Here is a 114,748-nt window from a genome sequence, read left to right on the forward strand (position 1 = left end):
AGCTCGTCGCCGGGCAGAGCTACACCCGGCCCGCGGGTTCCGAGCACCGGGTGGAGAACCGCACCTCCGACGCGCCCGTCGTGTTCGTCGAGGTGGAGCGGCTCGCATGAGCGGCCTCGCGGTGCGGTTCGCGACCGACGGCGATCGCGACGCGTGGGAATCGCTCTACCGGGGGTACCGCGACTTCTACGAGAAGCCGCACGACCCCGCGGTCTTCGACACCGTGTGGGCCTGGCTCATGGACCCCGCTCACGAGACCCGATGCCTCATCGCCGAGGTCGACGGCCGACCCGTGGGGCTCGGGCACTTCCGTCGTTTCGCGCGCCCCATCGACGGCGGGCAGGGCCTGTACCTCGACGACCTCTTCACCGCCCCGGCGGCGCGCGGCACGGGGGCGGCGTCGGCGATCCTGCACCGCCTCGCCGAGATCGCGCGCGACGAGGGCGCCGCGCTGGTGCGCTGGATCACCGCCGAGAACAACACCACCGCACGCAGCCTGTACGACCGCCTCGCCGCGCAGACCCCCTGGGTCACCTACGATCTGAGGCCGGCCGACTGACCGCGCCGGGTGAGCGGAGCGCAGCATTCAGCCACGCGCGCTCACCCGCGCAGGCGCTCGGTGCCTCCGGTGGCCGCCGTGCGGCCGTGCACGACGGGCCGTCCCTCCCCGTCGACGGCCACGAACACGATGCTCTCGAGGGTGAGCACCTCCTGCCCGGTGACCGCGTTCTCGACGCGGCACGCGAGCGTGATCGAGGTGCGCCCGAAACCGACCACCCGGTACTCGAGCTCGAGCAGGTCGCCGCGGTCGGCCCGCGCCGCGAAGTCGATCTCGGACATGTGCCGCGTCACCACGTCGATCGTGCCGAGCTGCGTCACCGCGACGATCGCGGCCTCCTCGTCCACCCACTGCAGCAGGCGCCCGCCGAAGAGCGCTCCGTGCTGGTTGAGATCCTCGGGTTTGACCCACTTGCGCACGATATGCCGGTAGTCGCTCATGCCCGCCAGCCTACGCGGCGGGCGACCGCCCGGCGCGTCCGCCCGGGCGGTCACGCGCGCGGGAACACCGGCGGGAACAGCTCCTCCTCGCTCGAGCCGGTGGGCCCGGCGAGCGCGTCGCGCTCGGGATAGGCGGCGCGCAGCTTCTCGAAGATGCGCTGGCCCTCGGCCCGCAGCGCTCGCGCGTCGACGCCGGGGATCTCGCCGTCCCGCATCACCGCACGCCCCCGCACCATGCTGAAGCGCGCGTCGCGACCCGTGCCGGCGAGCGTCAGCGTGCGCAGGGGATCGTCGATCGCGCCCATGCGCAGATCGGCCAGCGAGAACGCCACGAGATCGGCCGCGGCCCCGGGCGCGATGCGGCCGAGATCCGGGCGCCGCAGCGCACGCGCGCCGCCCAGCGTCGCCGCCTCCACGTACTCGGCGAGCAGACCGCGGCCGAGATCACCGTGCTGCGCCTTCGAGAGCTGCACCCCCGTGTCGATCGCGCGGACGAGGTCGGGCGGGAACGAGTCGGTGCCGAGCGCCACGTTCACGCCGGCGTCGAGGTACTGCGAGAGCCGTTCGAGCCAGAAGGCGTAGCGCGCGTTGGTGAGCGGGCAGTGCGCGATGCTGACGCCGGCCGCGGCGAGCCGCGCGAGATCGCCGCGATCCTCGCCGTGCACGTCGGGGTGCACGTCGAGGTAGACGCCGTGCGCCAGGATCAGCCGCTCGTTCAGCAGGCCGCTGCGCTCGAGCAGGCCGAGCGGCGTCGTGCCGCGCTCCCGCTCCAGAACGCCGATCTCCGACTCGAGCCCCTGCGTCGCGTGCGCGCGCACGAGCACGTCGCGCTCGGCCGAGACGCGCCCGGTCGCGGCGAGGATCGCGTCGCTCACGGTCTCCACCCGGCACGGCACGAGCACGCCGGTGACGAGCGGATCGTCGAGCGCCGCGACCGTGTCGAGAAAGCGCACGGCATCGGCGAACGCCGCCTCGCCCCGCGCCTCATCCCAGTGGATCCCGTGCGAGCCGTCGGGACGCGTCACGTGCACCCCCGAGCGGTAGGACGGGCCGAGGAAGGTGCGGATCCCGAGCCCGCTCGCGGTGCGGGCCGTGTCGAGCAGGTCGTCGTGGGTCTCGGCCCACGCGCCGTGGATCTCGGTGGAGATCGGCATCGCGGTCGTTATGCCGTGCAGGATCAGCTGCACGAGCCCGTACCGCCGCAGCGCGCTGCGCTCGGCCGGCGTCAGCACCTCGCGCGGGGCGCGGGCGTACGCCTCCGACCACTCCAGGCGCGCCTCGTGCGCCGGCCCCCACCACGAGTCGAGCAGCAGGTGGTCGATGTCGACGAGCCCCTCGAGATCGATGAGGCCGGGCAGGAGCAGGCTCTCGCCCAGGTCGATGGTCTCGTCGGCCCCGACCTCGAGCCGGCGCGCGGCAGCCCCCGAGGCCACCGCCTCGATGCGCTCGCCGCGCACGAGCACCGTCGCGTCGCGCAGCTCCACGAAACCCGGCCCGCCCGGGCGATCCTCGTCGCACGCGATGACGAAGGCCGCGCGGAGAGCCGTCGCCCCCGTCGCCCCGTGCCCGGCGCTCACGATGCGAGCTTCTCTCGCCGCACCGGCCTCCAGCCCGGCCCGGGCACCGCCGCCCGCAGCGTGCGCGTGTAGGGGTGGGTCGGTTGCGCGAGCAGCTCCGAGGTGACGCCCGCGTCGACGACCCGGCCGTTCTCCATCACGATCATGCGATCCGAGATCTGGTTGACCACCGCGAGATCGTGCGAGATGAACAGGTAGCTCACGCGCCGCTCCGCCTTGATGTCGGCGAGCAGGTTGAGGATCTGCGCCTGGATGGACACGTCGAGCGCGGCGACCGCCTCGTCGAGCACGATGACGCCGGGGTCTGCGGCGAGCGCGCGGGCGATCGCCACGCGCTGGCGCTGCCCGCCCGAGAGCTCGCGGGGGAAGCGATCGAAGAAGCGCTCGGGGAGGCCCACGGCGTCGAGGATCTCCTGCGCCTGTCGGCGCAGCTCGCGCGCCGATCCGACTCGGCCCTCGGCGTGCAGCCGCAGGTTGGAGAGGATCACCTCCCCGACCCGCTGCCGGCCGTTGAGCGACGAGTACGGATCCTGGAACACGTACTGCACCTCGCGCGCCCGGCGCCGACGATCCCGCAGGTGGGTCGGAGGCGCCGAGCGATCCTCGCCCGCGACGGTCACCGCGCCCGAGGTCAGGCGCTCCAGGCCGACGATCATGCGGGCCACCGTGGTCTTGCCAGATCCCGATTCCCCCACGATCGCGAGGCACTCGTCGGGGAGCAGTTCGAAGGAGACCCCGTCGACCGCGACGACATCCTCGCCCTTCGTGCCGCGCGGCGCCGGGAAGACCTTGCGCAGCTCGGTCGCGCTGATGAGCGGCTCGCCGCCCGTGATCCGTGCGTTCATCCCGCGGCCCTCGCCTTCAGCTCTTCGTGCAGTTCCTGGGTGTACTCGAGCACCGGCAGGCGTTCCAGGCGCTCGTCGATGCTCGGCCGCGCCCCCAGCAGCTCGACGGTGTACGGGTGGGTCGGCGCGTCGTAGACGTGCGCTCCCTGCTCCACGATCTCACCCGCGTACATGACCGCGAGTCGGTCGCAGCAGGCGTTCGCGAGCTCGAGGTCGTGGGTGATGAAGAGCAGCGAGAGCCCCCGCGCCCGGCGCTGCTCGTCGAGGATCGCCATGACGTCGGACTGGGCGGTGACGTCGAGCGCGGTGGTCGGCTCGTCTGCGAGGATGAGCTTCGGCTCGGCCAGCAGCACGCTCGCGATCATCACCCGCTGCAGCAGGCCGCCCGACAGCTCGTGCGGGTACTGCCGCAGACGGCCCTCGGCGTTGCGCACGCCGACCTCGTCGAGCAGTTGCACGGCGCGGCGCTCGGCCTCGTCGAGCTTCACCCCGCGATCGCGCACGAGCGCCTCGGTGAGGAAGTCGCCGACCGTGTGCACGGGATTCACGTGCGCCCGCGGGTCCTGGAAGATCATGCCGACGTCGGTGGCGCGGAACCGGCGCAGGCGCTCGCGGTTCATGCCGAGCACCGACTCCCCGGCGAAGCGGATGTCGCCGCGCACCCGGAAGCCCTTCGCCAGCATGCGCATCACCGCACGGGTGGTGAGCGACTTGCCCGAACCCGACTCGCCGACGAGGCCGAGCGCCTCGCCCCGGCCGAGGGTGAGGCTCACCCCGTTCAGCAGATCGAGACGCCGGTACTTGGTGACGAGGCTGGCGTGCAGATCCTCGATCTCGAGCAGTGGTTCGCTCATCGGATGCTCCTTGCGTTCGAGGTGAGGCGATCGCCGATCACCGTGATGCTCCAGACGATCAGCACGATCGCGAGGCCCGCGCTGACCGCCTCGGCCGGCTGCCCGCGCAGCACGGAATCGAAGCCGCTCTTCACCATGAGGCCGAGATCGGCGGTCGGCGGCTGCACGCCGAGTCCCAGGAAAGAGACGGCCGCGAGGTCGACGACGGCGAAGCCGAGCGACGATACGGCCTGCGCGGTGACGATGGGCTGCACGTTCGGCAGGATCTGCCGGAGGCTGATCCCGAATCCCGACTGCCCCTGCAGCCAGGCGGCCTGCACGTAGGGCATGTTGCGCTCGCGCAGCGCGGCGCCGCGCACCACGCGGGCCACGTAGGGGATGTAGCCGATCGAGAGGCCGACGACCACCGTCATGAGATCCGGCCCGAAGATCGCGACGGCGATGAGGCCGAACACGATGCCGGGCACCGCGAACAGCACGTCGAGCACCCACGAGATCACGGTGTCGACGATGCCGCCGTTCCAGGCCGCGAGCAGCGCGAGCAGCGTGCCGACGACGGTCGCGATGAGGATCACGAGCGTCGGGCCGAGCAGGGTGATCCGGGCGCCCCACATGAGCCGGGACAGCAGGTCCCGGCCGAGGGCGTCGGCGCCGAGCCAGTGCTCGGCGCTCGGACCCGCCAGCGCCGAGAGCAGATCCGGGTGGTTCGGGTCGTAGGGGGCGAGCCACGGCGCCAGCACCGCGACCACCACGATGACGGCGAGCACTCCGCTCGCCACGAGGCCCCACGCGCCGAGACGGCGCGCGAGGAGGGTGGCGAAGCCCGGGTTCTGATTGCGCGCCGCGGTGAGCGCGATTGCTGTGGTGCTCGGCGCGGTCATTGTGTGCTCCCCAGCTTGATGCGCGGATCGATGAGCGTGTAAAGGAAATCGACGATGGCGTTGATGATCACGAAGGTCACGACGAGCACGAGCACCACGGCCTGCACCACGGCGAAGTCGCGCTGCAGGATCGCGCGCACGAGCAGCGACCCGAGGCCGTCGAGCGCGAAGACCGTCTCGACCACCACGGCTCCCGCGATGAGCGTGGCGATCGTGAGCCCCATCACGGTGGTGATCGGGATGAGCGCGTTGCGCAGCACGTGCCGGCGGATCACGAGCGGGGCGCGCAGGCCGCGGGCGACCGCGGTCTGCACGTGCTCCCGCCCCTCCTCCTCGAGCACCGAGGCCCGGGTGATCCTCGCGAGATAGGCCGCGCTCGCGACCGCGAGCGCGACGGCCGGGAGGGTGAGGTGCCAGATCGTGTCGAGCCCTCCCCCACCACTGCCGTTGGTGGGGAACCACCCGGTCCCCACCGCGAAGAGGCTGATGAGCGCCACGCCGATGACGAACGTCGGGGTCGCGAGCCCCAGCGTCGCGACCGTGGTCACGAGCTGATCGACCCAGCCGCCCCGCAGCGAGGCGAGCAGTCCGAGACCGACGCCGACGATCGCGATGAGGATCGTCGCGTAGGCGATGAGCGCCGCCGTGGTGCCGATGCGGCCGGAGAGCAGATCGAGCACGGGCTGCCGGTAGACGATCGAATCGCCGAGGTCGCCCCGGAAGACGTCGCCGAGCCACGCGAAGTAGCGCACGAACAGCGGGTCGTCGAGGTGGTACTGCTCGGTGACACGGGCGATCTGCTCCGGGGTCCCGCCCCGGGGGCCCAGCACGAAGCTGAGCGGGCTCCCGGGGGCGAGATACATCAGCCCGAAGACGATGAAGGAGGTGACGACCAGCACGAGCAGCAGCCCGCCGGTGCGCCGCAGGAGGAACGAGGGAATGGACATCTGACCCTACTCCACCCCTCCGATGGTCGCGGCCCAGGGGTAGCTCAGGTAGGCGGACGACGGGACGGCGCCCGAGATGTCGGAGTTCTGCACCATGATGACGGGCATGAAGTTGAACGGCACCCAGGGCAGGTCGCGGGTGATCTTCTCCTGCGCGGCGATAGTGTGCTCGGCGCGGGCCTCGGGGTCGAGGGTGCGACGCGCCTCCGCGATGTCGTCGCCCGCCGCGTCGTAGCCGGTGAAGTTGCCGGTGCCTTCGGGCGCCAGCGCGACGTAGACGGAGAGCGGATCGGCGAAGTCGCCGTAGTAGGTCGTGAAGAAGCCGTCGAGCCCCTCTCGCGCGGTCTCGTCGAAGTAGAGGTTGCCGAACTGCTCGACCGGGATCACCTGGGTCTCGATGTCGAGGCCGATCGCCTCGCCCGCCGCCTGGATGAGATTGGCGGTCTGCTCGTGCACGGCCGAGGAGCCCTGCACGCCGAGCACGATCTTGCCCGAGACGTCGCCGGCCTCGGCGAGCATCTCCTGAGCCTTCTCGATGTCCGGTTCCGTGCTGAAGCCGTCGAAGGCCTCCTGGAAGAGCGCCGCCTGCGGACCGGTGCCGAAGTAGGCGGGCCCGGTGAGCACGGGTGCCGGTGCGGCCGCACCCTGGAACACGACGTCGCCGATCGCCTGACGGTCGATCGCGGCGAGCAGGGCAGCGCGCACCTCGGGCTTCGAGAACGGCCCCTCGGTGCTGGTCGCGCGCATCGTCCACATCGTGAACGACTCGCCGAAGACGATCTCGGCGTCGCTGCCCTCGATCTGGGTCAGCCCGGCTGGCGGCAGGTAGAAGAACTGCCCGTCGGAATCGCCCGAGCGCAGCGAGTTGATGGCGGTCGACTCATCGGCGATGAAGGTGAAGTCGAGGTTCTCGACCAGCGGCACGAGCTCCGCGTCCCAGTAGTCGGCGTTCTTCTCGAGGCGCAGGTTCTTGCCCGGGTCCCAGCCGGCGAGCGAGAACGGGCCCGAGCACATGAGCCCGCCCTGCGGCGTGCCGAACCGCTCGCCCGCGGCCTCGGCGGCCGCCTGCTGCACGATGGCGCCCGCCGCGCTCGACATCGCCTGCTCGAAGAGGGCGTCGGGCTCCGTGAGGCGCACGGTCACCTCGCGGTCGCCGGTCTTCTCGACCGACTCCACGCTCGAGAAGTAGTCAGCGTAGTACGACGCGCTGTCCGCACCGACCTGGCGGCCGAGGGAGTAGACGACGTCGTCGGCGCTGACCGGGCTCCCGTCCCAGAACGTCGCGTCCGAGCGCAGCGTGTAGACGACGGTGCGCTCATCGGGGTTCTCGACCGATTCGGCCAGGCCGTTCTCGATCTCGAGTTCGGGCGTGAGGCGCATCAGGCTCTCGCAGAGATTCGAGATGACGGTGTTCTCGGCGTAGTTGTAGGTGAACATCGGGTCGAGCGAGAGCGGCTCGTACGGCAGGTTCCACGTGACGGTGTCGACGGGAGCCGTGCCGGCCGGCGTGGTCGTCGCGAGGCTCGAGAAGTCGAGCTCGAAGGCGGCGTCTCCGCCGTCGCCGCCGGACGCGTCGCCGCCGCCTGCTCCGCCCGAGCAGGCGGTGAGGGCGAGTGCGGCAGCGGCTGCCGCGGCGCCGACAATCATGAGGGTTCGTTTGGACACGGGAAACTCCTTCGTTTCGGAGGTCGGTACGGGGTGGTTCGGGTGGTTCAGGGGGTGGTGTCTCGGATGGTGGCGGGGTCGGGGTCCTCAGCCGGCGGCAGGCGGGCGCACCTCCGCCCCGCCGCGGATCACGCGCATCGGTGCGGGGCGGTCCGTGACGAGCTGGGCGATGCTCTCGGCGGCGAATTCGAGGCGCGTCGCGCTCTGCGGGCCGGCCCAGTCGGCGATCTCAGAGATTCCGAGCATCTCGCCGCCGGCGACCCCGGCCAGGCGCCAGGCGCGCTCCAGCTCGGCATCGGTGAGCGCTCCGGTGCGATACGCGAGCAGATGCGCGCGGTCGACCATGCTGCCGGTGCCGAACGGGCTCCAGGCGTCGCGCACTCCGTCCGAACCGAGCGCGAGGCGCACGCCGTGCCGTTCGAACCGGTCGAGATCTGGCACCGGATCGGGCCCGAGCGCGCAGGTCGCGATCCAGATGCCCGCCTCGGCGACGCGATCGAGGGTCTCGCCCAGGCTGGGCAGCGATGCGTCGCAGAGGGCGAAGGCGTGGCCGATGGTGACGCGCCCCTGCCGACCGCCCGCGATGGTGCGGGCGGCGATCTCGCGGATCTGCGCGAGTCCGTCCTCCCCGCCGTCGTGCAGATGGATGTCGAGGTCGCGGCCGGCGCGATCCGCGAGCCCGAAGATCGCATCGAGGTGCCCGTGCAGATCGCCCTCGAGCCCGCCCGGGTCGATTCCGCCCACGAGATCCGCGCCGGCGTCGAGCGCGGCGGCCATGACATCGAGGGTGCCGGGGTTCGTGAGCAGGCCGAACTGGGGGAAGGCCACGATCTGCACGGTGAGGTGCGGCGCGAGCCGCTCCGCAGCGGCGCGCACGCCCTCGACGTTCGCGGTGCCGAGTTCGCTCGACACGTCCACGTGGGCGCGCATCGCCAGGGTGCCGTTCTCGAGCGCGTGCGAGAGCAGCGCGTGGGATCGCTGCTCGACCGACGCGTCGAAGCCGAACTGGGTCGCGCGGTCGTTCTCGATGAGCTCCCGCAGCGTCGCGGCCGGGCGACGCGACATCCAGGGCGCACCCCACGACGTCTTGTCGGGATGGATGTGGGCATCGACCAGACCGGGGGTACGGAGCAGCTGTCGCTCGGGGGTCGCCGTCATTGGTTGGACCTTTCTCGTCTCGTGTCGATCGCTGCCGCCGCGACCGGGGTAGCGGCCGGCGACTCGTCAGACATATGATAACCATACAAGCTACCCGATACTGCAAGGATGGTCACGTGCGCCAGATTCAACGACGATCTCTCGTCGACACGGTCGTCGACGAGCTGAAGCGCGAAATCGCCCAGGGGAGCTGGGCGATCGGAGATCGGATCCCCTCGGAGGCCGAGCTCACCACCACGCTCGGCGTCAGCCGCCCCTCCGTGCGAGAGGCCGTGCGATCGCTCGTGCAACTGGGGCTCCTCGAGACCCGCCAGGGCGACGGCACCTATGTGGTGGCGACCGACGCGACCCAGGTCGCGCTGCGCCGGGCCCTGCGCTCCGCCGACAGCCGCGAGGTCATCCGCGTGCGGCGGGCGCTCGACGCGCTCGCCGCACGGGAGGCGGCGGAGTTCCGCAGCGAGACCGACCTCGCCTATCTCGCCGAACAGCTCCGGCAGCGCAGCGCAGCCGTCGCCGCGGGCGACACGGCGGCATTCGCGGAGGCCGACCTCGCATACCACCTGGGCATCGCCGCCGCCTCGGGCAACCGCCTGCTGACCGACATCTACGCGAGCTTCGACGGCTCCATCCGGGAGTCGGTCGCCGACGCCTCCTGCCTCGCCCGGGGCGCAGACCCCGATCGCGCCGACCTGCACGACGCGCTCTTCCGAGCGATCGATGCGAGAGACCCCGAGGCGGCCCAGTCCGCTGCGCTCGGTGTGCTCGAGCAGCAGGAGCGGTTGCTCGATGAGCACCCCTGAACGCCGCCACGGCATCGCCGCCGGAGTACTGATCCTCGCCGTCGGCCTCAGCGTCCGCTACCCGATCACCTCCGTCTCACCGCTGCTCGGCGAGATCGCGGCCACCTATGGCCTCTCCGCCTCCGGGCTCGCGGTGCTGAGCGCCATCCCGGTGCTGCTCTTCGGGCTCGCGTCGCCCCTCGCCCCGCTGCTCGTCTCCCGGCTCGGCCTCACCCGGTCCATCTCGGTGCTGCTCGCGGCGCTCGCGGCGGCCACGCTGCTGCGGCCGCTCTCGCCCTCGCTCCTGTTCTCGGGCACCGTCGCGATCGGCGCGGCGATCGCGATCCTCGGCATCCTGGCGCCGCAGGTGATCCGGCACGCACTGGCCGCCAGGGGCGGGTTCTGGACCGGGGTCTACACCACATCGTTCGGAGTGAGCGCAGCGGCCGGCGCGGCGCTCGCGGTCCCGCTGCTGCACGTCTTCGACGACCGGGTGGCGCCGGCGCTCATGAGCTGGGGCATCCCCTTGCTCATCGCGGTCGGGCTCGCGCTCGCCTTCGGCCCCCGCGTCGGCGCCGGGCCCGCGGCGCGCGGCGCCGCCAAGAAGATCGCGCACGGCTCCGTCTTCCGCACCCGGGGCATCTGGGCGGTCACCGGGTTCTTCGGCTGCCAGGCGCTCATCTACTTCTCGCTCACGGCCTGGCTCCCGACGATCGCGGTCGATCGCGGCATGCCGGCCCCGCAGGCGGGTCTGCTCCTCGCCTGGATGAGCGTGGCCGGACTCCCGGCCTCGCTGCTCGCTCCCACGCTCGCCGGGCGGCGGTCGCTGCGCACGAAGCTGATCGTGGGCGTGGGCGTGCTCTCGATGCTCGGGATCGCGGGGCTCGCCCTCGGCCCCCTGGCCCTCGCGCCACTCATGGTCGCCGTGCTCGGCGTCGCGCAGAGTGCGGCGTTCGGTCTCGCGATCGCGCTCATCGTGTTCACCGCGCCGAGCGCCGCCCAGACGGCCGCCTTCTCAGCGACGAGCCAGGGCATCGGATACGCGGCGGCCGCGCTCGGCCCGCTCCTGCTCGGCGTGCTGGTGCAGGCGGGTGTCGAGTGGTCCGCGGCCGTTCTGCTGCTCGCCGTCGCGGCGGCCGGGGAGCTGGCGTTCGGCGTCATCGGCTCGCGCGCATCACTCGGCGAGGATCCCGCCGGCCGCTCGTAGCCCGGTGTGCCGGGTCGTCACCGCGGTCGCCGGGTCGTGCGCCTCGTCGGCTGGGCACCCGGCACCCGCGCTCGAACCCGAGCCCGTTGTTCGAGACCGAGCCGATCATCACCTCTGGACGCGTCGGTCTCGAACAATCGGCTCGGTCTCGCCGAGCGCGCGAGCGCGCGATACGCGCGAAGCGCAGCGAGCGCCGCTACTCGTCCGTGTCCTCTTCGTCGCCGTGCGGCCGCCCCGATTCGAGGTGGGTCGCCGGGCCGAGGTGCGATGCGCCCCCCTCGTCCACCCACTCGTGGCCGAGCTCGTCGTTGTGCGCGGGATCCGATTCGTGATCCGGACGCCTGCGATCCCCATCGGTCTGCATCGTGCCTCCCTGCCTCCGCGGGCCACGCGGGCGCGAAGCCCATGCTCCCAGCGTACGCGCGCCGGCCAGCTTACGATAGAGGGATGAAGCGGATCCTGACCTACGGCACCTTCGACCTCCTGCACTGGGGGCACATCCGCCTGCTGCGCCGCGCGCGCGCGCTCGGAGACTACCTCGTCGTGGCGGCCTCCACCGAGGAGTTCAACGCGGGCAAGGGCAAGAAGACCTACCACGACTTCGAGACGCGCAAGAACATGCTCGAGGCCGTGCGCTACGTCGACCTCGTGATCCCGGAGGAGGCGTGGGACCAGAAGATCCGCGACGTGCAGCGCTACGAGATCGACGCCGTGGTGATGGGCGGCGACTGGGAGGGCGACCCCCGCTTCGAGGTGCTGCGCGACTACTGCGAGGTCGTCTACCTCGACCGCACCGAGGGCGTCTCGACCACCAAGATCAAGAAGGATCTCGGCGTCAACGCCTAGCCGTCGCCGATTCCCACGACTGCGTCGAAACCGACGTTCCCGGATCTCGACTCGCTCCGCTCGCTCAATCGGCGGAGAACGCTCGCTGCGTTCGCTCCACCGGCGGCCGGCAGCCAACAGCGAACTCGGGGCCGGGCATCCGGCGCTGGCGCTTGTGCGGCGGAGAGAAGTGCGATTCTGCACATCTCGAGGACGCAATGTCGCGCTGGCGCCGGATGCCCGGTCCCGAGCTCAGGGAGACTACAGCACCTTCGAGAGGAACGCCTTGGTGCGCTCGCGCTGCGGGTTGCTGAGCACCTCGGCGGGATCGCCGGCCTCCACCACCACGCCGCCGTCCATGAACACGAGCTCGTCGGCGACCTCGCGGGCGAAGCCCATCTCGTGCGTCACCACGATCATGGTCATGCCGCTCTCGGCGAGGCCCTGCATCACCTCGAGCACCTCCCCCACGAGCTCGGGGTCGAGCGCCGAAGTGGGCTCGTCGAACAGCATAAGCTTCGGCTCCATGGCCAGCGCCCGCGCGATCGCCACGCGCTGCTGCTGCCCGCCCGACAGGTGCGCCGGATAGTAGTCGTAGCGCTCTGCAAGCCCCACGCGTGCGAGCAGCTCCATGGCCCGGGACTGCAGCGACGCCTTGTCGCCCTTCTTCAGCAGGTTCGGTGCGAGCATCACGTTCTCGAGCGCGGTCATGTGCGGAAACAGGTTGAACCGCTGGAACACCATGCCGATGTCGCGCCGCTGCTTCGCGGCCTCCTTCGGGTGCATCTCGTAGATCTTGTCGCCGCTCTGGCGATAGCCCACGAGCTCGCCGTCGACCCAGAGCCTGCCGGCGTTGATGGTCTCGAGGTGATTGATGCAGCGCAGGAACGTCGACTTGCCCGACCCCGAGGGGCCGACGAGGCAGAGCACCTCGCCCCGCTGCACCTCGAGCGAGATGGACTTCAGCACCTCGTTCGAACCGTAGGCCTTCGAGACGGCCTCGGCTCTCACCATGGGCGTGTCGGTCGCGTGAACGCTCATGCGCCACCTCCGGGTCGATTGTGCGGCGGCACGATGGTCTCGCCGCCGCCGCTGGGATAGGTCGGCGTCGTCGGGTCGTCGGTGCCGACCACCCCGATCGCCTGCGTCTCGACCGTGGGCTTCATCACGTCGGGCCGCTGCTCGACGCCCTTCGCGAAGTGCTTCTCGAGGTAGTACTGGCCCACCATGAGGATCGAGGTCACCGTGAGGTACCAGAGCGACGCGACGATGAGCATCGGAACCGGCTGATACGTGACGGCCGCGATGTCCCGCTGCCGCCCGTAGAGATCCAGCGTGAACGGCACCGCCGTGACCAGCGAGGTGGTCTTCAGCATCGAGATCACCTCGTTGCCGGTCGGCGGGATGATCACCCGCATCGCCTGCGGCAGGATCACCCGGCTCATGGTGTGCCACCAGCCGAGACCCAGCGCGATCGACGCCTCGTTCTGCCCCTTGTCGACCGAGAGCAGGCCCGCGCGCACGATCTCGGCCATGTACGCCGCCTCGTTGAGCGCGAGCCCGATGATCGCGAGCGTGAAGTAACTCAGCAGATCCTTCGTGTTCAGACTGACGATCGCCTCGGTGAACGGGATGCCGAGATCGATGCTCTTGTAGATGGTGGGCACCAGCCCCCAGAACACCAGCTGGACGTAGACCGGCGTACCGCGGAAGAGCCAGAGGTAGACCCAGGCCACCGCGGCGACCACGGGATTCGGCGACTGCCGCATCACGGCGATGGAGACGCCGAGCACGATGGCGATGATCATCGAGTAGACGGTGAGCTGCAGGGTGTACCACGCGCCCGTGACGATCCGGGTGTCGAACAGGTACTTGCCGACCTCGCTCCAGTTGTACACCGGCCGATTGAAGGCCATGTCGTAGAGGAAGAGCGCGACGATGATGATGAGCACCGTGGCGAACACCGTGCGCCACGGGTGCCGCAGCCTGATCGCCTGAATGCTCTGCGGGCCGGGGGGCGAGTCGCCTCCGGCGGAATGACTGGTCATGGGGATGCTCCTATGCTCCTAGTTCTCACCCGCGTTGATCGTGGCCGTGGTCAGTGCGCCCGCCTCGACGCCCGCGCTCGTGAGGATCTCGAGATATGTGCCGTCGTCCATGAGCGACTGCACGGCCGCCTGCACGGCCCGCGTCATCTCGCTGTCCTTGGGCGTCACGAGCCCGTACGGCGCGGCGTCGAACATCTCGCCGACGAGCTCGATCTTGTCGGGCAGCTGCAGCGCCGCGTCGCCCGAGATCGGCGAGTCGGCCGAGAACGCGACCGCACGGCCGTCCACCACCGCCTGGGTCACTTCCGGCTGCTGGTCGAGCACGAGGATGTCGATGGGCTCCTCGCCGTCGGCCACGCACTTCGCGCTGCGGGCGGGCAGCTCGTCCTGCTCCTGCACGGTGGTGGCTTTCACCGCGACCGTCAGGCCGCAGGCGTGCTCGGGATCGACGTCCTGTCCCACGGCCGCGGCCCACTGCGAGCCGGCGTTGAGGTAGTTGATGAAGTCGACCGACTTCTGGCGTTCGACCGTATCGGTGAACGATGACGAACTCATGTCGAGCGCGCCCTCCTGGATGCGGGGGATGATGCTGTCGAAGCTCATGTCCTCCCACTGCGCCTCGAGCCCCAACTTGGCCGCGACCGCGTCACCGAGGTCCACACCCCAGCCGACCGGCTCGCCCTCGGCGTTCTTGTACTCGTTCGGGGGGTAGTTGGGGTTGATGCCGACGCGCAGCACGCCCGATTCCCGCACCTCTTCGGGCAGCAGCTCCACGGCTGCCGGGTCGGGCTCGATCCCGTCGAGCACCGCCGCGTCTGCGGTGGTGCGCTCCACGCCATCGGTGTTGGTGCAGCCCACGAGGGCGAGAGCGGCGACAGCGGTCAGGGCGGGGAGGATATGGCGGATCTTCATCGATTCTGTTCCTTCGGTGGTTCTGGGCGTGCTGCATTCGGTGCGACGATCGCGCCGATGATGCGGGCCCCTCCCCGGTTCCCCCGCATCATCGACTCCGATCGGTCAGGCGTGTCAGGTGTGTCTGGCGGTGCCGGCGTGTCAGGCGGTGCCGGCGTTGACGGTGGCCTCTTCGAGGGCACCGGACTCGATCCCGGCGGCCGTGAGGATCTCGAGGTACGTGCCGTCGTCGATGAGCGACTGCAGCGCCGCCTGCACCGCCTCGGTCGTGCCGCTGTCCTTCTGCGTCGCGAACCCGTACGGCGCGGCGTCGAAGACGTCGCCGACGGTCTGGAGCTGGTCGGAGAGCTTGGCCACCGCGTCGCCGGTCACCGGGAGGTCGGCCGAGAACGCATCGGCGCGTCCGTCGACGACCGCCTGGGTCGCCTCGGGCTGGCCGTCGAAGCGCAGCACCTCGATCGGATCCTTCCCTGCGTCTTCGCAGGCCTGCGACTTCGCGGGGAGCTCCTCGGTGTCCTGCACCGTGGTCGCCTGCACCGCGACGGTCAGACCGCAGGCATCGTCGGGGTCGACATCCGATCCCGTGGCGGCGGCCCACTGGGTGCCGGCGTTCAGGAAGTTGACGAAGTCGACCGACTCCTGCCGTTCGACCGTATCGGTGAACGACGACGAACCCATGTCGAGGCCGCCCTCCTGGATGCGCGGGATGATGCTGTCGAAGCCGAGGATCTCCCATTCCGGCTCGAGGCCGAGCTTCGCGGTGACGGCCTCGGCCAGCTCCACGCCCCAGCCCACGGGGTTGCCGTCGGCGTCCTTGTACTCGTTGGGCGGGTACTCCGCATCGGTGCCGATGCGCAGCACGCCGGAGTCCCGGACCTCGTCGGGCAGCAGATCGACTGCGGCCTGGTCGGGCTGGATGGCGCTCGTGTCGGCGCTCTCGCCGCCACCGGCGCCGCCGCCCTCCGTCTCGGCGTTGTTGACGCAGCCGGTGAGCGCGAGCGCTGCGGCCGCGGCGAGCGCGGGAAGCGCGTATCGAATCTTCATTGATCCCTCCAGTTGGGAAGACCGGGTCGCCCCGGTAGTGCAATCTCGCTCCGAGTGTACTGCGCGGCGCGTTCCGATCGACTACAGAGTCTCTCCCCCGGTCCATACCAGCACTGGAGCCGGGCGGGCGCCGCCGCGGGATTCCGCGGCGTGCGGCTCCGCGAGGGCAAGATAACGTTCCGGTCACCTCCGCTCGCCCGCGAACGCCGGATCCGTGCAGCTCGGAACTACCCGCGCCCCACGCGACTGTCAAGCCCTGGCCTCGATACCGAATCGTTACCTAGGCTGAGGGCACCACCTGGACACGACCCACGGCGCGACCCGCCGGGGAACGACCCGCCAGGGAACGACGAGGACGAAGACCCGAGAGCACGTCATGAGCACCACTACCGACCGGAGTCGCGGCGCGCGCCCGGTCGAGCGCGGGCGCACCGGGCATTCCGGGCGCTCGGACGCGACCGGCAGACCGGGTGCGCCGCGCCCGCACGCGGTGCGGCGCGACATCCAGGGGCTCCGTGCCGTCGCCGTCGCGCTCGTGCTGGTCTACCATCTCTGGCCCGCGAGCCTGCCCGGCGGCTACATCGGCGTCGACGTCTTCTTCGTCATCTCCGGCTTCCTCATCACCGGCCAGCTGCTGCGCGAGGCCGAGGCGAGCGGCCGCATCGACCTGCCCCGCTTCTGGGCGCGACGCGCGCGGCGCCTGCTGCCGGCCGCGCTGCTCGTGCTCACGGTCACACTGCTCGCGGTGTGGATCTTCGCACCACGCGGATTCCTGCCCTCGTTCCTCGTGCAGCTCGCCGCGTCGGCCGCCTATGTGCAGAACTGGGTGCTCGCGGGGCAGTCCGTCGACTACATGGCGGCGGAGGCGCAGGTCTCGCCCGTGCAGCACTACTGGTCGCTGTCGGTGGAGGAGCAGTTCTACATCCTGTGGCCGCTCGTCGCCGTGCTGGCGGCGGCCCTCGCGATCCGCGCAGCACGACGGCGCGGCGCAGCCCCGCGCATCCGCACGGCGCTCGCGCTGCTCGTGGGGATCATCGCACTCGCATCGCTCGCATTCTCGGTGCTCACCACGGCGGCCGATCCCTCCCGGGCCTACTTCGTCACCACCACCCGGGCCTGGGAGTTCGCGATCGGCGGGCTCCTCGCCTGCCTCGCAGCATCGCCGGCCGGATGGCTCGATCGCGCGGGTCCGGGCGTGCGCTCGGCGGCCGCCTGGGTCGGACTGGCGGGCATCGCGGTCTCCGCCGGGGTCTACAGCGATTCGACGCCCTTCCCCGGCGCGGCCGCCCTGTTGCCTGTGCTCGCCACCGCTCTCGTCATCGCGGCGCAGGAGCCCCGGAAGAGGTGGTCGCCGCGCGCACTCCTCGCGGCACGGCCCATGCAGTGGCTCGGCGACGTCTCGTACGGCGCCTACCTCTGGCACTTCCCACTCATCGTGATCCTGCCGTTCGTGCTCGGCAGGAGCCTCGGTATCGTCGGTGGGCTCGTGGTCATCGCGATCACGCTCCTGCTGGCCTGGGGCTCGAAGACGTTCGTCGAGGATCCGTTCCGCACGCGCCTCTCGCGCTCGTGGCCCGACGGCCGCGCGATCGCGATCACCTCGGCCGGCATGGCGGCGATGCTGGTGTTTTCGCTCGTCGGGGTGCACACCGCGGATCGCGCGGTCGAGACCGAGCGGGTGCGCGTCGCGGCGGCGCTGCAGGATCCGGAGCCGTGTCTCGGCGCCACCGCGCTCGCGCCCGGTTCGCGCTGCGAGGCGCTGCCGGAGCGCCTGCCGATCCCGGAACCCGCGCTCGCGGACAAGTCCCCCGAGCGCTGCCTCGACGACACGGAGGGCAGCGAGCCGAGCCTCTGCGAGTACGGGAGCGCCCGCGCCGACGCCGAGCGCACTGTGGCCCTCGTCGGCGATTCGCACGCCGAGCAGTGGCTGCTGCCGCTCGACCGGATCGCGCGACAGCAGAACTGGCGACTCGTGGTGATGGCGAAGGCCTCGTGCCCGTTCACCGCGGCGCACCGCGATTTCGTGTCGTCACCGGAGGCCGAGAACACACAGCTGCGCCAGGACTGCGCGCGGTGGAACGACCGGGTGCTCGATCGCCTGGAGAGCGACCCGAGCATCGACACGGTCGTGACCTCGGCCAAGGCATCGAATCGCGTCGTCGCCGAGACCGGTCGGAGCTGGCGCGAGACCGCCGTGCGCTCCTACGAGGAGCGGTGGAGCGAACTGCCCGAGTCGATCGAGCGGGTGATCGCGATCCGCGACACCCCGCAGCTGCCGGACGACGTGCTGCAGTGCGTCTCGGAGCAGGGCGAGCGCGCGGCCCGCGAGTGCGCGGTGGATGTCGAGGAGGCCATCACCGAGGACCCGCTCGCGGAGGCCGCGAGCACGACCGAGCAGGCGGAGCTGATCGACCTGAGCGACTACTTCGTGGTCGGGGACGCCGTGCCGCCGGTGATCGGCGGCGTGCTCGCGTTCCGCGATTCGCACCACCTCAGCTGGGCCTACGCCGAGATGCTCGCCGACCCCCTCGCCGAGCGCATGCACGCCGCATTCGACGAGGATCCGGAGGCCGACTCCGGCGCCGAGTCCGACGCGCGGTCACGCACCGACGCGGGATCGAGCACTGATCCGGCATCGAGCACCGATCCGGCATCGAGCACCGATCCGGGATCAGGCGCCTGAGTCACCACCATCTGCCCCGGCGAGCCCGTTCTCGGCGAGCCACTGCCGTGCGAGCCGCTTCGGGATCCGGCCCAGCCGGGCGTCGATGATCAGTTCCCGCAGCAGGTCCCCGTCGATGCGGTCGAGGGGGCCAGCACCGCCGGGGAGCCGTCGAAGTGCGGGATCGTGAACAGCGACTCGGGAAAGCCGGCGAGCAGCGCCCGCTTCGCCTCGGCGCCGTCGACGCGGATCCCCAGCACGAACCCGGGCGGCCACTCGCGCCCGGGCTCCGCGAGCTGGGCGAGGTCGACCTTGCCCGGCGGCCGCTCCCGCCCTCCCGCGGGCTCGCCTATCGCGGGCGTGCCGCCCCGGGGCTGCGAACGGTCAGGCCGGCGCGCGCGGCGGCGGTCATCAACTCGACGTCGTAGCTGATGAACTCGTCGGCCTCGACGCGGAGCGCCGTCGCGAGATGCACCGCGTCGGCGCTGCGGAGCCCCCACGCGGAGGTCGCCGCGCGCTGCAGGTCGATGCGCTCGAGATCGATGAGTTCGACGGCCCCCAGGATCTCCGCCACCGCTTCGGGGTAGATCGAGCGTTGCCGGTCGGAGGCGCAGTGCAACTCGGTGTGGAGCAGCCATGACGAGACGCACGCGCTTCCCCGCTCGAGCTGCAGGTCGACATAGTCCGCCAGTTCGACGGACTCACGCTCCTCGACGAGGAGCTTGAACGCGGCTGAGGGATCGAGGTAGGCGATCACCAGCGGCCCCGGAGGTCGTCGAGCAGGTCGCCGCTGCTCACCGCGGCTGCGCGGGGAACGTCGGCGAGGCGGCGCTTCGGCTGCGCCGCGGCACGAGTCCTCCCTGATTCACGAAGATGCTCGAGCTCCGTGGAGGGCGGAGCCGGCGGAGCCAGAACCGCTACCGGCTTCCCCCGGTTGGTGATCACGAACCGCTCCCCCGCCTGAACACGGGCGAGCACCCGGCTGCTGTCATTGCGCAGCTCTCGGTGCGGGATCGTCTCCATGGGCTGTTCGTAGCAAACTGCTACAGGTGCGCTGCGCGGCGCGAGATCCGCGCCACCCCACCCGAACCCTAGACTCGTGGCCATGCTGACGAGAGAGGCCGCGCGCGCGTACTTCGCCCTGCAGGCGGTCGCCGGTGCGGCCTGGTGGGTTGCGGTGTTCGCGGTGCCCGCGGTGCGGGAGGCCACGCTGGGCGGGTTGGATCCGGCACTCATGGCCGTATTCGACCTGCCGCTGTTCGTCGGGGCGTCCGCGCTCGCGGCGACCGGCCTGCGCTGGGCGGTGTGGATCGCGGCACCGTGGACCGCACTCGTCGCCGGCGGCATGGCGCTCTACGCCACCGGGACGGAGCGGGCGGGGTGGGGCGCGCTCCTCATGATCGCCGCGACGATCGGCAGCGCCGCGGCCGCGCTGCTCGTGCTGAGCGGGCGCATCCCCTCGGAGCGGATGCTCGTGGGCCCGTTCGCCTTCCGCGCGGCACCATCCACGACCGCTCGCGGCCGCGTCGGGCGCACCGGCGCGCAGATCGTCGTGTTCTGGGGTCTGTTCCTCATAGTATTCCCGCTCGCGATCGTCGCGATCGAGCAGCGCTGGGGCCTCCACCTCGATGCTCCCCCGGCCGCGCGCGTCTCGGGAGCGGTGCTGCTCGTCGCGGCGAGCGCGCTCGGCATCTGGTCGGCACTCGCGATGTCGCTGCGCGGCGAGGGCACTCCCCTGCCCGCTGCGATGCCGCACCGCCTTGTGGTGAGCGGCCCGTACCGCTACGTGCGCAATCCCATGGCCCTCGCCGGCATCGCGCAGGGGGTGGCGGTCGGCCTGATGCTCGGCTCCTGGCTCGTGGTGCTCTACGCGCTCGCCGGCTCGCTGTTCTGGAACCGGATCGTGCGCCCGCTCGAGGAGGCCGACCTGCAAGCGCGCTTCGGCGCCGAGTTCGCGGCGTACCGGGATCGCGTGGCGTGCTGGATCCCGCGCCCGCGGCGCTCGGTGCGCCCGCCCGCCGGTTGAGCACGGGCGCCGTCCCGACTCTTCGCCAACAGCCTCGAAGCACCCACCACCCAAGATTCCATCTTCGCGCGCCAGTTCTTGTCACCTCACGCGAGGTTTGGTGACAAGAACTGGCGCGCGAAGACGGGTTTCGGCCGGAATCGATCGGGATCGGTGTGCACCGAGGGGTGGGCGGCCTCCGAGGTGCGCGATCCGCCTGTGGAAGGCGTCCGCGAGATCGACGAGAGGGTTTCGGCTCCGCTGCGCTTGCTCAACCGGCGGATCGCGGGTTGCTCCGCACACGAGCACGGGCCTACACTGAAGAAAGTTCGTCTAGACGAACTTTTATCTTCACCCCCTCCGGAAAGGATCTCGATGCGCCCCCGCGCCCGACTGCTCACCGCGACGAGCCTGCTGGCCACCGCTGCGCTCGCGCTCTCCCTCTCGGCCTGCTCCGCAGATGCCGGGGGCGGCTCGGCCGGGAACGGTGCGCAGGACGGGAAGCCGGTGGTGCTCACGACCTTCACGGTGCTGTCCGACATCGCCCAGAACGTCGCGGGCGATCACCTCGAGGTGCGATCGATCACGAAGGTCGGGGCCGAGATCCACGGCTACGAGCCCACCCCGGGCGACATCGCGCAGGCGTCGCAGGCCGATCTGATCCTCGACAACGGGCTCAACCTGGAGCTGTGGTTCGAGCAGTTCGTAGACTCGGTCGACGTGCCGCACGTGGTGGTCTCCGAAGGGGTCGAGGTCATCGACATCAGCGAGGACGCATACGCCGGAACCCCCAATCCGCACGCCTGGATGAGCCCGCTGAACGCCCAGATCTACGTGGACAACATGGTCGCCGCGTTCAGCGAGCTCGACCCGCAGCACGCCGAGGACTTCGCGGCGAACGGCGCCGCGTACCGGGCCGAGCTGCAGCAGATCAACGATGAGCTCGTCGCGGAGCTCGCCGCCCTGCCCGAGCAGCAGCGCGCGCTCGTCACCTGCGAGGGCGCCTTCTCGTACCTCGCGCGGGACGCCGGACTCGCCGAGCGGTACATCTGGCCGGTCAACGCCGAGCAGCAGGCCACCCCCCAGCAGATCGCCTCGGCGATCGAGTTCGTGCGCGACAACGACGTGCCCACCGTGTTCTGCGAGTCGACGGTCTCCGACCGACCGATGCGCCAGGTCGTCGAGGCGACCGGGGCGTCATTCGGCGGGACGCTCTACGTCGACTCCCTGTCGGAGACGGACGGGCCGGTGCCGAGCTACCTCGACCTGATCCGCTACGACACCGACACGATCATCGCGGGGCTCGCCGGGGGCGCCTCGTGACGCCCGCGATCCGGGTGCGCGACCTCGCCGTGCGCTACGGCGAGGTCGTCGCCCTCGACGGGGTGAGCCTCGACGTCGCGGCGGGCCGGGTCACCGGCCTGATCGGCATGAACGGATCGGGCAAGTCGACGCTCTTCAAGACGATCATGGGGATGGTGCGCCCCGACGCCGGCGTCGTGCGACTCGAGGGCGCCGATCCCGCTGCCGCCCGCAGGCAGGGCCTGATCGGCTACGTGCCGCAGAGCGAGGATGTCGACTGGAGCTTTCCCGTCTCGGTGCGGGACGTCGTGATGATGGGCCGATACGGATATCAGGGCCCCACTCGCCGCGCGCGCGCCGCGGACCGGGGCGCCGTCGACGAGGCACTCGCCCGCGTGGAACTGACGGAGTACGCCGATCGCCAGATCGGGCAGCTCTCCGGCGGGCAGAAGAAGCGCGCCTTCGTGGCCCGCGGCATCGCACAGGACGCGCGGATCATGCTGCTCGACGAGCCGTTCGCCGGCGTGGACAAGCGCAGCGAGGCCACGATCGTGCGTCTCCTGCGCGAGCTCGCCGAGGACGGACGCGCGATCCTCGTCTCCACCCACGACCTGCACGCGCTGCCGCAGCTGGCCGACGAAGCCGTCCTGCTGCTGCGCAGCGTGCTCTTCCACGGCTCCGTCGCCGAGGCCCTGCGGCCGGAGAATCTCGCCCTGGCTTTCGGCCTCGACGTGCTCGACACCCCCACTCGTCATCCTGCGGGAGCTTGCGACTCGCAGGATCTTAGCGATGGATCCTGCGACTCCTCCGTCGCGCAGGATGACCGTGAGGGGGACACCGCGTGAACGCCCTCGATCTGATCCTCGAGCCCCTGCAGTACGACTTCATGCTGCGGGCGCTCATCACCACCGTCATCGCGGCGATCGTGTGCGCCCTGCTGTCGTGCTGGCTCGTGCTGATCGGCTGGTCGCTCATGGGCGATGCGGTCTCGCACGCGGTGCTGCCCGGGGTGGTTCTCGCCTACGTCTTCGGCGCACCCTTCGCGCTCGGCGCGCTGGTGTTCGGCTTCCTCTCCGTGGCGCTCATCGGCGCGATCCGCGGCACGAGCCGCGTCAAGGAGGACGCCGCGATCGGCATCGTCTTCACGACCCTGTTCGCACTGGGGCTCGTGCTGATCTCGGTCACCCCCAGTCAGACCGACCTGACGCACATCATCTTCGGCAATATCCTGGGCGTCTCCAACGGCGACCTGACGCAGATCGCCGTACTGGCCGCGGTCGCGTTCGCGATCCTCGTGCTCAAGCGGCGCGATCTCACGCTGTACGCCTTCGATCCCACACACGCCCACGCGATCGGCCTCTCGCCGCGCTTCCTGGGGGCGCTGCTCCTCGGACTGCTCGCGCTCACCTCGGTGGTCGCGCTCCAGGTGGTCGGCGTGATCCTCGTCGTCGCGATGCTCATCATCCCGGGCGCGACCGCCTACCTGCTGACGGACCGATTCGGGCGGATGCTCGTCATCGCGCCGAGTGTGTCGGCGGCGTGCTCCGTCGTCGGCATCTACCTGAGCTACTGGCTCGACGCGTCGCCCGGCGGTCTCGTCGTGGTGGTGCAGGGCTGCGCGTTCGCGCTCGTCTACCTGCTGAGCCCCCGGCACGGGCTGCTCGGCAAGCGCCTTGCGTCGCGCCGGCGCCGGTCGGGGGCGGCGCGACGCTAGCCGCGCCGACCTCGGGCCCCGGCCCGGGCGAGACCGAGCGAGTGGTTCGAGACCGACACGAATATCGGCGCAAGAAAGCTCGGTCTCGAACAATCCCCTCGGGTTCGGTGAACGCAGCGGGGGTGCGGGATCGCGCATCGCGCAGATCCCGCACCCCCGAGCGCGGATCCCGAGCCACCCGCTACTTCGCGACGAAGTAGAGGCGCTTGTTGGCGAACTCGCCGATGCCGACCGGGCCCATCTCGCGGCCGAAGCCCGATCGCTTCACGCCGCCGAAGGGCAGCTCGGCCGCCTCCGCCGCGATGGTGTTGACGTGGGCCATGCCCACCTCGAGCTTCGAGGCGACACGAGCCGCGCGCGCCTCGTCGGTCGAGAACACCGAGCCGCCCAGGCCCAGCGCGCAGTCGTTGGCCAGCTCGAGCGCCTCCTCGTCGCTGTGCACCTTGTACACGGTCGCGACCGGGCCGAAGATCTCCTCGCCGTACGACTCGGAGTCGCGGGGAACGTCGACGAGCACCGCCGGCGAGTAGTAGGCCGCGGGGCCCTCCGACAGCTCGCCGCCGGCGAGCAGGCGCGCGCCCTCGGAGACCGCCTGCTGCACCTGCGCGTTCACGGTCTCCGCCGCCGCGCGCGTCGAGAGCGGCACGTACTCGCCCTCGGCCAGGTTCAGCTGGTCGCCGGGCTTCAGCCCCTCGGCGAGCTTCACCAGCTCGGCCACGAACTCGTCGTAGATGTCGGCCATCACGATGAGCCGCTTGTTCGAGTTGCACACCTGGCCGGCGTTGTAGACGCGGAAGTCCCAGGCGGTCTTCGCGACCTCGGCCACGTCGTCGGCGTCGAGCACGACCATCGGGTCGATCCCGCCCAGCTCGAGCACGGCCTTCTTGAGGTGCGTGCCGGCCTGCGCACCGATGATGGCGCCGGCTCGCTCCGATCCCGTCAGCGAGACGCCCTGCACGCGCGGGTCGGCGATCATGGTGGCGATCTGGTCGTGCGACGTGAAGAGCGCCTGGTACCCCCCGGTCGGCACACCCGCCTGCTCCATGATCTCCTGGATCACGAGATTCGACTTCGCGCAGATATCGGCGTGCTTCAGGAGGATCGTGTTGCCGAGCACCAGGTTGGGGGCCGCGAAGCGGGCCACCTGGTAATAGGGGAAGTTCCACGGCATCACGCCGAGCAGCGCGCCGACGGGCAGGTGCTCGATCACGGCTTTGCCGGGGATCGTCGACGGGATCTCGTAGTCGGTGATGAGCCCGGGTCCGTAGACCGCGTAGTACTCGATGATGTCGGTCGCGAAATCCACCTCGTCGAGGCTCTCGGCGATCGACTTGCCCATCTCGGTCGCGATGATCTCGGCGAGCTCCTCGCGGCGCTCCGCGAAGATCTCCGCGACGCGCTTCACGACCGCGGCGCGCTCCTGCACGCTCCGCTCGCGCCACTCGCGGTAGGCGGCGTCGGCCGCCGCGAGCTGCTGCTCGACCTGCTCATCGGTCGCTGAATCGAAGGTCTCGACAATCTCGCCCGTCGCGGGGTTCTGAACTCGATACTTCGCCATGATTTATCAGTTTCCTGTCTTCACTATCGGCGCGCGAGTGCACGCCGCACTCTCTATCGTCGCATCTCGGCCGGATCTCCGCGAGCGCTTCCGCTGCGGATCCCGCGCTCGCGTCCGCGCCACAGCGACGCAAACTGCGGAGATGCCCGTCGATCGCAACGGTTTACGCCGGTGCGCGACCCAGACGCTCCCCTCCACCCCATCCTGTCCTCCTCTCACCCTGCGTCCTCTCACCCTGCCTCTCCTTCGCGCGTCAGTTCTTGTCACCTCAGCGCGGCTGAGGCGACAAGAACTGACGCGCGAGATGGCAATTCGGCGGGAACACGCGGCTGGCGGGGCTCGGCGGCACGCCGGATCGGCGGGCCCGCTCAGCGCGCGGAACTGCGCGAGACGGGGAACGGGTCGGCGTAGCCCGCCCAGGCCGCCGGCCCGGCCGCGAACTCCGCGTCGGTGAGCGCCGCCGCGTCGAGCGCCGCCGTGAGCGCGCGCCGATCCAGGTCGAGCCCGATGACCGCGACGTCCTGACCGAAACCGAGCACCTCGTCCTCCGCGCTGAACTCGTGGTCGGCGGCCAGCGGGTGCAGGGAGAACATGCAGCCCACCTGCTCCCACTTGGCGGTGATCCGGGGCCGCGAGGCGAGGCGGCAGAGCCCGGCCGAGCGGAGCACGGATCCGAACGCGCCTCGCTCGAACGCCCCGTTCAGCAGCGCGGAGAGCCGAGCGGGATGCATGGGGCGCAACTGCTCGTAGCGGAACGACTCGACGCGCGCATCGGTGATATGCGGGTCGAAATCGTCGTTGAGGATCCCGACCCAGCCGGGCCGGTCTTGCCCCTCGGCGTAGACGACCGGCTCACCCGCGTGCACGACACCGCGGTCGAGCGTCAGCCTGGCCTGCGGGCTCAGGTGGCTGACGACGGCCATGGTCATCGACAGGCGAGGCGTGGGGAGCGGCTCCCAGTTGACGAGGAGCAGCGTGGACGCGAACTCGATCTGCTCCGTGAAGCGCAGGGCGCGCGCGACCCCCACCGCTCCCCCCGGCACGGACCGCACGAAGTAGTCGTCTCGGCGCAGATCGTCGAGCACGTGCGCCGCGTCGACCACGCACGTGATCCCGGTAAGACGGACGCGACCCTCGGCCTCGCAGAACGCTCCGATGATCTCGGTCGTAGAGGCGTGAGCAGGGAACTCCACCACCGCGCGACGCGCAGACCGCGCCCAGGCGACGAGGTCGACCGCTGCGGTTGCGGGATCGGGCGAGGCCGTGAGACGAGCGGCCGGCAGGAGCGTCGATCCGGTCGTCTCTGCGAGACGCCGGGCCGCGCGATGCCGCTCCGGCCCGCACGAGCCGACGACCGCGATCACGTCGATGGGCGTCATGTCCCTCCTCTGGCGGTAAGCGGCAGGACTCGCCCTGCCGCGATATAGACTACATGAGAATCATTCTCATTAATAACCGGAACGTCGGGAGATCGCATGAAGGTCCGAGCCTCACTCAAATCGCTCAAGAATCAGCCCGGGGCGCAGATCGTGCGTCGCCGGGGGCGCGTCTACGTGATCAACAAGCGCAACCCCCGCTTCAAGGGGCGTCAGGGCTGATGCGCCGCACGCCCGGCACCGGGTACTCGCAAGAGATCGCTCCGACGGGCTCCCGGTCATGCTGCGCGAGCAGCGAATCCTCAGAGGAGAACGCGCCGGCGTTTTTCGGATTCGCTGCTGGAGCCACCGCTCCAGCGTCGCAGGATTCACACGCCTGGATTCTGCGACTGCGCGCCGAATGACAGGAACTCCCGCGACTCGCCCGACACGGTGGCGGCAACGGAGCACGTATTTCATGATTGCAACGAACGGCATGATATTGATACGATCGCAGCGGCGGCCGGACCGCGCGGCGCGGTGCTGGGCCACGACGAAGGAGCTGCGATGACCATTCACGACGGCGTTCGCGATCTCGAAGGCGGGATCAAGACCGACTTCAGCACGTCGATGGACTACGGCACGTACCTCGACCTCGACACTCTGCTCTCCGCGCAGTCGCCCGTGAGCCGCCCCGAGCACCACGACGAGCTGCTCTTCATCATTCAGCACCAGACCACCGAGCTGTGGCTCAAACTGGTGCTGCACGAGCTGCGGGCGGTGCGCGAGTACCTCGACGCGGATCGGCTGACCCGGGCGCTCAAGACGCTTTCCCGAGTCAAGCACATCCAGCGCACGCTGGCCGAGCAGTGGTCGGTGCTCGCCACCCTCACCCCGGCGGAGTACGCCGAGTTCCGCAGCGTGCTCGGGCCGTCGAGCGGCTTCCAGTCGTACCAGTACCGGGCGATCGAGTTTCTGTTGGGCAACAAGAACGCCCGCATGCTCGAGGTGTTCGCGGGCACGCCGCAGCACGCGGAGCTCGAGGCGCTGCTGCACGAGCCCACCGTCTACGACTGCTTCCTGCGCCTGCTGGCGCGACGCGGCTATCCCATCCCCGATTCCGTACTACAGCGCGACGTCGCGGAGGCCTGGGTCGAGCACCCCGAGCTGCTCCCCGTGCTCAAGACCGTATACGAGGACGTCGACGGGCACTGGGACGTGTACGAGGCGTGCGAGACCCTGGTCGACATCGAGGACGCCTTCCAGTTCTGGCGCTTCCGCCACATGAGCACGGTGCAGCGCACCATCGGCTTCAAGCGCGGCACGGGCGGATCGAGCGGCGTCGGCTTCCTGAAGCGCGCCCTCGATCTCACCTTCTTCCCCGAGCTCATCTCCGTGCGCACGGAGATCGAGGATCTGCGTGACTGAGAGCGGTGCCCGAGCCGGCACAGGCGGCACGGGCACCCCCGGCTCCCCCGCCGCGAACGGCCCCGCCGTGCTGCCCGGGGTGGTGGATCGCCACGTGCACCTCGGACTCGTGGCGTACGAGGCGCTCGCCGGGTCGCCAGTGGTCGAAGTCCACGACCTCGGCTGGGATCCGGCCGAGATACGCGGGATCGCGGCGGAGCTGAGCGGGGTACGGGTGCGCTACGCCGGCCCCTTCCACACGGCACCCGGCGGCTACCCGAGCGGTCGCAGCTGGGCTCCGGAGGGATCCGTGCGAGAGGTCGAGACCGTGGCGGATGCCGGGGCCGCGGTGGCCGAGGCGCGCGCGGCCGGATCCTCGGCGATCAAGATCACGCTGCACGCCGGCTTCCCCGCCCTGAGCGACGAGTTGCTCGCGGCGCTCGTCTCGGCCGCCCGCGCGGCCGGAGTGCCCGCCGTGGTGCACGCCGAGGGCGACGGCCAGGCGCGACGCGCGATCGAGGCCGGCGCCGACGCGCTCGTGCACGCACCCTGGACGGAGCGGCTGCCCGACGAACTCCTGCGGCGCTCGGCCACACAGGGCATCGAGTGGATCTCGACGCTGGCGATCCACTCGGGCGACGACCTCGAGCGCGCGCTCGACAACGCCCGGCGGTACGCGGCACTCGGCGGCCCCATCGCCTACGGCACCGACCTCGGCAACGGTCCCGCACCGGTCGGCGTGAACGAGCGGGAGATCGAGCTGCTCGGCGAGATCGGCCTCGGCGGCGGGCGCCTACTCGAAGCTGTGATGCCCGCCGCGGATCCCGCCGGATTCCTCGCCTCCCCCGAGCCGCCGCCGCGCACGGCGGCCGAACTCGTCGCCTGGCTGCGCGCGGCTCACCGGTTCCCTCACGGGTTGAACGAGCGAAGCACCCACCCCGCACCTGAGCTCCCGAAGGAATCGCAGGATCCACTCCATGGATTCTGCGACTGCGCGCAGAATGACGACGATCAGAAGGAGCACCCGTGACCACGAACCCCACCACCCTTTCCCCCGCGGCGGAGCGCGCCGCCGCGCTCGACGCCGCCGATCCGCTCGCCCGCTTCCGCGACCGCTTCGTGCAGCATCCCGACGTCGTCTCGTACCTCGACGGCAACTCCCTCGGCCGCCCGGTCGCCGCGACGCGAGAGCGACTGTCGGGCCTCGTCGAGACGACCTGGGCCGGGCGCCTCATCCGCGCCTGGGACGAGACCTGGATGGACGAGCCGACCCGCCTGGGCGATACGATCGGCCGTCTGGCCATCGGCGCCGCCCCCGGCCAGACGGTGGTGGCCGACTCCACCTCGGTGCTGCTGTACAAGCTGGTGCGCGCCGCGCTCGACGCGCGCCCGGATCGCCGCGAGATCGTCGCCGACACCGAGAACTTCCCCACCGACCGCTTCATCCTCGAGGGCGTCGCCGCCGAGACGGGCCGCACGATCCGCTGGATCGAGCCGGATCCCGCCGCCGGGGTGTCCGTCGACGAGGTGCGCGCGACCGCGGGCCCCGACACCGCCCTCGTGCTGTTGAGCCACGTCGCGTTCAAGTCCGGCTACATCGCCGACATGGCGGCGATCACGGCCGTCGCCCACGAGGCCGGCGCGTTGGTGCTGTGGGACCTGTGCCACTCGGTCGGCTCGATCGACGTGCGTCTGGACCAGACCGGGGCCGACCTCGCGGTGGGCTGCACGTACAAGTACCTCAACGGCGGCCCGGGCGCGCCGGCGTTCGCCTACGTGGCCGAGCGGCTGCACGACACGATCCGCCAGCCCATCCAGGGGTGGCTGGGCACGGCCGACCCCTTCGCCATGACCGAGGCGTACGCGCCCTCCCCCGGCATCCGGCAGCTCATCTCAGGCACCCCGCCCATCGTCGGCATGCAGCCGATGCAAGACATGCTCGCGCTCATCGAGGAGGCCGGCGGCGAACGCAGCGGCACGACCGGGATCGCGGCGATCCGACGCAAATCGCTCGCTCTGACCGACTTCGTGATCGACTACGCCGACGAACATCTGGCCCGCTTCGGCGTGCGGGTGATCAGCCCCCGCGACCCGGCGGTGCGCGGCAGCCACGTGACCCTGGAGCACCCCGACTTCCGCCGGCTCACCGCCGCGCTCTGGGAGCGGGGCGTGATCCCCGACTTCCGCCCGCCGCAGGGTATGCGCATCGGGCTCTCGCCGCTCAGCACCTCGTTCGCCGAGGTGGCGCTCGGCCTCGACGTGCTCGCCGAGCTGCTCGAGCGCGACGCCACGACGGCAGACGGCTGATGGAGGTGCTCGACGATCTCGACTCCCGCCCCGGGAGTGCGACCTCGTTGCTGCGCACCGTCATCGGGGCGGTGCTGCGGGATCACGGCGGCTGGCTGCCGACGGCCGTGTTCGTCGAGCTGCTGCGCACCGTCGGGGTCAGCCCGGAGCGTACGCGCACCGCGCTGGCGCGCGTACGGGCGAAGGGCCTGCTCGTCGCCGAGCCGAGGGAGCGGCAGCCGGGCTCCGCGCTGGCCCCGGCGGCCGAGGCCATGCTCGCCCGCGGCGACCGCCGCATCCACGAGCCGCGCAGCATGGACGACGGCGACGCGTGGTGCCTCGTCTCGTTCAGCGTGCCGGAGAGCCAGCGGCAGACGCGGCATCAGCTGCGCAGGCAGCTCTCCTGGATCGGCGCGGGCCACGTGTCGCAGGGCCTGTGGATCCTGCCCGCCTTCCTGCTCGACGAGGCCGAGGACATCGTGCGCCGCCTGGGGCTGGCGGATCGCGCGACGCTGTTCGTCACCCACGAGGTGCACGGCGCGGCGCCGCTGCACGAGCTCGCCGCGCAGTGGTGGGATCTGGGCGCGATCCGAGAACTGCACGAGGGGTTCCTCGCGGCGCATGCCGCCGACCTCGCGGCGTGGAACGCGGATCCCGCGGAGGCCACGGCGTTCCGGCTGTGGATCGGGGCGCTGGATTCCTGGCGCCCGATCCCCTATCTCGACCCCGGGCTGCCGCCCGCGCTCCTGCCGCGCGACTGGCCGGGCGCGCGCAGCGCCGCACTCTACCTCGCGCTGCGCGAGACCACAGCTGCGGCCGCGAGCGCCTACGTCGACGGTGTCGTGGGCGCCGCGGGCTCCGGGCCGTCCGCGGGCTCCGGGCCGTCCGCGGGCTCCGGGCCCTCGGCACGCTCGGGGCCGTCTGCGCCCTCGAAACGCTCCCCCGCCCGAGTCGCGCCGGCGGCGGCTCCGGCGAGGTCCCCGTCGGCGAGCGAGGCCGGCCGCTGAAACATGTCGCCGTAGTGCCCGAGCAGGCTGAGGAACGTCGTCTCGGCCACCGCGCGCTGATCGCTCTGCCCGCGGGTCACCTCGGCGAGCAGCGGCAGGCTCTGACCGGCGACGAGTTCGTGCTCGAGCAGCAGGTCGCCCGCGCTCCAGTCGTAGGCGAAGCCGAGCGCCAGATACTCCAGACCGACCATTGCTTCGAAGGCCCGCGGCAGCTCCCAGCCGTCGCGCACCAGTGCGGCCATGAACGACTCGTACATGCGCAGCGTCTCGGGATTGCGCACCGGGGTGGTGCTGAGCACCTGGATCGTGTTCGGGTGCCGGGCGAAGGCGCGGTAGTAGGCGAGGCCGAACTCCTGGATCGCCTCGCGCCACGGCAGCTCGAGGATCGCCGGATCGTGGATCTCCTGCACGATGAGACCGCGCACGAGCTCGATGATCCCGCGCTGACCATCGATGTGATGGTAGAGCGACGGCGCGCGCACCCCCAGCCGATCCGCGAGCCGCTTCATCGTGCAGGCCGGCCATCCCCGCTCGTCGATGATGGCGAGGGCCTCCCGGGCGATGTCCTCCTCGGTGAGCGGCGGCCGCGTCGGGCGCCCCGGGCGCCGCAGATGGTCGGGATCGCGGCTGCGGTTCATGGCTCGCCCCTCACACTCGTGCCGATGGTCGCACCCGAGGATTTCGTGTTCGAGACAGAACGGAAACGCTTCGATAACGACCCTTGCGCGTCAAATCTAATGCCGTTAGCTTTATGCGACAAGACCTTGCAACGCAGCAGGAAGAAGGCCGTGCATGACTCTGCCCAGCTCCACCGCCACATCCCCCGGCTCCCGCGAATCGGAGGCCGCGCCCGCGCGGGCGCTCACGATCTCCGGGGTGCGGAAGACCTTCGTCACCCCCGAGAAGACCCACGTCAACGCGATCGACGACGTCTCGTTCACCATCGAGCAGGGCGAGTTCTTCGTGATGCTGGGCCCGTCGGGCTGCGGCAAGACGACGCTGCTGCGCGGGATCGCGGGGCTCGAAACGCTCGACGCGGGCGAGATCCGCCTCGGAGACACCCGCATCGACCAGCTGGCGCCGCACGCTCGCCCGGTGAACACGGTCTTCCAGTCTTACGCGCTCTTCCCCCACCTCACGATCGCCGAGAACGTCGCGTTCGGGCTCGAGATGGAGCGCCGCTCCAAGCAGCAGGTGCGGGCCCGCGTCGCCGAGATGCTCGAGCTGGTGCAGCTGCAGGGCATGGCGGGCCGCAAGCCGGCGCAGCTCTCCGGCGGGCAGCAGCAGCGGGTCGCCCTGGCGCGCGCCCTCGCGAAGGAGCCGGAGGTGCTGCTGCTCGACGAGCCGCTCGCGGCGCTCGACCTCAAACTGCGACGCGGCATGCAGTCCGAGCTCAAGCGCCTGCAGCGCACCACCGGCATCACCTTCGTGTTCGTCACGCACGATCAGGAGGAGGCGCTCAGCATGGGCGACCGGATCGCGGTCTTCAATCAGGGCCGCCCCGAGCAGATCGGCACCCCGGAGGACATCTACGAGCGCCCCACGAGCCGGTTCGTGGCCGACTTCATCGGCGAGACCAACTTCCTCGACGCCCCGGTGACCCGCACGGGCGCCCCCGCCGGCGAAGAGCTCGTCGTGACGCTGCCCGGCGGCGATCCGGTCGTCCTCCCGAAGACCGTTCCCACTCCGGACGGCACGGTCACCCTCACGATCCGCCCCGAGCGCATCCGCCTCTCGCCCGGCGGCGAGCGCTTCGCCACCGGGCGCATCTCGAAGCTCGTCTACATGGGCACCGACCTGCGCTGCACGGTCCGTCTCGAGAACGGCGCCGAGCTCGCCGTGCGGGTGCCGCCGCCGTTCGACGCGGGCATTCGGCCCGACGCCGAGGTCTCGCTGTACGCCGAGGCCGAGGCGCTGCGCCCCCTCGCTCCCGAGCCGGCGGCCGGCGCATGAGCACCCAGCTGGACGACCGCACCGGGGTCAACCTCGTGCCGGTGTCGGCGGCGCCCCGCCACACCCGTGCCCCCGGCCGCTTCCCGTGGCCCTGGGTTGCGCCGGCCCTGCTCGTCGCCGCGCTCTTCACGCTCGGCCCGCTCGTCGTGATCGTGGTCTTCTCGTTCATGTCGCGCCCGCCCCAGGGCGGCGGCGTGATCTACGAGTTCACGCTGGAGCCGTACGTCAACTTCCTCTTCCAGACGGACTTCCTCGGCAACACGACCTTCGATCCGCGCTATCTGTCGGTCTTCGGCGATTCGCTGCTGCAGGGCGCGATCACCACGATCGTCTGCCTGCTGCTCGCGTTCCCCATCGCGCTGTGGATCGCCACCCGCCCCGAGAAGCTGCAGAACGTGCTCGTGCTCCTCATCACGATCCCGTTCTGGACCAACCTGCTCGTGCGCACCTACGCCTGGATGCTGATCCTCAACGACAACGGCATCGTGAACAGCGGGCTGAACCTCTTCGGACTCCCGAAACTCGAGCTGCTCTACACTCCGATGGCATCGCAGCTCGGACTCATCTACACGTTCCTGCCGTTCATGGTGCTGCCGATCTACGCGTCGCTCGCCGGCTTCGACTTCCGCCTCGCCGAGGCCGCGTACGATCTCGGCGCGCGCAAGTCGACGGTGGTGCGGCGCATCATCCTCCCCCTCGCAACACCGGGCATCGTCTCCGGGGTGCTGCTCGTGTTCATGCCGGCCTTCGGCTCCTACGTGCAGCCGGTGCTGCTCGGCGGAGGGAAGGTGCTGCTCATCGGCAACCTGATCGCCTCGCAGTTCGGAGACTCCCGCAACTGGCCGTTCGGCGCAGCCCTCTCGGTGATCATCCTCATCGTGCTCATGATCGCGCTCATCGCGATCGCCCTCTACTCCCGGAAGTCCGGGAAGAAGGTGGAGATCTCGCTATGACCGCTCCAGCACCCGCGCGCACCCGGCCCTCGGACGAGCCCGGCGGCGTCGCACCCGCGATCCGCAAGCCGCCGCGCGCCCTCCGGCTGCACGATTTCCCCGGCATCGCGCCGGTCGCCGTGTTCGGGATCATCTTCCTCTACGTCCCGATCCTCATCACCACCGTCTACGCGTTCAACGACGGCGACTCCGCACTCGTCTGGCGGGGGTTCAGCCTGCGCTGGTTCGGCGAGGTCGCCCAGAACACGAACCTGCTGAACGCGCTGATCGTGTCGCTGCAGATCGCCGTCGTGGCCACGGTGGTGTCGACGATCCTCTCGATCCTGTTCGCCCTGTCGGTGGAGCAGCTGCGGGCGAAGGGCAGCGGCATCGCGACCGCGATTCTCACCGCCCCGCTCGTCATCCCGGAGATCGTGCTGGCGGTCGCCACGCTCGGCTTCATCCGGATGATCGGGCTGCAGCCGGGCATGCTCGCGCTCATGCTCGCCCACACCTCCTTCTGCATCCCGTTCGCGCTGATGCCCGTGCGCGCCCGCCTCAAGAGCCTCGGCTCCTCGTACTTCGAGGCGGCGACGGATCTCGGCGCGAGCTCCTGGCAGATGTTCCGGCGCATCACGCTGCCGCTGCTCGTACCCGGGATCATCTCCGGAGCCGTGCTGGCGTTCGTCATCTCGCTCGACGACTTCATCATCTCGAACTTCCTGTCGGCGTCGGGCGCGACCCCGCTGCCGGTCTTCCTCTTCAGCCTGATCCGACGCGGAGCGAGCCCGGCGGTCAACGTCATCGCGACCCTGCTGCTCGTGCTCGCCATCGTCGTCACGACCATCACATTCCTGCAATCACAACGAAGGAGCAAACAGCATGCGTAGAACACACGGCACTGCACGACGCGGTGCACGCCTCGGCACCGCGCTCGCCCTCACCGCGGCCGGCGCCCTGGCGCTGACGGCGTGCGGCGGCGGCGTCACGGACTCCGGGGGCGACGCCGCCGGCGAGGGCGCGTCGACCGAGTACGTCGAGGCGACGAGCGGCGAGGTGAACCTCTACACCTGGAGCGACTACTACCCCGACGAGCTCGTGAAGAAGTTCACCGAGGACACGGGGATCACCCTCAACGTCGACTACTACGACAGCAACGAGAGCCTCGAGGCCAAGCTGCGGGCCTCCGACGGCGCGGGCTACGACGTCGTGGTGCCCACCGACTACATGGTCGAGATCCTGAAGAACGACGGCCTGCTGCTCGAGTTCGATGCGTCGAGCCTGCCGAACGGCGGCAACATCCAGGACGACTTCATGGACGTCTACTTCGACGAGGGCCGCATGTACTCGACGCCGTACCTCTACGGCACCACCTCCTTCGCCTACGACACCGACGTGATCACCGAGGAGCTCACCTCCTGGAGCGACTACTTCAACCCGCCGGAGTCGGCCGGCAAGGTGGGCACCATGAACGATCAGAGCGAGGTCGTGAACTCCGCGCTGCGCGTGACGGGCGGGGAGTTCTGCACCACGGACGGGGCGCAGCTGCAGGCCGCGCAGGATCTGCTCGTCGACTTCAAGCCGCGCGTGGGCACGATCAACAGCGACGGCATCCTCGAGCGCCTCGCCAACGGCGAGCAGGCGATGGCGATGATCTGGAACGGGGCCGCGCACCGCGCGATGCAGGATCGCCCCTCGCTCACCTACGTCTACCCGGAGGAGGGCATCGCGCTCTGGCAGGACAACTTCACGATCCCGGTGGGCGCGAAGAACGTCGACCAGGCGAAGACGTTCCTCAACTGGATGCTCGAGCCTGAGAACATGGCCGTGGCGGTGAACTTCCAGGCCTACGCCTCGGGCGTCGAGGGCACGCAGGAGCTGATGGACGAGGAGCTCGCGAACAGCGAGGCGATCGTCGTGCCCGAGGGCTACGACCTCGCGCGCCCGGTGCCCCCGTGCAACAACGAGGAGATGACGAACTACACGAAGATCTTCGAGACCTTCAAGGGCTGAGCGGCCCGCAGCGGTGGAGGCCCTCGGCGGATGCGCCGGGGGCCTCCACCGCTGCGCGGCGCGGGATCACGCGGCGGCGAAGCCGCCGCTCTGCTCGCCCGCGAGTCCGGAATCGTGCACCAGGTCGAGGATCAGCTCGGGGCCCTGTTCGAACGACAGCCGGTCGAGATCGACCCAGACGACGTTGGGCGAGAGCGTGGACTCGAAGAAGTACCGGCGGCTGCTGAGGTCGGCGACGGTGCGCCAGCGCGTGGTCGAGATGTTGGGACGCGCCTCGTCCACGGTGCCGAACGGCGCCGAGGCGCTGCGGATGACGCTGAAGACCTGCGCGGCGGCACGCCGCGGATCATCGGTCGCCGGCAGGTGCGCCGAGTAGTAGGCCGCGCGGGCGAAGCGCTCGGGCGAATCCGTTCCCCCGGGCAGCGGGTCGCTGCCGCCGAGACCCGCGTACCGGCGCAGCAGTTCGAGCTGCTCGTCGTAGGCGGGCGAATTGGCCATCACGGTGAACTCCGGACCGTGGTGCACGCTCAGCCGCCCGTCCAGGAACTCGATGATCGCCGAGTCGCCGCCGACGTCGGCGAGCGAGATGTGCCCCGTCCCCGGCTTCCCGCCGATCTCGAGCGGCACGATCTGCACGCGGCTCTCGGTGAGCCAGGCGACGGCCTCCGCCACGGTCGCGAAGCGGTCGAGCAGGCACTGGATCGCGTGCTGCAGGCCGAGCGCCGGGCGCTCGGGATCGCGCTCCCCGTAGTCGGCCTCCGTCAGGTACAGGCCGCTCGCCTGGAGACCGGCCTCGTTGAGGCCGTCGACGGCGATCCGCCCGTACATCAGCGCGACGACGCTGCCGTAGTCCGAGACCCAGGTGAAGCCGCCGGGATCACCCGGCGCGCTCTCGCGCTGCGCGCCGCGCGGACGCAGCGCGAGCACCGTGCGGGTCTCCTCGAACCAGTCCATGCTGCGACCGACGAAGACCAGGCCGCTGCCCGGCGTACCCTCTGAGGACCATAGGAAGCGTGTGCACATGGGCTCATCCTACGCAGTTCCTCGCCTGAGGCCGCCCCCGTTAGCGGCCGGTCCCCCGAACGGCAACCCCGATCCCGGATCCCGCGGCGACGGCTAATCTTCGAGAAGCCGGGAGACGCTGGCACGCTGGTGCGCCCGCATGGAGAGAGCAACGAGGAGGAGCGAGCATGAACGACACGGCGGATGGCGATGAGCGCACGGCGGATCTGGGCCCCGACGACACCGCGACGGTCGCGACGATCCTGGCCGAGGTGCGGGACACCGCTCCGACGGCGACGCGCGAACACGCAGCAGAGATGATCCGCTCGCGGTTGGAACGCACGAGGATCGATCTCACCGCCGGCGCAGTCGACGATCACGCCGCGCAGGTCGTCGAGGCCCAGCTCCCTCGCCTCCCTGTCAACCTGCTCAAGGAGCCGTCCGCCGATGCCCGCGCCCTGGCACGTGGGATCGACGGCGAAGTTCTCGATCAGGAGGTGGTCGGCGTGAGGGACGGTCACGAGCACGCCGAGCAGGCGCGCGCCTCGGCGCGCCACCCGCACCTGCCTCGCCTCGACAGCCGCGGTGTACTCGGCCGTCATGGGGACGGCTCGCGCCCGATGCGCTCGATGTACGGAGCGTACGCGGCTCGCACCAGCTCTTCGATCCTCGGCACATCGTCGAGAGTCGCCCTGACCACACTCAGAGGAGTATCCATTCGTTCCAGTATCTCGGCGATTCGGTTCACGATGGGCGCGCGAGAGTTTCAAGTGGCTCGAACAGCTTCGCCCGGCCGAAGAGCGCTCGTCGCCGACTGGACCAACTGATCCGTAGCCGTCGAGATCCAGAGAGGAAACCTATCGAATGATGTTTACTTAATGTCAAAATCGCAATAGCATTGATCTTTGACGACCATCACCAAGGAGTTCTCTTCATGTTCATCGCACCCCCGCTCAGCATCCAGGAGCGTGAAGTGCGTAATGCGATTGAAGAACTCAACCAGGAGCTCAGGATCCATCTTCGGCAGGGCAATCGGTGGGAGGGGGCGCTGCGGCGGACAACATTCGCGCGGAACGTGCAGGGCTCGAACACCATCGAGGGGATCAACGCAAGCGTCGACGATATCAACGCGATCGCTGCTGGCGAGAAGCCCGCGGCCATTGATCACGAAACCGAGAAGGCTCTCGCGGGCTATCAGCAGGCGATGACGTTCGTGCTGCAGCTGGCAAAGAGCGACTTCGAACTGAGCCCCATGGTGTTGCGCAGTCTCCACTTCATGGCCACCTCGTACGACATGATCAAGTGGCCCGGCAGATACCGCCCCGGGCCGGTCTACGTGCAACAGGAACGCACCGGAGATATCGTCCACGAAGGGGCGATATCCGAGACGGTCCCTGCCCTCGTCGAACAGCTGTGCGCATCGCTGGCGCCCGAAGAAGACGACCTCATTCGAGCCGCAATGATGCATCTCAATTTCGTACTCATCCACCCCTTCAAGGACGGGAACGGCCGAGTGGCTCGAATTCTACAGAGCCTGATGCTCGGGGCCTACGGCGAGTTCGCGCCCGTCTTCATGACAATCGAGGAGTTCCTGGGGCGTCGAACACAGGCCTACTACGACGTTCTCGCCAAGGTCGGCCAAGCCAACTGGAATACCGCGAACTTCGACCCTGAACTCGCACGACCCTGGGTGCGGTTCATGCTCACCGCACACCTGAATCAGGCGCTTGAGCGGAAACAACGCATCGCTTCATCTGGCGAGGCTGCCGCGAAAATGGATGAGCTCGTTGCTGAAGCCCAATTCCCAGAGCGCACGGCACAAGCCCTGTACACCGCCATGTACGACGGAACCGTCACCCGAGCGCGATACATGACGGCCCTCGCAGATGCGGGAGAACCGATCAGCGAGCAGACCGCATCTCGGGATCTCGGCGCGCTTACCCGCTCTGGTTTTCTCATCGCCCATGGAGACCGACGTGGTCGGAAGTATTCAGCGGGCACCTCCGTTAAGGATGCAGCACGAAGCTCAGGCCTCGGATACGCGTGGAGGGACATCGATCCGTTCGAGTAGGCGCACCCTTTGAAAGAGTGAGCGACATCCGCTCACTCGGCCGGACTCGCCGTTCCGACTGATATCGCCCCAAGAAACGGCCCGCCGGGTGATGAAGCCTGACGAACAGCAAAGGTCCGGGAAGGCAGTATCCTCCGCTTCGACGCGGCCGGATCCGGGCAGGTACTCCGACCGATGCCCGGCAGGCGAATTCCCCGAACCCTGCGGGCTCGTTGCGCTCACCGGAGGGCGCCCCGAACCTTGCGTGGAAGGCCATATAGCTGCGGCGGCAATTCCCATGCATCGGGCCCTCTTCCTCGATCCGATTCACCTCAGCCGGATCGAGAAGGAGGCATCGTATGAATGCGAGCCCGGGTGGTGAGCGGAACACAGTCGACATCTCGGACACCCTGCCCGGCGTCACGATAGCGATCTCGCTGGTGCCCCCGCTCAGCGTGGTGGGCGTCACCCTCGAGTCCGGTGCCTACGCGCAGGCCGGCGGAGCAGCGCTTCTCTTCCTCACCGACGTCGCAGCGATCCTCGTGACGGGGATCGTGGTGATGGGGATTTACGGGGTGCGCGCCCCAGACCGTTCGGCTTCGGCTGCGACTGGCGCGGAGAAGATGCCTCGGCGAGCGCTGATCACCATCATCACCATGGTGATCGCGATCGGCATCCCGCTGACATTGGCTACCATCGCCAGCACCTCCGCGGCCCTCCGGACGGGGCAGGTGCAGCAGATCACCCGCGACTGGCTGTCGGACACCGAGTCGGAGATGCTCGGCGTGACCACCGGCACCGACTCCCTCAAGATCCGCGTGACGGGCCCCGATCCCGCACCCTCGACCATAGAACTCGCGAAGGCGCTGAGCGAGGCCGGGATCGATGTAGAGGACGTCGAGGTCGAACTCATCCCGTCAATAACACGGAGCCTCGGTTCGTAGCGGGGATCCTGCCGCTCCCTGGCCCGTCCGCAAGTCGATGGCGGGGTAGGCCGCGGTCGACTCTCGCGTCTCCGGATCGAGCACGCGGGCCTGCCCGTGGTCGGATCACCGGCACGCGGTCGAGGGGATGGCGTGGAAACACCGGACAGGAGCTTCCTGGCGTGATGTGCCAGAGCGGTTCGGGAAGTGGAACACGATCTACAAGCGCTTCACGAGGCAGGCAGAGGATGACACCTGGGAGCAGCTGCTCGCCGAGGTTCAGAAACAGGCCGACCGTCTCGGCACGATCGACTGGGTGGTATCGATCGACTCGACCATCGCGCGTGTGCATCAGCATGGTGTGACGCTGCCGCGCGGAAAAAGGGATCTGTCGAACTACACGAATCCGCTCGCTGAGCCCGAGGATCATGCGATCGGGCGTTCGTGTGGTGGCCTGACCACGAAGGTTCGTCTCGTCGCTGATGGGAAGGGCCGCCCGTTGGGAATGGTGGTGACCGCGGGGAACGTGAATGACACCACGATGCTCACTGCGACGCTCGACGATATTCGGGTGCCGCGCGCCCGGGGCGGGCCAGCGCGGGTGCGGCCGGCGCCGATCCCGTCGTCTATCGCAAGCTGCACCTGTGGGACACCGAGACGCTGATCTTCGAGCGGGGCGACGAGCGCGGCACGTCGTGGACCGAGGGGACGACCGTGGTGGGAGCCGACGGCTGGCCCATCGGCGAGATGGGCCACGACGGCCGCCTCGACGCCGAGACGGAGCTGTCCGCTCAGCGCAGGCGCATCAGCGAGCGGAACGACCTCTTCGAGGACCGCCGCCCCGACCTCTACGGGCCCCGCTCCTGACGCGGCCGTTCGTCGGCACCCGTGCTCGCGAGCACGCGCGCGACTACGCGAATCGATCTGGGAGCGTCAGAGGCCACCAGTACCCTGAGAACGTGAACATCGACGACATCAGCGCGCTGCGGGATCAGCACCCCGCGTGGCGCCTGCTGCGCGCGACGAGTGCCCCGCTCATGCTGTCGTTTCTCGGGCAGCACTTCGTCGAGCAGAACGAGGGCGCAACACCCGCGAGCCGACTGATCGACGCGCTCGACGAGCATCTCTATCTGATCAGGGGCGGCGACGACGGCCTGTACCGGCGCGGACCACAGGCCTATCTCGATGACTGGGCAGACCCCGAGCGCGGCTGGCTGCGCAAGTTCTACCCGGTCGATTCCGACGAGGTGCACTACGATGCGACGCCAGCGGTCGAGAAAGCGTACCGCTTCGTCGAAGATCTGCAGCGCCGCAGTTTCGTCGGCACCGAATCACGGCTCCACACGCTCATCGATCTGCTGCGGCAGATCGTGCACGGCAGTGAGGCAGACCCTGAAACCCGCATCGCGGAGCTCGAGAGACGCCGAGCCGAGATCGACGCGCAGATCGAGGCGGTTCGTGAGGGGCGGTCAGAGCTGCTCGACGAGACTTCGGTGAGGGATCGCTACCAGCTCTTCTCGGCTACGGCGCGTGAGCTGCTCTCCGACTTCAGAGAGGTCGAGGAGAATTTCCGCAGCCTCGACCGCTCCGCACGTGAACGGATCGCGGGGTGGGACGGCAGCAAGGGAGCGCTGCTCGATGAGCTCGTCGTGAGCCGAACCGACATCGCCGTCTCCGATCAGGGCCGCAGCTTCCAGGCCTTCTACGACTTCCTGCTCTCCGGGCAGCGGCAGGCAGAGCTCGCGGAGTTGGTCGCCTCGGTGCAGAAGATACCGGCGGTGCAGGTGGATCGCCGGCTGCGCTTCATCCACCACGACTGGGCAGACGCCGCCGAACGCACTCAGCAGACCGTGCGCAACCTCTCCGAGCAGCTGCGACGCTTCTTGGAGGAGCAGGCCTGGCTCGAGAACCGTCGTGTGCTCGACCTCATACGCACCGTCGAGCAGACAGCCATCCGGGTCCGCGCCGATCCGCCCACCCACCTCGGCGTCGAGATCGATGAGCCGGGCTTGGCGATTGCGCTTCCCTTCGAGCGTCCCCTCTACAACCCGCAGCCCGAGACCAGAGTGGACAGCCTTATTTCACCCGAAGACGAAGAGACCGCCGACGCCGAGGCGCTGTTCGCGCAGCGCTTCGTCGACGCCGCACGACTCGCGGAGAACATCCGCGCCATCGTGCCGCCGCAGTCCACCGCGGATCTCATCGACATCGTAGAGCTGTATCCCGTAGAGGAGGGCATCGCCGAGATCCTCGGCTACCTCGCGCTCCGCGATGAAGATCTCGAGATCCGACTCGATGACGGCGATCAGGCCAGCATCGACTACACGGACGCCGACGGACGCCCGAGACGCGCGACCCTGCCGAGAGTGACGGTGACCAGACGTTGAACAGCCCGGAAGAACACGCGATCGCCACTGCCATCGTGAAGCTCATGCAGGGTACCGTCTACCGAGAGACGCACGAAGACGTCTGGCGCACGCTCGAGCGCCACGAGGCGACCGTGCAGGATCACTTCGCCCGCATCGGGGTCCGCGCGATCGTCGATCCGCTTGAGGGCTATGCCTTCCTCAAGACCATCGCTCCCGGACCCGATGAGGATCCGCTGCCCCGACTCGTCAAGCGCCGCGCACTCACCTATCCCGTGAGCCTCCTGCTGCTGCTCCTGCGCAAGCGGCTCGCAGAGTTCGAGGCCGCAGGTGGCGAGGGCAAACTCGTGCTCGAACGCGAGCAGATCCTCGAGATGCTGCGGCTCTTCCTCGCCGATTCCACGAACGAAACACGCGTGCTGCAGCAGGTCGACCAGAGCATCTCGGCGGTCGCGAAGCTCGGTTTTCTGCAGGAACTCGGACGGCAACGGGGTGGCGGTGCCTGGGAAGTGCGGCGCATCCTCAAGGCATACGTCGATGCCGAGACGATGAGCGACTTCGCGGGAAAACTGGGCGAGTATGCGAACGGGAAAGAAACAGAAGGCGATGGAGACGATGACTGACGCACTGTTCTCGGCGCGCGAGTTCGACGCCCCCGGCACCTCGCGCACCGGCTACCGCTTGCACGCCCTCGAGGTCTACAACTGGGGCACCTTCGACAAGCGGGTGTGGGCTCTGCGCCCCGACGGGCGTACGTCGTTGCTGACGGGCGACATCGGCAGCGGCAAGTCGACACTCGTCGATGCGGTCACGACGCTGCTGCTACCCGCGAACAAGATCTCCTACAACAAGGCCGCGGGAGCCGGCACGAAAGAGCGCAGTCTTCGCAGCTACGTCGAGGGGCACTATCGCTCAGAACGCAACGAGGCGACCGGCGCTTCGCGGCCGGTCGGCCTGCGCGACCACCGCTCCTACTCGGTGGTGCTCGGCGTCTTCGTGAACGAGGGCTACGACGAGACCGTGACGCTCGCCCAGGTGTTCCACCAGAAGGATCGCGCTGGCCAGCCCGAGCGCTTCTACGTGTCCGTCGACCGGCGCCTCACCATCGCCGACGACTTCAGCGATTTCGGCAGCGACCTCAAGCAGCTGCGCGCTCGCCTGCGGCGGGACGGCGCGGCGATCGACACCACCTTCCCCGAGTACGCCAGACGCATGCGCCGCCTGCTCGGCATCACCTCCGAGCAGGCGATGGAGCTGTTCCACCAGACCGTCTCGATGAAAGCCGTCGGCAATCTCAACGACTTCGTGCGCAGCCACATGCTCGAACCGGTCGACGCCAGCCGCCGCGTCGCAACGATCGTGGAACATTTCGAGAACCTCACCCGCTCGCACGAAGCGGTGCGGCGGGCGACCGCTCAGCTCGCGATCCTCGACCCCCTCGTCGCCGGCGCCGACAAGTACGAGGCGGCCGTCCAGCGCAAGACCGGGCAAGAGGCTGAACGCCAGGCACTCACCGTCTTCATCTCGGAGCTCACGATCGGCGTGCTCGATACTGCGATACGCCAAGCCGCTGGTGAAGTAGAGGCCGTCCAGCAGCGGCAGCAGGAAGTCGCACAGCGTCGCGCCGCAATACCTCCGCATCGCGCGGCCCTGCACGCAGAGCGCCTCGAGGCCGGCGGCGACCGACTCACCCGCATCGAAGCGGAGCTGCCGGGGGCCGAAGCCCTCGTCGCCGAGCGCACGCGCAAGCACACGCGATACTCCGAACTGCTGACAGGCGCCGACCTCCAGCCGGTCGCCGGGGCCGAGGAGTTCCGCACCAGGTCGCTCATCATCGCGGAAGCACGTCCGCGTGCCGAGGCCGAACGCGAGCTCGTGCAGCAGGAGAAGGATCCGGTCTCGTTGACGCGCGGCAGAGACACTACCCGCGCACGCGAGATCGACGGCGAGATCACGAGTCTTGAAGCCCGCCGCAACAACCTGCCGGAAGAACTCGTCGCGGTGCGCGACGAGCTGTGCGCCGCACTGCTCGTGCCGGAATCGGAGCTGCCGTTCGCCGGCGAACTGATCGATGTCTCCCCCGAGCACTCCGACTGGCAAGGCGCAGCTGAGCGCGTGCTGCGGCCCTTCGCTCTCAGCCTGCTGGTTCCGCATGCGCACTACTCCCGCGTATCGGCGTGGGTGAACGGCCGTCGCCTCGAGGCCCGCCTTGAGAACGGCAGGCGGCGGGGCGTGGATCTCAGCTATCAGCGAGTGCCCGAGCGCCGAGTACGCGTGATCCCCGCCGAAGCCGAGGGCGCGCTTCGCCTACGAGATGTGCTCGAGGTCGAGCCCGGCGACTTCTTCGACTACGTGCTCGGAGAGCTGGCGCGGCGTGCCGAGCATCGCCTGGTCCACGATGTCGGGGCCCTGCAGCGGGAGGATCGCGCGGTCACCCGCGAAGGGCTGGTGAGGGACCGGGAACGCCATGAGAAGCGCGATCGCTTCCGAGTCGATGATGCTCGCAGGTGGGTGCTCGGGCGCAGCAGCGAGCGGAAGATCGCGGCGCTGCGCACAGAAAGGGCGGAGCTGCAGCTCCGTATCACGGAGGCGACGGAACGGCTCGACGAGCTCGGGCGACGCGACGAGGCGCTGCGGCGCGCTCTCGACGCATTCGGCAAGCTCGAGGAGTATACGAGCTGGGTAGAACTCGACTCCATCGGCGCGGAAGCCGCACTGCAGGCGCTGCACGAGGAACGGGAGCGGATACTCGCCGGCTCGTCCCGTCTCGCCGAGATCGACCGTCGTCTCTCGGCGCTCGATGAGCAGGAGCGGCGACTCGAGCAGGAGCACACCGAGATCAGCGAACACCTCGGCGGAGCGAAGGCCGAGACAGAGCGGCTGCGCAAGCGGCTGCGGCGCGAACACGACACGCTCGATGCGGTGCCCGGGGAGGCGACCGCGGCGTCGCGCGAGCTCTACCCCAGTCTGGAGGGGCGCGTCGGCCGCCGCAGGCCGGGCACGGTCGAACAGTGCGACGAGTTGCGCACCCGCCTCGTCGCAGAACTCACCGGCGGCATCGAGGCGGCGCAGCGGGAGATGAACGGGCACACCACGAGTGTGCAGCAGCAGATGGGCGAGGTACTGCGGCGCTGGCCGGAGCTTGCAGCCGAGATGGACGCGAGCATCGCCTCCATCAGCGAATTCCGCCGCTTGTACGGGCAGGTGAAGAACGACGACCTGCCACGCTTCGAAGCCGAATTCAGGCGCCAGCTCAACACCGAGGCGGTGAAGGATCTCGCGGGCTTCAGCAACTGGCTCGCGCGCCAGGCCGAGGAGATCCGCGGGCGTGTCGAGACAATCAACGAGGCCCTCAGCGCGATCGACTACAACCCAGGACGCATCATCAAGCTCGTCGCCGAGCGCACGGTGAATACCGAGATCCGAGAGTTCCAGGCCGACCTGCGCGCCGCGACCAGCGATCTCATCGGCGTCGATGATCCCGAACAGCGTTTCGAGCTGGTGCGCGTGATCATCGAGAAGTTCCGGGGGCGCGAGGGGCGCAGCGAGAACGACCGCAGCTGGACCGCGCGGGTCACCGATGTCCGAAACTGGTACGCTTTCGCAGCTTCCGAGCGCGACCGCGAGACCGGCGAGGAGCACGAGCACTACACCGACTCCGACGGCAAATCGGGCGGGCAGAAGGAGAAGCTCGCATACACGATCCTCGCGGCGTCGCTCGCCTACCAGTTCGGGCTTGAGTGGGGTGTCGAGAAGTCGAAGGACTTCCGTTTCGCGGTGATCGACGAGGCTTTCGGACGGGGCTCTGATCAATCGACCCGCTACGCACTCGAACTCTTCGAACGGCTCGGCCTGCAGCTGCTCATCGTCACTCCGCTGCAGAAGGTGCATGTCATCGAGCCGTACGTCAGCTCGATCGGCTTCGTCGACAATCCACAGGGATCGGGCTCACGAGTGCATACGCTCACTGTCGAGGAGTTCCGCGAGCGCCGCAGAGCAGGATCGGCGTGAGCACCCGGAGAAGCCCCGGCCCGGCCGGCTGGACCCGCCCCGCGGCCATCGTTGGCCGTGTGCGACGGGCCTGGGTGCGCGGAGATCTGCTGCGCTCCCGGGCGCAGGGAACGGCATTCGCGCCGATCGATATGCCACTGCGCGCGCCCTCCGGCGCGGAGCTCACAGAGCACCTCGAAGAGGCCAGGCGCTGGGCGGCCGAGATCGAGCGTGCTTCTGACGGCGGGCGCAGCTTCGAGGTGCTCTCGGGCGTCGTAGGCGGCAAACGTCTGGGGCGCAGCACGATTCCGGTTCGTGTGCGCATCGACAGCGAGGCGCAGGCCTGGCGGCTGCTCGGCGTGGCCGCAGATGTCGAGCGCTTCGACGAGTTGCTGCGACTCAGCGCGAATGCTCCGGCTGCTCAGCACTGGATCCTGGCACAACCTCTCAAAGCGATCGAGCTGTTCGACGAATGGCCTGCGATGCTCGCCGCCCTCGACTGGCTCACCTGGCACCGCGACTCGCAGCTCTACCTCCGCCAGGTCGATGCGCCCGGCGTCGACACCAAGTTCATCGAGCGGCACCGTGCGGTGCTCGCGAAGATACTCGGCGTCCCAGGAAGTGCGGAAGCGTTCCGCACGGCGCTCGGTTTCCTCGGCAAGCCGCGCCTGGTGCGGCTGCGCTTCGATCCCTCAGTTCTCGGCCTGCCGCCCGGCATCACCGAGGCGACGCTCCGCATCGACGAGCTGGCTTCGATACGCCACGCCGTCTCCAGCTTGCTCATCGTCGAGAACGAGATCACGTTTCTCAGCGCTCCGGTGCCAGAGGGCGGCGTTGTGCTGTGGGGTCGCGGCTACGAGGCGAGATCGTCCGCCGCGCTCGAACTCTTCACGGATGTCGCCGAACGGGGCGATGCGTACTACTGGGGTGATCTAGACACCCACGGCTTCGCGATCCTGAGCGGCGTGCGAAGCCACCTGCCGGGCGTGCGATCCGTGCTGATGGACCGCGAGACGCTGATCGCTCATGCGCAGCGATGGGGCGCCGAGTCCTCGCCGACGAATAGCGCGCTATCGGGCCTGACCGACGCGGAAGCCGAGCTGTACTCGGACCTGGTGACGGATCGCCTCGGGCGCGCCGTGCGCCTCGAGCAGGAGCGCATCGACTGGACCTGGGCTTCGCGGCACCTCGCCGAGGCGGGACTGGCAGATCGACCCCGCTGATCGGGGAAGTCGAAGCCCGGCCCGCAGCCGTTTTCGCCGAGCTACGGCTCGAGCTCGCCCAGATGGGCGAGATAGGCGAGCCGGGGGAGGAATAGGTGCACGACTGCAGCGCCTCTGCGCCGATCCGATGACGGCGGCGCGTGCGCGCTCGCCGTCTCGGCACCACACTCGCGGATCGGAGTCGCGGGGCGGCCGGGCGATGAACGCTCGGCCGCCGCGCGTCGACAGTTAGACGCCCGCTCCGCGGCGTCGACTGTACAGGAGCGCTCCGCCACCTGTCAGGAGCAGGAGGACCGCTCCGATGATCGCAAACGTCGCAGCGGTGCCGCCGGTGACGGGCAGACCGCCGCTGGCGCCCTCTTCGGGTACGGCGCCGTGCCAGTCGTCTGCGTCGTCGACGCTCAGGCCGGAATAGAGCCCGACGCCGGTCACTGCAGCGGTATCGGCGTGCGTCTCACCGGCACCGAGCCCCGGCACGGTGCCGGTGCATTCGAACTGCGTGCCGACCGCGAAGGGTCCCGCCCAGGTGGTGCCCGTCGAGCCGTCGGGGAAGGTGCACACCAGATCCTCGATGTGCCCCGTGCCGTCGATGAGCCGGTCGGTGACGATCACGTCGACGAGCGGCTCCGCACCGTCGTTCGAGACGGTGAAGCTGATCCGCTGCTCCTGCTCCGCGGTCAGCTCCTTGCCGGGAGCCTCGTCGAAATCGCCGGAGTAGCCGTCATTGACCAGCGCGCCCGAGTCGTCGTACTCGGGCGCTTCGCCCTCGTCGCTCCACTTCTCGATGTCGATGCTCGGTGTCGGCACGTGTCCGTGCCACTCGTCCTCGTCGTCGACCTCTTCCCCGGTCCTGATGCCCACGGCGGTCACGCCGGCGGTGTTCGAGTGGGTGTCTCCGCTCGCCAGTGCGGGCAGGGTCCCCGTGCATGCGAACTGATCGCCGATCACGAACGGCCCCTCCCAGGAGGTTCCCGATTCCGGCCCGCCGAGCGGACTGAAGTCGCAGCTGAGGTCTGGGATCGCTCCCGCACCGCCGGTCAACCGGTCGCTCACGACGACGTCCACGAGATCCTCACGCCCGTCGTTCGAGATCGTGAAGTTGATCGGCAGCGGTGCGTCTGCTGCCAGCGCCTTCCCGGGGGCCGCATCGAAGTCGCCCGCGTACCCGTCGTTGGCGAGCGCTCCCGAATCGTCGTACTGGGGTGCCGCGCCCTCATCGTTCCACTTCTCGATGTCGACGCTCGGGTCGCCGACCGGCGTGATCGTCGTGTCGGAACCCGCGATGGTGTTCACGATGACTCCGTCGGTCTCCGTCGCCACCACCGCGAAGTACGTGACGATCCGGCCCTCACCGGGGTTCAGGTTCGTACCGTCCTCTTGCCGGATGGTGACGATGCCGTCGGCGTAGTCGGCGACGACATTGCCGTTCAGGTCGTCGGGCCCGCCGTGAACGGAGTCCAGGTCCGGAACCTCCTCGTCGTCGGTCTCGACGAAGCCGAGGAACTCGACCGCATCCGGCAGCACGTCGTCGCGGGTGAAGATGGTCACCGGGAACTCGCTCCCGTAGTTGCCGCGCGGAATGAGTTCGATCGCGTACACGAACCGGTTGTCGACGAACTCGCCGTTCTCGATCACCGCGTCGATCTCGGCGACCCATTCGCCGGTCTCGGAGTCGAAGATGCGCTTGCGCAGCTCAGCCTCGTTGCCGAACGACGTGGCCTCGGACTGGTCGTCGCTCACGTAGTCCCAGTCCTGGTCCTCGCCGAGAAGCGTTGCCCGGTTGGTGATCTCGAACGTCTGCTTGCCGTCGAAGGGAACCGTAGTGAGCACCAGGTCGACGATCCACAGCTGCCCGGCCTGAAGACCTCCGACGAGTGTCTTTCCGGCCTCGCTGAGCACGATGACGAGCTGATCGTCATCATCCACCGCGATGTCGAAGTGCTCGGCACCCAGTGCGGTGCCGCCGTACGAGCCGCCCACCGAGACCGTGGTTTCGAGGTCGGTGATGTCGAAGACCGCGGTGTCGGCGTCGTCGACGATACGGCTCTTCAGCGGGTCGACGCCCTCCTTGCCCGTGTCGATGGTGAACCGGTAGGGCACCTGGGCCGAGTCGCCGGGGCTCACCTGCACCTCGTCGTTCACCGCGCTCTTGTCGAACACCGCGGAGTCGTCCACACCCTCCTCGTAATCGTCGGGAAGCACGACGACACCAGCGTTGTGGTCGCGGACTGCCGGGCTGCCGTCTCGATAGTGGAACTGCGCCCGGTTGTTCCAGGGATAGTGGACACCGTCGACAACCGTGGTGTTGTCGCTTCCGGTGAGACCGTCGACGGTGTTGAGGTGCGCCTTGACCTCGATGTTCACGTTCGTCGAGTTGTCCCTGCCGATGTTCATCATCAGCGTCTGTCCGACGATCGCGTACTGACCGACATAGTCGCCGTGTGCGAAGTCTGCCGTGCTCCCCGTGAACCCGGTCGCCTCCGTGAGCGACTGGATCGGGCCGTCGCCCGTGATCGAGATGAACTCGGCGTCATCGGTTTTCCAGGACGCCTGCTCGATGAGATCGTCGCTGATGACGACGTTGCGCTGCAGCGTGAAGTTCGCGTTGCGCTCGTCCCACGGGGTGAGGTTCGCATGCAGCGTGTACGTCATTTCTGCCGCGGGCTGGAGGGCGCCGTCGGCGTCGGCGATGACATCGCGAAGCGACCAGTCGCCCCGCTTGGCGAAGTTGTTCCCGATACCGACGCCCGGGATGGTGCCTCGGATGCGCACGTCGACGGAGCGCTCGTGCTCACCGCCGAAGTCGGCATCGTTGGGCAGCAGGATCTCGTAGTTCCCCGGGGTGTCGTTGCGCGCGTCGAACTGCGCCCGCAGCATCGTCTCGAGTGCTTCGATGTCGGTGACCCGCACCTGATAGGTGATCCGCAGCGTCGACTGCTCCGGCACATCCACGGCGCCGACGAACGAGTTGCCGGTGACCGTCGGCGCGAACGCGACGGGAGCCGAAGCGTCGGCCGTGGTCAGCGTCGCCTCGAACGAGCCCTCGACGAAGCCCAGGCCGGCCGCGAGCTCATCCGCGATCGAGTAGCCGCTGCGCGCCTCTGCAGACGAGAGCACGAGCGTATAGGTCAGCACTGCATCTGCGAGCGCCGGATCGAGTCCGAGAAACTCGTACCCCGGCGCGTCGCCCCGCTGTACGAAACCATCGAGGTTGTTCGGGTTCACGCTCTTGGCGTACCCGTCGGCGATCTCCTCCACCGGGGGCACTTCGTTCTCGACGACGATCCGGGTCCCGCCCGCGTCCTCCCCGATCGCCCACGTGATCTCGAGGGGAGTGTCCTCGTCCACCGGCCCGGCCTGCAGATTCAGCGCGAACGCGCCCTCGCTCACGTCGTCCGGGATGGGATTCCGGAAGGTTACCGTGTACGTACCGTCTTCGTTGTCGACGATCGACTCGACGGCTTCGTTGCTCGGGAGGCTGCTCGGGGCAGTGATCCCGGCCGGCAACGTGAACACGATCTGGGTGCCGTCGATCGGCTGGTTCGCGTCGTACTGCACTCTCAGGAGAATGTCATCCCCCTCGGGAACGACGGCATCATCTCCGATGACCTGCCCGTCATGCAGCAGTGCGATGTCGATCCCCGGCGTATCGGCATGAGCAGCCGATGCCGTGGCAGCCAGACCGGTCACCACGAGGAGCATCGTCATCACCGCGGCGAGCGCCCTGCGGCACCAACCCGAATTGCTCAGCCTCGGCTCCGCGACTGCGCCTCCAGAAAATCGTCCCCATCGGCGCGGCCTCCGACCGGCTGGCGACGTCAAACCCCTCAACTCCACGCTCTCCCTCTCCCTGATATCTCCCCGCTCGTCGTCGCATTCCGTGCACCATGGGCGACCGGAAGAAGACCACAAGCAACCGGTCGCAGTGAACCGGCACACTTATGAGACGGCATTGGCGCAAAAACGTGACGCGCGTTTGCCAGACTTTTTCGAGGCTCCTCTGCGCCCCATCGAATCTGCGTGTGCATCTGGTCGCCATCCCGTGAGCAATGAGCACCCATGGCCGAGAGGAACTCTGCCCACTCATGTCGCTGTTAGGCTCCTGAGCGAGAACGAAACCCGTACCTCGGGGAGATTTGTCTTTCATGTGCGGATGAAGTCGCTCCCCAGGCGGATCGGATGGGTTTCGGTTCGGTGAGGGAACCGGAGGTCGCGCGGCATGCGCATTTCAGATTCGAGCTCTGATCGAGAGCTCCTCGAGGCGTCCAGAGACGGTGATTCGTCTGCGTTCTCAGAGCTGTGGAGGCGGCACCACCGGCCAGCACTCGTCGCCGCGCAGAACTTCACCACTCGTTTCCCTGCAGAGGATGTCGTCGCCGAGGCGTATCTCAAGATCTTCGAACTCGTTGCGCGGGGCAAGGGCCCCACGGGCGCGTTCCGGCCGTACCTGTACCGGGTGGTCCGCTCGGTCGCTGTCGACTGGTCGAGAAGCCCGGAAAGCTCGAGCGCGCCCCTTCACGAGCACCTCACCGCGACCGAAGCCGGCCCGTGGGAGGATGAGGACTTCGACCGCAATGCCGCCGCTCAGGCGTTTCTGTCGCTCAACTCGCGGTGGCAGGAAGTGCTCTGGTACACCGAGGTCGAAGGTCTGCGACCCCGAGAGGTGGCGAAGCTCGTCGGGACGAACGCACGCAACGTGTCGGCTCTCGCCTCGCGCGCACGCGAAGAGCTGCGCTCCGCCTGGGTCGAGCAACACGTCGATCGTGAACTTGCCGACGGCGCGTGCAGGTCGACGCTCACGCATCTCCAGCGCTATCAACGCGGAAAGCTCACTGCGGCCCGGCACAGAGATGTCGAAGCGCACCTTGCACACTGCGACACCTGCACGAGAGCGGCAGCAGAATACGCAATCCTCAACCGGCACCTCGCGCTGGCGCTCGCCACGATCTTCCTCGGAGGCGTGGGCGCAGCCTCCCTGCTCCAGGCCTTCGGCGGAACGGCTGCGGAAACATCGATCGCGCTCGGCGCCACGCACAGCGCGGGCGCTGCTCCCCCGGTCCCAAAGCCGTCAGCGCTCAAGGTGGGGGCGGGGGCCGGAGCCGCGCAGCAGATTGCGTTCATCGCCGTCGCCGGAGCGGCAGCAGCCGCCGTGATCGGCGGCACGATCCTGGCCGTGTCGCACTCGCCGTCCCAGTCGCCGTCGCCGGAGGCCTCGGTCGAAGCAAGCGAAGAGATCTCCGTCATCGATGAGGAATCCCGCCGCGCCGACCCTGCGCAGGAGGATCGGGACACCACTGCCGAGCAGGACGGGACGCCCGATGATCGGTCGACAGAGATCGACGAGATCGTTGTCGGAGGCCGGGAGACGGCATCCGCGTCGCCCGCGCCTCCCACGCAGTCTCCTCGAACCACCCCTCCCGAAAAGGAGATCGAGATACCCGGCGACCGGGAACCCGATGGCGGGAACGAACCCTCCGACTCGGGCAGCGAGGGGGAAGCAGGCGAAGAGCCCGATCCCAATCTCGATCCGTCACTCACCATCGGATTCGAATGCCACCTCGACAGCCCGGTGCAAGGGTTCATCCTCACCGGTACAGCGTCAGAGTACGGGGCCCTCAGAGCACGCATCACCCAGCCCCCTGCCACGGAGCCCGTTCTGCTCGTCACCTACCCGACAGTGACCGATGCGTACGGGAACACGTTCGAGAACGTCTTCAGCGGCACGGACCCGATGCCCAACCCCTGGTGGTGGACTCCATCCCTCACCCCGCTCGACCAGTGGCCCGGCCTTTCGCCGGCGAACATCGAGGACGTGGTCATCGAGATGCAGCTGCTCCACCCCGACGGACGGTACTCGCCGTGGATCCCCGTCGAACTCGCCCAGAGCTGCTGACGGACCGTCTGCGGGTTCTACGCATCATCCCGAAGCGGCCCGCGAAGTCTCGACACCGACGACGACGCCAACGCCAGTGCGCTCAAGGTCGAGCGGGCCCGGACGCCGCGGGTGCGGGGCTTGGCGAGGAGGGCGAGCGGAGCGCGAGCCGGGTTTGGGTCTGAGCGACTCCAGCATCCTTCTTCAGCAGCCTGAGCAGACGGTCCAGGGCGCTCGTGTCTCTCACTCGCACGCGCAAGAGGTAGTCGTAGGGGCCGGTGACGTGCACCGCGTCGACGACCTCTGCGAAGAATGCTGATGATCTGCTCGTCGCGTGCATCCATACAGGAAATTCTCTCACGCAGACCGGGCTATCGTGCAGTCCTGGGGCAGGCAGCAGTGGAGCCTGTGCGCATGGAGTTCGTTGCTGCCCTGGGAGCCGGTCTGATCACGGGTCTGGCCCTGGCCATTCCGCTCGGAGCCATTGGAGTGCTCCTGATCCAAGAAGGCGCATCGAGAGGGTGGGCCGGAGGTGTTCCTGCGGCTGCCGCAGTCGCCACGGTCGACCTGCTCTATTGCGTGACGGCGGTCACGGCAGGAGCGGCCATAGCGCCCGGAATCGCGAGCTGGGGTCCCTGGCCGAGAATCATCGGCGGTGCAACCCTGGTTGCGCTGGCGATCTGGAGCCTGATCCGCGCGCGGCACTCGAGCGTCGACGCACCAGCCGGCGCGGATGCGAACCGCGCGCGATCCGGCCGCCGATATGCGCTCTTCTTCGGATTGACCGCGATCAACCCTGCGACCCTGATCTACTTCGCGGCGGTCGTGACCGGCCTGTCGGGCGTATCGGCATCGGCGCTTGTCTCCGTGGCGTTCATCGCAGGGGTTGGGGCGGCCTCGTTGAGCTGGCAACTCCTGCTCGTTCTCACCGGAGCCATCGTGCGATGGAAAGCCGGCACGCAGTTCCGGCGCCTGACAACCCTCGTCGGAAGCAGCATCGTAGGCGTGATCGGCATTCTCATGATCACGGGCATGATCCTCTGAGAGCCCCGAGGAAGTACCGCCGAGCCGAACCGCACCTCCACCAGGCTGGCGCGACGGGATCGCACTACGACGCACCCGGCGAGTTCGGGGCGGGAGCCCCAGAGCGGGTCTTCACGCGGCCCTGTGCAGTCGCCGGGGCGGACCACGGTGCCTCCGACGCGAAAAAGCCCCCGACCCGGAGAACTCAATTCCAGGTCAGAGGCCATTTTCTATTCGTGCGCGAGGGGGGACTTGAACTGATCTCGACCCCCTCGCGCCGAGAATCTCGACCGAGCGTTCTGCCGCATAAGATCAACGATCTAGGGCATGTGACCTGTGGATAACTCCACCGCGATACGCCGCGATACAGATTGCTTAGCACTTTTGTTAGCACTTCTGGGACGACGGTCCCAAGGGTGAATGCAGTGGCCGAGTACTTCTCGACCGCTTGTGGTGTCAACCACTCCGGTGGTGTGGCCGAGAGACGAGCGGTCTGGACCGGGCCAGGGACCCGTGGTCTCCTGACGTTCGGGGGAGGGCAATTCGGGGAGGTGGTTCCTACACTGAAGACATGGCTGAGAGTTCACACCGTCGGGGACGTCCCCCGCATCCCGACGTGCTCACGCCGGCTGAGTGGCGGATTGCCCACGCAGTGCGCCACGGCATGCCCAATCGCATGATTGCCCGGCGCCAGGGAGTGAGCCTCGACGCCGTGAAGTTCCACATCGGCAACATTCTCGACAAGCTCGGCTTGGACAGCCGAGCGGAACTCCGATCGTGGGAGGGCATTCCGATCGACAGTCCACTCAGAACCGCACCTCAGGAAAAGGAGGAGGCCATGACCGACGCCGTACTGAGATCCATCGGGCAGGTGTCGCGCCGCGTGAGCAGCGTCGAAGCGGCCGTCGCGTGGTATCGCGACGTCCTCCAGCTCCCGCACCTCTATACCTATGGCGACATCGCGTTCTTCGACGTCCAGGGCACGAGGCTCTTCCTCAGCGCGATCGATGAGGGCGCGGGCGAGCAGGGCGAGTCCGTCCTCTACTTTCGTGTCGATGACATCCACGCCGCCTGCGCCACGCTCACCGGTCGAGGACTCGGGCGTCGAGGAATGGATGGCGTTCTTCAGCGATCCCGACGGGCACACACTTGCGCTCATGAGTCAGACTGGACCAACAGGCGATCCGGCGACCCCCTGAGCGGTTAGCACAGTCGTGGGATGCGGCATGGTCCGCAGCCCGCGTTCCAGCATGGACGCCTGATCCTCGTGAACGTGTCATGTCTGGGTGTAGAGGTGTGACCCGAAGGTAGGCTTGAGGCATGTCGATCGTTCAGGCGCGTACCGAGATCCCCCAGGCTCGCCCCCGGCTCCGCGCCTCGGGCGGTGCAGATGGCGAGCCCGGTCTGAACCCCGCAGACTACCGATAGGTGCCGCGTCTCGTGCGGGATTGACGGATGGTGAACGCAGATGTCGTCCTTGGCAGAACCTGGCGCACCCGAGGTGCCCAGCGCGCACGTCGAAGCGGTGCAGCGTCTTGAGGATGCGCTCTCGGACTTCGTGGCGGGAGTGCGCGGCATGTACGCCAATGCGGCTGGGCAGGTCGACCCTGACCTGCCTCCCTCGGCGTACAGGGTGCTGCTGACGATCTCACGGATCGGCCCGGTGAGTTTGTCGACTCTGGTCGAGAGGTTCGCCTCCGACAAAGGTCAGATGAGCCGGCAGATCAAGGAGCTGGAAGCCCTCGGCCTGGTGGAGCGCACCGTCGACCCGAACGATGGCAGGATCCGGTTGATCGGGATGACTCCCGAGGGCGTGAACCGTATGACCGTGGCTCGGCGTCCCTATCGGGAGCAGCTCACCGCAGTACTCTCGGATCGTTCGCCAGAGTCGATCGCCGGGCTCACCGAGCTGCTGCGGACGGTCGCGACACGAGGGATCGTCCCGCCCCGTTGAACCGGCGATGCCGCGTCCCTCACCGCGCACCGCGCGGGAACGGCTCGCGGCAGGGGCGCTGGCCGAGCGCGCAGCGCGAGGACGGGCATCCGAGCCCGGCCCGCACCGTTCGTCCCGCCCAGGGCCAGAGCACGGTGAGCGTGTCCGTGCTCGGCCGACAGATAAGTGGAGGTGAACCTCCACTTGTTGCGGTATCGTGTCCCCATGCTGACGACAGAAGCGGTTCCGGCGGCGCCGGAGAAGGCGCTGCGGGTGGACGCGGAGCGCCGCCGACAGGCCCTGTTGTGCGCGGCGGCGTCGGTGTTCCTCACCGATGGGCTGGATGCGCCGTTGGAGGATGTCGCCCGTGCGGCGGGTGTGGGGATCGGGACGCTGTATCGGCGGTTCCCGACTCGCGACGCGCTGGTCGAGGCGGTCTTCGAGGCGAAGATGGCCGACTATGCGAACCGCGCCGAGGCTGCCGTCATCCAGGCGGTCGAGGATCCATGGGCGGCCTTCGCCGGATATGTGCACGACATCATCGGCATGCAGGTCGCGGACCCCGCGTTCGGTGCCGTGCTCCTGCGCCCCATGCAGGGTTCCGAGCTGTTCTCCGGCGCGCACGCGCGGGCGCTGCGCGCCACCCGGCGGCTCATCTCCCGGGCCCGCAAGGCCGGCGCTGTTCGTCAGGACCTTCGGGAGACCGACCTCTACCTGCTGGTCGCCGCGACCGCGGCGCTTGTCGCAGAGCCCGGCCCGATCCGGGCAGATGCGGCGGCGCGTCGGATGGCGCAGCTGTTCCTCGATGCTGTGAGGGGATCCTCCGTATGAGCGGCGCCGTGCCCCATATCGCGATCGTGGTGGGCAGCGCCCGCGCTGCGCGCTTCGCCGACTATCCGCTCGCGTGGCTGCGGGAGCGTGTCGGCGCTCGCGACGACCTGCGGCTGTCCGTGATCGACGTGCGTGACGTCGGCCTGCCCTCCTACAACCTGCCGAAGCCGCCGGCGCTCGCTCCGCGGGAGTATTCGAGTCGGCAGCAGCGCGCCCTCGGGCAGCGGCTCGATGAGGTCGACGGGTTCCTGTTCCTCGTCAACGAGTACAACCACGGTTACGGCGCCGCGCTGAAGAACATGCTCGACCATTACTTCGCCGAGTTCGAGCACAAGCCGGCCGCGTTCTTCGGCTACGGCAACGTGGGGGGCTCGCGGGCGATCGAGCAGCTGCGGCAGGTCGTCGCCGAGTTGAACATGGTCTCGGTGCGCGAGAGCGTCCACATCTTCGGAATGCAGTTCCCGGCCGTGCGCGAAGGCGGGCCGGCCGCCGCCGAGGTCTTCGATGCGCTGGAGCCACGACTGACGGTGATGACCGACCACCTGCTCTGGTGGGCACGCGCCCTGAACGCCGCACGGTCGGCCTGAAGCGAGCAGGAACGATGAAAGGATCGGGCGAATGACGTTCGAACTCGGCGCCTACAGCTTCGGCGTGGCGGGCAAGAACCTCGACGGCGACGTGGTGAGCACGGCCCAGGCGGTGCGGAACATGCTCGAGCAGATCCGGCTCGCCGAGCAGGTCGGGCTCGACTTCTACGGGGTCGGCGAGCATCACACCGCGACGATGCCGGTCAGCTCTCCGGCATCGGTCATCAACGCGGCCGCGGCGATGACGAACCGGATCACGCTGTCGACGGCGGTGAGCGTGCTCTCCACCGACGACCCGATCCGCCTGTATCAGCAGATGGCCACCGCGCAGATCGTCTCGAACGGCCGCGTGGAGATCATCGCCGGCCGCGGCTCCTCCACGGACTCCTTCCCGCTGTTCGGGTACGAGCTCGACGACTACGACCGGCTCTACGCCGACAAGCTCGGCCTGCTGCTCGCGATCGGCGAGCACGAGCGGGTCAGCTGGGAGTCCCCGTTCCGGCCGCCGCTAGAGGATGCGCTCGTCGTGCCCCGGCCGGATCAGCCGATCCCGATCTGGCTCGGCACAGGCGGCAACCCGGGATCGACCGTGCGGGCCGCGAAGGCGGGGCTCCCGATCTCCTACGGCATCCTCTCCGGCACCCCGCAGCGGTGGGGGCAGATGGGCGCCCTCTACCGTCAAGCCGCCGAAGAGTCCGGCGTGGATCCCTCGCAACTTGCCATCTCGGTCGCCGGGCACGGCTTCATCGCCGCCGACGGGCAGGCCGCGAAGCAGACCTTCTTCCGCCACGAGTCCGCAGCCTACGCCGCGCACGGACGCTTCGCCGCACTCTCCTGGGAGGACGCGAAGGCGAACTACTCTCCGGGCGGCATGGTGTTCGCGGGCGACCCGTCCGAGATCGCGGACCGCATCATCGACCTGCACCGCCACCTCGGCCACATGCGGCACTTCTTCCAGATGGACATCGGCGGCATGCCGCACTCCGAGGTGCTCGCCTCCATCGAACTGCTCGGCACCGAGGTTGCACCCCGCGTACGCGCCGAGATCGGCTCGGACGGGGCCGCTCCTTCGAGCTGACACCGAGGGCGGCTCGAGCACCGACGCGGCGAACTGCTGCGCACGGCCGCGACACGAGGGATCATCCCGTCCCAGTTGACCGCCGACCTCGGCCTCGTCGTCGCGCCGCGCGGGTGGCGCACCCCCGCTGCTCTCGCGAGGGGTGCGCCAGACCGTTCAGCGGGTTTCCGGGGGTGCGGTCGCAGCCTCGGTATCCGATTCCTCCAAGAGGTTCTCGTCCACGAGCAGTTGGCCTTCGGCGAGGGATTCCGGCATGATCTCGGCGTTGATCTCGGTCGCGAGCGGCTTCTCCTTGACGAAGCACAGCAACACGGCGGTGATGACCGCGAGGGGCACCATGTAGATGAAGATCGGGATCAGCGCCTCGTTGTAGGACTCGACGATGAGGTTGCGGATCGGTTCCGGCAGCGACTTGATCAGCTCCGGCGTCAGCGAGTTCGCGCCGTCGGAGGGGCCCGCCCCGCCGCTCGGCAGCTTCTCGGTGATCAGCGAGGTGAGCCGGCTGGCGAAGATCGATCCGACCACGGCGGAGCCGAGGCTGCTGCCGACCTGCCGGAAGTAGTTGTTCGCCGCGGTCGCGGTGCCGACCATCTTGTGCGGGAACGAGTTCTGCACGACGAGGGTGAGGATCTGCATGCTCGTGCCGAGCCCGACGCCCATCACGGCCATGTAGATGCAGATCAGGTAGACCGGGGTGTCGACCTGCACGGTCGCGAGGAGGCCGACGCCGAGGGCGACGATGGCGGTGCCGACGATCGGGAGCAGCTTGTACTTGCCGGTCTTCGAGATCACCGCGCCGGTGACGATGGAGGTCAGCAGCAGCGCCGCCATCATCGGGATCATGAGCAGGCCCGCAGCTGTCGCGCTCGCCCCGACCGCCATCTGGAAGTAGGTGGGGAGGTAGCCGACGGCGCCGAACATCGCGACCGCGATGAGCAGCCCCGCGATCGTGGTCACGTTGAAGTTGCGGTCCTTGAACAGGCTGAGCGGCATGACCGGCTCGGAGGCGCGGGATTCGACCAGCACGAACAGGGCGCCGACGACAACGGTGGCGATGATCAGGCCGATGATCTGCGGCGACCCCCACTCGTACATCGATCCGCCCCAGGTGCCCACCAGCACCAGCGTGGAGGTGGCGATGGCGAGCAGCATCATGCCGAGGTAGTCGATCTTCGGCCGCTCGGTGCGGTTCAGCTTCGGCAGGCGCAGCAGCACGATGGTCGCGACGACGGCGAGGATGCCCAGGGGAACGTTCATCCAGAACGCCCACCGCCAGCCGGGGCCCTCGGTGAGCCAGCCGCCGAGCAGCGGGCCGGCGACCGAGGAGACGGCGAACACGCCACCCATGATGCCCATGTACTTGCCGCGCTCACGGGCGGGCACGACATCGGCGATCGCAGCCTGGGAGAGGATCATGAGCCCGCCACCGCCGAGGCCCTGCACGAGCCGTCCGACGATCAGGGAGTTCATGTCCTGCGCGAGGCCGCCGACCACGGAGCCCGCCACGAACAGCACGATCGCGGCGATCAGCATCGGCTTACGGCCAACGAGATCGCTGATCTTGCCGTAGACCGGCATCGTGATCGTGGAGGCGAGCATGTACGCGGTGATCACCCAGGTCATGTGCTCGACACCGTGCATCTCGCCGACGATCGTCGGCAGGGCACTGGAGAGCACCATCTGGCTCAGCGATGCCAGCAGCATCACGATCATCAAGGTGGAAAAGAGCAGGAGGATGTTGCGTTTCGCCGTCGCGGCTGCGGCCGACGGCGGGGTCGTGACGTCTGTCATGATGGGCTCTGGATGACCTCTCGGAATAGGGCGGTGGCGGATGCCAGCGACTCGGTGGTAGTAGCCGACCAAGCGGCGGGGTTCTTGACGAAAGCGAAACGGACGACCGTGGCCGCGAGCATGCGGAGCGCAGTTGCCGCATCGCGGATGTCCTGCGCCTGCACCGATTCTTCGATCAAAGCTCGCCGGGTGAGCTCCTCGATCAGGATCGGCTCGATGAGTTCGCCCGCCGTCGTCGAGAAGTGCTTGAGGCGCGCCCGCAGCTCCGGCAGGGTGCGGATGAGCTCGGATCGCCGCTCCCCGAGGCCGTCGTCGGGAACGGCGGTGCGGATGACCGCCATCGTGAGTCTCACCGCGCGCTCGAACAGGTCTCCGTCGCCGTCGAAGAACGACTCGCTCGCCGGCGCCGGAACGTGCAGCGGTCGCAACCCGAGCGCAGCGTCCTCCTTGCTCGGGAAGTAGTTGAAGAACGTCCTACTGGACACGCCAGCCTGCGCCGCGATCATGTCGACGGTGGTGGCCGTCCACCCGTGTTCGAGGAGGAGGTCGGCGGCCGCATCATGGATGGCCGCCGCGACCTCGAGGCGCTGTCGCTCACGCAGACTCAGAGCAGAATCATTCACTCATGCATTCTATGCGCCTCCGCAGTATTTGCACAACTGCAAACTAAGGTTTCGGTGCTGCCGCAGCCGCTCGCCATCTCTTCCGGGGAATCGGGTGACGACCAGCTGCACCTGGGGTTAGGCCTGTGCGGCGTGCATCGCGTCCCCGCTGGCGCTCGGCAGGTCCGAACTCGTCGTGACATCCTGCTGCTTCTTCGCCCTGCGGCGCTCCCGGCCGTCCTCGAAGAGCAGATACAGCACGGGCACGAGCACCAGGGTCAGCAGTGTCGACGAGATGAGTCCGCCGATCACGACGATCGCAAGGTCCTGGCTGATGAAGCCGCTGGACCCGGTCACGCCGAGCGCCATGGGGATCAGGGCGAAGATCGTGGCGAGCGCGGTCATCAGGATCGGGCGCAGGCGCTGGCGGGCGCCGTTGAACACGGCGTCGCGCACGCTCTGGCCCTGCTTGCGGTACTGGTTCACGAGGTCGATGAGCACGATCGCGTTCGTGACCACGATGCCGATGAGCATCAGCATGCCGATCAGGGCCGAGATGCCCAGCGGTTTGCCGGTGATCAGCAGCAGCACGATCGCGCCGGTCGCGGCGAACGGGATCGACACGAGCAGGATGAGCGGCTGCGCGAGCGACCGGAAGGTCGCCACGAGCAGCAGGAACACGATCGCGATCGCGATCAGCATCGCGAGCCCGAGCTGCTGGAACGACTCCTGCTGCGTTTCCGCCAGCCCGCCGAGTGTCGCGGTCGTGCCGGTAGGCAGGTCCAGGCCGTCGAGTCGCTCCTGCACCTCGGTGGTGACCGCGCCCAGTTCGCCCTCGGCTGGGGTGAGCGAGATCGTCGCGACGAGATCGCCGTCCTGCCGGGTCACCGAGGTCGCCACGGTGACCTTCTTCACCGATGCGAGCTCGGTCAGCGGCACCATGCCGGTGGCGGTGGGGATCTGCAGATCCTGGAGCTCGGCGATGGTCGCGGGCGGCGGGGTCGCGTCGAGGAAGATGCGGTACTCCTCGTTGTCGATGGTGACCTTGCCGATGCTCTGCGGGGAGAGGATGCTGCCGACCATGCCGAGCAGCTGGATCTCGGTGAAGCCGTGCTCGAGGGCGACCGTGCGGTCGACCGTGATCTGGGTGATCGGCTGCGCCGGTGCCAGGTCGCTCGACACCTCGGTGGTGTTCGGCGTGTCTTCGAGCGCCGCGTACACGGCCTCTGCCGCCCTCGCGAGATCCTCATCGTTGGTACCGGTGACGAGCACGTCGACGGAGCCGCCGAAACCGCCCATCGACGCGGCGTCCGCGAGGCTCACCTCGCCGGGGCCGTCGAGCTTCGCGAGCCGGTCGCGCACCGTGTCCTGCAGCGCGGACTGATCGGCCTTCGCGTCGGTGTTCACGATGAAGGTGGCCGTGCCGCCGCCCCCGCCGAGCATCGCGGAGAAGTCGCCCGACCCGCCGCCGCTGGAGCCGGCCATGAGCATGACGTCCTCGACGCCGTCGATGTCGAGGAGGGCGTCCTCCACGTCGCGGGCGCCGTCGGAGACCGTGTCCAGATCCGACCCGGCGGGGAAGGTCTGGGTGACCATGATCATGTTCTGCCCGGTGTTGCCCAGGAAGTCGACCTTCAACAGCGGGACCAGGGACACCGTGATGACGAGCAGCAGCACGGAGGAGATGATGGTGATGATCGGGTGCTTCTGCGTGCCGCGCAGGATCGGCTTGTAGCCGCGCTGCAACCAGCTCTTGTGCTCCTTCTCCTCGGCGGCCAAGCGCACCGCCTCAACGTCCGTGACGTTCTTCGGAGCACGCAGGAACCAGTACGAGAGCACGGGCACGATCGTGAGCGCGACCAGCAGCGAGGAGAGCATCGCGATCGTCACCGTCAACGCGAACGGGGCGAACAGCTCCCCCACCATGCCGCCCACGAGCGCGATCGGCAGGAACACCGCCACCGTGGTGAGCGTCGACGACGTGATCGCGCCGGCGACCTCGCGCACGGCGGTGAGGATGGCGTGCACCTTCTCCTCGCCGTAGGAGAGATGCCGTTTGATGTTCTCGATGACGACGATCGAGTCGTCGACCACGCGGCCGATCGCGATCGTCAGCGCGCCGAGGGTAAGCATGTTCAGCGAGTGGCCGCCGAGGTTCAGGCCGATGAAGGTGACCAGCACCGACAGCGGGATCGAGATCGCGGTCACGATCGTCGAGCGCAGCGACAGCAGGAAGACCAGGATCACGACGATCGCGAACAGTAGACCGAGCAGCCCCTCGATCGCGAGATGCTGGATCGACTCCTCGATGAACGGCGCCTGATCGAACACGATCGTCAACGACAGGCCGGGCACCTCGTCTTCGAGCTCGGCGATGGCGTCGCCGACGGCGTGGGAGATCGCGACGATGTCGGCGTCCTGGTTCGCAGTGATCGAGATCGACAGCGCCTCCTCACCGTCCATGCGGGTGAGGGAGGTCTGCGGCTCGGTGACGAGCTCGACCTTGGCGACGTCGCCGATGGTCACGACGGTGCCGGGCTGGGTCTGGCTCGCAAGCGGCAAGCCCTTGATGGCGTCGAGGGATGCGACTGCCGTGCCGCCCTGGACCGGCAGAGACGCTCCGTCGTCGGTGACGCTGCCCAGCGGCAGCGTCATGCCGTTCGCCTCGAGCGCCTGGCTCAGCGCCTGCGGGTTCAGCCCGTTCGCCGCGAGAGCCGCCTGATCCGGGGTGATCACGACCCGCTCGACCGCTCCTCCCGACACCGCAGCCGACCGCACACCCGAGATCGACTCGAGCTTGGGCACGACCGTGTCCGTGAGCGTGTTCGACAGGGCGGTGATGTCCTCGTCGGAGCCGGACGCGGTCATGAAGATGACCGGGATGTCAGAGGTGCTCCCCGAGATGAGCTGAGGGTCCGCATCGCTCGGCAGGCTGCCCGAGATCGAGTTCAGGGCCTGCTCCACCGAGGCGCGGAAATCATCGGCGTCGACGCCATAGGTGTACGCGATCGACACCATCGACATGCTCGACGACGACGTCGCCACGACCTGCTCCACATTGTCGAGGTCGGCGATCGCCCGCGAGATCGGCACGCTCACCTGCTCGTCCATCACCTCAGGGCTCGCACCCGGAACCGCGGTCACGACCGTGGTCTGCGGCAACGAGAGCGACGGGATCAGCTCCTGTTTGAGCTGCGTCATCGAGAACACGCCGAAACCGGCGATCAGGATCGTGATGAGCGCGACCAACGTCCGGTTGGCCAGGCTGAAGCGGGCGAGTCGGAACAAAAAACACCACCGAACAGTAGAGGGACTCGGGCAGGCGACGCTCCCGAATATGGTTAGCGCCACGCAAAGCTTAGTATAGGACTAAGCAACTCGATCTGAGTTGCACCTGGGAACGAAAGGTACGTTTGAGGCGTGAAGAGAGATGAAGAGACGGAGCGCAAGACGCTCCTCGCTGAGTTGCTCAGCCTGCAGGCCAGCCTGGAATCCTCATTCGTGCCGGAGCACCTCGAGCCGGTGCTGTCGCTGCGCCTGACGATGCAGCAGCTCAAGGTGCTGATGATCCTCGTCACCCACTCCGACGGCAGCACGATGCAGGCGCTCGCCAAGACCGTGGGGGTGTCGCTGGCGACCATGTCGGGGATCGTCGATCGCCTCGAGACGCAGGGCATGGCCGAGCGCAGCCTCGACCCGAACGATCAGCGCGTGCGCCGAGCCAGCGCCTCCGAGCTGGGACGCCAGACCGTGCAGCGTCTGATGGCCGCAAGACCGGAACTCAGCAGCACCCCGCTCGGCCTGCTCGCGATCGACGACCTCCGCGCACTCGCCCAGGGCATCCGCGCCCTGGTCCGCGCCGTCGAGAGCAGCCAGAACACCACCGACCACACGACGATGAGCGACTGACGCTCCGGCCGGCGACCCCTGCCGCACTCGCCGGCCGATCTCCACAAGGGAGGCCTGCCGATGAGCAGCAAGAGACCACGACACGCCCGCCCAGAACCGGGCGATGACGACCGGATCGCGAGACTCGGAAGCTTCCGCGCCAGTCTCGCCCGCTTCATGCTGAGCTACCAGTTCGGCATCAACGAAATCATGACCAAGGTCAACATCCTCCGAACCGAGTTCGAGCACCTCCACGACCACAGCCCGATCGAACACGTCTCGTCCCGCCTCAAAAGCCCCGAGAGCATCCTCGAGAAAGTACAGCGCCACGAGCTGCCGCTGTCGATCGAAACCATCCAGGAGCAGATTCACGACATCGCAGGCATCCGAATCGTGTGCAGCTTCATCGCGGACGTCTACCTCATCGCCGAGATGCTCGCCGCCCAACCCGACATCACCGTCATCGAGACCAAGGACTACATCGAGCACCCGAAACCGAACGGCTACAAGAGCCTCCACCTCATCGTGCAAGTGCCGGTGTTTCTCTCCTCCTCGGTCACCGAAGCGCGTGTCGAGATCCAGATCCGCACCATCGCCATGGACTTCTGGGCCAGCCTCGAGCACAAGATCGACTACAAGTTCGACCAAGAGATCCCCGCCGAGCTCCTCAACGAACTCACCGAAGCCGCGGAGCTCGCGAACAACCTCGACCTGAAAATGGAACGCATCCACCGAGAAGTCCGCGCGCTCCGCCCCCCGAACCCACGCCTGAGGACCCAAACCGACGAAGTCATCCACCCAGAGGCGCTCCTCCTCGGAGCACTGTTCCCGAATGGCCGAGAGCCAGGGCACGGCGACACGACGGACGAGCCCTCCCGCTAGCACGGGCGCCCGCTGACGGGCCGGATACTCGTACGACTATTCTCCCGTCGACGGTGCCAGCTGCGAGGGACAACCCGACCTGCACGACCTGTTTAGTCTCGAACAGTCAACAGGAGTCGTCACAACGTGAGGCTCCCGTGCTGACGTGGAACAGACCTGACCCGTCGCCCGGTGACCAGTGCGCATGCTTGGCGACCCCAGCCAGGGGCTGCGTCGGTCGCATCGAGCCGGTGTCCCGTCTCACACGGAACCTTCTCGTCGTAGTGCGCCTCGATGACAGCGAGATGCCGAGAGCTTCAGGACAACCGGCGCCCACGTGACTGAGCCCGCCGCGTCCGAACCGCTGATCGACCTCGGCCTTAACCGCCGATCACCTCGTACTTCTATTCCGAATGAACGTATGCTACCGTGGTAGATACGTCAGTTTCTGTCGTAGAAACATCAGGTGGTGATCCTCATGCATGGCGGCGTGATCCTGTTCCGGGGAACCGGAGCCGACGCGCGCCGTTATGTCGAGGCCGATCGTTCCCGTGCCGATGACTATTACCTCGGCGCGGATGCGTCTGTGGCGGCGTTCACCGCGCTCGATAGCGCCGGGAACGTGACTGCTGCGCTCGGGCTTGACCCGGAGGCGTATGCGGCGTGGGTGGATTGGGTGAACCCGGTCACGGGCGAGTCGATGGGCACGCCCCGTCTACCGGGTGTCGGGAAACAGGGGTCGCCGCGGTTCGCGGAGATGGTGGTGAATGCCCCGAAGTCGCTCTCGATCGCCGCAGCGCTCCACCCGGAGGTCTCCGATGTTCTCGACCGGGCGCAGCAGGACGCGGTAGCGGAGATTCAGGCGTGGCTCGCCGAGCACTCCGTGACCCGTGTCGGGCCGCGCGGCAAGCAGGAGGTGGTGCCCGTCCAGCAGTTGCAGACGGTGGCGGTGTCGCACCGCACGTCGCGGGCGGGTGATCCGCACCGGCATATCCACTTTCAGGTCGGTACCCGCGTGTGGGCGGCTGGGAAGTGGCGGGCGCTGGATACGGCGGCGTTGTTCCGGCAGCAGAGCGCGATCCGCGCGCTCGGTACCGCCGTGATCGCCGCGCATCCTGAGCTTACGGAGGTGCTGGATCGGCACGGTTTGACCCTTGATCCGGTATCGGGCGAGGTGGTCGAGCTCGAGCGGTTCAACGGTGTGATGAGCAAGCGCGGCGAGCAGGTGCGCAAGCACTTAGAACGCTTCGAGGCGGAGTGGGAGGCGGCGCATCCGGGCGAGACTGTGGGGCCGGTCGTCTCGGCCCGGCTCGCGGCGCAAGCGTGGGCGTATGAGCGGCCTGCGAAGAAGCCCACCACCCTGCGCGAAGAACAGGCGTGGGTGACGGAGTTGCGCGAGGCCGGCTACGACCCGGCCACGTTGCGCCGGCCCGTGCGCCGTGCGCCGGCGTCGCTGGACGACCTCTCCGTGCAGACCGTTGCAAGCCGTGCGCTGGATCGGTGCACCGCAGGTAGTTCGGCGTGGACGCGGCACACGGTGCAGGAGCACGCGACGCGGATCATGACCGAGTACGGCGTGCAAGCGGCCCCTGACGAGGTGCGCGAGTTCGTGCGCATTGCAACGGCGTTGGCGATGGAGGATTGCTTCTCGCTTCTCCCGCCCGGCGCAGCGGCGCCGGAGCATGTGGCGCACCTCACGAGCCTGCGCGTGGTGCAGGCTGAGACGGAACTGCGCGACCTCCTGACCGCACGAGTACCGAAGCGGGAGCCAAAGCACCCCGACGTGCGCGACGCGGCAACAGCGCGGGGCCTGGACGCCGGGCAGGAGCGCGCCGCCGCCGCAGTCGCATCGCGCGATCCGCTCGTGATCGTGGAGGGTGCAGCGGGTGCGGGCAAGACCACGATGCTCGGTGTCGCTATCGAGGTCGCGGCGCAGCATGGCCGGGTGTCGCGGGTGGTTGCGCCGACGTTGCGCGCCGCGCAGGTCGCACGCGACGAACTCGACGTGCCCGCGAGCAGTGTTGCGGCGCTCGTGCACGCGCACGGGTGGCGCTGGAACAGTGACGGCGTATGGATGCGCCTCGCACCCGGCGACACCGACCCCGAGACGGGCCGCACCTACCGCGGCCCGTCCGAGGACGCGCGGCTGGCGCAGGGTGAGCGGGTGATCGTGGACGAGGCCGGGATGCTCGACCAGGACACCGCAATCGCCCTCCTGACCGTCACCGCCGAGGCGGGCGCGACGGTCGCACTGGTCGGGGATCGCGCCCAGCTCGCCGCGGTCGGTCGTGGCGGCGTGCTCGATGTGGCCGCGCAGTTCCGGGGTCACACGTTCGATATGGCCGAGGTGCACCGCTTCACCGACCCCGCCTACGCCGAGGTCACGCTACGGATGCGCGACGGTAGAAACCCCGGCGAAGTGTTTGACCAGCTCGCCGGGCTCGGTCTCATCCGTCTGCACGAGAGCGGAGACGAGGCGCGCGAGCATATTGCCCAGGAGCGGCAGGACGGCGAAGCGGTCACTGTCAGCACGAACGATGAGGCCCGCACCCTCAACGCCCGCATCCGCGAGGAACGAGTCTCCCACGGACTCGTCGACGCCCGAACCGTTTACGGCAGCGACGGCCTGCCTATCGGAGCGGGGGATGTGATTCAGACGCGGAAGAACAACTCCGATGTGGGCGTGGCGAATCGGCAGCAATGGGTCGTGCAGCACGTCGAGGACGACGGCGCTGTCTCTGTGCGCGAGGCGGGGAGCGGGCGGAAGCGGCAGCGCACAGTCAGACTCCCCGCAGACTATGTGGCCGAGCACGCGCACCTGTCGTATGCGGCGACCGCCTACGGGGTGCAGGGCGCGACCGTGCCCGCATCGCACACGCTCCTCACCGACGCGACCAGCGCCGCAGGCGTGTACGTCGGCATGACCCGCGGGCGAGAGTCGAACGTGCTGCACATCGTTGCCGAGAACGAGGCCGATGCCAGGGCGCAGTTCATCGAGGCGATGGAGCGCGACCGCGCCGACCGCGGACTTGCCGACGCCACCCGCCGTGCTGTCGAAGAAGTGGCCGGGCTGGTCGAGAACGGCCCCGTGCGGTTCGTGAACGACGAGATCGCGGCGCTCGACAAGCGTGCAGCAACGGCTGAGGCGCAGGCCGCACGCTGGCAACAGGTCAGCACCGCCCTTGCCGACCTCACCGACCGTGAGGCCGAGGTACGGGAGAGGGCGCGAGCGGCCGAGCAGACCGCACAGCAACGGGCCGAGCAGGTGCGCGCCGAGGTCGCCGCGCCGGTCGTCTCCGCGGCGAGAGGGGCACTCGCCGACTGGCAGCAGGCCGACGCTGCTGAACAGGAAGCCAGCGAGCAGGTGCGGGCGTCGTCGTGGTTCGGGAAGCGCCGCGCCCGCGACGAGCACGAGAACGCTCAAGCGCGCACCGCCGAAGCGCGCCAGCAGGTGACAATTGAGTGGGGCGAGCCGTCGAGGTTGAACGAACGCGCCGATGCGTGGGTGGAGCGAGTCACCCGGCCCCGAATCGAGAACGACCCGCGCGTGATCGACGCCAAGCAGGAACACCAGGCGGCACGCAACGCCCTGCTAAACCGGCCAGAGCGAGCGCAGACCGAACGACTCGTCGCGTTCGCGCGAGTGTTCGGCGCGGAGACCGTGATCCGCAATCAGCAGGCGTACCTCACCACCAACCCCGCGCAACAGGCCGCACGAGCCAGGAAGACTGCGAGGCAAGCACGGGAGGAAGCCGAGCTGCTGCGCTCGCTCACCCCGGCCGAAGCCGCAGAGAGGATCGAGCAGACCCGCGCAGAAGAAGCTGCCCGCAACGCCTGGCGAGCCGAGCGAGAGCGCGCCTTGTCGCGCGACTATGAGCAGCACCACCGAAGCGCGCTCCGGCGCGACGGCCCGGCACGCGGCCTATGACCCGGCGCGGTCGGCTGCCGCGGGCACATCGCGCCCTTGCCCCCGGCTACCGTCCGAGACTCGGGCCGCCCCGGTCGCTGCCAGGAGGGTAGTCGTGTCCGAACGCATCTACCTGGGGCAGGGTGCGGCGGTGTTCGCGTGCAGCGTCCAGCTCGCGGTCGAGCACGGCGGGGTCACGGACGGCCTTGCGTGTCGTGAAGCCTTGAGTGTGCTCGTTCAACAGCTCCATCAGTCGGTCGCGCTGCGCAGCGTCCTTGACGGCAACAAGGTTCGGACGGATCAGGGCATCGATCCCGGAATGGTCTTCCACGATGGCAAGGGTTCGGGCGTGGGCGAACACGTCGCCGGGAATCTGCGACCAGTCGATGATCCATCCGGCTTCGCGGGCGAGCTGGTTGAACATGATGTGCTGACTGCGCGTGTTCACGTCACGGAACGGGTGGATCGCGGTCGTCTCACCCCAGACCCACGCCAGCCCATCAGCGAACGCATCCGCATCCAGACCGCGCAGGTGGTCGCGGGCGGCGAGTGCGTCGAAGACGCGCTCGGCCTCGGGCACGATGAACTGGGGGCGGCAGTGCGCGATGCCGGTGCCGCCGGGGTGGGTGTCGGTGTCGCGAATGTCGCCACCCCAGACATACAGATCAGCGGTCAGGTGCCGGTGGATCGCTTGCAGGTGGGCGAGGTCGAAACGGCCGGGGATGGGGTGCTCGGTGAGTTCGACCATGCGCTGATGGATCGCGGCCGTCTCGACGGCTTTCCAGCGGTCGTAGTCGGTGATGCCGAGCTTGTTGATGAGAACAAGGCTGTTCGGGTAGCTGTAGCGGTCGGGCACTGGTGCTCCTGCCCGGACAGGTTACTTCTCAGGGAAACGGGTAAGCGCGACTGCGATCGCCTCGCGCACTGCCTCATCCCCGGACAGTTCCCCGCGCACCTGGCGGCGGGCAATCTCCCGATCCGCCTCGGACACGACCGCCCCGGCAGTCTCCTGCCCAGCCTCGACCTCCGCGAGCACGCGCCGGACATAGGCCTCGGATACAGAGGTCTTGAGAGCCATTCGGGGTGCCTCCTTGTGGTCGGCGTTCTCAGATCAGTCTACGTCTCGGCACCGACATTCACAGGGAAGCCGGGAGCGGGGGTGCCGAATCGGCACCCCCGGCCGTGGAGCGTCAGGGCTCGCTGTTGTTGGCCGGGGTGTCTGCGAAGAGGGCGAGGAACTTTTCGCGCGGGATCACGATGCGCCGTCCGAGCTTCACATGCGGGATCGTGCCCTCGTTGATGCTCGTGGTGATCGTGCGGGGATCGACCCCGAGGGCTTCGGCAGCTTCTTTGCGGGTGATGACCAGGCTGCGCCGCTTGCGGAGGTCGTCCATGTCGAGGGTGCTCTGCCGCATGGTCACACCATCCGTTCCGGTCGCGCGCGTGAATGTGATTCTTCCCACCGTAGAGAATCGCACTTGCGCTGTCAAGTATCGCACTGTAGATTTCTTACATGGAAAACGAGAGGGTGCGGGGCAACCCCGCAGGGATCACAAACACGCACGTCGCGCAGAACATCCGCGCCGCAAGGCAAGCGATCGGGATGGACTTGCGCACCATGTCCGACGGACTGCACGCGGCAGGGCGCAAAATGTCACCGTCGGGCATCAGCAAGCTAGAGGCCGGGGATCGCCGCGTGGACGTGGACGACCTGACCGTGATCGCCTACTTGCTGCGCACCACCCCCGCGGCACTCCTGACCCCACCGGACGAGCAGACAACCCTTACCGGAGTGCCGGACGGGTATGAGCCGGAAGAGATCGACAGGTGGATGCGCGGGGAACTCGTCCTCACCGACGAGGGGCTGTTCAACTACTGGCAGAAAGAATGGGTGATCTGCACCGACCGCATCCACCACCTCGAAACCACCCTCGACGGCATGACCACCCCCAGCAAGGACGATCCCGAGAAGACGAGCGCGCACCCGAAGACCATCGCCGCCTACCAGGAACGTCTAGAGACGGCGCGGGCACGCGCCCGCGTGATCCAGGAGCGCGGCGTGCAGCTCGACCCGGACGGGCGCGTGTTCAACGCCAAGGACTACATCGACAACTACGCAGACACCCACCGGCCCGGACAGATCACCGCGAGGAGCACACGGTCATGACCGGGAAGAAACCGCCCGCTGAGCAGAGCGGTGGGGGTGAGAAGCGGCAGCGGCGTTCGCGTTCCCGGCAGCCCGGCTCGATCCAGGCATACGACACTGACCAGGGGAAGCGGTGGCGGTTCCAAATCTACGTCTTGAAAGACCCCGAGTATCCCGAGATGGGGTCGCGCCGTCTCACCCGTTCCGGCTTCACCAGCACCGACGAGGCGAACGACGCCTTGCAGGAGGCGTTGAAGCAGCGCAAGCAGAACGAGAAGTTCGGGAACAAGGTACCCACGCTCGGCGCATACGCCGACGAATGGGCGGCAGGATTGAAGCTCGCGGCGTCCACGATCAAGGGCTACAAGAAGATCATCCGCAACCACATCCGACCCCAGCTCGGCAGCATTCGCCTCGACAAGCTCACCGCCACCCGGATCGCCCGCCACTACCGCGACCTCGAAGACCACGGACGCAACGACACCTACGGCAAGGGCAAACCGCTTTCCGCCAACTCGGTGCACAAGGTGCATGTCGTGCTCGGCGCGATCCTGGACGCCGCGATAGACGACGGGCACCTGACCGTGAACCCGGCGAAGAAGAAGCGCACCGTGAAACCCCCGAAATCCAGCGAGGTGCGGGCACAGAAACCAGAAATCGCCACCTGGACAGCCGAACAGTTGCAGACCTTCCTCGCCTGGAACCGCGACACCCTCGAAGACGAGCTGTTTCCGCTATGGCGGCTGATCGCCTACACCGGCATGCGCAGGAGCGAGGCACTGGCGCTCAGGTGGTCGGACATCAACACCAAGACCATGCGGATCAGCATCCGCCGCGCCGTCGATACCGACGACTGGACGAAGACCAAGACCACGAAAACCGGGCAAGCCCGCGTCATCGACGTGGACGCCGAGACCTTGAAGGTACTCGCTTCGTACAAGGTCGCCCGCGCCGAACTCTCGTTCGAGCTGGCGAAAGCCGACGCCTACGTGTTCGGAGACGACGACGGCAAGCTGCGCTCACCCGACGCGATGACGAGCCGATGGGATCGCCGCTTGAAGTGGGCGACCGCGAAGTTCAACACCCTGCACCGCGTCACGATCAAAGGGCTGCGTCACACCCACGCCACGCTGCTGCTTGAACTCGGGGAGCATCCCAAGGTCGTGCAAGAACGTCTAGGACACTCAACGATCACCACGACGATGAACATCTACTCCCACGTCACCCCGACCATGCAACGCTCTGCCGTAGACCGCTTCGCCGCCCACCTCGGCTCCTGAACCCCGCACATCCACGGCTATCAGCCGTTGTCTACCTCCTGTGCGCTCACGCGGGTCAGGAACTCTCCCAACAGCGTCGCGAAGGCCTCGGGTGCCTGCATGTGCGACTGATGCCCCGCACCCGGGATGATGCGTAACTCCGCACCGCGGATGCCCGTTGCGAGCGCGCGAGCCGCAGGCAGGTTCGGACGATCCTTCTCACCGCACAGCACCAGCGTCGGAGACGACACCTCATCGAGCCGATCTGAGAAGTCGGCACGGCTGACCGCTCGCAACACCGACAGCATCACGTTCTTGCGCGCGCCCTGCTTCTCCAACACCTTGGCCGGGAGCAGGCGGAACACTGCGCCCTGCACGGCCATGAGCGCACGCGGCGGCTTCACTTGCCCCGCCGCCAACGTCAGCGACCGCACCCGCGCCGGGTGATCGAGCGCGAACTGCAACGCGATCATCGCCCCAGCGACAGCCCGCACAGATGCACTCTGTCAGCCCCATGCCGCTCGATCTGCCGCAGAACTGCATCCGCCGCAGCATCGAGGCTGAACTCGGCAGCCCCACCAGACCCGTTGTCGGAACCGAAGACGTCAACAGCCAACGAGTCGAAGCCTGACGGCAACGCGGCACGCTGCGCATCCCAGGCATCCGCGCTCTCACCCAGCCCGTGCAGGAACACGACGGTCTGGGCGGCTTGCATACCCTCCATGATCCCACGGCACCAAAGACAGCGAAGCGCCGAACGAAGCCGCTCAGACGGTCGCCAGCGGAGGGGCTTAGCACTTTTTCTAGCACTTCCGATGCAAATGACCCCCAACCCGGAGAACTAAATCCCAGGTCAGGGGCCATTTCATTCGCGTGCGCGAGGGGGGACTTGAACCCCCACGCCCTTGCGGGCACTGGCACCTGAAGCCAGCGCGTCTGCCAATTCCGCCACTCGCGCGCATCGCCGCCCTGCACCTGCGTGCCGGACAACTCCACAAGCTTAGCAGCACCGGAGCCTTCTCACCAAAGCGGGCTACACTGCTGGCTAAACTGAATGGCGTACCGGCGTGCCGCAACGACGCGCGTCGACGACGAACGATGGGCCGAGCGGGAAGGGAGGACGGCACGTGGGCATTCTGGACAGCGTCGAGCGCGGGCTCGAGCGGGCCGTCAACGGCGCCTTCGCGCGCACCTTCCGATCCGGTGTGCAGCCCGTCGAGATCGCGTCTGCGCTCAAGCGCGAGCTCGACATCAGCGCGGTCATCGTCGACCGCGACCGTGTGCTCGCACCCAATCGCTTCGTCGCGCGCGTGGCGCCGAAGGACGCGGATCGCCTGCGCGGCCTCGGCGACACGCTGGAGCAGGAATTGCGCGGCGTCGTGGTGAAACACGCGAAGCGGCAGAACTACCAGTTGCTGGGCGATCCCGACGTGGAGATCCGCCCCGACGAGGGGCTAACGGTCGGCGTGCTCGAGATCGACTCCTCGCGGGTCGAGGGCGCGGTCGACTGGATCGCGGTGCTCGACGTCGACGGCACCCGCCACGAACTGCGCCGCGGCACGACGACGGTGGGCCGCGGCAGCGACTGCGGCATCCGCATCACCGACAACGCGGCCTCCCGCAAGCACCTCGAGGTCATCTGGGACGGATCGGCCGGCATCGCGCGCGATCTCGGCTCGACCAACGGATCCAAGATCAACGGGGAACGCTTCCGCGAGGCCGCGCTCGCCCCCGGCATCGTCATCACCATCGGACAGACCGCGCTGCGGTTCCAGCTCGTGCCCGGGCGCGGACGCACCGCGCCGCCGGTCGCGCCGCCGGCGCGACCGGGCACCCCACCGACACGCGCCCAGCCGGCGCAGAACTCGACGCCGGAGATCCCTCCGAGCATCGATCAAGACTTCTGGAGGGGCCTGTGAGCGAACTCACCCTGCTCATCCTGCGCATCGGATTCCTTCTGCTGCTCTGGTTCTTCATCTTCGGCATCGTGTACGCGCTGCGCAGCGACCTCTTCGGTGCCCCCGTGCGCCGCATGCGGAGCGGCGCGGAGACCGGAGGCGCCCCGCAGGCGACCCCGCAGGTCTCCGCCGTGGTCTCGGCACCGAGCGCTCCTGCCCCGCCGCACTCGGGGCCCGCGATCACCCCGAGCGGGGGCGGTCTGCCCTCGGCCGGCGGCGACCTCCCCTCGGCCGGCGGATCCGGCGCGGCGCGGCACCTCGTCATCACCTCCGGCGTCGCCGACGGCACCTCCATCAACCTCGACGACGAGTTCATCACGATCGGCCGCAGCAGCGACTCCACGCTCGTCATCGTCGACGACTACACGTCCACCTACCACGCGCGTCTCTCGCGCAGCGGCGAGCAGTGGATCCTCACCGACCTCGACTCGACCAACGGCACCCGCGTCGACGGCGAGCGCATCTCGAAGCCGACCCCGGTTCCGCCGTACACCCCCGTCACCATCGGCACGACCACGTTCGAGTTGAGGCCCTGAGCGTGCGGGTGACCTACGAAAGCGCCATCGGCTCCCACGTGGGCATGGTGCGCTCGAACAATCAGGACTCGGGCTTCGCCGGAGACCACCTCTTCCTCGTCGCCGACGGTATGGGCGGGCACGCGGGAGGCGATGTCGCCTCCGCGGTGGCCGCCAAGGAGATGGCGGCCCTCGACGTGCCGCCGACGAGCAGCCCCGAGGCCACCACCAACTCGCTGCGCACGGCGATCCTCGAGACCAACACCAAGCTGCGCGCCGTCGTGAAGGATCGGCCCGAGCTCGCGGGTCTCGGCACCACCTTCACCGGCTTCATCCCCGTGGGGGACCAGCTCGCCCTCGCCCATATCGGGGACTCGCGCCTGTACCTGCTGCGCGACAACCACCTGCAGCAGATCACGAAGGATCACACCTTCGTGCAGCGCCTCGTCGACAGCGGCAAGATCACCGAGGAAGAGGCGAAGACGCACCCGCGGCGCTCGGTGCTGATGCGCGTGCTCGGCGACGTCGACTCCTCGCCGCAGGTCGACACCGACGTGCTCGACACACGGCCGGGCGATGTCTGGCTGCTGTGCTCCGACGGGCTCTGCGGCTACGTCGAAGATCACGACATCGAGAAGATCCTGCGACGGCGCTCCTCGCTGCAGGGCGCGGTCGACTCGCTCATCGACAAGAGCCTCGCCCACGGCGCACCCGACAACGTGACGGTCGTGCTCGTCGAGACGGAGGCGGCTCCCGACGTCGATCCGCACGCCACCAGCGAGCTCCCCGAATCGAATCGCCGCTTCGCCGGCTCTGCGGCGACCACGCCCGACCTGCGCGACGGCGACACGTCGACGGCGCGCACGCGTCTCATGGGACGCCGTCGCCTGGTGCGGCGCCCGCCGGTGGTCGCCGAGAGCCAGTTCGAGCCCCGCGTCGACGAGTACCTGGCAGAGCTGATCGCCGAGACACGGCGCCGCAATCGCCGCCGCCGACTCCTGTGGGCGCTCGGCGCGGTGGCCGTGCTGCTCGCGATCGGCGGCGCCCTGCTCTTCGGCTACCAGTGGACGCAGAGCCGCTACTTCGTGGGCACCGACGGCGACACCGTGGTGATCTACCGCGGCGTGCAGCAGAACATCGGCTCGTTCTCGCTGCACTCGGTCGCCGAGGACACGGAGATCCCGCTCTCCGAGCTCGACGGGCTCGAGCAGCGCCAGGTGAAGCGCACCCTCAGTGCCGGCTCCCTCGCGGAGGCGCGGGAGATCGTGCTGCGGCTGGGGGTGCACGATGAGTAGCCCGCAGAGCGGCGACGCCCGCACCTTCGACCAGACCCGCACTAGCGAGACGGTGCTGCAGCGCATCACCGCCCTCCGCGCTCCCCGCAAGCTGCTGGGGCTCGAGCTGTCCCTGCTGCTCTTCGCGATCGCGGTGGGCATCGCGGCGGTCGTCATCATCGACCTGACCGTGGTGGGAGCGCCCACCACTGAGCTGGCGCCGGCGGGCGCCCTCTTCGTCATCGCCCTGTTCGCGCTGCACATCACGATCCGGCGTATCACCCCGGACGGCGATCCGCTGATCATGCCGATCGCCGCGTTCCTCAACGTCATCGGCATCGCCATGATCTACCGCATCGACCTCGCGCAGCAGCTCTCGGGCTGGGACGCGTGGGCGGTGCGCCAGCTCGTCTGGTCGTCGATCGCCGTCTTCGCGGCCATCGTCGTGCTGCTCGTGATCCGCAATCACATGGTGCTGTTCCGCTACACCTATCTCAGCGGCCTCGGCGCCGTCGTGCTCCTGCTGCTCCCGATGCTGCCCGGGATCGGGCAGACGATCAACGGCGCGCGCGTCTGGATCCACATCGGCGGCTTCTCGTTCCAGCCGGGCGAGATCGCGAAGATCCTGCTCGCGATCTTCTTCGCCGGATACCTGGTGCGCAATCGCGACTCGCTGGCGATGGTGGGCAAGAAGATCCTGGGCATCCGCTTCCCGCGCGCCCGCGATCTCGGCCCGCTGCTCGTGTTCTGGCTGGCGGCCATGTCGGTGCTCGTCTTCCAGCGCGACCTCGGCACCTCGCTGCTCTACTTCGGGCTCTTCCTGTCGATGCTGTATCTGGCCACCGGACGCATCGGCTGGATCATCCTCGGCGTCGGCCTGTTCCTCGTGGGCGGTATCGTCGCCAGCCAGACGCTCGCCTACGTCAACGTGCGCTTCGCGAACTGGCTCGACCCCTTCGCGGACCCGCTCGGCGGCAGCTACCAGATGGTGCAGGGGCTGTTCGGCATGGCGAACGGCGGCATGACCGGCACCGGGCTCGGTCAGGGCTACCCGTTCGACACGCCGGAGTCGCGCAGCGACTACATCTTCGCGAGCCTCGGCGAAGAGCTCGGGCTCATCGGGCTGTTCGTGATCCTCGCCGCCTACCTGCTGCTCGTGGGCCGAGGCCTGCGCATCGGCTTCGCCGGGCAGGACGACTTCGGCAAACTGCTCGCCTCGGGACTCGCGTTCGCCGTCGCCCTGCAGGTGTTCATCGTGGTCGGCGGCATCACCCGCGTCATCCCGCTCACCGGGCTCACGGCGCCATTCCTCGCCGCGGGCGGCTCCTCGCTCGTCTCGAACTGGATGATCATCGCCCTGCTCATCCTGCTCTCCAACTCGGTGCGCAACCGACCGAAGCTGGTGATCCGTACATGAACAAGCAGTTGAAGTTCCTCACCCGCACCGTGTTCGGCATGTTCCTGGTGCTCTTCTTCTCCGTCACGATGATCCAGTTCGTGTCGGCGGACGACCTGCGCGCCAACGAGCTGAACGGCCGCACCGTCAAGAACGGCTACAAGGTGGAGCGCGGCTCGATCCTCGTCGACGGGGATCCCGTGGCCTACTCCACCCCCACGGGCGACTCGTTCCGCTTCGTACGGCAGTACTCGGACGGCCCCCTCTACGCGCCGGTCACGGGCTACTTCTCGCACACGCAGGGCATGACGGGCCTCGAGGCGGCCATGAACCAGGATCTCTCGGGCATCGGCAACGCGCAGTTCTTCACCCGCATCATGAACACGCTCAACGGGGTCGCCCCCCAGGGCAGCTCCGTGCAGACGACCATCGATCCCGCCGCGCAGACCGCAGCGGCGGAAGCCATGGCCGAGGGCGGCTTCGAGGGCGCCGTGGTGGCACTGGATCCGAAGACCGGCGAGATCCTGGCGCTCGTGTCGACCCCCAGCTTCGATCCCAACGTGCTGTCCACGAACAGCGACGCCGAGATCATCGCGAACTACCGCCAGCTCGAAGAGGATCCGTCGCAGCCGCTGCAGAACCGCGCGATCGCGGGCGACCTGTACCCGCCGGGTTCCGTGTACAAGCTCGTGACCGCCGCCGCCGCCATCGAGTCGGGCGAGGCGACGCCCTCGACCGAGTTCCCGAATCCGGCGCAGCTCAAACTGCCCCAGTCGACCCACGAGATGCAGAACGCGTCGCGCACCACCTGCGGCACGGGCTCGAAGGCCACCCTCGAACAGGCGATCGTGCTGTCGTGCAACATCCCCATCGCCGAAATGGCGATGGACATGGAGCCGAACGCGGTGCCCGACATGGCGCACGCCTTCGGCTTCGAGCAGGAGCTGTCGATCCCGCTGGCGGTCACGCCCAGCACGTCCCCGATGCCCGAGGACGAAGCGCAGGTCGCGCTCTCCTCGATCGGGCAGCTCGACGTGCGGGTCACCCCCCTCCAGGTAGCGATGGTTTCGGCGGGAATCGCCAACGGCGGCACGGTGATGAAGCCCTACCTCGTCGACCGGGTGATCACACCGGACCTGCGCGTCGAGAAGGAGTACACTCCCGAAGAGTTCTCGAAGCCGATCTCGCGCGAGACGGCGGAGGACGTCGCTGGCATGATGGAGGAGGGCGTCTCCTCCGCCGAGGGCCTCGCGCAGCGGGCGGGCATCGACGGGGTTCGAGTCGCGGGCAAGACGGGCACCGCCGAGAACGGCACGGACGAGAACGGGAATGACCTTCCCTTTACGCTGTGGTTCACGGGATTCGCGCCGGTCGAGGATCCCGAAGTGGCCATCGCCGTGGTGATCGAGAACGGCGGCGGCGAAGCCTACGGATTTGAGGGGGGTTCGTTCGACCTCCCCACGGCAGTCGGAAAACGAGTAATGGAAGCGGTGTTGAGCGAATGAGGCCAGCGGCAGGGATCACATTCGGCGGACGCTACGAGCTCAGCTCGAGGATCGCCGTCGGAGGCATGGGCGAGGTCTGGCGGGCGACCGACAGCATCATCGGCCGCACCGTCGCCATCAAGATCCTCAAGGACGAGTACATGGGGGATCCGGGCTTCCTCGAGCGCTTCCGCGCCGAGGCGCGGCACGCCGCGCTCGTGAATCACGAGGGGATCGCCAACGTCTTCGACTACGGCGAGGAGCAGGGCTCGGCCTACATCGTGATGGAGCTCGTGCCCGGAGAGCCGCTCTCGGCGATCATCGAGCGCGAGGGGCGCCTGCCGGCGAACCGGGTGCTCGGGATCGTCGCGCAGACCGCGACGTCGCTGCAGGCCGCTCACGACGCCGGTCTGGTGCACCGCGACATCAAGCCGGGCAACCTGCTGATCACGCCCGAGGGGCGCGTGAAGATCACCGATTTCGGCATCGCGCGGATCGCGGACCAGGTGCCGCTGACCGCGACCGGACAGGTCATGGGCACCGTGCAGTACCTCGCGCCCGAGCAGGCGAGCGGGCACACGGCGACCGCGGCCACCGACATCTACTCCCTCGGCGTCGTGGCCTACGAGTGCCTCGCGGGCAAGCGCCCGTTCACCGGCGAATCGCAGGTGGCGATCGCGATGGCGCAGATCAACGACACCCCGCCGGATCTGCCGGGCGACGTGCCGGAGCCGGTGCGCAATCTCGTGATGGCCTGCCTCGCGAAGGATGCGGCGGGTCGCCCGGCGACCGCGGCCAAGCTCGCGCAGGCGGCGACGGCGCTGCATCGGAACGACGTGCAGCTGGCGGCCAGCTATGTGCCCCAGGTACTCGGCGCGTCACTGGCGGCGACCGCCGTGATGGCGCAGCAGACCCAGGCGCTCGATGCGGCCACCGCGGTGATGCCGCAGACAAGCGCCCTCGCGGAGCAGCAGGATCCCGAGGACGAGGCGGGCGAGGCTGCCGAGCCGGTCGCGAAGAAGAAGAGCCCGTGGACCTGGCCGCTCATCACGCTCGCGGCTCTGCTCCTCATCATCGGTGCGGGCACGGCCTACGCGCTGCTGAGCGGCGGGGACGGCGAGCCCCAGCGCACGACGACCCCGCCGCCCACGACCACCACCACCACGCCCGCCACGACCGAGGCGCCCACCACCGGCGCGATCGACCGCGGCGAGGTGGTCGGCAAGTCCGCCGAGGAGGCCACAGCCTACCTGAACGGGCTCGGTTTCACCAACGTCTCCACGCAGCCGGGCAGCCAGGCGCCCGACGACGAGGTCGGCCTGGTCACCGAGGTCAATCCGAGCGGCTCCCGCGTGCCCTTCGACCAGGCCATCGTGCTCACGGTCAACGTCCCGTTCGGCGACGTCGCCCAGCCCCCGGCGCCGACCGGCACCGACACGGTGGACTCGGGTCAGGCGTTCACGCTGAGCCTCGCGTCGAATGTCTGCCCCACGGGGCTCACCCTGCAGGGCTACACCGTCACCGCGGATCCGTCGAACGCGCTGGCGAGCGTCTCGGGCTCGACGGCCAACCTGCAGGCGCCCACCCTCGATCCCGGCGCAGACGACGCCACGATCACGGTGACCTACACGGCGACCTGCCAGGCGAGCGGCGTCGAACGGGTCTCACCCGCCTCACCGGAGGCGACGATCACCGTGCAGGCTCCGCCGGCCGACGGACCCGATGCGGGTTCCGGGGGCAACGGTCAGCCCTGACGGGTCTCGGCGGAAGGCCGGAACGCGACCCCGGATCCCGATAAACTTGGAGGCAGTCCTTGAGCACGGAAGAGGTGACCATGCCCGATACGACCGATGGTGCCGGTGAGCAGCGCATCCTCGCCGGTCGCTACTCCATCGGCGAGTTCGTCGGGCAGGGCGGGATGGCCACCGTGTACCGCGGGACGGACATGAAGCTCGGGCGTCAGGTCGCCATCAAGGTCATGAAGGCCGATCTGGCCGGAGACGAGCAGTTCCGCTCCCGTTTCCGCCAGGAGGCGCAGTCGGCGTCGCGCATGGCGCACCCCACCGTGGTGCGCGTCTTCGACGCGGGCGACGACCTCATCCAGACGGCGGACGGCCCCAAGCGGCTGCCGTTCATCGTCATGGAGTACGTGGAGGGGACCAATCTGCGGCAGCTCCTCTCCGAGGGCGGCCTGTCGCAGTCCGAGGCCTGCCGGGTGGTCGACTCCGTGCTCACCGCGCTCGAGTACTCGCACCGCGCCGGCATCGTGCACCGCGACATCAAGCCCGCCAACATCATGATCACCAAGAGCGGTCAGGTGAAGGTGATGGACTTCGGGATCGCCCGCGCGGTCTCCGAGACGTCTTCCACGCTGCAGCAGACCACGGCGATCCTCGGCACGGCCGCCTACTTCTCGCCGGAGCAGGCCAAGGGCGAGTCCATCGACGCGCGCACCGACCTCTACTCCACGTCGGTGCTGCTCTACGAACTGCTGGCAGGCGACGTGCCGTTCCGCGGCGACACCGCGGTGGCAGTGGCCTACCAGCACGTCAGCGAGCGGCCCACCCCGCCGAGCGACCGCAACCCCGAGGTGACTCCCGAGCTCGACCGCGTCGTGCTCTACGGGCTGGCGAAGGATCGCTCCAAGCGCTTCCAGACGGCATCCGAGTTCCGCGACGCGCTGCGGCTCGCGGCCAGCGGCACGATGCCGAAGCTGTCGGTGCAGCCGCAGGACACCGTGCTCTTCTCCGGCGGCGAGGAGGTCTCGGAGTCTGATCTCGCACTGCGACAGCTCTCGGAGGGCGGCGGTGCCGCGCGCACGCAGAGCCGACCGCCGGTGATGTGGACGTGGGCGGCGATACTGACTGTCGGCGCCGTGATCGTGGCGGTGGTCTTCTGGCTGGTGACGCTGGCCCCGCAGCAGTTCGTGCCCGACAACTCGCGCGAGATCCCGGATCTGGTCGAGATGGAGCGGGCGGATGCCCTCGAGCTGTTGCAGAAGCAGGGCCTGTTCCCCGTGACCATCGACGAGACGAGCGAGACGATCGCCGCCGGTCGCGTGATCTCGAGCGACCCCACGACCGGTACGGTGCTCACCGTCGGCGATTCCATCACCCTCTACATCTCGACCGGCCCCGAGGTGGCCCAGGTGCCCGAGCCCGACAACATGTCGCTCGCGGAGTACAAGCAGGCGCTCGAGGATCTGGGTCTCGCAGTCGGTGTCGAGACGAGCGTCGACGACCCCATCGCGCCCGAGGGGCGCGTGCTCGAAGTCTCACCGACCCCCGGCACCGAGCTCGCCTCGGGCGAGAGCGTCTCCGTGCGGGTGTCGAGCGGCAAGGTCAAGGTGCCCGAGGTCGTCGGCCACCCGCTCGAAGCGGCACGGTCCCTGCTCGACGGCCGCGGTCTCGAGATCACCTACACCGCGGATGAGTGCCCGGCAGAGGGCAACTTCCCCGTGACCTGGCAGTCGATCGTCGGCGAGCAGGATCAGGGCGCCGCGCTCGAGGTCAAGTACTGCGCCGCCTGACCACGACGCTTCCCCGCGCAGCAGGTGCGCCGAGCGCGGGACGACGCGTGCTCAGCCCGCGATGAGGGGGGAGAGCGACTGCGCGATCCGCGGGGCGTTGCCGAGGCCCGCCACACCCAGCCAGTTGCCCAGCTGACGGTAGCCGCCCTCGGTCAACACGGATTCGGGGTGGTACTGCACACCGTAGACGGGCAGCTCGCGGTGACGCAGTCCCATCACGATTCCGCTCGCCGTCTCGGCGGTGATCACGAGCGTCTCCGGAACGGTGTCGCGCACCACCGCGAGCGAGTGGTACCGGGTCGCGTTGAACTCGGGGGCGACGCCCTCGAAGAAAGGATCGTCGCTGTGGTGCACCCGCGAGACCTTGCCGTGCATGAGCTCCTCGGCATGGGTCACCGTGGCGCCGAGCGCCTCGGCGATCGCCTGGTGGCCCAGGCACACGCCCAGCAGCGGGATACCCGTGCGGAGGGCGATGCCCACCATCGCGATCGAGACGCCCGCATCCGCCGGAGTTCCGGGACCCGGCGAGATGAGCACCCCGTCGTAGTCGGCGACGAGCTGCTCGAGCTCCCCGGGGCTCACCTCGTCGTTGCGGATCACCCGCGTCGCGGCACCGAGCTGCTGCAGGTAGCCGTTCAGCGTGTAGACGAAGCTGTCGTAGTTGTCGATGATCAGAATGCTCGTCATGATCCGACCGTCGCCTCCTCGGCTTGAAAGTACAGGGCCGCCCACGGGTAGACGTAGGCGATGAGAACGGTGACCAGCGCAGCCGCGACGAGCAGGAGCACGATCACCCGCAGCCAGGCCGGCCCCGGGAAGAAACGCCAGAGCAGTGAGAACATCAGGCCTCCTGATCCCCGCGGGACGCCTGGGTGCGCTCCATGGTCGGATTGAGCTCGAGCAGTTCGGCCGGCGGGCCGTCGCTGCGTGGCTGGAAACCCTCGAACACCGAGTAGGCGACGGCGCGCTCGTCGCTGCCGGCCAGCTTCGGGTGGCAGGTGGTCAGCGTGAGGATCTGATCCTCGCCCGGTTGCCCCTCGAGGCGGGGGAAGGGGTTCAGCACGTCCACCGCGTCCGGCAGCACGTACTCGATCGAGCGGAAGCGATAGGTGTACCATCCCTCCGCGGTTTCGACGAACAGAGGATCGCCGACCCGCAGGTTCATGATCTCGCGGAAGGAGTTGATCAGGGGCCCCGATCGGTGCCCCGCCAGAGCGAAGTTGCCGGGCTCGCCGGGCATCTGCGTATTCTCGTAGTGCCCGATGCCCTTCTCGTCAAGGTTGAGCACCGTCCACCAGTCGGTAGTCTCTCCGATGCGGTTCGCGTAGGTGGTGCCGAATGCCGGTGCGTGCAGCACCGCGAACACCTCGCCGGCCGCGGGCCGCGCGGCGACCGGGACCGTGCCCGGTTCGACCGGTGGGGCCGCGGCGTCCCAGCGAGCCGAATCCTGCGCAGAGAGCTCGGTCTGCTTGGCGGTGACCGCGACGCCGGTGTGCCAGGGCTGCCACACGATGTAGCCCAGCACCCCCAGGCCGCCGAGCAGCAGCACTTCGCCGATCACCGTGAGCGGACTCAAGCGGGCCCGCCGGCGTCGGCCGCGCGCGCTGCGAGACTCCATCACCCTGACATTGTATGCGCACAGCGCTGAGAGTCTTGCGGATTCCCGGTAGACTCAGAGTCATGGCAGCAGCTGGGAAGAATGTAAGCAAGCGCAAGTCGGCAGAGCTGACGCAGGATCAGGCCGCGCTCTCCTCCGCCCGGAAGGACGCGCCCAACCCCGTCTGGTTCAAGCCGGTCATGTTCGGGTTCATGCTGCTCGGCCTCATCTGGATCGTGCTCTACTACATCACGAGCGCCACGGCGCTCCCCCTGCCCGTCCCCGCCCTTGGTCAGGCCAACATCTTCGTGGGCTTCGGGCTCGTGCTCGTGGGCTTCCTCATGACCCCCTGGTGGAAGTAGCCGCTCGACGCAGGCCCCGCCGACCCGCGGTTGCCGCCCGCTCTGCCGCGAATCACACCGGTGTAGTTCCTTCCCCAGCTGGGGAGAAGCATGTGGATAACTGACGAAAGCCCCGGCATTGCCGGGGCTTTCGTCATCCTGCACGAGCGAAGCGAGTCGCGGGATCCGCACTGAGATCCTGTGATCGGCGCCGCAGGATGACGCGCGCACAGGCGACCAACCGCACCCTCACGCTCCGCGGCGCCGGGAGACGCGCGTGCGTCAGATGATCGACGGCAGCACGACGAAGTAGGAGAAGCTGCGCCCGACCAGCACCGCGCCGAGCCCCACGAGGCCAATGAGCCTCCGGGTGCTGCGCCGCGGACCCCGTGTGGCCAGCAGCAGCCACATCGTGATCGCACCGACCACCATTCCGCCGAGGTGCGCCTGCCACGAGATGTTCGCCCCGGGGATGAGCCCGATCCCGAAGTTGATCGCGATGAGCACCGCGAGCGAAGTGATGTTGACTCGCGCCGCCTTGTAGGCGACGAGGGTTGCCGCCAGCACGCCGAAGATCGCGCCGGATGCCCCGACCGTGGGAGTGAGCACGCTCGCCGGTTCCGCGTACCCCCAGAACATCACGCCCAGCGAACCGCCGACGCCAGCGAAGAGGTACAGCGTGAGAAACGCCGCCCGACCGATCATCTGCTCGAGGTTGCGGCCGAAAAGCCACAGCGCGTACATGTTGAACAGGATGTGGAACAGGAAGCCCGTGGAGTGGGTGAACATCGAGGTGACCATGCGCCAGGGCTCGAAGTCGAGACCCGGCGGGAGCACCGACCCCGGGAGCGAATAGAGCGGGGCATACCAGAGCGTACGCGTCACCTCGTCAGCGCCGAAGTAGTGGCTGAGCGTCTGCGCGACGAACACGATCCCGCAGAGGATCATGATGCCGTAGGTGATGGGGGTGTCGAGGGCGGCGATGCGCCGGCCCGTCACCCGCGCCGAGCGGCCCGCACGCTGAGCCGCGCCCGGCTGCGTCTGCTTGACGCACTCCGAGCACAGCACGCCGACGGCCGACACCACCTGGCAGTCGGGGCAGATGGTGCGGCCGCAGCGCTGGCACAGCGTGAAACTGTGCACCTGGGGGTGGCGATAGCAGACGTCGTCGGGCCCGTACTCGACGCGCTCGCCGAACGCCGGCCCCGGTCCGTTCGCCACCGGGAGCCTACGCCTCGACGACGTCGACGCCGGAGATCACCACATCGTCGACGGGGCGATCCATGGCACCGGTCTGCACGGCCGAGATCGCGTCGACGACCGCCTTCGACGCGTCGTCCGCGACCACGCCGAAGATCGTGTGCTTGCCGTTGAGCCAGTCGGGGGCGGTGGTGGTGATGAAGAACTGAGAGCCGTTGGTGCCCGCGAGGCGGCCCGTCATGTCGGGGCGCTTGCCCGCATTGGCCATCGCCAGCTGGTAGGGCTCGGAGAAGACCAGCTCCGGGTGGATCTCGTCGTCGAAGGTGTAGCCCGGCCCGCCGGTTCCCGTGCCGGTGGGGTCGCCGCCCTGGATCATGAAGTTCGGGATGATGCGGTGGAAGATCACGCCGTCGTAGAAGCCCTTCGCTGCGAGATCGACGAAGTTCTTGACGGTCTTGGGCGCGTGGTTGCCGAAGAGGTTCAGCACGATGTCGCCATGATTGGTGTGGATGGTGGCTACCGAGGTGTGGATGCTCATGGGGACCAGTCTAGGCCGGGCTTCTGACGCGATCGCTGCACGCGAACCCGTGGCGGGGATACTACCAGGCTGTGAATCGCTCGCAACGGGTGCGGCACGGTCGCCGTGCCCGCAACGGTTCGGTGTAGCGTGGAGGTACGAGTGATGTCGCTCAGAGCATTGTCTCGCCGAGCTAGGAGGACAGGGTATGAAACTCTCACGCAAGCGCCGCCGCGAACTCCGCCGGCTGCGGAACGAAGCACAGGAGCTGCTCGATCAGCAGCGCGTCGTCCTCGGACACGCCGGCGACGTGCTGCAGCAGGCCGGGCGTCAGGCCCGACGCTTGAGCGACGAGCACCTCGCCCCGCGGGTCGACGAGACCCTCGAGGCCGTGCGGCCCGCCGTCGATCGCGGTGTGGCTTCGGCGCGACGCGCCGCCGACGGCGTGCGCCGCGTCACCGCGCCGCTCGTCGCGAGCGCGCTCGCCCGCACGATCCGCACGCTCGACGAGCTCGACAACAAGGACGCCGCGAAGCAGGTGCGCGGCTTCGGCGAGCGTACGGGATACCTGAAGCCCGAGAAAAAGGGCATCGGCGGCGTCATCGCCCTCGGGCTCGGGATCGCCGCGGCGGCGGGCGTCGGCTACGCCCTCTGGCAGGCGTTCCGCACCGACGACGAGCTCTGGGTGGCCCCCGAGAACTGATCTCCGTGCTCGGCCGACGGAGCGAACCCTCCGCCGGCCGAGCGAGCGCCGGCCCCGGTCATCCTGCGCGAGCGGAGCGAGTCGCAGGATCCACCACCGTGCTGGATCCTGCGACTGCGCTCGCTCCGCGAGGGACGACGGAGGAGGGCCTGGATCCCGACGCCTCACCGCCGGGTCGGCGCAGCGCGGCTACTTCCGCGGCTTGGCCTGCTTGTTCCCGGGTTTGCCGTTCTGACGATTCTGCGGGCGGCGACCGCTGATCCCGGCCATCCGCATCCCGGTCTGCACGAGCGAAAGAGTGCGCAACGACCGGATCTCTCGGATGGGCACCCAGCGCGCCTCGTCGGAGGACCCGCCCACCTCGTGGCGCAGCGGCCCCTCCTTGACAGTGGCGCGGTAGACGATCCTGATCGTGTGCAGTTCCGGATCCCGACCCTCCGGCGCCTCCTCGCGCACCATCACGCGCGAATCGACCCCGAGCAGTTTCCCCACGCGCGCCTCGAGACCGGTCTCTTCGAGCACCTCGCGCACCACCGCGTCGCGCGGATCCTCGCCGCCCTCGATCCCGCCGCCGGGGAGCGTCCACCCGTGCAGATGGCCGCGGCGCCAGTGCGTGAGCAGGATCCTGCCCCGCCGCTCCACCACCGCGTACGCGGCCACCCTCAGGTCCATGCTACGAGCCTAGCCTGTCGCGCTCGAGCCACGATCCATCTCGGCGGCACCGCCGGCGCGCACGATTCCGTCGACCCGCGCCCCGGCCTGCCACCCCAGCAGCCAGCGCTCGAGACGCGCGTACGCCTCGCGGCGCGACGCCTCGCGCGAGAGGAAGACGTCGTGCAGTGCGCCGTCGATCCGCTCCACGGTCACGGCGGACCCGAGGCGCAGCGCGGCCTTCGCCACCTCATCGACTTCGAGCACGGTGTCCGCGCGCGTCAGGTCGTCGCTCCACCTCACCGGGAGCGCGAAGCGCGCCGAGAGCAGCACCTCGATCGGAGCATCGATGCCGAGCCCCCGGTTCACGCGCGCGTGTCCGTCGAGGATCGCCCGCAGCCATCCGTGCATCACCGCGTGGGTGCGCTCCGGCCGCCACGCGGAATCGACGAGCGCAAGATCGCCCTGCGGGCCGACCTCGCGCTGCGCCCGCGTGTAGAAGCCGTAGTCGAGCTGGGGCGCGACCTCGCGGGGGTTGAACCGCGCCCCCAGGTTGATGAGCGGCATGAGCACCTGCCTGCCCGTGCTCGCCAGCTGGAACTCGAGCCACGGGCTGTTGAGTACGAGCGCATCGGCGCGCCCCGGGTGCGCTCCCGCCCACAGGCTCAGCACGAGTCCCCCGGTCGAGTGACCGAGCAGCACGAGGCGCCGCGGCTCCGCGGACCGGTCCTCCGCCATCACCGCGAGCGCGCGGTCGATCTCCTCGTGGTAATCGTCGAGATCCTCGATGTACCCCGCGGTCTGCCCCTCGCGCAGACTGCGCCCGTACTTGCGCAGGTCCAGCGCGAAGAAGCGTGCGCCCCTGCGCGTCCAGAAGCCGGCGAGCTCGCGCTGGAAGAAATAGTCGGACCAGCCGTGCACGTAGAGCACGTCGACGTTCTCGAGGGCGCGGGTGCGGCTGAGCACCCGATCCAGCACCGGACGTCTGGTCGGCAGAGAGCGCACGAGGGTCGCCACCAGCGGACCCTCCTCGTCCACGCCGAGGTCGAGGTCGGTGCACTCGAAGCCGGGCCCGAGAACGTCTCCCCGCCACGCCGTCATGCCGCCAGTCTACGACCGCACCCCGCGCTGCCGCTCCGCGACCGCACCCGATGCCCTACGCGCGTCAGTAGGTGCTGCCTCGCGGCCGGTTTGGTGACAACTACTGACGCGCGAAGCACGGGACTGAGGCGGGAGTCGAGCGACGAAAGGCCAGGGGCGAGGGGGGGGGGACGAAGTGCGAGGGGGTGGGTGGGGGCGAGGGGCGGGGGACGAAGCGCGAGGGGGTGGGGACTCAGCGCAGCGCGATCTCGGCCGCAGTCGCCTGCACGCTCACGAGATGCGGAGACTCCTCGTTCTCGGCGAGCCGGTTGTCGACCTCCCCGAGTGCGCCGTTCAGGTCGACACGGTACTCCTCCTCGGGCAGGCGCAGCCCCAGCGCGCCGATCCTCGCGGTCGCGTCGACGCGCATCGGAGCGCTACCCGTGAGCATCACGTCGGCCTCGCCGGTCAGCACCTCGATGCTCGCCTCGTCGACGCCCTCGAGCTCTGCGCGAGCCTCCCCGACGCGCACCGCGAGGTCGAGCGAGCGAGCCGCCCCCGTGACCTGCAGGCTTCCCACGTTCACCTCGAGATCGAGCTCGTCGAAGCTCCCCTCGCCGCGCAGCTCGCCGCTCGCGAGCGAAATATCGGCGTCCAGCACTCCCGACTCGAGGAGGTCTCTCGGCAGGGCGAGCGTAACGCTCGCGGCGCCGGCGACGCCGCAGTCGAACAGACAGCCGCCGGTGCGCGCCGCGGAGGCGGGGTCCGGATGCTCGATCACGAGTTCGCCCTCATCCCGGTACATGGTCCACTCGCCGGCGAAGGCGCGGTCGTCGACCGTGAGCACGGCTTCCTCCCCGTCGCCGGGGACGAGAGCGAACGAGGTCGCGGCCACGTCGATCGAGAGGCTCTCGAGGCCCTCGAGATCCCACTCCTGGAGCTCGTACGCGACATCCGACGGCGCCGGCGCGAAGTCGATGTCGCCGACCCCCGCGACCGTGGGCACGACGGCCGGCGCCACCGCGCGCACCGTGGTCGAGACCCCGACCGCGAGCAGTGCGAGCCCGCCGACCACCGCCGTCGCGACGACGATCGCCGTGGTCGCTGCGCTCTTCGAGTTCGATGCCGGCGTGGTCATGATGCGGTTCCCATCTGTGCGGTGTGGTCGGTGGCGCCCGCACCGGGCGCCGGGCGGCCCCCCGTGCTCTCGAGATGCGCGATGGCGGCGAGCACGCGCCGGTTGCCGCCCTCATCGGGCTCGAGCCCGAGCTTCTGGAAGATCGCCGTGATGTGCTTCTCGACGCTCGCCTCCGAGAGGAAGAGCAGTGCGGCGATGGCCTGATTGGAACGCCCCTCGGCGAGCGCGGCCAGCACGGTGCGCTCGCGATCCGTGAGCGCGCGCATGCGGTCGTCGCGCCCGCGCCTCGTGAGCAGCTGCGCGACCACCTCGGGGTCGAGCACGGTGGCGCCGGAGGCGATCCGCTCGATCGACTCGACGAACTCGCCGACGTCGGCCACGCGGTCCTTCAAGAGATACCCGAATGCGCCGCCCTGCGCCGCGATGAGCTCGCTCGCGTACCGCTCCTCGACGTACTGCGACAGCACCAGCAGTGCGAGCCCCGGTCGGCTGCGGCGCAGCTCCAGCGCCGCGCGGATCCCCTCGTCCGTGTAGGCGGGCGGCAGGCGGACATCGAGGATGCACAGGTCCGGATCGGTGCCCGCCACCCGTGCCAGCAGATCCTCGGCGTCGGGAAGCGCGGCGACCACTTCGTGCCCGCCGTGCTCGAGCAGTCGCACGAGCCCCTCGCGCAGCAGCACGGAATCCTCGCAGATCAGGATGCGCACGGCACACTCACCTCCAGCGCAGTCGGACCGCCCTGCGGGCTGTCGAGTCGAGTGGATCCGCCGGCGGCGAGCACCCGGTTCATGACGCCGTCGAGGCCCCCGCCGGGCGAGACGCTGGCCCCGCCGATCCCGTTGTCCTCGACCCGCGCCCAGAGCATCCCGTCGTCGCGCACGCGCACCACCACGCGGCACTCGCTCGCCCGCGAGTGCTTGGCCGCGTTGGTGAGCGACTCGGCGATCGCGAAGTATACGGCGGCCTCGGCATCGCGACTGCAGCGCTGCTGCAGGCGCGCGTCGAGCTGCACCGGGATGTGGGATCGGGCGGCGAGCGCCGACAGCGCCGCGTCGAGGCCGCGGTCGTCGAGCACGGAGGCATAGATGCCGCGCGCCAGCTGCCGCAGTTCGGTGATCGCCGCCTTGGTCGAGGTGTGGGCCTCGGCGATGAGCGCCTTCGCGGAGTCGGGATCGGTGTCGATCTGCTGCTGTGCGAGGCCGAGCGTCATCGCGACCGACACGAGCCGGGGCTGCACGCCGTCGTGCAGATCCCGTTCGATGCGCGTGCGCTCGACATCGGCGGCGCGCACGGCGCCCGCGCGCTGCTGCGCCGAGACCTGCGCGCGCTCGGCGAGCACGGCCTCCTTCGCCCCGGATCCGACGATCGCCACGGTGATCACTCGATGCAGCAGCGCGAACCCGACGATGCCGGCGGCGCTCACCACGGCGCCCGGGATGCCGGGCAACCACCACCACGAGGATGCCGATGCGGATCCGATCATCGAGATGATCGATTCGACGAACCACTGGGCGAGCGCGAGTACCCCGGCGCCCAGCAGGCTCGAGATGGCGAAGCTCGCGAGTGCGCGCCACATACGACCATCGATCGACTGCCGTCCGACCGATCCGATCCACGCCTTGAACCCGGGGCCGGCCCGGTCTCTCCAGGGCGGCGGCGCCGCAACGAGGCCGTAGAGACCACTGACCCGCTGCGTCTCGAACCATGCGATCCCGAAGAGCGCGTACACGAGCCCCACCAGCACCACCAGACCGATGCCCAGCACGAACAGCAGGCCGATGCCGGCGCCGAGTGCACCGAGGAGCAGGCCGATGAGGCCGAAGCCGATCACGCCGAACGCGGCGAGATGGAGGATCGTGAGCGCCAGGCGGAACGGGGGCCGCGCTGCGGCCCGGTCGGGAGCGGCGCCGCGGGCCGCAGCCGCCGGCGGCTGCGCGGACGGCGGCCGGATCGCCTGCGTCTGCGTCTGCGTCGTCTGCGGGAGCGGCGCGGGCTGCGACGTCGGCGGAAGCGGCGCGGTCGGGGCGGTGTCGCCGGGCGAGGCCGCGGGCGCCGGTGCGGCGACGCCCGGCGCGGCCTCGTTCTCGAGTGAACTGATCATGCCACTACGCTAGGCGCTGGCGGGCATCACCCGTCAGCCGGAGGCCCGGAGAGAACCCTTCGGGGTTTCCCGAATGCGCGGCGGTCTACGAGGCGAGCGCGCGATCGATCTCGGCGACGAGGTTCGCGTGCCCGTGGGCGATCGCGAGATCGCGCGGCGCGACGCCGTTGCCGTCGGGAAGCTCGGGATCCGCACCCGCTTCGAGCAGCGCGCGCACGACGGCGACGTGACCCTCGCTCCCCGTGCCCAGCACGACGGCCTCGTGCAGCGCCGTCCAGCCGAGGTTGTTCACGTGGTCGAGCGGCACGCCCGCAGCGATGAGGATCTCGGCGGTGCTCACGTGCCCGTGCTCGGCGGCGGGGATCAGCGCGGTGCCGCCGTAGCGGTTCGTCGAGGCGACGTCGGCGCCGTGCTCGAGCGTCGCGCGCAGGATCTCATCGAGGCCCTCGGCTCCCGCGTACAGGAAGGCGGAATCCTCGATGTCGTCCTTCGCGTTCGGATCCGCGCCCGCCTCCAGCAGCAGCACCGCGAGTTCGACGCGGTTCTCCTTCGTCGCGATCACGAGCGGGGTGCGCCCCTGTTCGTCCCGCCGCTCGAGATCGGCGCCGCGCTCGATGGCCGCACGGGCGGCCGGAAGATCCCCCGCGGATACGGCGGAGCGCAGAGCCGCGGTGGCGGCGGCGCGCTCCGCGGCGGTGGGCTCGGTCTCGTCGATCTTCTCGTTCTGCTGCACCGGGTGTTCCTCTCTTCTGCGCGGGTGCCTCCATTGTGGCCTGCGGAGCGGGAGCCCCGCACGGGGTTCGCACCGGTCACAGCGGCGGGGGCGGGGTCAGCGCGGGGTCCGGCGCCTCGCTCGTGACCACGGCGGTGATCCCCTCCTCTCGCAGCCCGTTCGCGACGGCGAGGACCGCGGCGGCCGTGACGGGCCGCTCCGCCCCCGGCGCGTGCCAGAACTGCACGACGAGGCACAGGCGCTCCGGCTCTGCCGTTTCGAGCAGCACGCGCGGCGCCGGCAGCTCGAGCGCTGCGCCCACCGAGCGGATCGCCTCGCGCACCGCTGCGGCGAGCGCGTCGAGACCGTCGAGCCCGGTATCTGCGCGCACCCTGAGCTCTGACCGTCCTCGCCCCGACGTCGAATGGTTCACGATCGGGCTGTCGAGGATGCTCGCATTGGGAACGTGGACGGTCCGCCCATCGCGCGTCGCCAGGATGACGGATCGGCCGTTGAGCTCGCGCACGGTCCCGCGATAGCCCTCGTACTCGATGTCGTCCCCCACTCTGATGGGATTCCGGGTCTGCAGGATCACGCCGGCGGCGAAGTTCGCCGAAACCCCGCGCAGCGCGAGGAAGACGACCGCCGCGACGATGAGCGCGACCGCCACGAGCGGCTGAATGGATGCGCCGAGGAAGACCAGCGCCACCCCCACGCCCGTGAGCACGACCGCGTACCGCACGATGCGCGCGATAAGGATCGCGGCGCCGTCGCTGATGCCGTTGAGCCGCTGCGTCAGCGCGATCACGCCTCGGCGCGCGAAGATCGAGACGATCCAGGCGACGAGAAGAGTGAGTGCCGCGAGCACGACGTCCCACACGGAGACCGTCGTCTGGGCGACGATGTCGTCGATGGGCGGGATGTTCATGAGACGGCCTCTCTGCTGCGGCTCCCGCGTGCAACGCGAGCACCGGATGGACGACGGTTCAGATCTTGATGGGGAAGGTGAAGGTGATGATCATGCCCGTGAGCGAGGCGACGGTCGCCAGCGCGAGGAGCGCACCGGCGAGTCGGCTCGGGATGTTGCGCTGGGCCACGGCGGTGAGGAACAGCACGAGCGCGAAGAGCACCGTCATCAGCGAGTAGTTGTCGCCGCGCTGGTTGTAGGTCAGTGCCGCGGCGAAGCGCCGCTCGGCCCGCTCGGTCAGTTCACGGGCCTCGACGGTCCCCTCCGGCACGTACTCCGCTCGCACGAACGGACCCGTCTCGCTCATGCCGTCCGCGCGCCAGGCGTCGAAGGCGGTGGCGAGTGCCGGCGTGAAGCGCTGCTCGGCGTAGGCCGCCAGCTCCTCGTCGCCGCTCAGCTCGGCCACGGCCCACTGCGCGTAGATCGTGAGGTCGAACTGGCGGGCGTCTCGCGCCTGCCCCTCGGAGTTGCCGGCCTGGATCCTGGCGCTCGAGGCCTCGCTGAAGGCGATAGACATCTCGCCGCCCCACTTGGCGGCCTGGAACCCGCACCACGCGGTCAGCACGGCGGTGACCGAGAGCAGCAGTACCGCGATGATCTCCTGAGCGCGGCCGACCCGTGTCGCGCCCGTCTGCTCGTTCTCCACTCCGCATCCTCCGATCGCGGTCACCCGCCGGGCTCTCGGAACCCCGTGCCGCCGTCGACTCGCCTCGGTGGATCCGCGGCTCAGTACGGGCATTCTCGCCCGTCAGGGGTGATCGCCGCGTGCGCGCTCACTCTGATCGGGCGATGATGCACGGAAGCGCTCACCGCAGTGGTGGGCGCGCGGGCCGACTCGGCGTCGGCGGTCTGGATCGGGGGTGGGCCTCATGACCTCGGTGGTCGGAGATCTGCTGCCGCTGGCCGTGGGCGTGGCGATCAGTCCGGTGCCGATCATCGCGGTGATCCTCATGCTGTTCGCGTCGAGGACGGCGGCGGCGGTGCTCTTCCTCGCCGGCTGGCTGCTCGGCGTCGTCGCGGTCGCCGCCGTCTTCACCGTGGTCGGCGTGCTGCTCCCCCGGTCTGCCACCGGCGAGGTGCATCCGATCGTCGGGGCCATCAAGATCGTGCTCGGCGTGCTGATGCTGCTGCTCGCCACGCGTTCGTGGCGCCGCCGAGCTCCGGACCCGGAGAGTCCGCGAATGCCGAAGTGGCTCGACGCCGTCGACGCAGTGTCGGCGCGGCGGAGCCTCGCCCTGGGATTCGCGCTCGCAGCGGCGAATCCGAAGAACCTGCTGCTCGGGATCGCCGCGGGCACCACGATCGGCGCGGAGGACCTGACGGCGGGCGAGCAGGCGCTCACGATCGGGGTCTACACGCTCATCGCCGGCTCGACCGTGCTCGCGCCAGTGCTCGCGCACCTCATCGCGGCGAACCGCGCCACCCCGCGCCTCGCGACGACGCGCACCTGGCTGGTGCAGAACAACGCCACCATCCTGGCCGTGCTGCTGCTCATCAACGGCGTGACGCTCATCGGGAAGGGGATCGCGGATCTCTAGGCGCGCAGCCGGGCAGGTATCGCGGAGGAAACAGAGAATGACGGAGTTGAATCGCAGCCGGTTCGCGGCGAATGCGTCGGGATCCCAGCCCGGGCGAGGCAGGGGTCCGCACGAGCGCCTCGCGGCCGCGGCCGCGAGGCGCCGGGCAGCGCGGCCGCAGGTCCGACGGAGGGATCCGGTCCGGATCCTCGTCGCGATCGCAGCAGCCGCGGTGGCACTGGTCGGCGTCCATCTCATGCGCGACATCGTGACCCCTCTCCTCCTCGCGCTCATCGTCGTGATCACGGTCCACCCGGTGCGCCGTCGCCTCATCGCGCGCTCGGCACCGCCCTGGCTCGCCGCCGCCGCGGTGATCGCGATCGCGTGGTCGGTGCTGCTCGCGATGCTCGTGCTGAGCGTCGCGATCGTCGGCATGTTCACCTGGGTGCTCGAGGCGCACGGGCCGGAGATCGCCTCGGCGCAGGGGGAGGTCGGCTCGTTCCTCGAGCGGCTCGGGCTGCACAGCGGTGTCGACGACCTCGTCGGCGACTGGCTCAGCCCGCAGGCCGCGCTCGCCCTGTCCTCCCGCCTCGCGCTCGCGCTGGCGGACATCGTGCTCGCCATCGCCTTCGTGCTGATGTACGTGGTGTTCCTCGCGCTCGACGCCCAGCGATTCGACCGCATCACGACCGAGTTCGGGCGCCGCCGCGCGGCACTGCTCGAGTCGCTCCGGACCTACGCGGGATCGATCCGACGCTTCATGCTCGTGAACACCGTGTTCGGCGTGATCGTGGCGGTGCTCGACGGTCTGCTCGTCTGGGCGCTCGGGGTGCCGGCGCCGTTCGCCTGGGCGATGCTGGCCTTCGTCACCAACTACATCCCGAGCATCGGCTTCCTGATCGGTCTCGCTCCCCCGGCGATCCTGGCGTTCGTGCTCGGCGACTGGCGGGCGGGCCTGGTGGTGATCGTGGGCTACTGCATCATCAACGTGGTGCTGCAGTCGTTCGTGCAGCCGCGGTTCGTGAGCCGAGCGGTTCGGCTCAACCTGACGATCACCTTCCTGTCCGTCGTCTTCTGGGTCGTGGTGCTCGGCCCGATGGGGGCGATCCTCGCCGTCCCCATGACGCTGCTCGCGCGCACGCTGATCCTCGATGCCAGCGAGGAGTCGAGGTTCGCGCGCTGGATCACCGGAGACGAGCACTGAGTGCCTCCCCCGAAGCCCGCAGTGCGCGGGAACCCGGCGCGGTTCGGCGCGCCGACGCGCCTCACCCGTTTTGGGTGTGTGCACTCACCCGACGCGCATCGGTAGGGCCAGAATGAGCATCGGACCACATCGGTCGCACACGACGAAAGGCAGTTCATCATGGGTTTCTGGAGCAGCTTCTGGGACATCATCTGGATCTTCTTCTGGAGCTTCGCGTTCCTGGCGTACCTGATCGCGCTCTTCACCGTGATCGGCGATCTGTTCCGCGATCGGACGCTCAACGGCTGGTGGAAGGCGCTCTGGCTGATCTTCATGATCTTCCTCCCGTTCCTCACCGTGCTCGTCTACCTCATCGCGCGCGGCCGCGGCATGGCGGAGCGCAATCAGAAGCAGGTCAAGGATGCGCAGGACGCGACCGACCAGTACATCCGGAGCGTCGCCGGCGGAGGCAGCCCCGCCGACGAGATCGCCAAGGCCAAGGCACTGCTTGATGCGGGCACCATCACGCCGCAGGAGTACGAGGCGATCAAGACGAAGGCCCTGCTCTAGCCTCAGCACGACCCGCAGACGGGATCAACCGTCGGGCGGGACGCCGCAGGCATCGCCGAGACAGAATTCTGCAGCCGCGCGGGCGGCAGCGCCCACCTGAAGATGGAGCGACCATGAAACAGAACGCACCGACCGCATCGATCCAGGCAGCGCATCGCTCCCTGCTCGACCAGCTCCCCTTTGACAACACCGACGATTTCGAGGCAGCGGACCGGGGCTTCCTCGGCACGCGCGCGGATCCCGAGATCCGAGACTCCTCCGGTGAGGTCGTATGGGATCTCTCCTCGTACGACTTCCTCGGAGGAGAATCACCCGAGTCCGTCAACCCGAGCCTCTGGAGGCAGTCGAAGCTGGTCGCCAAGCACGGTCTCTTCGAGGTGGTCGACGGCCTCTATCAGGTGCGCGGTTTCGACCTCTCGGTCATGTCGTTCATCGAGACCGACTCGGGTGTGATCGTCGTCGACCCGTTGATCTCCCAGGAGACCGCCACCGCCGCGCTCGCGCTCTACGAGGAGCATCGCGGGCCGCGCACGGTAGTCGCGGTCATCTACACGCACAGCCACATCGACCACTTCGGCGGGGTCCTCGGCATCGTGGACCCCGCCGATGTGCAGTCGGGCAAGGTGCAGGTCATCGCGCCGGAGGGCTTCCTCGAGCACGCGATCTCGGAGAACGTGTACGCCGGCACGGCGATGGGCAGGCGCGCCGGGTACATGTACGGCGCCGCACTCGACCGGGGCCCCTCGGGCCAGCTGGGCGCCGGACTGGGGCAGACCACGTCAACGGGGACCGCCGGGGTGCTCGTTCCCACGCTCGAGATCCGGGAGACCGGGGAGACGCACACCGTCGACGGCGTCGAGATCGAGTTCCAGCTCGCTCCTGGCACCGAGGCTCCGTCGGAGATGCACTTCTACTTCCCCCGGTACCGCGCGCTCTGCATGGCCGAGAACGCGACGCACACGCTGCACAACCTGCTCACGCTGCGCGGCGCCGTGGTGCGCGATCCCCACGTGTGGTCGAAGTACCTCACCGAGGCCATCGAGCGCTTCGGCGATCGTTCGGACGTGCTCTTCACATCGCACCACTGGCCGACCTGGGAGACGGACCGGATCACGCACTTCCTCGGCGTGCAGCGCGACCTCTACGGATATCTGCACGACCAGACCCTGCGCATGATCAACCAGGGTCTGACCGGCGCGGAGATCGCCGAGGTCATCCAGATGCCTCCCGCCCTCGAAGCGGAGTGGAGCACGCGGGGCTATTACGGCTCGGTGTCGCACAACGTCAAGGCGATCTATCAACGCTACATGGGATGGTTCGACGGCAACCCGGCCCGGCTCTGGCCCCATCCGCCACAGGCGCTGGCCGAACGGTACGTGGCGGCCATCGGGGGCATCGACCGGGTCATCGAGGTCGCCCGCGAAGCCTACGAGGGTGGCGACTTCCGGTGGGCCGCCACCCTGCTCGACCACGCCGTGTTCGTGGATGCGGAGCACGGCGAGGCGAAGGCGCTGTACGCCGACACGCTCGAGCAGCTGGGCTACGGTGCGGAGAACGGCACGTGGCGCAACTTCTTCCTCTCGGGTGCGACGGAACTCCGGGAGGGCAACTTCGGCACCCCGACGGTGACGAACGCACCGGCCATTCAGGCGCAGCTCTCCGCGGAGCAGCTGCTGGACGCCATCGCCATCACGGTCAACGGGCCGAAGGCTTGGGATGTGCGGCTCGAGATCGACATCACGTTCACCGACCTCGATCAGAACTACCGCGTGAGTCTGCGCAACGGGGTGCTCATCTACGTCCAGCGGGACCCGGATCCGAGCGCGGCGCTCCGGATCACCGCGACGAAGGAGCGCCTCCTCCACCTGCTCGGCGGCGACACCTCCTCGGACGGACTCCAGCTCGACGGAGACGCGGGTGTGCTCACGACGCTGACGGGTGTGCTCGATCCCGGCGACCCGGAGTTCAACATCGTGCTCCCGTGAGCACGATCGCGCTGACGAGCCCGGAATCGCCCGGACGAGATGAGATCATCGATCCATGACTCGGTTTCCGCGCAGCGTGTACGAGCGGGGGTCCGATCCGGACCCCCGCTTCAGCCTGGCCAACGAGCGCACCTTCCTCTCGTGGATCCGCACCTCGCTCGCGCTGATGGCGGGCGGGGTCGCTCTCGCCGCACTGCCCCTCGGCATTCCCCGCGGACTGCTCATCGCGGCTGTCGCGATCCTGCTGGCACTCGGCATCGCTGCACCGATCTACGGCTGGTTCGCGTGGATGCGCAACGAGCGCGCCATGCGCGAATCCGCCCCCCTCAGAGCACCCTCGCCCGCGATCGTCATCGTGCTGGGGCTCGTGCTCGTCGGCGTCCTCGTCGGCACCGGACTGACCGTATCGTGACGGGAACGGCCGCCCCTGATCCCGGGCTGCAGATGGAGCGGACGATGATGTCCTGGCTGCGCTCGACGCTGGCGCTCGTCGTGGGCATCACCGTGACGATGCACCACGTCATCCCGGGGTTCGGCGTCGTCCCGGCGTCGCTGCTGGGCCTCGCCGGCACCGGGCTCGCCATCGCGTCGTACGCGACCGCCCATGCGCGTTTCGTCCGGTCGGGCCGCCGGGTGCCGACCGCGACGGGCCCCGACGGGCACTCGGCGCTGCCCCTCCTCCTCCTCGCACTCGCGACCGTCGTCGGCGGCCTGTGCGCGGCGCTCTTCGCGGCGCGCGCCCTCATCTAGCGTCACAACCGGATCCCGATCGCGCTCCTCCCCGGCCGTGGACGAATCCGGCCTCAGCGGCGCCGCCGCCGCCCCAGCGCGATCGTGATCGCCGCCGCACCGGCGAGCAGCAGCGTCGCGGCGCCTCCGATCATCGCCCACCGACCGTGGGCGCCGGTGCCCGACAGGGACGGGTCGTGAGAGGGAAGCGAGAATACGTTCAGGAATGCCGCCGAGACGATGGTCTCGACCCCGTCCTCCTGGTCCGGGATCGTGACCGTCACGGGTGCCGGCGCCGCGTCGGCCCCTGCCGCGTCGGTCTCCGTGACCGTGCACTCGGTGCCGACGGGGATCCCGGTGATCGTATCGCTGCGGAACGGGCCTTCGCCACCGTCGGTCTCGACGACGAGCTCCTGCTCGACCACCGTCTGTCCCTCGTAGGTGCAGAGCACCCCGAAGACGAACGGACCGCCGCCGAACTCCTCGGCGCCGGGGCCCGCGACCTGCTTGAGCACGTCGAGCGCGCCGGTGCGGAAGTCGTTCACGATGTCCACCCGCACCGGATCCTCGGTTCTCGCGTCGCCGACCAGGATCGTCCCGGGCGTCACCGTCGACTCCGTCGCTCCCCCGTCGTCGGTCTCGGTCACCGCGCATTCGGCGCCGGTGGGCAGGTTCTCGACGAGCCAGACGTCGCCGGGTGCATCCCGGGTGAGCACGTGGGTGCCGTCGTAGACGGTGCTCGGAGCGGCCTCGGGAAGGGTGCACACGAGACGCACCTCGAAGTCGCCGAAGGTGCCGGCCCAGGCGTCGGCACCGCTGCCGGTGACCGACTTCACGATCTCGATCGAGCCGACCGGGTAGAAGTTGCTCACCGTCACCGCGGTGACGGCCTGATCGTCGACGTCCGGCTGCAGCACGAAGTCGGCACTGTTCGTGTCGCCGAGATCGTCCTCCTCGCCGTTCTGCGTCAGCACGAGGGAGGTTTCCGCCCCCCGGGCGGCGAACTCTTCGACCGTGCAGTCGGCACCGGCAGGCAAGCCGGAGAACTCTCGAGTGGCTCCGTCGCGCAGCAGGAACCGCATGTCGAGCACCGTCTCATCCTCGAAGGTGCACACCGCTGAGAACCCGAACGCGAGACGCGTCGTGATGGCCCCGCCGTCCTGATCCACCGCGTCGGTCGTCACCGCCTTCGTCACCGAGAACCCGGCGTCGGGGAAGACGTTCGTCACGGTGATCGTGATGTCGTCGTCACCGCCGTCGACGATCACGGGGTCGTCGGCGGTCGCGCTGATGTCGATCGACCAGGCGCCCTGACCGTCGGGCTCCTCCGCGGAGCAGCTGGAGCCGAGCGGAATTCCGGTGAGCACCTCGGCTTCACCGCCGTGCAGCTCGACGGGTTCGGCGTCGTAGCTCACGATCGGCTCGTTGCCGGCGCCGCGATCCAGCTCGCAGGTCACGAGGATCTCGAAGGTCGTGTCGTCCGCATAGGACGCAGCGTCGCCCGAAAGCTCCTTCGCGACGATCAGCTCTCCGAGATCAAAGGTGTTCGTCGCGGTGATCTCGATCGGCTGCGGGAGTTCGTCGTCGGAGGCCTCCACGATCGCCGCGTTGTCGAACGAGTCGAAGTCGACGCTCGCCGAGGTCGCCCCGGCCGCGTCGGTCTCCTCGCCCCAGCAGTGCGCGCCGCCCGGCAGCAGCAGCGGGTCGCCGCTCACGGGGTCCAAGATCTCCACGGTCTCGCCGCCGGTCACCTCGACGTCACCGTCGAAGAGCGGCGCACCGGTCTCCGACATCGAGCAGGTCACGTGGACCGTGTACGTCGCGTCGGCGATGAGGTCCGCATAGTCGGGATCGAGCGACGCCTCGCCGTCGACCGTCTTCGTGATCGAGATCGTGCCCGCGGTAAAGCGGTTCTCGAGCTCGGCCGTGACCATCTGGGCGACGCCGTCCTCCTCATCGGGGATCACGACCGTCACCGGCTCCGGCACCGCATCCGCTCCCCCGGCACCCGTCTCGGTCACCACGCACTCGCTGCCCACCGGCAGCCCCGTCACCGGGTCGCTCACCAGCGGGCCGGCCGTGCCGTCTCCCATGATCGTCAGGGTTCCCGATCCGCCGAGGGCAGGGTCGAGCGGCACTCCGTCGAGGCTGCAGACGTATTCGAAGGTGAACTCGACGCCCTCGCTGAATCCGCCGCCCGAGCCGGAGACCGTCTTGGCGACCTCGAAGCCGCCGACCCGGTAGTCGTTGACGACGGCCACCGTCACGGGGCTGCCCTCGGTGCCGTCGATCCCGATCGTCACGGGATTCGGCTCGACGGTGACCTCGGTCGCTCCGCCCGATTCCGGCTCGGTGACCGTGCACGCGGCGCCTGTGGGCAGATCATCGACCCGCCAGGTCTCATCGGCGACGATGGTCCGCGTGGCGTCGTACACCGTCTGGTCATCGGGGTCGGCCTGATCCCACGTGCAGACGAGCCGCACCTCGAACTCGGCGCTCGCCCAGTCCGCGACCCCGGCGCCCGTGACGTCCTTCGTGATCTCGATCGAGCCGACCGTGTACCTGTTGGTCACGGAGACGACGGTGGCGTGGGCGTCCTCGTCGTCGGGCAGCACGGTGAACTCCGCCGTCGTGCCGTCGACGCTCTGCGCCTGCTCGCCGTTCTCCGAGACCACGATGCCGGTGCCGGTCGCCCCAGCGACGTCGACCTCCTCGATCGCGCACTCCGCGCCGACCGGAACGTCGTCGAAGACCCGGGTCTCCCCGTCCTGCAGCGTGAACGAGCGGTCGTCCTCGGCGAGCGTCTCCTCGTCCAGGAAGAGACAGGAGGCCGTGAAGCCGAACTCCGGATCGAACTCGATCGGCCGCCCGTCCTGGTCGACGGCGCCCGGCTCGTTCACGACCGTCTTGGTGATCGAGAAGCCGCCGAGCTCGTACGCGTTGGTGGCGGTGATCCGCTCCAGCGCCTCGTCGTCGGGAGCGCCGTGATGCACATCGGGCATCCCGGAGAGGTCGCGGCGGGCGGTGACCTCGCCCGACCGGCCGTCGGCCCCCGCCGGGTCGTAACTCACCGCCGCGCCCTGCGACGGCACCTCCTGCACGGTGCAGTCCGCGTAGAGCGGCAGGTTCGTGCCCGCGCCGTAGGGCACCGGGGTGCCGTCGGCCGGCACGCTCACCGTTGCCGCCGTGGCGCCGTCAGCGTCGACCAGCACGACGCCGTCCCCGCCCGAGGTGCACTGCACCTCGAAGTCGTAGTCGTCGGGCAGCGCGGCCGGCCAGGGGTCGGGATCGGTCTCGACCTGCTTGACGAGCTCGATCTCGCCGGTCGGCACCGCGACGCCGGATCGCACCGGCTCGACCGGCCCCTGGTAGATCGCCTGATCGTCGAAGTCGGCGCGCGAGCCCGCCGCGATCGCGTTCCAGGCGATCGGCAGCTCGCTCTCGGGCGCCTCGGGCAGCTGCAGCGGCGTGACCGTGTCGAAGGTGATCGACCCCTCGGATCCCGGGGCCAGCCCCTCGCCCTCCGGCCACTCGACGACCGTCTTGATCGCCTTCGCCTGTGCGAGCTCTTCGAGCGGCGTGTCGTTGGTGAACGGGATCCAGACTCGCGAGCTGACGTCGGAGAAGCAGGGATCGTCCACGGGGATGGCCGTGCCCAGCGCCGAGTACTCGATATCGGCAGCGTTGCAGGCCAGCGCCGGCGTCGTCGTCAGGTAGAAGAGTGTCGAGACCGCGTTCGTCGCGGTGCCCCCGGGCTGCACGTTGCCCACGAAGACCGGCGCCCACTCCGATCCGCGGCTCGTTCCCACCGTCACGCCGGTGTCGCCGATCGCGGGCAGCACGTCGATGCCCGCGATCGCACGGGCGGGCACGTTCCCGAGGTTCGTGAAGGTGACCCGCCAGGTCTCGGTGCCGCCCGGCCGTGTGATCGGCACGCAGGTGTTGCGGTAGAAGCCGTCGCCGGCGTTCGGGGTCGCGCAGGCCTCGGCGGAATCGGGGTCGGCGGTGTTGAGCACACCCAGATCGTCCCGGTTCGGATCGTCCTCGGGTGCGCCGGGCACTCCGGCATCGGTGCCCTTCACCGCCTTCTGCAGGCTGATCGGCGCCGCGGCCAGCGGATTGACCGTGGTGTTCGCGGCGCAGGCGTCGACGTCGCTCTGCGCAGGATTCGCGACCGCGAACGAGGTCGAGTCGCACTCGTCGAAGGTGCGGTCGCTGGTGGCCGTGATCGTGTTGCCGACCGGGGTGCCCGGCGGCACCCCGTCCCTGAACTGCAGCGCCGCGGTGATCGTCAGCACGTCCCCGGGTTCGAACACGAATCCATCGGGAACGGTGATCGTGACCTCCCCGGTCTCGACGTCGAGCTCGCCGGAGAAGCCGCTCGCGTCGAGCTCCGTGCCGTCGCCCGCCTCGAGTGCGAAGCCGAAGGTGGGGTCGACGCCCGGCACGGGCACGAGCAGCGAGCCCTCCGCATCGCTCGCGACCTCGTCCTCGAGCTCGAGGCCGGTGATCGGCCAGTCGCCCGTGTTGGTGATCGTCATCGTGTACGGGATCCGCGAGGCCGGCGGGAACTGCTGCGACGCCGAGCCGCCCTCGCCGTTGCCCGGCACCTTCTCGACGCTGATCGCGTTCCGCAGGTGCAGCAGTCGCGTCGTATCCGACGCGTCGTCGTCGGCCTCCCAGAGCGAGCCGGCCTGCCCCTCCCAGGCGCCGTCGCCGTGCACGTCGACCACGTCGGTCGTCGTGCCCGGCTCGGGCTCGCCGGGCGCGGTGGGCTGCCCGGGACGTGTCGAGGGGACCGGCACGGACTCGGATTCGCCCTCCGGACCGATGTGCAGGGTCTCGCGCTGGTCCGCGGTGAACGCGACCGTGACGACCGGATTACTCGGACGCTCCCAGTTGGAGGCCTCGTCATCGACGCGGATCTCGAAACGGATGCCGCGGACCTCGGACGGGTCGACCCCGGCGGGAAGCGACGGGACGACGGTGCCGTCGCTCGCCGCTTCCTGCCACTCACCGGTCTCCCAGCAGTCCGCGAGATCCTCCGCACCCTCGCAGGTGTACACCGGCGCGTCCGTGCCCGCGTCGAGCCCCCAGTCGACCCCGGTCAGGGCCGACACCCGCACCTGGTGCAGGTTCTCCGGCAGCGTCATCGTCGGGAACGACGCGAAGTCGAAGGCGTTCCAGAACGTCGGCTCGTCGTCGGTGATCGTGAGCACCGTCGTGCGCACGTTGCCGGTGGGCTGCCCGGTGAGGGTGACGGTGTAGCCCTCGCGCGGTTCGTTCTCGACCCGATCGTCGCCGTCCGCCGATGTCGGCGGCGTCTGGATGTCCTTCTGGGCCACGACGCCGTACGTCGCGTCCGCGAACCCGAGGGTATCGGTCGCCGTCGATCCGGCCGTGTCGAGCTCGGGGTCGTCGCCCGGCCGGGTCACCTCGCTGCCCGCCACGTTCGTGGCGAAGTCGGCCGTGGTGACCGGCTCCCCCGAGCCGCGCTGCAGCTGCCGCAGCTGGTAGGTGAGCACGACGCTGCTCGACTCGGTCGTCTCGATCGACACGCCGTCGGGGTCGGTGTGCACCACTTCGACGCCGGTCACGTCCGCCAGATCGCCGGGCTCCAGCGCCAGCGCATCCGCGACAGAGATGGGCGCGTCGGCATCCCCGCCCTCCCGGGTGAGCACGACCGTCGACTCCGTCGCCTCGGCGGGGATCGAGATCGACTCGATGCCGAAGAGGTTGAGGAACTCGTAGACGTCGGTCGCCGACCCCGGCGCGGGGTCCGTGATCCGGAGCGTCTGCACCGAGGCCTCGGTCTCGTTCCTCGCGGTGATCGTCGCGGTGGCGAGGGGGTAACTCTCGGCAGCCGTGCCCGCCGGCGGGATCGGGAGCGCGTCCTGATCGAAGGTCTTCGTCACCGAGGTGTTCACCGTCGAGTCGAGGATCGTGATGGGGTCGCTGTCGGTCTGATCGATCGGGGCCGGCCCGTCGCCGATGATCTCCGCAGTGTTGATGACGACGCCCGGCTGGCCCGAGTTGAACGTCTCCGAGTGCAGCGTGCCTGTGACCGGGCCGCCGTCGGATCGCGTGAAGTCGCGCAGCTCGAAGACGAGGTCGAGGGCGCGGTCGTGGTCGTAGGAGGGGGCCACTCCGGTGCCGGGCGCGGGGCCTTCGCCGGAACCGCGGTCAGACCCCTCGGCGTAGGTGAGCCGCACCGCGCGGGTCGATTCGCGCTCCTCGGACGAGAGCGCGTACCCGGGGAACGCGCCGTCGCAGGCGTCGGCGGTCGGGCACGCCGCGTCGGTCACGTCGACCCACGCACCGGAACCCGCGACGCTGTCGAACGAGAACAGCTCGACCCTCGACACGCGGTCGTACCGCATCGCGGGGTCGGTCGTCTCGTCGATCGCGGCGATCTCGGCCAGATTCCAGGCGTCGAACGCCGAGCCGGCGATCGCCGCGTCGTCGAAGCCGGGAGCGGCAGCGGCATCGTCGGTGATCGCCACCGTGTCGAAGGGCAGCCCCTCCGTCGACCACGAGATGCGGGCGGTGCGCTGATCCCCGCTGAAAGCGAAGAGCGGCTCCTCGGGGTCGACGAGCCAGTGCTTCTCGAACAGGTCCGGTCCGTCGCCGCCGTCGATCGGCAGCAGGTCGATGTCGTCCGTGTCGGTCGCCGTGTTGTCCTCGGGCGTGACGTCGTCGGGGTTCACGACCTCCGAGCCCGCCGTGTTCGCGACCTCGAGCGGGTTCTCTGCCTCCGCGGCGTCGGCGACCGATCCCGATCCGTCGCGGAACTCATCGCGCGTCTCGACGGTGATAGACGGCACGACGTGGAACCCCGGCGGCAGCTGCTCGCCGTCCTTCGGGGTGAAGACGAACTGGATGCCCTGGATCTGCTCCCGGGTCACGGGCGCCGTGCCGCTCGGCACGGACAGCACGAGGGTGCCCTCGCCGTCGAGCTGCCCGCCGGGCAGGGGCTCCCAGGAGTCGCCATCCCAGTAGTTCACCTGCAGGTCGGCGTTGGCGGGCACCCCGACGACGACCCGGCTGAGGTCGAACGTGTTCCAGAAGGGCGAGATCGGGTCGCCGGGCTGCGGCGCCGCCGGGTCGCTCACGATGAGCTCGTCGGCGCCGATGGTCGAGGCGTTCTCGCCCTCGTCGTTCACCTTCGCGTCGAAGCTGACATCGGTCGAGCTCCCGGGCACCGCCCACAGCTCGTCGCGTGCGATGTTCTTCGTGACAACCGTCGAGACGCGGCCGGGCTGACGGGTCACGTCGGCGGAGTCCTCGTCATCACCGGACTTCCCCGTCTGATCCGTGACCGTCGACGTCGTCTCGTTCGTACTCACGGCGTCCTCGCCGTCCTCGAGCGGCTCGGCGGTGACGGTGAACGGCACCACGGCCCGGGCGTTCTGCACGATCGGGCCGGTGAACTCGACCGTGAAGCCCACGACCTCGCTCTCGTCCTGGGCGGTCGGGCCGGGCAGCGTGTTCGGCTCCGACGTCGACAGCGTCTCCGTCGAGCCGTCCGCGTACACGTAGGTGATCTCGGCGTCGGAGGCGTTCGGCGGCCACTCGATGCCGTCGGCGAATCCCTCGAACTCGAGGCCTTGCGCGGCGAGGTCGGGTGCGCCGGGCGACGGCTCCTGGATCACCATCGACGTCACGGGGCGGAAGCCGTTGACCGCGATGATCGTCGCCGTCGTCTGCTCGCCGGCGAGGAGATTCGGATCGGCGAACTCCTTCGTGACCTCCACGGTGGGGCCCGTGTTCGAGATCACCGCGTTCCCGTCCGCGGTCTTCGGCTCGCTCGCGGTGTCGTGCACGACGATGTTCGACGACGCGGTGTTCGGCACCTCCACGGCCTCCTCGGCCGGGATCTCGAGCACGGCGTCGTTGGTGGCCGCCGACACGCCGATGCGCGCGGGCTGGTCGCCCGAGGGTGGGAGCTGATCGCCGGTCGACGAGGTGAAGGTGAAGCGCAGCCCCTTGACCTGCGAGAGCGGATCGACGTCGGGGATCCCCGACGGGTCGGCAGGGATCGGCCCCGTCGGATAGGCGACGTGCCAGACGCCGTCGGCATCGAGCCACTCGATCTCCACCTGGTCCGCTCCTGCGGGCGGGGTGATCGAGGTGATGCCCGTGAAGTCCAGGTACTCGTCGAACGGACTCGCGACGCCGTCGGCGGGATCCTGCACCACGATCGCGTCCACCGAGCGGTTCGACGCGTTCCCCCCGCCGATCGCGTAGTCCACCGGCTGGTCGGGCAGCGCGGGGATCGGGGTGCCGTCCTGGTGATCGTCCACCGACTTCGTCACGGTCGAGTCGAGCACCTCGGGCACGTTCAGCGTGATCGTCGCCGCGGCGGATTCCGGCAGCGCGTTGTCGGCGGCGGCGTTCACGGTGTTCACGATGTCGACGTCGTTGTAGTCGGCGCTGATGTCGGTGGGGACCTGCACGAAGACCGTCACGGTCGCCTTCTGCCCGGCCGGCTGGCCCGTGCCGGCCTCGCCCACGGACGTGAAGTCGACGGTGAACGAGGTGCCGTCGACGGCGACGCTGCTCGTGCCTCCCCCGGAGACCACGACGGGATCGGCGACCGCGGGATCGAACACGAGCGGGGCCGGGAGCGTGTCGACGAGCTGCGCGTTCACGCAGGTGTCGACCAGGTTGCTGTTGCAGGTGAGCTCGATCGTGTAGCTCAGCTGCTCGCCCGGTTCGTACGGCGAGGTGTTCGGGTTCACCGCCTTGGTGAGCAGAAACACCGCGTCGTCCTCGGCGGCGACGGCCGCGGGGGCCGTGGTCACCGCGAATCCGAGGGCGACGGCGAGCGCGACGGCTCCCGCCAGTGTGCGACGAACAATCGACATCGGCTCCCCCTTGCACCTGGTCGGACAGGCCGCGCAACCGCACGGCACCCCCTTGCCTACCGCGACACACGATAGCCCGTCGGATTCGATGACAATCGCCCTCCCACCCGCGAAGGGTGAGCGCGCGCGACCATCGCGCCGAAATGCGGTGAACTATCCTGAGCACCTCGCGTCGATGAGCGGCGCCGACGGCGGCAGGCGAACGGGGAACCCATGCAGAATCAGCAGGAGATCGAGGCCCTGCAGGCCTATGTGGTCGAGCTCGAAGAGCGCAATCGCGCGCTGCAGGAGGCGGCCGAGCGTGCCCCCGCCCGCAGCGGGCGCGGGCGCGGACGCGCCCGCACGGCGGTGGCGCTCGTACTGGTGCTCGTGAGCGTCATCCTCGCACCCGTCGCGGTGCTCGGCACCTGGGCGCGGCTGCAGCTGGTCGACACCGATCGCTTCGTGCAGACCTTCGCCCCTCTCGCCGAGCAGCCGGAGGTGCAATCGTTCGTCACCGCGCAGGTGGTGGAGGGGATCGAGCAGAACGTCGACATCGACGGCATGGTGGGCGAGGTCTTCGACGGGATCTCAGAGCTCGATCTTCCGCCGCGGGCGCTCGCCGGGCTGTCGCTGCTCGAGGGCCCGGCCGCCGAGGGCATCCGCTCGCTCCTCGGCACCGGGGTCGAGCGCGTCGTCGCCTCCCCCCAGTTCGCGCAGCTCTGGGAGACCGCACTGCGAGAGACGCACAGCCGCGCGATCGCGGTGATCCAGGGAGACCCGAACACCGCGCTCCAGCTCTCGGACGACGGCACGCTGTCGCTCGAGCTCGACACGGTGATCCGCGAAGTCAAGGAGGTGCTCGTACAGCAGGGCCTCGGCTTCGCCGCGAACATCCCCGAGATCGAGCGCTCGATCCCCCTGCTCACTGCGGACTCCCTGATCCTGGTGCGCACGCTCTACCAGGTCGCGGTGGCCGCGGGCTACTGGCTGCCGTGGGGGGTGCTCGCGCTCCTCGTCGCGGGCGTCGCGGTGGCGCGCAATCGCACGCGCGCGATCGCGTGGGCGGGAGCCGGCCTCGCCGTCTCCTTCCTGCTTCTCGCCGGGGGCCTCGGCATCGGCAAGCAGTTCTTCGTGGGTGCGGTGAGTCCGGGCGTGATGCCCGCGGCGACCGCTCGCGTGCTCTTCGAGCAGCTGACCATGCTCATCTCCTCCACCCTGCTGGCCCTGGTGGCGCTCAGCCTCTTCGTCGGCGTCGGGGGGTGGCTCGCCGGCCGCTCCCGCGCCGCGCGCGCCATCCGCGGCGCCGCCGAGAGCGGGTTCACCGCGGCCCGCAGCGCCGCGGATCGGCGCGGCATCGGCACGGGCGGCTTCGGCCGTGCGGTCGAGCGCTGGCGCTCGGCCATCATCGTCGCGACGGTCGGGGTCGGCGTGCTGGTGCTCTTCCTGAATCGGCCGATCTCGATGGGCGGCGTGATCGGAACCCTGATCGTCGTGCTCGTCGTGCTGCTGCTGGTCGAACTGGTGCGGCGACCCGGCGCCGCCGAGCCGGCGGCCGCCGGCGATGAGATGGAGGGGGCCGGTGCCGGGTAGCTCGGAGGATCATGGACCCGGGCCGCGCGACGCCCCGGGTCCGGAGCACGCACTCCTGGTGAGGCTGCGCCCCGGGCGCCCGCTCATCACGGGGTTCGCGGTGGCGATCGGCGTGATCCTGGCGGTGTCGCTGGCGATCGCGGTCGCATCGATCTCGGCGGTGCTCGTCTCGATGTTCCTCGGCCTGTTCCTCGCACTCGGGCTCGATCCCGCGATCAGCGCGCTGGAGCGGCACCGGATCCCCCGGGCGTGGGGCATCGCCATCGTCGCGATCGCCTTCGTCGTGATCACGATCGCGATCGCGATCGTCATCGTCCCGGCGACCGTGCGCCAACTCGCGCACCTCGTCGCCGAGGCTCCCGAGGCGTATCAGGCCGTGCAGGCCAGCGACTGGTATCTGTCGCTCGAGGCGGCGCTGGGCGTCGACCTCTCCGCCGTGGTCCACGAAGGGGTGCGGTCGGCCACGAGCCTCTCCAATTTCCTCGCCGTCTCCGGCGGCCTGCTCCAGTTCGGCTTCGGCACCATCGGCGTCATCTCGAGCAGCTTCATGGTCGTGGTGCTGACGCTGTACTTCGTGTCGTCGCTGTCGATGATGAAGCTCTCGCTGACCAGCCTGGTGCCCGCCTACCGGCGCACGCAGGTGCGCGACCTCATCGAGCAGATCACTCGCTCCGTGGGGTCCACCGTAGCCGGCGGCATCACGCTGTCGACCTTCAACGCCGCCGCCGTGTTCCTGCTGCAGTGGGCGATCGGCTCGTCGGTCCCCGTGCTCATGGCGCTCGTCGCCTTCTTCGTCACGCTCGTGCCGCTGATCGGCTCACTCGTGTTCCTCGTGATCGGAGGCGCGAGCGCGCTCTTCGTCAGCCCCGGGGCTGCCCTCGTGTTCGTCATCGGCTACTTCGTGTACATCGAGATCGAGGCCTACGTCATCACACCCCGAATCCTGGGGCGCGCGGTGGCCGTCCCCGGGGTGCTCGTCATCACCGGAGCGATGATCGGGGCGGCGCTCATGGGCCTGCTCGGCGCGCTCGTGGCGATCCCGATCACGGCTTCGATCCTCATCGTTCTGCGTCAAGTCGTCATCCCCCGACAGGACGCCCGCACCCGCGCCGAGGAGGAGCCGAGAGTCACCCTCAGCGGGTGATCGACGACGCCTGCGAGCTCCGGAGCGGTCAAGATGGGACCACCACCGCGCAGGGCGACGATCACGATCGACGGGAGCAGAGCGTGCAACGACCGCTTGCGGGTCTCACCCGCTCGAATCTCATCACGGAGCTGCTCGCCGGCGTGACTCTGCTCGCCATCGCCATCCCGCTCAACATCGGATACGCCCAGATCGCCGGGCTCCCCCCGACGGCGGGACTGTACGCGCTCGTGGTGCCGACCGTCATCTACGCTCTCGTCGTCTCATCGCGCCAGGTCGTCGCCTCGCCCGACGCCGCAGCCGCGGCACTGGTCGCCTCGTCCATCGGCGGGCTCGCCGCAGCCGGCTCCGAGGACTACGCGACGATGGCGCTGGCGCAGGCCATCATCTGCGGCGTGCTGTTCCTGCTGCTGGCCTTCTTCAAGCTCGGATTCCTGGCGAACTTCCTCTCGAAGCCGATCCTGGTCGGGTTCGTCGGCGGGCTGGCCCTCGACATCCTCGTCTCCCAGATCGCGAAGATGCTGGGCGTGAAGATCGAGTCCGGCGGCGAGTTCGTCGAAAAGGTGGGCGGTATCGTCGCCGGCCTGGGCACGGCGAACGGCTGGTCGATCCTCATCTCCGGCGTCGCGGTCGCAGTCCTGATCGTGGGCCGCAGGCTCATCGCCGCCGTACCGTGGGCGCTCGTCGTCATGGTCGTCGCGACGATCGTCGTCGTGATCGCGCAGCTGGATCAGCAGGGCGTCGCGGTGCTGGGAGAGGTGCCCGCAGGGCCGCCCACGCTCACCTGGCCGGTGCTCTCGTGGCTCGAATGGCTCGCCCTGGTGCCCTCCGCTATCGCGCTCACGCTCGTGACCACCGCCGAGGGTCTGCTCGTCTCCCGCTCCTACGGCGAGAAACGCCGCTACACGACCCGACCCAACCGCGACCTCTTCGCGTTCGGGCTCTCCAACATCGCCGCCGGCGCCCAGGGCAGCTTCGCGATCGGCTCCTCCACCAGCCGCACCGCGGCCATGGATCAGGCGGGATCCCGTACCCAGCTTCCCTCGCTCGTGCTCGCCGCCGGCACACTGCTCCTCCTGCTGTTCGGCACCGGACTCCTCGCCGACATCCCGTCACCGGCGATCGGTGCGATCGTGGCCGTGGCCGTGCTCCCTCTGCTCGGGATCTCGGAGTTCGCAGCGCTCTGGAAGCGCGACCGCTTCGAGTTCGCGATCGGCGCTACCTGCTTCGCGGTGACCCTGTTCATCGGGTCGATTCCCGGCATCCTCGTCGCGTTCGTGCTCGCGCTCATCAATCTCGCGAAGCGCGCCGCATCGCCGGCCATCGATGTGCTCGCGGCCGACGACGACCCGAAGCAGTCGCTGCTCGACGAAGCCCCGCCGGGGTCCACTACGGCGCCGGGGGTGATCGTGATCCGGATCGCCGCGCCGCTGTTCTTCGCCAACGGCGCCGTCTTCGCCGACGCCGTGAAGAAGGCGGTCGTCGCGAGCGGCGAGGACGACGTGCGCGCGGTCGTCATCGACATGGAGGCGGTCACCGACATCGACGTCACGGCCGCCGAGTCGTTCGAGGGCCTCACCGCCTGGCTCGCCGATCGGCGGATCCTCCTGGCCTTCAGCCGACTGCGCCCCGAGTCAGAAGCGCGACTCGCCCAGCTCGGGATGCTGGAGGGTGCACAGGTGTTCACCACGAACCGGGCCGCCGTCGCCGCGCTGAGCCCGCCCGCAGATCCGAACGCGCAGCCGTGACCCGGCTCCGAGAGAAAGGAAACTGATGACCCACTTCCGATACGGACCGGTCGAACTCCACGTCGTCGGGTTCCCCGGTGACGCGCCGAGCCCGCAGGTGCTCGGCGCACTGGGAGACCTGCTCGATACGGGACTCGTGCGCCTGCTCGACTTCATCCTCGTGACGAAGTCCGAGGACGGGGCCGTCGACGTCGTCGAGATCGAGGGCGACGGCGCGCCCGGCCTGAATGGAGCAGTCCCGCTGGCGGCGGGACTCGTGGGCGCAGAGGACGTCGAGAGCCTCGCGGAGTCCGTCGCCCCCGGCGCTTCCGCGGCGATCGTCGCACTCGAACTCGCCTATCAGCGCGAGCTCGCGGAGCAGCTCGGCGCCTCCGGCGGCGAAGTGCTGCGCAGCGAGCGGATCCCCGCACCCATCGTCAACGCCGTGCTCGACCTCGCCGAGCAGGAAGAAGGAGACTGACATGCCCATCCGCAGAATCGGCCGCCCCGGGCTCCTCGGGCTGGCCGCACGCACCGCAGTCGTCGCCGGCACCGCCTCGGCGGTTTCGGGAGGCATGGCCAATGCCCGCCAGCGCCGCACCCAGGCCGAGTTCGAGCAGCAGCAGTACGAGGCTGCGCAGCAGCAGGCCCAGGTCGACGAGGCCGCCCGCAACGCCGCCGCGCAGCTCGCGACGCCGCCGGCGAGCGCGCCTGCCTCAGCCCCGGGCGCACCCGCCGCCCCGGCCGGCGAGTCCATCGCGGACCAGCTGCAGCAATTGGCCTCGCTCATGCAGGCCGGCGTGCTCTCCGCCGACGAGTTCGCCGCAGCCAAAGCGAAGCTCCTCTCCTGAGGCCGCACTGATGGGATCGATCATCGGCCAGATCCTTCCCCTGGCGCTCGGGATCGCGATCAGCCCCGTGCCGATCATCGCCGCGATCCTCATGCTGCTCTCCCCCAGGGCGCGCACGACGAGCATCGGGTTCCTCGCCGGCTGGCTCGTCGGGATCATCGCGGTCACCTCGG

General features: G+C 69.1%; 101 protein-coding genes, 1 tRNA gene and 3 pseudogenes (2 of these 105 running past the window's edge). 60 read left to right on the forward strand and 45 right to left on the reverse strand.

Annotated elements, in window-relative coordinates:
• Both EVS81_RS08370 and EVS81_RS08375 read left to right on the forward strand, forming a co-directional pair.
• Window positions 1-110: the 3' portion of a cupin domain-containing protein gene (locus EVS81_RS08370; RefSeq protein ID WP_130109979.1), read on the forward strand. The gene continues 181 nt to the left of window position 1, outside the view; 110 of the gene's 291 nt are visible here — the last part of the coding sequence; its start codon lies beyond the left edge, outside the window; the stop codon is at window positions 108-110.
• Window positions 107-559, forward strand: a complete 453-nt coding sequence (locus EVS81_RS08375; RefSeq protein ID WP_130109980.1) for a GNAT family N-acetyltransferase — start codon at window positions 107-109, stop codon at window positions 557-559. The genes EVS81_RS08370 and EVS81_RS08375 overlap by 4 nt, the downstream gene beginning before the upstream one ends.
• 41 nt (window positions 560-600) lie before the next feature.
• Here the strand turns inward: EVS81_RS08375 and EVS81_RS08380 are convergent, their stop codons facing one another.
• The 8 genes from EVS81_RS08380 to EVS81_RS08415 all read right to left on the reverse strand — a co-directional run bounded on the left by EVS81_RS08380 (window position 601) and on the right by EVS81_RS08415 (window position 8,926).
• Window positions 601-999 carry an acyl-CoA thioesterase gene (locus EVS81_RS08380; protein WP_130109981.1) on the reverse strand — a complete coding sequence of 133 codons (399 nt, stop codon included), beginning with the start codon at window positions 997-999 and terminating at the stop codon, window positions 601-603.
• A 50-nt stretch (window positions 1,000-1,049) separates the two neighbouring features.
• Window positions 1,050-2,576: a chlorohydrolase family protein gene (locus tag EVS81_RS08385; protein ID WP_130109982.1), complete on the reverse strand. Its 1,527-nt coding sequence runs from the start codon at window positions 2,574-2,576 to the stop codon at window positions 1,050-1,052.
• Window positions 2,573-3,421 (reverse strand): ATP-binding cassette domain-containing protein, encoded by an 849-nt coding sequence (locus EVS81_RS08390; protein ID WP_130109983.1) that lies wholly within the window; start codon window positions 3,419-3,421, stop codon window positions 2,573-2,575. The genes EVS81_RS08385 and EVS81_RS08390 overlap by 4 nt, the downstream gene beginning before the upstream one ends.
• Window positions 3,418-4,275 (reverse strand): ABC transporter ATP-binding protein, encoded by an 858-nt coding sequence (locus EVS81_RS08395; RefSeq protein WP_240739786.1) that lies wholly within the window; start codon window positions 4,273-4,275, stop codon window positions 3,418-3,420. The genes EVS81_RS08390 and EVS81_RS08395 overlap by 4 nt, the downstream gene beginning before the upstream one ends.
• Complete coding sequence (locus tag EVS81_RS08400; RefSeq protein WP_130109984.1) at window positions 4,272-5,156, reverse strand: ABC transporter permease; 885 nt, start codon at window positions 5,154-5,156, stop codon at window positions 4,272-4,274. Before EVS81_RS08400 ends, EVS81_RS08395 begins: the two co-directional genes overlap by 4 nt.
• A complete protein-coding gene (locus EVS81_RS08405) occupies window positions 5,153-6,103 on the reverse strand; it encodes an ABC transporter permease (RefSeq protein ID WP_130109985.1) in 951 nt (316 codons plus the stop codon). The genes EVS81_RS08400 and EVS81_RS08405 overlap by 4 nt, the downstream gene beginning before the upstream one ends.
• Before the next feature lie 6 nt (window positions 6,104-6,109).
• Window positions 6,110-7,768, reverse strand: a complete 1,659-nt coding sequence (locus tag EVS81_RS08410) for an ABC transporter substrate-binding protein (protein ID WP_130109986.1) — start codon at window positions 7,766-7,768, stop codon at window positions 6,110-6,112.
• An 87-nt stretch (window positions 7,769-7,855) separates the two neighbouring features.
• Entirely contained in the window at window positions 7,856-8,926 is a 1,071-nt protein-coding gene (locus EVS81_RS08415; protein WP_130109987.1) for an amidohydrolase family protein, read from the reverse strand.
• Window positions 8,927-9,042: 116 nt separating this feature from the next.
• On the opposite strand from EVS81_RS08415, the gene EVS81_RS08420 reads away from it, so the two are divergent.
• Together EVS81_RS08420 and EVS81_RS08425 are read left to right on the forward strand one after the other, a co-directional pair.
• Entirely contained in the window at window positions 9,043-9,726 is a 684-nt protein-coding gene (locus EVS81_RS08420) for a FadR/GntR family transcriptional regulator (protein ID WP_130109988.1), read from the forward strand.
• Window positions 9,713-10,912 carry an MFS transporter gene (locus EVS81_RS08425; RefSeq protein ID WP_165384217.1) on the forward strand — a complete coding sequence of 400 codons (1,200 nt, stop codon included), beginning with the start codon at window positions 9,713-9,715 and terminating at the stop codon, window positions 10,910-10,912. The genes EVS81_RS08420 and EVS81_RS08425 overlap by 14 nt, the downstream gene beginning before the upstream one ends.
• 196 nt (window positions 10,913-11,108) lie before the next feature.
• Here EVS81_RS08425 and EVS81_RS15785 read toward each other — a convergent pair whose 3' ends face one another.
• Window positions 11,109-11,276: a hypothetical protein gene (locus EVS81_RS15785; RefSeq protein ID WP_165384218.1), complete on the reverse strand. Its 168-nt coding sequence runs from the start codon at window positions 11,274-11,276 to the stop codon at window positions 11,109-11,111.
• A gap of 83 nt (window positions 11,277-11,359) precedes the next feature.
• Between EVS81_RS15785 and tagD the strand changes: the two genes are divergently transcribed.
• Complete coding sequence (tagD, locus tag EVS81_RS08430; protein ID WP_130109990.1) at window positions 11,360-11,758, forward strand: glycerol-3-phosphate cytidylyltransferase; 399 nt, start codon at window positions 11,360-11,362, stop codon at window positions 11,756-11,758.
• A gap of 240 nt (window positions 11,759-11,998) precedes the next feature.
• Here tagD and EVS81_RS08435 read toward each other — a convergent pair whose 3' ends face one another.
• The 4 genes from EVS81_RS08435 to EVS81_RS08450 form a co-directional block, all read right to left on the reverse strand.
• Complete coding sequence (locus tag EVS81_RS08435) at window positions 11,999-12,778, reverse strand: amino acid ABC transporter ATP-binding protein (protein WP_130109991.1); 780 nt, start codon at window positions 12,776-12,778, stop codon at window positions 11,999-12,001.
• A complete protein-coding gene (locus EVS81_RS08440; protein WP_130109992.1) occupies window positions 12,775-13,785 on the reverse strand; it encodes an amino acid ABC transporter permease in 1,011 nt (336 codons plus the stop codon). Before EVS81_RS08440 ends, EVS81_RS08435 begins: the two co-directional genes overlap by 4 nt.
• Window positions 13,786-13,803: 18 nt before the next feature.
• Window positions 13,804-14,697 carry an ABC transporter substrate-binding protein gene (locus EVS81_RS08445; RefSeq protein ID WP_130109993.1) on the reverse strand — a complete coding sequence of 298 codons (894 nt, stop codon included), beginning with the start codon at window positions 14,695-14,697 and terminating at the stop codon, window positions 13,804-13,806.
• 141 nt (window positions 14,698-14,838) lie between these two features.
• Entirely contained in the window at window positions 14,839-15,741 is a 903-nt protein-coding gene (locus EVS81_RS08450) for an ABC transporter substrate-binding protein (protein WP_130109994.1), read from the reverse strand.
• Between the two features lie 376 nt (window positions 15,742-16,117).
• Here EVS81_RS08450 and EVS81_RS08455 point away from each other — a divergent pair, with 376 nt between their 5' ends.
• Window positions 16,118-18,424: an acyltransferase family protein gene (locus EVS81_RS08455; RefSeq protein ID WP_130109995.1), complete on the forward strand. Its 2,307-nt coding sequence runs from the start codon at window positions 16,118-16,120 to the stop codon at window positions 18,422-18,424.
• 89 nt (window positions 18,425-18,513) lie between these two features.
• Here the strand turns inward: EVS81_RS08455 and EVS81_RS15790 are convergent, their stop codons facing one another.
• The 3 genes from EVS81_RS15790 to EVS81_RS08465 form a co-directional block, all read right to left on the reverse strand.
• A complete protein-coding gene (locus EVS81_RS15790; RefSeq protein WP_165384219.1) occupies window positions 18,514-18,663 on the reverse strand; it encodes a hypothetical protein in 150 nt (49 codons plus the stop codon).
• Between the two features lie 89 nt (window positions 18,664-18,752).
• A complete protein-coding gene (locus EVS81_RS08460) occupies window positions 18,753-19,160 on the reverse strand; it encodes a type II toxin-antitoxin system VapC family toxin (RefSeq protein ID WP_130109996.1) in 408 nt (135 codons plus the stop codon).
• Window positions 19,157-19,426 carry a type II toxin-antitoxin system Phd/YefM family antitoxin gene (locus tag EVS81_RS08465; protein WP_130109997.1) on the reverse strand — a complete coding sequence of 90 codons (270 nt, stop codon included), beginning with the start codon at window positions 19,424-19,426 and terminating at the stop codon, window positions 19,157-19,159. Before EVS81_RS08465 ends, EVS81_RS08460 begins: the two co-directional genes overlap by 4 nt.
• 82 nt (window positions 19,427-19,508) lie before the next feature.
• Between EVS81_RS08465 and EVS81_RS08470 the strand changes: the two genes are divergently transcribed.
• The 4 genes from EVS81_RS08470 to EVS81_RS08485 all read left to right on the forward strand — a co-directional run bounded on the left by EVS81_RS08470 (window position 19,509) and on the right by EVS81_RS08485 (window position 23,424).
• Window positions 19,509-20,429 carry a methyltransferase family protein gene (locus EVS81_RS08470; protein ID WP_130109998.1) on the forward strand — a complete coding sequence of 307 codons (921 nt, stop codon included), beginning with the start codon at window positions 19,509-19,511 and terminating at the stop codon, window positions 20,427-20,429.
• A gap of 354 nt (window positions 20,430-20,783) precedes the next feature.
• Window positions 20,784-21,731: a metal ABC transporter substrate-binding protein gene (locus EVS81_RS08475; protein WP_130109999.1), complete on the forward strand. Its 948-nt coding sequence runs from the start codon at window positions 20,784-20,786 to the stop codon at window positions 21,729-21,731.
• Window positions 21,728-22,555 carry a metal ABC transporter ATP-binding protein gene (locus EVS81_RS08480; protein ID WP_130110000.1) on the forward strand — a complete coding sequence of 276 codons (828 nt, stop codon included), beginning with the start codon at window positions 21,728-21,730 and terminating at the stop codon, window positions 22,553-22,555. The genes EVS81_RS08475 and EVS81_RS08480 overlap by 4 nt, the downstream gene beginning before the upstream one ends.
• Window positions 22,552-23,424 (forward strand): metal ABC transporter permease, encoded by an 873-nt coding sequence (locus tag EVS81_RS08485; RefSeq protein WP_130110001.1) that lies wholly within the window; start codon window positions 22,552-22,554, stop codon window positions 23,422-23,424. Before EVS81_RS08480 ends, EVS81_RS08485 begins: the two co-directional genes overlap by 4 nt.
• 181 nt (window positions 23,425-23,605) lie before the next feature.
• Here the strand turns inward: EVS81_RS08485 and EVS81_RS08490 are convergent, their stop codons facing one another.
• Entirely contained in the window at window positions 23,606-24,982 is a 1,377-nt protein-coding gene (locus EVS81_RS08490) for an NAD-dependent succinate-semialdehyde dehydrogenase (protein WP_130110002.1), read from the reverse strand.
• Between the two features lie 368 nt (window positions 24,983-25,350).
• A complete protein-coding gene (locus tag EVS81_RS08495) occupies window positions 25,351-26,361 on the reverse strand; it encodes a GTP-binding protein (protein WP_130110003.1) in 1,011 nt (336 codons plus the stop codon).
• Window positions 26,362-26,457: 96 nt separating this feature from the next.
• Between EVS81_RS08495 and ykgO the strand changes: the two genes are divergently transcribed.
• The 5 genes from ykgO to EVS81_RS16115 all read left to right on the forward strand — a co-directional run bounded on the left by ykgO (window position 26,458) and on the right by EVS81_RS16115 (window position 31,037).
• On the forward strand, window positions 26,458-26,580 hold the full coding sequence (gene ykgO, locus EVS81_RS08500) for a type B 50S ribosomal protein L36 (protein WP_130110004.1): 123 nt from the start codon (window positions 26,458-26,460) through the stop codon (window positions 26,578-26,580).
• Between the two features lie 324 nt (window positions 26,581-26,904).
• A complete protein-coding gene (locus EVS81_RS08505; RefSeq protein WP_130110005.1) occupies window positions 26,905-27,765 on the forward strand; it encodes a tryptophan 2,3-dioxygenase in 861 nt (286 codons plus the stop codon).
• On the forward strand, window positions 27,758-28,774 hold the full coding sequence (locus EVS81_RS08510) for an amidohydrolase family protein (RefSeq protein WP_205879302.1): 1,017 nt from the start codon (window positions 27,758-27,760) through the stop codon (window positions 28,772-28,774). The genes EVS81_RS08505 and EVS81_RS08510 overlap by 8 nt, the downstream gene beginning before the upstream one ends.
• Complete coding sequence (locus tag EVS81_RS08515) at window positions 28,771-30,051, forward strand: kynureninase (RefSeq protein ID WP_130110006.1); 1,281 nt, start codon at window positions 28,771-28,773, stop codon at window positions 30,049-30,051. The genes EVS81_RS08510 and EVS81_RS08515 overlap by 4 nt, the downstream gene beginning before the upstream one ends.
• The gene (locus EVS81_RS16115) at window positions 30,051-31,037 is read left to right on the forward strand and encodes a PaaX family transcriptional regulator (protein ID WP_130110007.1); all 987 of its coding nucleotides are present in this window, start codon (window positions 30,051-30,053) and stop codon (window positions 31,035-31,037) included. Before EVS81_RS08515 ends, EVS81_RS16115 begins: the two co-directional genes overlap by 1 nt.
• A gap of 203 nt (window positions 31,038-31,240) precedes the next feature.
• Here the strand turns inward: EVS81_RS16115 and EVS81_RS16220 are convergent.
• Window positions 31,241-31,675 (reverse strand): annotated as a pseudogene (locus tag EVS81_RS16220) (TetR/AcrR family transcriptional regulator); the annotation flags it as partial.
• A gap of 154 nt (window positions 31,676-31,829) precedes the next feature.
• On the opposite strand from EVS81_RS16220, the gene EVS81_RS08530 reads away from it, so the two are divergent.
• The 4 genes from EVS81_RS08530 to EVS81_RS08545 are packed head-to-tail and all read left to right on the forward strand — an operon-like array spanning window position 31,830 to window position 35,935.
• Window positions 31,830-32,990, forward strand: a complete 1,161-nt coding sequence (locus EVS81_RS08530; RefSeq protein ID WP_130110009.1) for an ABC transporter ATP-binding protein — start codon at window positions 31,830-31,832, stop codon at window positions 32,988-32,990.
• Entirely contained in the window at window positions 32,987-33,943 is a 957-nt protein-coding gene (locus EVS81_RS08535) for an ABC transporter permease (protein ID WP_130110010.1), read from the forward strand. The genes EVS81_RS08530 and EVS81_RS08535 overlap by 4 nt, the downstream gene beginning before the upstream one ends.
• On the forward strand, window positions 33,940-34,812 hold the full coding sequence (locus EVS81_RS08540; RefSeq protein WP_130110011.1) for an ABC transporter permease: 873 nt from the start codon (window positions 33,940-33,942) through the stop codon (window positions 34,810-34,812). The genes EVS81_RS08535 and EVS81_RS08540 overlap by 4 nt, the downstream gene beginning before the upstream one ends.
• The gene (locus tag EVS81_RS08545) at window positions 34,805-35,935 is read left to right on the forward strand and encodes an extracellular solute-binding protein (RefSeq protein ID WP_130110012.1); all 1,131 of its coding nucleotides are present in this window, start codon (window positions 34,805-34,807) and stop codon (window positions 35,933-35,935) included. The genes EVS81_RS08540 and EVS81_RS08545 overlap by 8 nt, the downstream gene beginning before the upstream one ends.
• Window positions 35,936-36,001: 66 nt before the next feature.
• Here the strand turns inward: EVS81_RS08545 and EVS81_RS08550 are convergent, their stop codons facing one another.
• Together EVS81_RS08550 and EVS81_RS16260 are read right to left on the reverse strand one after the other, a co-directional pair.
• Complete coding sequence (locus EVS81_RS08550) at window positions 36,002-36,958, reverse strand: linear amide C-N hydrolase (RefSeq protein WP_130110013.1); 957 nt, start codon at window positions 36,956-36,958, stop codon at window positions 36,002-36,004.
• Window positions 36,959-37,392: 434 nt separating this feature from the next.
• Window positions 37,393-37,539, reverse strand: a pseudogene (locus EVS81_RS16260) (GNAT family N-acetyltransferase); the annotation flags it as partial.
• A gap of 332 nt (window positions 37,540-37,871) precedes the next feature.
• Between EVS81_RS16260 and EVS81_RS08560 the strand changes: the two are divergent.
• From EVS81_RS08560 to EVS81_RS08590, 8 genes are all read left to right on the forward strand, one after another.
• The gene (locus tag EVS81_RS08560) at window positions 37,872-39,008 is read left to right on the forward strand and encodes a Fic family protein (RefSeq protein ID WP_130110014.1); all 1,137 of its coding nucleotides are present in this window, start codon (window positions 37,872-37,874) and stop codon (window positions 39,006-39,008) included.
• 338 nt (window positions 39,009-39,346) lie between these two features.
• Complete coding sequence (locus EVS81_RS08565; protein ID WP_130110015.1) at window positions 39,347-39,931, forward strand: DUF389 domain-containing protein; 585 nt, start codon at window positions 39,347-39,349, stop codon at window positions 39,929-39,931.
• Between the two features lie 127 nt (window positions 39,932-40,058).
• A complete protein-coding gene (locus EVS81_RS08570) occupies window positions 40,059-40,574 on the forward strand; it encodes an IS5 family transposase (RefSeq protein WP_130110016.1) in 516 nt (171 codons plus the stop codon).
• A gap of 50 nt (window positions 40,575-40,624) precedes the next feature.
• Complete coding sequence (locus tag EVS81_RS15915) at window positions 40,625-40,777, forward strand: hypothetical protein (protein WP_205879303.1); 153 nt, start codon at window positions 40,625-40,627, stop codon at window positions 40,775-40,777.
• Window positions 40,778-40,869: 92 nt separating this feature from the next.
• The gene (locus EVS81_RS08575) at window positions 40,870-42,297 is read left to right on the forward strand and encodes a DUF3375 domain-containing protein (protein ID WP_130110017.1); all 1,428 of its coding nucleotides are present in this window, start codon (window positions 40,870-40,872) and stop codon (window positions 42,295-42,297) included.
• A 44-nt stretch (window positions 42,298-42,341) separates the two neighbouring features.
• Complete coding sequence (locus tag EVS81_RS08580) at window positions 42,342-42,899, forward strand: DUF4194 domain-containing protein (protein WP_130111362.1); 558 nt, start codon at window positions 42,342-42,344, stop codon at window positions 42,897-42,899.
• Window positions 42,892-46,287, forward strand: a complete 3,396-nt coding sequence (locus EVS81_RS08585) for an ATP-binding protein (RefSeq protein ID WP_130110018.1) — start codon at window positions 42,892-42,894, stop codon at window positions 46,285-46,287. The genes EVS81_RS08580 and EVS81_RS08585 overlap by 8 nt, the downstream gene beginning before the upstream one ends.
• Complete coding sequence (locus EVS81_RS08590; RefSeq protein WP_130110019.1) at window positions 46,284-47,489, forward strand: Wadjet anti-phage system protein JetD domain-containing protein; 1,206 nt, start codon at window positions 46,284-46,286, stop codon at window positions 47,487-47,489. Before EVS81_RS08585 ends, EVS81_RS08590 begins: the two co-directional genes overlap by 4 nt.
• 228 nt (window positions 47,490-47,717) lie before the next feature.
• On the opposite strand, the gene EVS81_RS08595 is transcribed toward EVS81_RS08590, so the two are convergent.
• The gene (locus tag EVS81_RS08595; protein WP_130110020.1) at window positions 47,718-51,197 is read right to left on the reverse strand and encodes a hypothetical protein; all 3,480 of its coding nucleotides are present in this window, start codon (window positions 51,195-51,197) and stop codon (window positions 47,718-47,720) included.
• Window positions 51,198-51,708: 511 nt separating this feature from the next.
• Between EVS81_RS08595 and EVS81_RS08600 the strand changes: the two genes are divergently transcribed.
• Complete coding sequence (locus EVS81_RS08600) at window positions 51,709-53,382, forward strand: sigma-70 family RNA polymerase sigma factor (protein ID WP_130110021.1); 1,674 nt, start codon at window positions 51,709-51,711, stop codon at window positions 53,380-53,382.
• Window positions 53,383-53,464: 82 nt separating this feature from the next.
• Here the strand turns inward: EVS81_RS08600 and EVS81_RS08605 are convergent, their stop codons facing one another.
• Window positions 53,465-53,701, reverse strand: coding sequence for an Lrp/AsnC ligand binding domain-containing protein (locus EVS81_RS08605; RefSeq protein WP_130110022.1), 237 nt, complete (start codon window positions 53,699-53,701; stop codon window positions 53,465-53,467).
• On the opposite strand from EVS81_RS08605, the gene EVS81_RS08610 reads away from it, so the two are divergent.
• From EVS81_RS08610 to EVS81_RS08635, 6 genes are all read left to right on the forward strand, one after another.
• Window positions 53,680-54,405 (forward strand): LysE family transporter, encoded by a 726-nt coding sequence (locus tag EVS81_RS08610; RefSeq protein WP_165384221.1) that lies wholly within the window; start codon window positions 53,680-53,682, stop codon window positions 54,403-54,405. The two genes, EVS81_RS08605 and EVS81_RS08610, sit on opposite strands and share 22 nt — an antisense overlap.
• 550 nt (window positions 54,406-54,955) lie before the next feature.
• Window positions 54,956-55,591, forward strand: coding sequence for a LuxR C-terminal-related transcriptional regulator (locus EVS81_RS08615; protein WP_130110024.1), 636 nt, complete (start codon window positions 54,956-54,958; stop codon window positions 55,589-55,591).
• Window positions 55,592-55,852: 261 nt separating this feature from the next.
• Window positions 55,853-56,338 carry a MarR family winged helix-turn-helix transcriptional regulator gene (locus EVS81_RS08620; protein ID WP_130110025.1) on the forward strand — a complete coding sequence of 162 codons (486 nt, stop codon included), beginning with the start codon at window positions 55,853-55,855 and terminating at the stop codon, window positions 56,336-56,338.
• A 204-nt stretch (window positions 56,339-56,542) separates the two neighbouring features.
• The gene (locus EVS81_RS08625) at window positions 56,543-57,148 is read left to right on the forward strand and encodes a TetR/AcrR family transcriptional regulator (RefSeq protein WP_130110026.1); all 606 of its coding nucleotides are present in this window, start codon (window positions 56,543-56,545) and stop codon (window positions 57,146-57,148) included.
• Window positions 57,145-57,735 (forward strand): NADPH-dependent FMN reductase, encoded by a 591-nt coding sequence (locus EVS81_RS15795; RefSeq protein WP_165384222.1) that lies wholly within the window; start codon window positions 57,145-57,147, stop codon window positions 57,733-57,735. Before EVS81_RS08625 ends, EVS81_RS15795 begins: the two co-directional genes overlap by 4 nt.
• Before the next feature lie 31 nt (window positions 57,736-57,766).
• Entirely contained in the window at window positions 57,767-58,813 is a 1,047-nt protein-coding gene (locus EVS81_RS08635) for an LLM class flavin-dependent oxidoreductase (protein ID WP_130110028.1), read from the forward strand.
• 156 nt (window positions 58,814-58,969) lie between these two features.
• Here the strand turns inward: EVS81_RS08635 and EVS81_RS08640 are convergent, their stop codons facing one another.
• From EVS81_RS08640 to EVS81_RS08650, 3 genes are all read right to left on the reverse strand, one after another.
• Window positions 58,970-60,604, reverse strand: coding sequence for an MDR family MFS transporter (locus EVS81_RS08640; RefSeq protein WP_130110029.1), 1,635 nt, complete (start codon window positions 60,602-60,604; stop codon window positions 58,970-58,972).
• Window positions 60,601-61,227, reverse strand: a complete 627-nt coding sequence (locus EVS81_RS08645; protein WP_130110030.1) for a TetR family transcriptional regulator — start codon at window positions 61,225-61,227, stop codon at window positions 60,601-60,603. The genes EVS81_RS08640 and EVS81_RS08645 overlap by 4 nt, the downstream gene beginning before the upstream one ends.
• Before the next feature lie 117 nt (window positions 61,228-61,344).
• Window positions 61,345-64,494: an efflux RND transporter permease subunit gene (locus EVS81_RS08650; RefSeq protein ID WP_165384223.1), complete on the reverse strand. Its 3,150-nt coding sequence runs from the start codon at window positions 64,492-64,494 to the stop codon at window positions 61,345-61,347.
• Window positions 64,495-64,626: 132 nt separating this feature from the next.
• Here EVS81_RS08650 and EVS81_RS08655 point away from each other — a divergent pair, with 132 nt between their 5' ends.
• The 3 genes from EVS81_RS08655 (at window position 64,627) to mobF (ending at window position 69,883) form a co-directional block, all read left to right on the forward strand.
• Window positions 64,627-65,115, forward strand: coding sequence for a MarR family winged helix-turn-helix transcriptional regulator (locus tag EVS81_RS08655; protein ID WP_130110032.1), 489 nt, complete (start codon window positions 64,627-64,629; stop codon window positions 65,113-65,115).
• A 156-nt stretch (window positions 65,116-65,271) separates the two neighbouring features.
• Window positions 65,272-65,976, forward strand: a complete 705-nt coding sequence (locus EVS81_RS08660; protein WP_240739787.1) for a GTP pyrophosphokinase — start codon at window positions 65,272-65,274, stop codon at window positions 65,974-65,976.
• 457 nt (window positions 65,977-66,433) lie between these two features.
• Entirely contained in the window at window positions 66,434-69,883 is a 3,450-nt protein-coding gene (mobF, locus tag EVS81_RS08665; RefSeq protein WP_130111363.1) for a MobF family relaxase, read from the forward strand.
• A gap of 46 nt (window positions 69,884-69,929) precedes the next feature.
• Here mobF and EVS81_RS08670 read toward each other — a convergent pair whose 3' ends face one another.
• The 3 genes from EVS81_RS08670 to EVS81_RS08680 form a co-directional block, all read right to left on the reverse strand.
• Window positions 69,930-70,718 (reverse strand): Fic/DOC family protein, encoded by a 789-nt coding sequence (locus tag EVS81_RS08670; RefSeq protein WP_130110034.1) that lies wholly within the window; start codon window positions 70,716-70,718, stop codon window positions 69,930-69,932.
• Window positions 70,719-70,739: 21 nt separating this feature from the next.
• Window positions 70,740-70,940, reverse strand: a complete 201-nt coding sequence (locus EVS81_RS08675) for a hypothetical protein (RefSeq protein ID WP_130110035.1) — start codon at window positions 70,938-70,940, stop codon at window positions 70,740-70,742.
• 112 nt (window positions 70,941-71,052) lie between these two features.
• The gene (locus EVS81_RS08680) at window positions 71,053-71,277 is read right to left on the reverse strand and encodes a helix-turn-helix domain-containing protein (RefSeq protein ID WP_130110036.1); all 225 of its coding nucleotides are present in this window, start codon (window positions 71,275-71,277) and stop codon (window positions 71,053-71,055) included.
• A gap of 98 nt (window positions 71,278-71,375) precedes the next feature.
• Between EVS81_RS08680 and EVS81_RS15800 the strand changes: the two genes are divergently transcribed.
• Both EVS81_RS15800 and EVS81_RS08685 read left to right on the forward strand, forming a co-directional pair.
• Complete coding sequence (locus EVS81_RS15800) at window positions 71,376-72,029, forward strand: helix-turn-helix domain-containing protein (RefSeq protein ID WP_165384224.1); 654 nt, start codon at window positions 71,376-71,378, stop codon at window positions 72,027-72,029.
• Window positions 72,026-73,288, forward strand: coding sequence for a tyrosine-type recombinase/integrase (locus EVS81_RS08685; RefSeq protein WP_165384225.1), 1,263 nt, complete (start codon window positions 72,026-72,028; stop codon window positions 73,286-73,288). The genes EVS81_RS15800 and EVS81_RS08685 overlap by 4 nt, the downstream gene beginning before the upstream one ends.
• A 20-nt stretch (window positions 73,289-73,308) precedes the next feature.
• Here EVS81_RS08685 and EVS81_RS08690 read toward each other — a convergent pair.
• Window positions 73,309-73,991 (reverse strand): annotated as a pseudogene (locus EVS81_RS08690) (alpha/beta fold hydrolase).
• Between the two features lie 150 nt (window positions 73,992-74,141).
• Window positions 74,142-74,225: transfer RNA gene (locus EVS81_RS08700), tRNA-Leu, on the reverse strand.
• Window positions 74,226-74,394: 169 nt separating this feature from the next.
• Here EVS81_RS08700 and EVS81_RS08705 point away from each other — a divergent pair.
• The 7 genes from EVS81_RS08705 to pknB are packed head-to-tail and all read left to right on the forward strand — an operon-like array spanning window position 74,395 to window position 83,423.
• Window positions 74,395-75,186 carry an FhaA domain-containing protein gene (locus EVS81_RS08705; protein WP_130110040.1) on the forward strand — a complete coding sequence of 264 codons (792 nt, stop codon included), beginning with the start codon at window positions 74,395-74,397 and terminating at the stop codon, window positions 75,184-75,186.
• The gene (locus EVS81_RS08710; RefSeq protein WP_130110041.1) at window positions 75,183-75,761 is read left to right on the forward strand and encodes an FHA domain-containing protein FhaB/FipA; all 579 of its coding nucleotides are present in this window, start codon (window positions 75,183-75,185) and stop codon (window positions 75,759-75,761) included. Before EVS81_RS08705 ends, EVS81_RS08710 begins: the two co-directional genes overlap by 4 nt.
• Before the next feature lie 2 nt (window positions 75,762-75,763).
• Entirely contained in the window at window positions 75,764-77,035 is a 1,272-nt protein-coding gene (locus tag EVS81_RS08715) for a PP2C family protein-serine/threonine phosphatase (RefSeq protein ID WP_205879305.1), read from the forward strand.
• The gene (locus EVS81_RS08720) at window positions 77,028-78,431 is read left to right on the forward strand and encodes an FtsW/RodA/SpoVE family cell cycle protein (protein ID WP_130110042.1); all 1,404 of its coding nucleotides are present in this window, start codon (window positions 77,028-77,030) and stop codon (window positions 78,429-78,431) included. Before EVS81_RS08715 ends, EVS81_RS08720 begins: the two co-directional genes overlap by 8 nt.
• Window positions 78,428-79,915, forward strand: a complete 1,488-nt coding sequence (locus EVS81_RS08725) for a peptidoglycan D,D-transpeptidase FtsI family protein (RefSeq protein ID WP_130110043.1) — start codon at window positions 78,428-78,430, stop codon at window positions 79,913-79,915. The genes EVS81_RS08720 and EVS81_RS08725 overlap by 4 nt, the downstream gene beginning before the upstream one ends.
• Window positions 79,912-81,648 (forward strand): protein kinase domain-containing protein, encoded by a 1,737-nt coding sequence (locus EVS81_RS08730; RefSeq protein ID WP_130110044.1) that lies wholly within the window; start codon window positions 79,912-79,914, stop codon window positions 81,646-81,648. Before EVS81_RS08725 ends, EVS81_RS08730 begins: the two co-directional genes overlap by 4 nt.
• Window positions 81,649-81,707: 59 nt before the next feature.
• Window positions 81,708-83,423, forward strand: a complete 1,716-nt coding sequence (gene pknB / locus EVS81_RS08735; protein ID WP_240739788.1) for a Stk1 family PASTA domain-containing Ser/Thr kinase — start codon at window positions 81,708-81,710, stop codon at window positions 83,421-83,423.
• 51 nt (window positions 83,424-83,474) lie between these two features.
• Here pknB and EVS81_RS08740 read toward each other — a convergent pair whose 3' ends face one another.
• Genes EVS81_RS08740 through EVS81_RS08745 form a run of 3 tightly spaced genes read right to left on the reverse strand, consistent with a single transcriptional unit; the run spans window position 83,475 to window position 85,041 of the window.
• The gene (locus EVS81_RS08740) at window positions 83,475-84,110 is read right to left on the reverse strand and encodes an anthranilate synthase component II (RefSeq protein WP_130110045.1); all 636 of its coding nucleotides are present in this window, start codon (window positions 84,108-84,110) and stop codon (window positions 83,475-83,477) included.
• Entirely contained in the window at window positions 84,107-84,265 is a 159-nt protein-coding gene (locus tag EVS81_RS15805; protein WP_165384227.1) for a hypothetical protein, read from the reverse strand. The genes EVS81_RS08740 and EVS81_RS15805 overlap by 4 nt, the downstream gene beginning before the upstream one ends.
• Window positions 84,265-85,041, reverse strand: coding sequence for a class E sortase (locus EVS81_RS08745; protein WP_130111366.1), 777 nt, complete (start codon window positions 85,039-85,041; stop codon window positions 84,265-84,267). Before EVS81_RS08745 ends, EVS81_RS15805 begins: the two co-directional genes overlap by 1 nt.
• A gap of 62 nt (window positions 85,042-85,103) precedes the next feature.
• On the opposite strand from EVS81_RS08745, the gene EVS81_RS08750 reads away from it, so the two are divergent.
• Window positions 85,104-85,382: a cell division protein CrgA gene (locus EVS81_RS08750; protein ID WP_130110046.1), complete on the forward strand. Its 279-nt coding sequence runs from the start codon at window positions 85,104-85,106 to the stop codon at window positions 85,380-85,382.
• Between the two features lie 261 nt (window positions 85,383-85,643).
• Here the strand turns inward: EVS81_RS08750 and EVS81_RS08755 are convergent, their stop codons facing one another.
• A complete protein-coding gene (locus EVS81_RS08755; protein ID WP_130110047.1) occupies window positions 85,644-86,582 on the reverse strand; it encodes a rhomboid family intramembrane serine protease in 939 nt (312 codons plus the stop codon).
• 7 nt (window positions 86,583-86,589) lie between these two features.
• Window positions 86,590-87,099: a peptidylprolyl isomerase gene (locus tag EVS81_RS08760; RefSeq protein ID WP_130110048.1), complete on the reverse strand. Its 510-nt coding sequence runs from the start codon at window positions 87,097-87,099 to the stop codon at window positions 86,590-86,592.
• Window positions 87,100-87,286: 187 nt separating this feature from the next.
• Here EVS81_RS08760 and EVS81_RS08765 point away from each other — a divergent pair, with 187 nt between their 5' ends.
• Window positions 87,287-87,781, forward strand: coding sequence for a DNA/RNA helicase (locus EVS81_RS08765; protein ID WP_130110049.1), 495 nt, complete (start codon window positions 87,287-87,289; stop codon window positions 87,779-87,781).
• 189 nt (window positions 87,782-87,970) lie between these two features.
• On the opposite strand, the gene EVS81_RS08770 is transcribed toward EVS81_RS08765, so the two are convergent.
• From EVS81_RS08770 to EVS81_RS08805, 8 genes are all read right to left on the reverse strand, one after another.
• Window positions 87,971-88,453, reverse strand: coding sequence for an NUDIX hydrolase (locus EVS81_RS08770; RefSeq protein WP_130110050.1), 483 nt, complete (start codon window positions 88,451-88,453; stop codon window positions 87,971-87,973).
• A 9-nt stretch (window positions 88,454-88,462) separates the two neighbouring features.
• The gene (locus EVS81_RS08775) at window positions 88,463-89,533 is read right to left on the reverse strand and encodes an alpha/beta hydrolase (protein WP_130110051.1); all 1,071 of its coding nucleotides are present in this window, start codon (window positions 89,531-89,533) and stop codon (window positions 88,463-88,465) included.
• 232 nt (window positions 89,534-89,765) lie between these two features.
• A complete protein-coding gene (locus tag EVS81_RS08780; protein WP_130110052.1) occupies window positions 89,766-90,650 on the reverse strand; it encodes a DUF4097 family beta strand repeat-containing protein in 885 nt (294 codons plus the stop codon).
• Entirely contained in the window at window positions 90,647-91,357 is a 711-nt protein-coding gene (locus EVS81_RS08785) for a response regulator transcription factor (protein ID WP_130110053.1), read from the reverse strand. Before EVS81_RS08785 ends, EVS81_RS08780 begins: the two co-directional genes overlap by 4 nt.
• On the reverse strand, window positions 91,345-92,751 hold the full coding sequence (locus EVS81_RS08790; RefSeq protein WP_130110054.1) for a sensor histidine kinase: 1,407 nt from the start codon (window positions 92,749-92,751) through the stop codon (window positions 91,345-91,347). Before EVS81_RS08790 ends, EVS81_RS08785 begins: the two co-directional genes overlap by 13 nt.
• 85 nt (window positions 92,752-92,836) lie before the next feature.
• Window positions 92,837-93,484 (reverse strand): ankyrin repeat domain-containing protein, encoded by a 648-nt coding sequence (locus EVS81_RS08795; protein WP_130110055.1) that lies wholly within the window; start codon window positions 93,482-93,484, stop codon window positions 92,837-92,839.
• A gap of 76 nt (window positions 93,485-93,560) precedes the next feature.
• Window positions 93,561-94,391: a mechanosensitive ion channel family protein gene (locus EVS81_RS08800; RefSeq protein WP_130110056.1), complete on the reverse strand. Its 831-nt coding sequence runs from the start codon at window positions 94,389-94,391 to the stop codon at window positions 93,561-93,563.
• Window positions 94,392-94,449: 58 nt separating this feature from the next.
• Window positions 94,450-95,076 (reverse strand): hypothetical protein, encoded by a 627-nt coding sequence (locus EVS81_RS08805; protein WP_130110057.1) that lies wholly within the window; start codon window positions 95,074-95,076, stop codon window positions 94,450-94,452.
• 223 nt (window positions 95,077-95,299) lie between these two features.
• Here EVS81_RS08805 and EVS81_RS08810 point away from each other — a divergent pair, with 223 nt between their 5' ends.
• The 6 genes from EVS81_RS08810 to EVS81_RS08835 all read left to right on the forward strand — a co-directional run bounded on the left by EVS81_RS08810 (window position 95,300) and on the right by EVS81_RS08835 (window position 100,435).
• Complete coding sequence (locus tag EVS81_RS08810) at window positions 95,300-95,968, forward strand: GAP family protein (protein WP_130110058.1); 669 nt, start codon at window positions 95,300-95,302, stop codon at window positions 95,966-95,968.
• A 37-nt stretch (window positions 95,969-96,005) separates the two neighbouring features.
• Entirely contained in the window at window positions 96,006-97,151 is a 1,146-nt protein-coding gene (locus tag EVS81_RS08815) for an AI-2E family transporter (RefSeq protein ID WP_130110059.1), read from the forward strand.
• A gap of 159 nt (window positions 97,152-97,310) precedes the next feature.
• Complete coding sequence (locus tag EVS81_RS08820; RefSeq protein ID WP_130110060.1) at window positions 97,311-97,700, forward strand: SHOCT domain-containing protein; 390 nt, start codon at window positions 97,311-97,313, stop codon at window positions 97,698-97,700.
• A 113-nt stretch (window positions 97,701-97,813) separates the two neighbouring features.
• Window positions 97,814-99,685, forward strand: a complete 1,872-nt coding sequence (locus EVS81_RS08825; protein ID WP_130110061.1) for an alkyl/aryl-sulfatase — start codon at window positions 97,814-97,816, stop codon at window positions 99,683-99,685.
• Window positions 99,686-99,740: 55 nt separating this feature from the next.
• On the forward strand, window positions 99,741-100,097 hold the full coding sequence (locus EVS81_RS08830; protein ID WP_130110062.1) for a YidH family protein: 357 nt from the start codon (window positions 99,741-99,743) through the stop codon (window positions 100,095-100,097).
• A gap of 44 nt (window positions 100,098-100,141) precedes the next feature.
• Complete coding sequence (locus EVS81_RS08835) at window positions 100,142-100,435, forward strand: hypothetical protein (protein ID WP_165384228.1); 294 nt, start codon at window positions 100,142-100,144, stop codon at window positions 100,433-100,435.
• Between the two features lie 53 nt (window positions 100,436-100,488).
• On the opposite strand, the gene EVS81_RS08840 is transcribed toward EVS81_RS08835, so the two are convergent.
• The gene (locus EVS81_RS08840) at window positions 100,489-109,281 is read right to left on the reverse strand and encodes a DUF5979 domain-containing protein (protein ID WP_130110064.1); all 8,793 of its coding nucleotides are present in this window, start codon (window positions 109,279-109,281) and stop codon (window positions 100,489-100,491) included.
• Between the two features lie 213 nt (window positions 109,282-109,494).
• Between EVS81_RS08840 and EVS81_RS08845 the strand changes: the two genes are divergently transcribed.
• The 6 genes in view from EVS81_RS08845 to EVS81_RS08870 are tightly spaced (at most 25 nt apart) and all read left to right on the forward strand, a layout consistent with a single transcriptional unit that may run on beyond the window.
• A complete protein-coding gene (locus EVS81_RS08845) occupies window positions 109,495-110,853 on the forward strand; it encodes a hypothetical protein (RefSeq protein ID WP_130110065.1) in 1,359 nt (452 codons plus the stop codon).
• Entirely contained in the window at window positions 110,843-111,997 is a 1,155-nt protein-coding gene (locus tag EVS81_RS08850) for an AI-2E family transporter (RefSeq protein ID WP_165384229.1), read from the forward strand. Before EVS81_RS08845 ends, EVS81_RS08850 begins: the two co-directional genes overlap by 11 nt.
• Window positions 111,994-113,745: a SulP family inorganic anion transporter gene (locus EVS81_RS08855; RefSeq protein ID WP_240739789.1), complete on the forward strand. Its 1,752-nt coding sequence runs from the start codon at window positions 111,994-111,996 to the stop codon at window positions 113,743-113,745. The genes EVS81_RS08850 and EVS81_RS08855 overlap by 4 nt, the downstream gene beginning before the upstream one ends.
• A gap of 25 nt (window positions 113,746-113,770) precedes the next feature.
• On the forward strand, window positions 113,771-114,205 hold the full coding sequence (locus tag EVS81_RS08860) for a DUF6325 family protein (protein ID WP_130110067.1): 435 nt from the start codon (window positions 113,771-113,773) through the stop codon (window positions 114,203-114,205).
• A 1-nt stretch (window position 114,206) separates the two neighbouring features.
• Window positions 114,207-114,575, forward strand: a complete 369-nt coding sequence (locus EVS81_RS08865; protein ID WP_130110068.1) for an SHOCT domain-containing protein — start codon at window positions 114,207-114,209, stop codon at window positions 114,573-114,575.
• Window positions 114,576-114,585: 10 nt separating this feature from the next.
• On the forward strand, window positions 114,586-114,748 hold the 5' portion of the coding sequence (locus EVS81_RS08870) for a GAP family protein (RefSeq protein ID WP_130110069.1). 509 nt of this gene lie beyond the right edge of the window; the window shows 163 of its 672 coding nt (coding positions 1-163); the start codon lies at window positions 114,586-114,588; the stop codon falls past the right edge of the window.

It is taken from the genome of Leucobacter triazinivorans (assembly GCF_004208635.1).
Classification (GTDB): domain Bacteria; phylum Actinomycetota; class Actinomycetes; order Actinomycetales; family Microbacteriaceae; genus Leucobacter; species Leucobacter triazinivorans.

Bases quoted from the DNA above. Each gene is read 5' to 3' on its own strand.
- EVS81_RS08375 (WP_130109980.1), top strand. From the start codon at position 107: ATGAGCGGCCTCGCGGTGCGGTTCGCGACCGACGGCGATCGCGACGCG.
- EVS81_RS08380 (WP_130109981.1), bottom strand. From the start codon at position 999: ATGAGCGACTACCGGCATATCGTGCGCAAGTGGGTCAAACCCGAGGAT.
- EVS81_RS08390 (WP_130109983.1), bottom strand. From the start codon at position 3,421: ATGAACGCACGGATCACGGGCGGCGAGCCGCTCATCAGCGCGACCGAG.
- EVS81_RS08395 (WP_240739786.1), bottom strand. From the start codon at position 4,275: ATGAGCGAACCACTGCTCGAGATCGAGGATCTGCACGCCAGCCTCGTC.
- EVS81_RS08400 (WP_130109984.1), bottom strand. From the start codon at position 5,156: ATGACCGCGCCGAGCACCACAGCAATCGCGCTCACCGCGGCGCGCAAT.
- EVS81_RS08405 (WP_130109985.1), bottom strand. From the start codon at position 6,103: ATGTCCATTCCCTCGTTCCTCCTGCGGCGCACCGGCGGGCTGCTGCTC.
- EVS81_RS08415 (WP_130109987.1), bottom strand. From the start codon at position 8,926: ATGACGGCGACCCCCGAGCGACAGCTGCTCCGTACCCCCGGTCTGGTC.
- EVS81_RS08425 (WP_165384217.1), top strand. From the start codon at position 9,713: ATGAGCACCCCTGAACGCCGCCACGGCATCGCCGCCGGAGTACTGATC.
- EVS81_RS15785 (WP_165384218.1), bottom strand. From the start codon at position 11,276: ATGCAGACCGATGGGGATCGCAGGCGTCCGGATCACGAATCGGATCCC.
- tagD (WP_130109990.1), top strand. From the start codon at position 11,360: ATGAAGCGGATCCTGACCTACGGCACCTTCGACCTCCTGCACTGGGGG.
- EVS81_RS08435 (WP_130109991.1), bottom strand. From the start codon at position 12,778: ATGAGCGTTCACGCGACCGACACGCCCATGGTGAGAGCCGAGGCCGTC.
- EVS81_RS08440 (WP_130109992.1), bottom strand. From the start codon at position 13,785: ATGACCAGTCATTCCGCCGGAGGCGACTCGCCCCCCGGCCCGCAGAGC.
- EVS81_RS08445 (WP_130109993.1), bottom strand. From the start codon at position 14,697: ATGAAGATCCGCCATATCCTCCCCGCCCTGACCGCTGTCGCCGCTCTC.
- EVS81_RS08450 (WP_130109994.1), bottom strand. From the start codon at position 15,741: ATGAAGATTCGATACGCGCTTCCCGCGCTCGCCGCGGCCGCAGCGCTC.
- EVS81_RS08455 (WP_130109995.1), top strand. From the start codon at position 16,118: ATGAGCACCACTACCGACCGGAGTCGCGGCGCGCGCCCGGTCGAGCGC.
- EVS81_RS08465 (WP_130109997.1), bottom strand. From the start codon at position 19,426: ATGGAGACGATCCCGCACCGAGAGCTGCGCAATGACAGCAGCCGGGTG.
- EVS81_RS08470 (WP_130109998.1), top strand. From the start codon at position 19,509: ATGCTGACGAGAGAGGCCGCGCGCGCGTACTTCGCCCTGCAGGCGGTC.
- EVS81_RS08475 (WP_130109999.1), top strand. From the start codon at position 20,784: ATGCGCCCCCGCGCCCGACTGCTCACCGCGACGAGCCTGCTGGCCACC.
- EVS81_RS08490 (WP_130110002.1), bottom strand. From the start codon at position 24,982: ATGGCGAAGTATCGAGTTCAGAACCCCGCGACGGGCGAGATTGTCGAG.
- EVS81_RS08495 (WP_130110003.1), bottom strand. From the start codon at position 26,361: ATGACGCCCATCGACGTGATCGCGGTCGTCGGCTCGTGCGGGCCGGAG.
- ykgO (WP_130110004.1), top strand. From the start codon at position 26,458: ATGAAGGTCCGAGCCTCACTCAAATCGCTCAAGAATCAGCCCGGGGCG.
- EVS81_RS08505 (WP_130110005.1), top strand. From the start codon at position 26,905: ATGACCATTCACGACGGCGTTCGCGATCTCGAAGGCGGGATCAAGACC.
- EVS81_RS16115 (WP_130110007.1), top strand. From the start codon at position 30,051: ATGGAGGTGCTCGACGATCTCGACTCCCGCCCCGGGAGTGCGACCTCG.
- EVS81_RS08530 (WP_130110009.1), top strand. From the start codon at position 31,830: ATGACTCTGCCCAGCTCCACCGCCACATCCCCCGGCTCCCGCGAATCG.
- EVS81_RS08535 (WP_130110010.1), top strand. From the start codon at position 32,987: ATGAGCACCCAGCTGGACGACCGCACCGGGGTCAACCTCGTGCCGGTG.
- EVS81_RS08540 (WP_130110011.1), top strand. From the start codon at position 33,940: ATGACCGCTCCAGCACCCGCGCGCACCCGGCCCTCGGACGAGCCCGGC.
- EVS81_RS08545 (WP_130110012.1), top strand. From the start codon at position 34,805: ATGCGTAGAACACACGGCACTGCACGACGCGGTGCACGCCTCGGCACC.
- EVS81_RS08550 (WP_130110013.1), bottom strand. From the start codon at position 36,958: ATGTGCACACGCTTCCTATGGTCCTCAGAGGGTACGCCGGGCAGCGGC.
- EVS81_RS08560 (WP_130110014.1), top strand. From the start codon at position 37,872: ATGTTCATCGCACCCCCGCTCAGCATCCAGGAGCGTGAAGTGCGTAAT.
- EVS81_RS08565 (WP_130110015.1), top strand. From the start codon at position 39,347: ATGAATGCGAGCCCGGGTGGTGAGCGGAACACAGTCGACATCTCGGAC.
- EVS81_RS08570 (WP_130110016.1), top strand. From the start codon at position 40,059: ATGGCGTGGAAACACCGGACAGGAGCTTCCTGGCGTGATGTGCCAGAG.
- EVS81_RS08580 (WP_130111362.1), top strand. From the start codon at position 42,342: ATGCAGGGTACCGTCTACCGAGAGACGCACGAAGACGTCTGGCGCACG.
- EVS81_RS08585 (WP_130110018.1), top strand. From the start codon at position 42,892: ATGACTGACGCACTGTTCTCGGCGCGCGAGTTCGACGCCCCCGGCACC.
- EVS81_RS08595 (WP_130110020.1), bottom strand. From the start codon at position 51,197: ATGACGATGCTCCTCGTGGTGACCGGTCTGGCTGCCACGGCATCGGCT.
- EVS81_RS08600 (WP_130110021.1), top strand. From the start codon at position 51,709: ATGCGCATTTCAGATTCGAGCTCTGATCGAGAGCTCCTCGAGGCGTCC.
- EVS81_RS08610 (WP_165384221.1), top strand. From the start codon at position 53,680: ATGATCTGCTCGTCGCGTGCATCCATACAGGAAATTCTCTCACGCAGA.
- EVS81_RS08605 (WP_130110022.1), bottom strand. From the start codon at position 53,701: ATGCACGCGACGAGCAGATCATCAGCATTCTTCGCAGAGGTCGTCGAC.
- EVS81_RS08615 (WP_130110024.1), top strand. From the start codon at position 54,956: ATGGCTGAGAGTTCACACCGTCGGGGACGTCCCCCGCATCCCGACGTG.
- EVS81_RS08620 (WP_130110025.1), top strand. From the start codon at position 55,853: ATGTCGTCCTTGGCAGAACCTGGCGCACCCGAGGTGCCCAGCGCGCAC.
- EVS81_RS08625 (WP_130110026.1), top strand. From the start codon at position 56,543: ATGCTGACGACAGAAGCGGTTCCGGCGGCGCCGGAGAAGGCGCTGCGG.
- EVS81_RS15795 (WP_165384222.1), top strand. From the start codon at position 57,145: ATGAGCGGCGCCGTGCCCCATATCGCGATCGTGGTGGGCAGCGCCCGC.
- EVS81_RS08635 (WP_130110028.1), top strand. From the start codon at position 57,767: ATGACGTTCGAACTCGGCGCCTACAGCTTCGGCGTGGCGGGCAAGAAC.
- EVS81_RS08640 (WP_130110029.1), bottom strand. From the start codon at position 60,604: ATGACAGACGTCACGACCCCGCCGTCGGCCGCAGCCGCGACGGCGAAA.
- EVS81_RS08660 (WP_240739787.1), top strand. From the start codon at position 65,272: ATGCTGAGCTACCAGTTCGGCATCAACGAAATCATGACCAAGGTCAAC.
- mobF (WP_130111363.1), top strand. From the start codon at position 66,434: ATGCATGGCGGCGTGATCCTGTTCCGGGGAACCGGAGCCGACGCGCGC.
- EVS81_RS08675 (WP_130110035.1), bottom strand. From the start codon at position 70,940: ATGGCTCTCAAGACCTCTGTATCCGAGGCCTATGTCCGGCGCGTGCTC.
- EVS81_RS08680 (WP_130110036.1), bottom strand. From the start codon at position 71,277: ATGCGGCAGAGCACCCTCGACATGGACGACCTCCGCAAGCGGCGCAGC.
- EVS81_RS15800 (WP_165384224.1), top strand. From the start codon at position 71,376: ATGGAAAACGAGAGGGTGCGGGGCAACCCCGCAGGGATCACAAACACG.
- EVS81_RS08685 (WP_165384225.1), top strand. From the start codon at position 72,026: ATGACCGGGAAGAAACCGCCCGCTGAGCAGAGCGGTGGGGGTGAGAAG.
- EVS81_RS08720 (WP_130110042.1), top strand. From the start codon at position 77,028: ATGAGTAGCCCGCAGAGCGGCGACGCCCGCACCTTCGACCAGACCCGC.
- EVS81_RS08725 (WP_130110043.1), top strand. From the start codon at position 78,428: ATGAACAAGCAGTTGAAGTTCCTCACCCGCACCGTGTTCGGCATGTTC.
- EVS81_RS08730 (WP_130110044.1), top strand. From the start codon at position 79,912: ATGAGGCCAGCGGCAGGGATCACATTCGGCGGACGCTACGAGCTCAGC.
- EVS81_RS08740 (WP_130110045.1), bottom strand. From the start codon at position 84,110: ATGACGAGCATTCTGATCATCGACAACTACGACAGCTTCGTCTACACG.
- EVS81_RS15805 (WP_165384227.1), bottom strand. From the start codon at position 84,265: ATGTTCTCACTGCTCTGGCGTTTCTTCCCGGGGCCGGCCTGGCTGCGG.
- EVS81_RS08745 (WP_130111366.1), bottom strand. From the start codon at position 85,041: ATGGAGTCTCGCAGCGCGCGCGGCCGACGCCGGCGGGCCCGCTTGAGT.
- EVS81_RS08750 (WP_130110046.1), top strand. From the start codon at position 85,104: ATGGCAGCAGCTGGGAAGAATGTAAGCAAGCGCAAGTCGGCAGAGCTG.
- EVS81_RS08760 (WP_130110048.1), bottom strand. From the start codon at position 87,099: ATGAGCATCCACACCTCGGTAGCCACCATCCACACCAATCATGGCGAC.
- EVS81_RS08765 (WP_130110049.1), top strand. From the start codon at position 87,287: ATGAAACTCTCACGCAAGCGCCGCCGCGAACTCCGCCGGCTGCGGAAC.
- EVS81_RS08770 (WP_130110050.1), bottom strand. From the start codon at position 88,453: ATGGACCTGAGGGTGGCCGCGTACGCGGTGGTGGAGCGGCGGGGCAGG.
- EVS81_RS08775 (WP_130110051.1), bottom strand. From the start codon at position 89,533: ATGACGGCGTGGCGGGGAGACGTTCTCGGGCCCGGCTTCGAGTGCACC.
- EVS81_RS08780 (WP_130110052.1), bottom strand. From the start codon at position 90,650: ATGACCACGCCGGCATCGAACTCGAAGAGCGCAGCGACCACGGCGATC.
- EVS81_RS08790 (WP_130110054.1), bottom strand. From the start codon at position 92,751: ATGATCAGTTCACTCGAGAACGAGGCCGCGCCGGGCGTCGCCGCACCG.
- EVS81_RS08800 (WP_130110056.1), bottom strand. From the start codon at position 94,391: ATGAACATCCCGCCCATCGACGACATCGTCGCCCAGACGACGGTCTCC.
- EVS81_RS08810 (WP_130110058.1), top strand. From the start codon at position 95,300: ATGACCTCGGTGGTCGGAGATCTGCTGCCGCTGGCCGTGGGCGTGGCG.
- EVS81_RS08815 (WP_130110059.1), top strand. From the start codon at position 96,006: ATGACGGAGTTGAATCGCAGCCGGTTCGCGGCGAATGCGTCGGGATCC.
- EVS81_RS08820 (WP_130110060.1), top strand. From the start codon at position 97,311: ATGGGTTTCTGGAGCAGCTTCTGGGACATCATCTGGATCTTCTTCTGG.
- EVS81_RS08825 (WP_130110061.1), top strand. From the start codon at position 97,814: ATGAAACAGAACGCACCGACCGCATCGATCCAGGCAGCGCATCGCTCC.
- EVS81_RS08830 (WP_130110062.1), top strand. From the start codon at position 99,741: ATGACTCGGTTTCCGCGCAGCGTGTACGAGCGGGGGTCCGATCCGGAC.
- EVS81_RS08835 (WP_165384228.1), top strand. From the start codon at position 100,142: ATGATGTCCTGGCTGCGCTCGACGCTGGCGCTCGTCGTGGGCATCACC.
- EVS81_RS08840 (WP_130110064.1), bottom strand. From the start codon at position 109,281: ATGTCGATTGTTCGTCGCACACTGGCGGGAGCCGTCGCGCTCGCCGTC.
- EVS81_RS08845 (WP_130110065.1), top strand. From the start codon at position 109,495: ATGCAGAATCAGCAGGAGATCGAGGCCCTGCAGGCCTATGTGGTCGAG.
- EVS81_RS08860 (WP_130110067.1), top strand. From the start codon at position 113,771: ATGACCCACTTCCGATACGGACCGGTCGAACTCCACGTCGTCGGGTTC.
- EVS81_RS08865 (WP_130110068.1), top strand. From the start codon at position 114,207: ATGCCCATCCGCAGAATCGGCCGCCCCGGGCTCCTCGGGCTGGCCGCA.